The organism is Salinigranum halophilum, assembly GCF_007004735.1.
Taxonomy (GTDB): Archaea; Halobacteriota; Halobacteria; order Halobacteriales; family Haloferacaceae; genus Salinigranum; species Salinigranum halophilum.
On the sequence record NZ_SSNL01000005.1, the window covers coordinates 503,587 to 616,004 of the forward strand.

105 protein-coding genes and 1 tRNA gene (2 of these 106 only partly in view) are annotated in these 112,418 nt (G+C 66.9%); 47 read left to right on the forward strand and 59 right to left on the reverse strand.

Going from position 1 to position 112,418, the window contains the following annotated elements; all coding sequences use genetic code 11:
- On the forward strand, nt 1–1,323 hold the 3' portion of the coding sequence (gene dcm / locus E6N53_RS14670) for a DNA cytosine methyltransferase (RefSeq protein ID WP_236642370.1). It extends 921 nt beyond the left edge of the window; the window shows 1,323 of its 2,244 coding nt (coding positions 922–2,244); the start codon falls outside the window, past its left edge; the stop codon is at nt 1,321–1,323.
- A gap of 351 nt (nt 1,324–1,674) precedes the next feature.
- Here the strand turns inward: dcm and E6N53_RS14675 are convergent, their stop codons facing one another.
- Entirely contained in the window at nt 1,675–2,739 is a 1,065-nt protein-coding gene (locus tag E6N53_RS14675; protein ID WP_142860317.1) for a transcription initiation factor IIB, read from the reverse strand.
- Nucleotides 2,740–3,849: 1,110 nt separating this feature from the next.
- Here E6N53_RS14675 and E6N53_RS14680 point away from each other — a divergent pair.
- The 4 genes from E6N53_RS14680 (at nt 3,850) to E6N53_RS14695 (ending at nt 9,975) form a co-directional block, all read left to right on the forward strand.
- A complete protein-coding gene (locus tag E6N53_RS14680; RefSeq protein WP_142860318.1) occupies nt 3,850–4,227 on the forward strand; it encodes a hypothetical protein in 378 nt (125 codons plus the stop codon).
- A gap of 183 nt (nt 4,228–4,410) precedes the next feature.
- Complete coding sequence (locus tag E6N53_RS14685; protein WP_142860319.1) at nt 4,411–8,559, forward strand: ATP-binding protein; 4,149 nt, start codon at nt 4,411–4,413, stop codon at nt 8,557–8,559.
- 243 nt (nt 8,560–8,802) lie between these two features.
- Complete coding sequence (locus E6N53_RS14690) at nt 8,803–9,108, forward strand: toxin-antitoxin system TumE family protein (protein WP_142860320.1); 306 nt, start codon at nt 8,803–8,805, stop codon at nt 9,106–9,108.
- Nucleotides 9,109–9,528: 420 nt separating this feature from the next.
- Entirely contained in the window at nt 9,529–9,975 is a 447-nt protein-coding gene (locus E6N53_RS14695) for an HVO_A0114 family putative DNA-binding protein (protein WP_142860321.1), read from the forward strand.
- 1,083 nt (nt 9,976–11,058) lie between these two features.
- On the opposite strand, the gene E6N53_RS14700 is transcribed toward E6N53_RS14695, so the two are convergent.
- Nucleotides 11,059–12,297, reverse strand: a complete 1,239-nt coding sequence (locus tag E6N53_RS14700; protein WP_142860322.1) for a PQQ-dependent sugar dehydrogenase — start codon at nt 12,295–12,297, stop codon at nt 11,059–11,061.
- Nucleotides 12,298–12,361: 64 nt separating this feature from the next.
- The gene (uvsE, locus tag E6N53_RS14705) at nt 12,362–13,276 is read right to left on the reverse strand and encodes a UV DNA damage repair endonuclease UvsE (RefSeq protein ID WP_142860323.1); all 915 of its coding nucleotides are present in this window, start codon (nt 13,274–13,276) and stop codon (nt 12,362–12,364) included.
- A gap of 208 nt (nt 13,277–13,484) precedes the next feature.
- Between uvsE and E6N53_RS14710 the strand changes: the two genes are divergently transcribed.
- Nucleotides 13,485–13,931 (forward strand): DUF8147 domain-containing protein, encoded by a 447-nt coding sequence (locus E6N53_RS14710; RefSeq protein WP_142860324.1) that lies wholly within the window; start codon nt 13,485–13,487, stop codon nt 13,929–13,931.
- 3 nt (nt 13,932–13,934) lie between these two features.
- Here the strand turns inward: E6N53_RS14710 and E6N53_RS14715 are convergent, their stop codons facing one another.
- From E6N53_RS14715 to E6N53_RS14735, 5 genes are read right to left on the reverse strand one after another with little or no spacing between them, the layout of a single operon-like run.
- A complete protein-coding gene (locus E6N53_RS14715) occupies nt 13,935–14,633 on the reverse strand; it encodes an ABC transporter ATP-binding protein (protein ID WP_142860325.1) in 699 nt (232 codons plus the stop codon).
- Nucleotides 14,633–15,424, reverse strand: coding sequence for an ABC transporter ATP-binding protein (locus E6N53_RS14720; protein ID WP_142860326.1), 792 nt, complete (start codon nt 15,422–15,424; stop codon nt 14,633–14,635). The genes E6N53_RS14715 and E6N53_RS14720 overlap by 1 nt, the downstream gene beginning before the upstream one ends.
- A gap of 2 nt (nt 15,425–15,426) precedes the next feature.
- On the reverse strand, nt 15,427–16,539 hold the full coding sequence (locus tag E6N53_RS14725; protein WP_142860327.1) for an ABC transporter permease subunit: 1,113 nt from the start codon (nt 16,537–16,539) through the stop codon (nt 15,427–15,429).
- Nucleotides 16,540–17,478 carry an urea ABC transporter, permease protein UrtB gene (gene urtB / locus E6N53_RS14730; protein WP_142860328.1) on the reverse strand — a complete coding sequence of 313 codons (939 nt, stop codon included), beginning with the start codon at nt 17,476–17,478 and terminating at the stop codon, nt 16,540–16,542.
- 1 nt (nt 17,479) lies between these two features.
- Nucleotides 17,480–18,763 carry an urea ABC transporter substrate-binding protein gene (locus tag E6N53_RS14735; RefSeq protein ID WP_136603236.1) on the reverse strand — a complete coding sequence of 428 codons (1,284 nt, stop codon included), beginning with the start codon at nt 18,761–18,763 and terminating at the stop codon, nt 17,480–17,482.
- 1,196 nt (nt 18,764–19,959) lie between these two features.
- On the opposite strand from E6N53_RS14735, the gene E6N53_RS14740 reads away from it, so the two are divergent.
- The 3 genes from E6N53_RS14740 (at nt 19,960) to E6N53_RS14750 (ending at nt 22,670) form a co-directional block, all read left to right on the forward strand.
- Entirely contained in the window at nt 19,960–20,778 is an 819-nt protein-coding gene (locus E6N53_RS14740; protein WP_136590846.1) for an IclR family transcriptional regulator, read from the forward strand.
- 73 nt (nt 20,779–20,851) lie between these two features.
- The gene (locus E6N53_RS14745) at nt 20,852–22,273 is read left to right on the forward strand and encodes an aspartate aminotransferase family protein (RefSeq protein ID WP_142860329.1); all 1,422 of its coding nucleotides are present in this window, start codon (nt 20,852–20,854) and stop codon (nt 22,271–22,273) included.
- A gap of 10 nt (nt 22,274–22,283) precedes the next feature.
- The gene (locus tag E6N53_RS14750; protein WP_142860330.1) at nt 22,284–22,670 is read left to right on the forward strand and encodes a Rid family detoxifying hydrolase; all 387 of its coding nucleotides are present in this window, start codon (nt 22,284–22,286) and stop codon (nt 22,668–22,670) included.
- Nucleotides 22,671–22,710: 40 nt separating this feature from the next.
- On the opposite strand, the gene E6N53_RS14755 is transcribed toward E6N53_RS14750, so the two are convergent.
- Nucleotides 22,711–23,412 (reverse strand): DUF8102 family protein, encoded by a 702-nt coding sequence (locus E6N53_RS14755; RefSeq protein ID WP_136590849.1) that lies wholly within the window; start codon nt 23,410–23,412, stop codon nt 22,711–22,713.
- Between the two features lie 373 nt (nt 23,413–23,785).
- Between E6N53_RS14755 and E6N53_RS14760 the strand changes: the two genes are divergently transcribed.
- Both E6N53_RS14760 and E6N53_RS14765 read left to right on the forward strand, forming a co-directional pair.
- Complete coding sequence (locus E6N53_RS14760; RefSeq protein ID WP_136590850.1) at nt 23,786–25,402, forward strand: BCCT family transporter; 1,617 nt, start codon at nt 23,786–23,788, stop codon at nt 25,400–25,402.
- 117 nt (nt 25,403–25,519) lie between these two features.
- A complete protein-coding gene (locus E6N53_RS14765; RefSeq protein WP_142860331.1) occupies nt 25,520–26,878 on the forward strand; it encodes an aminotransferase class III-fold pyridoxal phosphate-dependent enzyme in 1,359 nt (452 codons plus the stop codon).
- Between the two features lie 10 nt (nt 26,879–26,888).
- On the opposite strand, the gene E6N53_RS14770 is transcribed toward E6N53_RS14765, so the two are convergent.
- Together E6N53_RS14770 and E6N53_RS14775 are read right to left on the reverse strand one after the other, a co-directional pair.
- Complete coding sequence (locus E6N53_RS14770; RefSeq protein ID WP_142860332.1) at nt 26,889–28,160, reverse strand: threonine ammonia-lyase; 1,272 nt, start codon at nt 28,158–28,160, stop codon at nt 26,889–26,891.
- A complete protein-coding gene (locus tag E6N53_RS14775) occupies nt 28,157–29,437 on the reverse strand; it encodes an amidohydrolase (RefSeq protein WP_142860333.1) in 1,281 nt (426 codons plus the stop codon). The genes E6N53_RS14770 and E6N53_RS14775 overlap by 4 nt, the downstream gene beginning before the upstream one ends.
- 165 nt (nt 29,438–29,602) lie before the next feature.
- Between E6N53_RS14775 and E6N53_RS14780 the strand changes: the two genes are divergently transcribed.
- On the forward strand, nt 29,603–30,571 hold the full coding sequence (locus E6N53_RS14780) for a D-2-hydroxyacid dehydrogenase (RefSeq protein ID WP_142860334.1): 969 nt from the start codon (nt 29,603–29,605) through the stop codon (nt 30,569–30,571).
- 42 nt (nt 30,572–30,613) lie between these two features.
- Here the strand turns inward: E6N53_RS14780 and gdhB are convergent, their stop codons facing one another.
- The 4 genes from gdhB to E6N53_RS14800 all read right to left on the reverse strand — a co-directional run bounded on the left by gdhB (nt 30,614) and on the right by E6N53_RS14800 (nt 35,041).
- On the reverse strand, nt 30,614–31,906 hold the full coding sequence (gdhB, locus tag E6N53_RS14785) for a glutamate dehydrogenase GdhB (RefSeq protein ID WP_142860335.1): 1,293 nt from the start codon (nt 31,904–31,906) through the stop codon (nt 30,614–30,616).
- 2 nt (nt 31,907–31,908) lie between these two features.
- A complete protein-coding gene (locus E6N53_RS14790) occupies nt 31,909–33,087 on the reverse strand; it encodes a M24 family metallopeptidase (protein ID WP_142860336.1) in 1,179 nt (392 codons plus the stop codon).
- Between the two features lie 469 nt (nt 33,088–33,556).
- Nucleotides 33,557–34,141 carry an NAD(P)/FAD-dependent oxidoreductase gene (locus tag E6N53_RS14795; RefSeq protein ID WP_136590857.1) on the reverse strand — a complete coding sequence of 195 codons (585 nt, stop codon included), beginning with the start codon at nt 34,139–34,141 and terminating at the stop codon, nt 33,557–33,559.
- A 63-nt stretch (nt 34,142–34,204) separates the two neighbouring features.
- Nucleotides 34,205–35,041, reverse strand: a complete 837-nt coding sequence (locus E6N53_RS14800; protein WP_142860337.1) for a DUF7847 domain-containing protein — start codon at nt 35,039–35,041, stop codon at nt 34,205–34,207.
- 145 nt (nt 35,042–35,186) lie between these two features.
- Between E6N53_RS14800 and E6N53_RS14805 the strand changes: the two genes are divergently transcribed.
- Nucleotides 35,187–36,662 (forward strand): amidase, encoded by a 1,476-nt coding sequence (locus tag E6N53_RS14805; RefSeq protein WP_142860338.1) that lies wholly within the window; start codon nt 35,187–35,189, stop codon nt 36,660–36,662.
- Nucleotides 36,663–36,696: 34 nt separating this feature from the next.
- Here E6N53_RS14805 and E6N53_RS14810 read toward each other — a convergent pair whose 3' ends face one another.
- Nucleotides 36,697–37,860 (reverse strand): M50 family metallopeptidase, encoded by a 1,164-nt coding sequence (locus E6N53_RS14810; protein ID WP_136603251.1) that lies wholly within the window; start codon nt 37,858–37,860, stop codon nt 36,697–36,699.
- Between the two features lie 169 nt (nt 37,861–38,029).
- Between E6N53_RS14810 and E6N53_RS14815 the strand changes: the two genes are divergently transcribed.
- A complete protein-coding gene (locus tag E6N53_RS14815) occupies nt 38,030–38,494 on the forward strand; it encodes a universal stress protein (protein ID WP_136603252.1) in 465 nt (154 codons plus the stop codon).
- 26 nt (nt 38,495–38,520) lie between these two features.
- Here the strand turns inward: E6N53_RS14815 and E6N53_RS14820 are convergent, their stop codons facing one another.
- Nucleotides 38,521–38,829, reverse strand: a complete 309-nt coding sequence (locus tag E6N53_RS14820; protein ID WP_142860339.1) for a DUF7853 family protein — start codon at nt 38,827–38,829, stop codon at nt 38,521–38,523.
- Nucleotides 38,830–38,941: 112 nt separating this feature from the next.
- Nucleotides 38,942–39,718: a hypothetical protein gene (locus tag E6N53_RS14825; RefSeq protein ID WP_142860340.1), complete on the reverse strand. Its 777-nt coding sequence runs from the start codon at nt 39,716–39,718 to the stop codon at nt 38,942–38,944.
- A 147-nt stretch (nt 39,719–39,865) separates the two neighbouring features.
- Here E6N53_RS14825 and E6N53_RS14830 point away from each other — a divergent pair, with 147 nt between their 5' ends.
- Nucleotides 39,866–40,798 carry a methyl-accepting chemotaxis protein gene (locus E6N53_RS14830; RefSeq protein ID WP_142860341.1) on the forward strand — a complete coding sequence of 311 codons (933 nt, stop codon included), beginning with the start codon at nt 39,866–39,868 and terminating at the stop codon, nt 40,796–40,798.
- 10 nt (nt 40,799–40,808) lie between these two features.
- On the opposite strand, the gene E6N53_RS14835 is transcribed toward E6N53_RS14830, so the two are convergent.
- The 3 genes from E6N53_RS14835 to E6N53_RS14845 form a co-directional block, all read right to left on the reverse strand.
- Nucleotides 40,809–41,339 (reverse strand): GNAT family N-acetyltransferase, encoded by a 531-nt coding sequence (locus E6N53_RS14835; RefSeq protein WP_142860342.1) that lies wholly within the window; start codon nt 41,337–41,339, stop codon nt 40,809–40,811.
- A complete protein-coding gene (locus E6N53_RS14840; RefSeq protein WP_142860343.1) occupies nt 41,339–41,707 on the reverse strand; it encodes a universal stress protein in 369 nt (122 codons plus the stop codon). Before E6N53_RS14840 ends, E6N53_RS14835 begins: the two co-directional genes overlap by 1 nt.
- 63 nt (nt 41,708–41,770) lie before the next feature.
- On the reverse strand, nt 41,771–42,436 hold the full coding sequence (locus E6N53_RS14845) for an RNA 2'-phosphotransferase (RefSeq protein ID WP_142860344.1): 666 nt from the start codon (nt 42,434–42,436) through the stop codon (nt 41,771–41,773).
- A gap of 90 nt (nt 42,437–42,526) precedes the next feature.
- Here E6N53_RS14845 and pepF point away from each other — a divergent pair, with 90 nt between their 5' ends.
- From pepF to E6N53_RS14865, 4 genes are all read left to right on the forward strand, one after another.
- Nucleotides 42,527–44,317, forward strand: a complete 1,791-nt coding sequence (gene pepF, locus E6N53_RS14850) for an oligoendopeptidase F (RefSeq protein ID WP_142860345.1) — start codon at nt 42,527–42,529, stop codon at nt 44,315–44,317.
- Nucleotides 44,318–44,415: 98 nt separating this feature from the next.
- Nucleotides 44,416–45,639 carry a proteasome-activating nucleotidase Pan2 gene (gene pan2 / locus E6N53_RS14855; protein WP_136590870.1) on the forward strand — a complete coding sequence of 408 codons (1,224 nt, stop codon included), beginning with the start codon at nt 44,416–44,418 and terminating at the stop codon, nt 45,637–45,639.
- 68 nt (nt 45,640–45,707) lie between these two features.
- Complete coding sequence (locus tag E6N53_RS14860; protein WP_142860346.1) at nt 45,708–46,187, forward strand: pyruvoyl-dependent arginine decarboxylase; 480 nt, start codon at nt 45,708–45,710, stop codon at nt 46,185–46,187.
- A 112-nt stretch (nt 46,188–46,299) separates the two neighbouring features.
- On the forward strand, nt 46,300–46,686 hold the full coding sequence (locus E6N53_RS14865) for a DUF5811 family protein (RefSeq protein WP_142860347.1): 387 nt from the start codon (nt 46,300–46,302) through the stop codon (nt 46,684–46,686).
- Nucleotides 46,687–46,718: 32 nt separating this feature from the next.
- Here the strand turns inward: E6N53_RS14865 and E6N53_RS14870 are convergent, their stop codons facing one another.
- The 6 genes from E6N53_RS14870 to E6N53_RS14895 all read right to left on the reverse strand — a co-directional run bounded on the left by E6N53_RS14870 (nt 46,719) and on the right by E6N53_RS14895 (nt 53,135).
- A complete protein-coding gene (locus E6N53_RS14870) occupies nt 46,719–47,012 on the reverse strand; it encodes a DUF8015 family protein (protein WP_136590873.1) in 294 nt (97 codons plus the stop codon).
- Between the two features lie 231 nt (nt 47,013–47,243).
- Nucleotides 47,244–49,040, reverse strand: coding sequence for a translation initiation factor IF-2 (infB, locus tag E6N53_RS14875; protein ID WP_142860348.1), 1,797 nt, complete (start codon nt 49,038–49,040; stop codon nt 47,244–47,246).
- A gap of 132 nt (nt 49,041–49,172) precedes the next feature.
- Nucleotides 49,173–50,015 carry an ABC transporter permease gene (locus tag E6N53_RS14880; RefSeq protein ID WP_142860349.1) on the reverse strand — a complete coding sequence of 281 codons (843 nt, stop codon included), beginning with the start codon at nt 50,013–50,015 and terminating at the stop codon, nt 49,173–49,175.
- Nucleotides 50,009–50,977 (reverse strand): ABC transporter permease, encoded by a 969-nt coding sequence (locus E6N53_RS14885; protein ID WP_201741160.1) that lies wholly within the window; start codon nt 50,975–50,977, stop codon nt 50,009–50,011. The genes E6N53_RS14880 and E6N53_RS14885 overlap by 7 nt, the downstream gene beginning before the upstream one ends.
- The gene (locus E6N53_RS14890; protein ID WP_142860448.1) at nt 50,974–52,059 is read right to left on the reverse strand and encodes an ABC transporter ATP-binding protein; all 1,086 of its coding nucleotides are present in this window, start codon (nt 52,057–52,059) and stop codon (nt 50,974–50,976) included. Before E6N53_RS14890 ends, E6N53_RS14885 begins: the two co-directional genes overlap by 4 nt.
- Nucleotides 52,056–53,135 (reverse strand): ABC transporter substrate-binding protein, encoded by a 1,080-nt coding sequence (locus E6N53_RS14895; protein ID WP_142860350.1) that lies wholly within the window; start codon nt 53,133–53,135, stop codon nt 52,056–52,058. The genes E6N53_RS14890 and E6N53_RS14895 overlap by 4 nt, the downstream gene beginning before the upstream one ends.
- A 184-nt stretch (nt 53,136–53,319) precedes the next feature.
- On the opposite strand from E6N53_RS14895, the gene E6N53_RS14900 reads away from it, so the two are divergent.
- Entirely contained in the window at nt 53,320–53,550 is a 231-nt protein-coding gene (locus tag E6N53_RS14900; protein WP_136590877.1) for a PRC-barrel domain-containing protein, read from the forward strand.
- A gap of 5 nt (nt 53,551–53,555) precedes the next feature.
- Complete coding sequence (locus E6N53_RS14905) at nt 53,556–54,014, forward strand: NOB1 family endonuclease (RefSeq protein WP_136603526.1); 459 nt, start codon at nt 53,556–53,558, stop codon at nt 54,012–54,014.
- Between the two features lie 211 nt (nt 54,015–54,225).
- Here E6N53_RS14905 and E6N53_RS14910 read toward each other — a convergent pair whose 3' ends face one another.
- From E6N53_RS14910 to E6N53_RS14920, 3 genes are all read right to left on the reverse strand, one after another.
- The gene (locus E6N53_RS14910; RefSeq protein ID WP_136603527.1) at nt 54,226–54,975 is read right to left on the reverse strand and encodes a CPBP family intramembrane glutamic endopeptidase; all 750 of its coding nucleotides are present in this window, start codon (nt 54,973–54,975) and stop codon (nt 54,226–54,228) included.
- A gap of 67 nt (nt 54,976–55,042) precedes the next feature.
- Nucleotides 55,043–56,329, reverse strand: coding sequence for a glucose-6-phosphate isomerase (locus E6N53_RS14915; RefSeq protein ID WP_136590880.1), 1,287 nt, complete (start codon nt 56,327–56,329; stop codon nt 55,043–55,045).
- 49 nt (nt 56,330–56,378) lie between these two features.
- Entirely contained in the window at nt 56,379–57,389 is a 1,011-nt protein-coding gene (locus E6N53_RS14920) for a hypothetical protein (protein WP_142860351.1), read from the reverse strand.
- Nucleotides 57,390–57,494: 105 nt separating this feature from the next.
- Here E6N53_RS14920 and E6N53_RS14925 point away from each other — a divergent pair, with 105 nt between their 5' ends.
- Nucleotides 57,495–58,004 carry a DUF8056 family protein gene (locus E6N53_RS14925; protein ID WP_136590882.1) on the forward strand — a complete coding sequence of 170 codons (510 nt, stop codon included), beginning with the start codon at nt 57,495–57,497 and terminating at the stop codon, nt 58,002–58,004.
- Nucleotides 58,005–58,066: 62 nt separating this feature from the next.
- The gene (locus tag E6N53_RS14930) at nt 58,067–58,558 is read left to right on the forward strand and encodes a DUF5812 family protein (protein ID WP_136603529.1); all 492 of its coding nucleotides are present in this window, start codon (nt 58,067–58,069) and stop codon (nt 58,556–58,558) included.
- Nucleotides 58,559–58,572: 14 nt separating this feature from the next.
- On the opposite strand, the gene E6N53_RS14935 is transcribed toward E6N53_RS14930, so the two are convergent.
- On the reverse strand, nt 58,573–58,980 hold the full coding sequence (locus E6N53_RS14935) for a cupin domain-containing protein (RefSeq protein ID WP_136590884.1): 408 nt from the start codon (nt 58,978–58,980) through the stop codon (nt 58,573–58,575).
- Between the two features lie 163 nt (nt 58,981–59,143).
- On the opposite strand from E6N53_RS14935, the gene E6N53_RS14940 reads away from it, so the two are divergent.
- Entirely contained in the window at nt 59,144–59,977 is an 834-nt protein-coding gene (locus tag E6N53_RS14940; protein WP_136603562.1) for a phosphoenolpyruvate hydrolase family protein, read from the forward strand.
- A complete protein-coding gene (locus tag E6N53_RS14945) occupies nt 59,977–61,200 on the forward strand; it encodes a Tm-1-like ATP-binding domain-containing protein (protein ID WP_142860352.1) in 1,224 nt (407 codons plus the stop codon). Before E6N53_RS14940 ends, E6N53_RS14945 begins: the two co-directional genes overlap by 1 nt.
- A gap of 431 nt (nt 61,201–61,631) precedes the next feature.
- Here the strand turns inward: E6N53_RS14945 and E6N53_RS14950 are convergent, their stop codons facing one another.
- From E6N53_RS14950 to E6N53_RS14960, 3 genes are all read right to left on the reverse strand, one after another.
- The gene (locus tag E6N53_RS14950) at nt 61,632–61,961 is read right to left on the reverse strand and encodes a DUF7968 family protein (protein WP_142860353.1); all 330 of its coding nucleotides are present in this window, start codon (nt 61,959–61,961) and stop codon (nt 61,632–61,634) included.
- 100 nt (nt 61,962–62,061) lie between these two features.
- Nucleotides 62,062–63,561 carry a lipopolysaccharide biosynthesis protein gene (locus tag E6N53_RS14955; RefSeq protein WP_142860354.1) on the reverse strand — a complete coding sequence of 500 codons (1,500 nt, stop codon included), beginning with the start codon at nt 63,559–63,561 and terminating at the stop codon, nt 62,062–62,064.
- 306 nt (nt 63,562–63,867) lie between these two features.
- The gene (locus E6N53_RS14960; protein ID WP_142860355.1) at nt 63,868–65,046 is read right to left on the reverse strand and encodes an FG-GAP repeat domain-containing protein; all 1,179 of its coding nucleotides are present in this window, start codon (nt 65,044–65,046) and stop codon (nt 63,868–63,870) included.
- Between the two features lie 213 nt (nt 65,047–65,259).
- On the opposite strand from E6N53_RS14960, the gene E6N53_RS14965 reads away from it, so the two are divergent.
- The 4 genes from E6N53_RS14965 (at nt 65,260) to E6N53_RS14980 (ending at nt 69,256) form a co-directional block, all read left to right on the forward strand.
- Nucleotides 65,260–66,261, forward strand: a complete 1,002-nt coding sequence (locus E6N53_RS14965; RefSeq protein ID WP_142860356.1) for a sugar phosphate isomerase/epimerase family protein — start codon at nt 65,260–65,262, stop codon at nt 66,259–66,261.
- 140 nt (nt 66,262–66,401) lie between these two features.
- Nucleotides 66,402–67,277: a protein translocase subunit SecF gene (gene secF / locus E6N53_RS14970; RefSeq protein WP_142860357.1), complete on the forward strand. Its 876-nt coding sequence runs from the start codon at nt 66,402–66,404 to the stop codon at nt 67,275–67,277.
- On the forward strand, nt 67,277–68,830 hold the full coding sequence (locus E6N53_RS14975; protein WP_142860358.1) for a preprotein translocase subunit SecD: 1,554 nt from the start codon (nt 67,277–67,279) through the stop codon (nt 68,828–68,830). The genes secF and E6N53_RS14975 overlap by 1 nt, the downstream gene beginning before the upstream one ends.
- A 177-nt stretch (nt 68,831–69,007) precedes the next feature.
- Nucleotides 69,008–69,256, forward strand: coding sequence for a DUF7511 domain-containing protein (locus E6N53_RS14980; RefSeq protein ID WP_142860359.1), 249 nt, complete (start codon nt 69,008–69,010; stop codon nt 69,254–69,256).
- 57 nt (nt 69,257–69,313) lie between these two features.
- Here E6N53_RS14980 and rnhB read toward each other — a convergent pair whose 3' ends face one another.
- The 4 genes from rnhB to E6N53_RS15000 all read right to left on the reverse strand — a co-directional run bounded on the left by rnhB (nt 69,314) and on the right by E6N53_RS15000 (nt 72,242).
- A complete protein-coding gene (gene rnhB / locus E6N53_RS14985) occupies nt 69,314–69,964 on the reverse strand; it encodes a ribonuclease HII (protein ID WP_142860360.1) in 651 nt (216 codons plus the stop codon).
- Nucleotides 69,965–70,026: 62 nt separating this feature from the next.
- Entirely contained in the window at nt 70,027–71,379 is a 1,353-nt protein-coding gene (locus E6N53_RS14990; protein ID WP_142860361.1) for a tRNA pseudouridine(54/55) synthase Pus10, read from the reverse strand.
- Nucleotides 71,380–71,433: 54 nt separating this feature from the next.
- Entirely contained in the window at nt 71,434–71,967 is a 534-nt protein-coding gene (locus E6N53_RS14995) for a DUF4112 domain-containing protein (protein WP_142860362.1), read from the reverse strand.
- Nucleotides 71,964–72,242, reverse strand: a complete 279-nt coding sequence (locus tag E6N53_RS15000) for a hypothetical protein (RefSeq protein ID WP_142860363.1) — start codon at nt 72,240–72,242, stop codon at nt 71,964–71,966. Before E6N53_RS15000 ends, E6N53_RS14995 begins: the two co-directional genes overlap by 4 nt.
- A gap of 127 nt (nt 72,243–72,369) precedes the next feature.
- On the opposite strand from E6N53_RS15000, the gene E6N53_RS15005 reads away from it, so the two are divergent.
- Nucleotides 72,370–73,452 (forward strand): succinylglutamate desuccinylase/aspartoacylase family protein, encoded by a 1,083-nt coding sequence (locus E6N53_RS15005; RefSeq protein ID WP_142860364.1) that lies wholly within the window; start codon nt 72,370–72,372, stop codon nt 73,450–73,452.
- A 5-nt stretch (nt 73,453–73,457) separates the two neighbouring features.
- Here the strand turns inward: E6N53_RS15005 and E6N53_RS15010 are convergent, their stop codons facing one another.
- Nucleotides 73,458–74,846 (reverse strand): MFS transporter, encoded by a 1,389-nt coding sequence (locus E6N53_RS15010; protein WP_142860365.1) that lies wholly within the window; start codon nt 74,844–74,846, stop codon nt 73,458–73,460.
- Nucleotides 74,847–74,946: 100 nt separating this feature from the next.
- Between E6N53_RS15010 and E6N53_RS15015 the strand changes: the two genes are divergently transcribed.
- On the forward strand, nt 74,947–75,705 hold the full coding sequence (locus E6N53_RS15015; RefSeq protein ID WP_142860366.1) for a competence/damage-inducible protein A: 759 nt from the start codon (nt 74,947–74,949) through the stop codon (nt 75,703–75,705).
- On the opposite strand, the gene E6N53_RS15020 is transcribed toward E6N53_RS15015, so the two are convergent.
- The 3 genes from E6N53_RS15020 to E6N53_RS15030 all read right to left on the reverse strand — a co-directional run bounded on the left by E6N53_RS15020 (nt 75,702) and on the right by E6N53_RS15030 (nt 80,410).
- Entirely contained in the window at nt 75,702–77,783 is a 2,082-nt protein-coding gene (locus tag E6N53_RS15020) for a PAS domain-containing protein (protein ID WP_142860367.1), read from the reverse strand. The genes E6N53_RS15015 and E6N53_RS15020 overlap by 4 nt on opposite strands.
- Nucleotides 77,784–77,858: 75 nt before the next feature.
- Entirely contained in the window at nt 77,859–79,910 is a 2,052-nt protein-coding gene (locus E6N53_RS15025) for a DEAD/DEAH box helicase (protein ID WP_142860368.1), read from the reverse strand.
- Between the two features lie 110 nt (nt 79,911–80,020).
- The gene (locus E6N53_RS15030; protein ID WP_136590902.1) at nt 80,021–80,410 is read right to left on the reverse strand and encodes a cupin domain-containing protein; all 390 of its coding nucleotides are present in this window, start codon (nt 80,408–80,410) and stop codon (nt 80,021–80,023) included.
- 161 nt (nt 80,411–80,571) lie between these two features.
- Between E6N53_RS15030 and E6N53_RS15035 the strand changes: the two genes are divergently transcribed.
- A complete protein-coding gene (locus tag E6N53_RS15035) occupies nt 80,572–81,009 on the forward strand; it encodes a universal stress protein (protein WP_136603549.1) in 438 nt (145 codons plus the stop codon).
- Between the two features lie 76 nt (nt 81,010–81,085).
- Nucleotides 81,086–82,327, forward strand: a complete 1,242-nt coding sequence (locus E6N53_RS15040) for a DHH family phosphoesterase (protein ID WP_142860370.1) — start codon at nt 81,086–81,088, stop codon at nt 82,325–82,327.
- A gap of 318 nt (nt 82,328–82,645) precedes the next feature.
- Here E6N53_RS15040 and E6N53_RS15045 read toward each other — a convergent pair whose 3' ends face one another.
- The 3 genes from E6N53_RS15045 to E6N53_RS15055 all read right to left on the reverse strand — a co-directional run bounded on the left by E6N53_RS15045 (nt 82,646) and on the right by E6N53_RS15055 (nt 83,975).
- Nucleotides 82,646–83,059, reverse strand: coding sequence for a DUF5807 family protein (locus tag E6N53_RS15045; RefSeq protein WP_136590905.1), 414 nt, complete (start codon nt 83,057–83,059; stop codon nt 82,646–82,648).
- Between the two features lie 63 nt (nt 83,060–83,122).
- Nucleotides 83,123–83,566, reverse strand: a complete 444-nt coding sequence (locus tag E6N53_RS15050) for a DUF7112 family protein (protein WP_142860371.1) — start codon at nt 83,564–83,566, stop codon at nt 83,123–83,125.
- A gap of 4 nt (nt 83,567–83,570) precedes the next feature.
- Complete coding sequence (locus E6N53_RS15055) at nt 83,571–83,975, reverse strand: 30S ribosomal protein S6e (protein ID WP_136590907.1); 405 nt, start codon at nt 83,973–83,975, stop codon at nt 83,571–83,573.
- 260 nt (nt 83,976–84,235) lie between these two features.
- Between E6N53_RS15055 and E6N53_RS15060 the strand changes: the two genes are divergently transcribed.
- The gene (locus E6N53_RS15060) at nt 84,236–85,207 is read left to right on the forward strand and encodes an orotate phosphoribosyltransferase (RefSeq protein ID WP_142860372.1); all 972 of its coding nucleotides are present in this window, start codon (nt 84,236–84,238) and stop codon (nt 85,205–85,207) included.
- Between the two features lie 170 nt (nt 85,208–85,377).
- Here the strand turns inward: E6N53_RS15060 and E6N53_RS15065 are convergent, their stop codons facing one another.
- Nucleotides 85,378–86,496, reverse strand: coding sequence for an aminopeptidase (locus E6N53_RS15065; protein ID WP_142860373.1), 1,119 nt, complete (start codon nt 86,494–86,496; stop codon nt 85,378–85,380).
- Nucleotides 86,497–86,553: 57 nt separating this feature from the next.
- Nucleotides 86,554–86,958 (reverse strand): CBS domain-containing protein, encoded by a 405-nt coding sequence (locus E6N53_RS15070; protein ID WP_136590910.1) that lies wholly within the window; start codon nt 86,956–86,958, stop codon nt 86,554–86,556.
- A 152-nt stretch (nt 86,959–87,110) separates the two neighbouring features.
- On the opposite strand from E6N53_RS15070, the gene gnd reads away from it, so the two are divergent.
- The 4 genes from gnd (at nt 87,111) to E6N53_RS15090 (ending at nt 93,431) form a co-directional block, all read left to right on the forward strand.
- Nucleotides 87,111–88,001, forward strand: coding sequence for a phosphogluconate dehydrogenase (NAD(+)-dependent, decarboxylating) (gene gnd, locus E6N53_RS15075; RefSeq protein ID WP_142860374.1), 891 nt, complete (start codon nt 87,111–87,113; stop codon nt 87,999–88,001).
- Nucleotides 88,002–88,090: 89 nt separating this feature from the next.
- Complete coding sequence (locus E6N53_RS15080; protein ID WP_142860375.1) at nt 88,091–90,400, forward strand: PAS domain S-box protein; 2,310 nt, start codon at nt 88,091–88,093, stop codon at nt 90,398–90,400.
- Between the two features lie 127 nt (nt 90,401–90,527).
- Nucleotides 90,528–92,780: a methyl-accepting chemotaxis protein gene (locus E6N53_RS15085; protein WP_142860376.1), complete on the forward strand. Its 2,253-nt coding sequence runs from the start codon at nt 90,528–90,530 to the stop codon at nt 92,778–92,780.
- A 60-nt stretch (nt 92,781–92,840) separates the two neighbouring features.
- Nucleotides 92,841–93,431 carry a 2Fe-2S iron-sulfur cluster-binding protein gene (locus E6N53_RS15090; protein WP_142860377.1) on the forward strand — a complete coding sequence of 197 codons (591 nt, stop codon included), beginning with the start codon at nt 92,841–92,843 and terminating at the stop codon, nt 93,429–93,431.
- 85 nt (nt 93,432–93,516) lie between these two features.
- Here the strand turns inward: E6N53_RS15090 and E6N53_RS15095 are convergent, their stop codons facing one another.
- From E6N53_RS15095 to E6N53_RS15105, 3 genes are read right to left on the reverse strand one after another with little or no spacing between them, the layout of a single operon-like run.
- Nucleotides 93,517–94,389, reverse strand: a complete 873-nt coding sequence (locus tag E6N53_RS15095; protein WP_142860378.1) for an FAD binding domain-containing protein — start codon at nt 94,387–94,389, stop codon at nt 93,517–93,519.
- On the reverse strand, nt 94,390–96,774 hold the full coding sequence (locus E6N53_RS15100) for a xanthine dehydrogenase family protein molybdopterin-binding subunit (protein WP_142860379.1): 2,385 nt from the start codon (nt 96,772–96,774) through the stop codon (nt 94,390–94,392).
- The gene (locus E6N53_RS15105; RefSeq protein WP_142860380.1) at nt 96,771–97,250 is read right to left on the reverse strand and encodes a (2Fe-2S)-binding protein; all 480 of its coding nucleotides are present in this window, start codon (nt 97,248–97,250) and stop codon (nt 96,771–96,773) included. The genes E6N53_RS15100 and E6N53_RS15105 overlap by 4 nt, the downstream gene beginning before the upstream one ends.
- A gap of 197 nt (nt 97,251–97,447) precedes the next feature.
- Between E6N53_RS15105 and E6N53_RS15110 the strand changes: the two genes are divergently transcribed.
- Nucleotides 97,448–97,520 (forward strand) — tRNA-Arg (locus E6N53_RS15110).
- A gap of 259 nt (nt 97,521–97,779) precedes the next feature.
- Entirely contained in the window at nt 97,780–97,986 is a 207-nt protein-coding gene (locus tag E6N53_RS21645; protein ID WP_142860381.1) for a non-histone chromosomal MC1 family protein, read from the forward strand.
- A gap of 69 nt (nt 97,987–98,055) precedes the next feature.
- Here E6N53_RS21645 and E6N53_RS15120 read toward each other — a convergent pair whose 3' ends face one another.
- The 5 genes from E6N53_RS15120 to E6N53_RS15140 form a co-directional block, all read right to left on the reverse strand.
- Complete coding sequence (locus E6N53_RS15120; RefSeq protein WP_142860382.1) at nt 98,056–98,304, reverse strand: type II toxin-antitoxin system RelE family toxin; 249 nt, start codon at nt 98,302–98,304, stop codon at nt 98,056–98,058.
- A gap of 6 nt (nt 98,305–98,310) precedes the next feature.
- A complete protein-coding gene (locus E6N53_RS15125) occupies nt 98,311–98,631 on the reverse strand; it encodes a winged-helix domain-containing protein (RefSeq protein ID WP_142860383.1) in 321 nt (106 codons plus the stop codon).
- Between the two features lie 127 nt (nt 98,632–98,758).
- Entirely contained in the window at nt 98,759–99,535 is a 777-nt protein-coding gene (locus E6N53_RS15130; RefSeq protein WP_321167804.1) for a tyrosine-type recombinase/integrase, read from the reverse strand.
- 567 nt (nt 99,536–100,102) lie between these two features.
- A complete protein-coding gene (locus tag E6N53_RS15135) occupies nt 100,103–100,507 on the reverse strand; it encodes an HVO_A0114 family putative DNA-binding protein (RefSeq protein ID WP_142860385.1) in 405 nt (134 codons plus the stop codon).
- Nucleotides 100,500–100,856, reverse strand: coding sequence for a toxin-antitoxin system TumE family protein (locus E6N53_RS15140; protein WP_142860386.1), 357 nt, complete (start codon nt 100,854–100,856; stop codon nt 100,500–100,502). The genes E6N53_RS15135 and E6N53_RS15140 overlap by 8 nt, the downstream gene beginning before the upstream one ends.
- A 347-nt stretch (nt 100,857–101,203) precedes the next feature.
- On the opposite strand from E6N53_RS15140, the gene E6N53_RS15145 reads away from it, so the two are divergent.
- On the forward strand, nt 101,204–101,551 hold the full coding sequence (locus E6N53_RS15145) for a MoaD-like domain-containing protein (protein ID WP_236639859.1): 348 nt from the start codon (nt 101,204–101,206) through the stop codon (nt 101,549–101,551).
- A 150-nt stretch (nt 101,552–101,701) separates the two neighbouring features.
- Nucleotides 101,702–102,529 (forward strand): ZIP family metal transporter, encoded by an 828-nt coding sequence (locus E6N53_RS15150; RefSeq protein WP_142860387.1) that lies wholly within the window; start codon nt 101,702–101,704, stop codon nt 102,527–102,529.
- Between the two features lie 17 nt (nt 102,530–102,546).
- Here the strand turns inward: E6N53_RS15150 and E6N53_RS15155 are convergent, their stop codons facing one another.
- Nucleotides 102,547–103,320 (reverse strand): ZIP family metal transporter, encoded by a 774-nt coding sequence (locus E6N53_RS15155; protein ID WP_142860388.1) that lies wholly within the window; start codon nt 103,318–103,320, stop codon nt 102,547–102,549.
- 118 nt (nt 103,321–103,438) lie between these two features.
- Between E6N53_RS15155 and E6N53_RS15160 the strand changes: the two genes are divergently transcribed.
- On the forward strand, nt 103,439–104,446 hold the full coding sequence (locus E6N53_RS15160) for a pyridoxal phosphate-dependent aminotransferase (RefSeq protein WP_142860389.1): 1,008 nt from the start codon (nt 103,439–103,441) through the stop codon (nt 104,444–104,446).
- Between the two features lie 20 nt (nt 104,447–104,466).
- Here the strand turns inward: E6N53_RS15160 and E6N53_RS15165 are convergent, their stop codons facing one another.
- The 3 genes from E6N53_RS15165 to E6N53_RS15175 all read right to left on the reverse strand — a co-directional run bounded on the left by E6N53_RS15165 (nt 104,467) and on the right by E6N53_RS15175 (nt 107,835).
- A complete protein-coding gene (locus tag E6N53_RS15165; protein ID WP_142860390.1) occupies nt 104,467–105,378 on the reverse strand; it encodes an ABC transporter ATP-binding protein in 912 nt (303 codons plus the stop codon).
- A complete protein-coding gene (locus E6N53_RS15170; protein ID WP_136592492.1) occupies nt 105,378–106,499 on the reverse strand; it encodes a FecCD family ABC transporter permease in 1,122 nt (373 codons plus the stop codon). Before E6N53_RS15170 ends, E6N53_RS15165 begins: the two co-directional genes overlap by 1 nt.
- A 151-nt stretch (nt 106,500–106,650) precedes the next feature.
- Nucleotides 106,651–107,835: an ABC transporter substrate-binding protein gene (locus tag E6N53_RS15175; protein ID WP_142860391.1), complete on the reverse strand. Its 1,185-nt coding sequence runs from the start codon at nt 107,833–107,835 to the stop codon at nt 106,651–106,653.
- Nucleotides 107,836–108,015: 180 nt separating this feature from the next.
- Here E6N53_RS15175 and E6N53_RS15180 point away from each other — a divergent pair, with 180 nt between their 5' ends.
- The 4 genes from E6N53_RS15180 to E6N53_RS15195 form a co-directional block, all read left to right on the forward strand.
- Nucleotides 108,016–109,128 (forward strand): metal ABC transporter substrate-binding protein, encoded by a 1,113-nt coding sequence (locus tag E6N53_RS15180; RefSeq protein ID WP_142860392.1) that lies wholly within the window; start codon nt 108,016–108,018, stop codon nt 109,126–109,128.
- A complete protein-coding gene (locus E6N53_RS15185) occupies nt 109,125–109,859 on the forward strand; it encodes a metal ABC transporter ATP-binding protein (protein WP_142860393.1) in 735 nt (244 codons plus the stop codon). The genes E6N53_RS15180 and E6N53_RS15185 overlap by 4 nt, the downstream gene beginning before the upstream one ends.
- A gap of 3 nt (nt 109,860–109,862) precedes the next feature.
- Nucleotides 109,863–110,720: a metal ABC transporter permease gene (locus E6N53_RS15190; RefSeq protein WP_142860394.1), complete on the forward strand. Its 858-nt coding sequence runs from the start codon at nt 109,863–109,865 to the stop codon at nt 110,718–110,720.
- Between the two features lie 102 nt (nt 110,721–110,822).
- On the forward strand, nt 110,823–112,418 hold the 5' portion of the coding sequence (locus E6N53_RS15195) for a methyl-accepting chemotaxis protein (protein WP_236642371.1). It continues 216 nt past the right edge of the window; only the first 1,596 of its 1,812 coding nucleotides appear in the window; its start codon is at nt 110,823–110,825; its stop codon lies off the right edge, out of view.

Below are 112,418 nucleotides of genomic sequence, written 5' to 3' on the forward strand. Positions count from 1 at the left end.
CAACAAAAGGAGTGTTATGGGCCTGTGGTCGTCGACCTGTTCGCCGGAGCAGGAGGATTGTCACACGGTCTTGCTCGGGCGGGATACGATATCCGGTGGGCGATTGATATCGAGCCCGATGCTGTTGCGACATACCGCCTGAACCATCCGGGGATTCCACATCAGAATGTGGTCTGTGGCGACGTGAGGGAAATCGATTTATTCGCAGCAATTCGGGAAGTGGCGCCCAATCCGGATCTTATCGTAGGGGGGCCTCCTTGTCAATCACTCTCCCAAGCAGGATACCGATCCCGTCGAGCGAAAGACGACGACTACAGCGTGCTTGACGACGACCGGACATCCCTGTACACGAAATATGTCGAAGCTGTCGACGAGCTTCGTCCGAAGGCTATCGTGATGGAGAATGTGGAAGGTATGGTCAACAAAGTCGGTGATACGGACGTACGCGTCATCGACTGGATAATTGAGGACTTAGAAGCTCTTGGTGAGAACGGAGAAGGGTATCAGGTCTGTTTCCGTCTCCAAGATATGACTGAGCTCGGAATTCCGCAGGAACGTGAACGTGTTCTGCTTGTCGGAATTCGGAACGATCTTGCCGTCAGTGAAAACGAGGCAGAGGACCTTCTGAATAATCTCAAGATAATAGATGACAATCGGACAATCCGACAGGGGTTGTCTGGACTTCCACGTCTACGTCGTGGGGAAGGTGGACGCGTCTTGGCAGAGATTGGCCGAGGGTCAAAAAGCCAGTACGTGAAGCAGAACGGCCTCCACAAGGGAACCGAGCTCTGCTTCAATCACCGGGCACGTGAACACCCGATGGAAAAAGATAGAATCCTGTTCGAGGAAGGGCTGCAGCCGGGAGACACTGGCTGGGACGTCAAGTACAATTCTGATGGGAAGTACGCCGAGTATATTGAGTACGATGTGGGAACTGCCGACAATCCCCGCTTCCGAGACAAATATCGGAAACTCGAATGGTCGAAGCCATCACCGACAATAGTCGCTCACCTCGCTAAGGACGCGAATGGGTTTGTACTACCCGACTACTACGAATGCGCTCGTCCGGACCCTGAACGTGCAGATCCTAGGCGAAACCGAGGAATCACTCCCCGGGAGGCGGCGAGGTTGCAATCGTTCCCGGACCACTATATTTTTCTCGGGCCGTTTACCAGCTGGTTCCGTCAGATAGGGAATGCAGTACCTCCAGTAGCAGGAGAATTGATTGGTGAGGCTCTGCTGGTCATACTGGCCGATAATCTTGGGGAGATTGCTCCGAAGGGAAGGCGGTGTTCAGTCGCGGAGCTGGCATCTGACGATTGAGATAGTGGTGCCTGATTCTATATTATCCGTGTCACAATCCACTCGACCAGCAGTATGTTGAGGGGTGCTTCAGCTCAAGGCGTCAGTGTCTCGAGGGCACACCAAGCATCTCTTGGCGAACGGAGGAATCGGGTCTCCCCGGCAACCTTGTGAGAGTATTGAGAGCTACGAGCACACGAGAGAACCACAGCCCGGTCGTGGCTGCGCGCGCAGCGGAGTCCTCGTGAGCATCGCGAACGAGGGCACGTGAGACGAGCAAAAGCGAGTCTCACGGAGCGAGCACGGAGCGGTGGGTGGGGAGGGGGGCGGGACCGTGGGTGGCGGGCACAAAAAGACGAGCAGCCGGCCCCCTCAGGCCAGCCGACCCGTCAGCACCTCTGCGACCTCACGCGTCCCGTACCGTCCGTTGTAGGCCCCAGCCACGTCTCGAGAGTATCCACTCACCTTCGACTTCGACGTCGGCACGACTGCACTTGCCGCGTCCGCGACGTCCTGCTGAGTCATCGCCTTCCCCTCGGTCAACCGGTCAGCCACATACACCGCCGCAGCCGCAATCGTCACACGTGCCGTCCCTGGGCCGATACACGCCTCGTCAGCCAACTCGAGGAGGAACTCGCCGACCCGCCTGAGTTCGAGACACACATCGAGCGACAGTCCCTTCTGCTCGCCCAGCACCTCGACGACTGCGTCGACCGCCCACGCCTGGGTTGGAGGCACCTCGCTCACCAACCCGAGTTCACACCGCAGCTTCCGCGCGGCTGCACACAGTCGCTCGTGCGACGTCTTCGCGTGGACCGCGACCTCCTTGGTCGTTCGCCGGAACCCAGACTGGCTCGTCGCCACGTACACTGCCCCAGCTGCGAGCGCCTCCCACCCCATCCGACCACCCGGAAGCCGCTCCTCCGAGGCCTGTTTCAACAACGCCGCCGCGTCCGCCGCGACGACGTTCGGGAGTCCGAGATTGCCGACGATCATCTGGATGTCACGGAGGCCTTCGTTGAGTCGAATCGCCCGCTTCGACTCCATCTGGAAGCGCTTGTGTCGCATCCGCAGCCGCCCGAACTTGTCTTTCTGCGCCTTCGTCAGCGCGTTCCCGTACCCATCCGAGGAGAGGAAGAACGTCGTGTGTAGGCCTTTGTCCACACGAAGCGACGTCGTCGTCTCGAGGCACCACTCAACGTGTCCCGACCCGACCGCACCCTGCTTGTGCAGACTGGGGCTCATCGCCCGTCGAAGGGCGTCCTCGTCAACGACCAATCCACACGTCTCACACACCGTCTCGATCGACTCATGAACCAGCCGACCACCGCACTCGTCACACCGCGTCGCCTGCGCTGCTCGCCCGACCGCCCGCGTTCGCGCCTGTTCGTCAATCTGTTCCGAAGCTTCTTGTCCGATTGCGTTGTTACTAGACATTGGGTGCTATCCCGAAGGCGCGTCCTCTACCGCGTCTTCACCGACACTCACCTCTACATGAGTCACATCTCTCCACGACCAGTCATCGACAACTCGCGTCTCGCTCGCGCCTTCGAGCGCCCCTTGTGGGCGCGAGCGAGACGCCTCCTCGAGAGTGTATCAACCAGCCGCGCGCGCCGTGGGCGGGGACCTGAGCGGCCAGCGCCAAGGTGGTTCGCGGTTCGGCCCGTCAGGGTCGCAACCGCAACCACACTTGGCTGCTGGCGCACCGGGAGGGTGCGAGCGAAGTGAGACGCGAACGCAGTGAGCGTCTCAGTAGCCCCCGCCCCGTGGAGGCGAGCGAAGCGCGGAACGAACACCGTGAGTTCCGCGAAGCGAACGGCGTCAGCCGTGACGCGCGGCGAGGCGTCAACGACGCCGAATCAGACACGGCACGGACACTCGCAGCCAGCAGACAGCGAACGCTCACACAGACAAGGGTGAGGCTGAACGTGCCAGGCACTCGGGAGCCGAGACGATTCGAGGTGTCTTAACCAACAACTCTCGACTGTTGGTTAACACGGGGTCGGCGGTCGAGTATGTCCGAGACTCCCGCCGCCGATGGCATTGGAGATGAACAGGGGTGGGACTGAACGGGGCCAGACGCTCGGCGTCTCCGCGAGCGAAGCGAGCGGATGGCTCGGTCGACGAGCGGAGCGAGTCGGTCGGTGAAGGCGGGCGACGCACGGACCGCAGCCGGAGGCGAGGACCGTGGTTCGAGAGAGCAAACCTCTCTCGTCATCACGAAAGAGCGCACGGCGCTCTTTCGAACGACAGCGAATCCCCCGAGTCGAGCGCCCGGGGGCGTTCGAGGTCACCAGACGAGATCGAGGCCGTCGAATCCCTCACCCCAAATGGGACTGTCGCGAGACCAAGCATACCAGTTGACCACTGACGTCCACACGGAAGGCCACTCGAAACCCGCCTTCCGAAAATCAATTTCGATAACTACTCGCCACCAACCCGGCAATCGAGAGACAAATCCGACGAATATCAGACTCTCGTCTCTCGATTTACTCCGTTTGCCGGTATCTCGATAGTTATCATATCGTACAATGACCGAGACAACCAATGTCACGAGCCGTGACCAAGGGGCTCCCGGCACGACCACTCACGTTCGCGGAGATGGGAACCTACGAAGGAGAGAACACAGAGGTACTGCTCACACCGTTTTGGGCGTGGACCGGAGACGGCGAGGACGACGATACCATCGTCATCGCGGTCGTCTGCACACTCCCCGACCGGATGAGCCTCCTCGGGTTCGACCCGGCGACCGAGACCTGGAACGCAGTCATCCATCAGACCGATTTTACGGACATCGCCGCAGTGCCGGGCAACCTCAACCTGCTCGAACAGTGGTTGTTCGAGCGCTATCCACTCGACGAGCTGGTGGCGATCAACACCGAGCCGCTGGACTTTCTCTCGAAGACGAGTGGTCTCGGAGCCTGATCGAGAACGCACAGCCACGGCGTGGCCACAGGCCACAGAGAACAGCAGTGCCACGAGGAGACGAACAGGGACACGACACGGCCACTCGGGACGGGAGTCGAACGGGTGGAGTGGACGCGAAACGAGACGGCACGGGATGAGACGATGCACAGTCTCGTCTCGAAGACTCCACACACGGTCAGCATGGCAACGAAAGACGACACAGACCGGAACGGACGCATCGATGACGAACCGACAGCGCTCGGGCCTGACATCGAGCCCAGCGGAGACGAACCGCCACACGGAGAACTCACAGTAACCGACTTCACTGCTGAGAGCACACAGAACACCAGTTCGTCCCCGCTCTCGAACGCACCGACACCACGGCCATATATCGAGATTCGGCCCTCGTCGAGTGGGCTCTCGGCGCGGGCGGTCGTCGCGTCGATGCAGAAGCTGTACGTCACACTAGAGTCGCTGACCGAAGACGCGGGACTCCTCCAGCGCCTTGGTCTCCGATCACGCGCGCCACCACCGACAGTCGAGTGGGTGTTCGTCGGTGATGGCCGCGCGGATACGAGTATCCGCTGGCTCGTCGGCGTCACGGGCACGCCGGCTGCGGAGGCCCACAGGCAAGACGAACGAGACGAAAAAGAGGCGAGCGAATCGAGCCGCGGGAGACACAAGACGGCAGCGGGGCGTGACCGCGAAGCGGCTGAAGACGCGGCCGTCACCCACCGTCTCCATCGCATCGAACGCGTCCTCCGGCAGACGCTCCCGAGTACGTACGAGTTGCGACGAGTGCAATGGCACCCAGAATACCTAACAGAGCACCTGCCCGCACCCGTCGTGTCACCGCCGCCGTCGAATCCACACGAGCGTGTCGGGCCACACCACCCCGCCATCACGGTCGACTCACCGTACGTTGCGGGTGTCGAATATCGGGGGCGAGCCACGCACACGAAAGACTGGCAACTCCCACTGACGCGATTCGGCGACCCCCTCGAGTCATCACCGTCAGCATCGGCCGTGACCTCGCCTTCGGCTTCGACAGGCGCGCCGCGTCGCACTCGTGACCAACAGCAGGGGCAGGTCGGGAGTGAGACACAGCAGTGCACGCTGTCGGGTGTGATCGAGACGATCCGCGATGCAGAGACGCCAGTCATCTATCAGGTCGTGTGTCGACCGATCGAGCCGTGGACACGCGAGGCTGACGCGTACCGCTGGGAACTCGAGAACGGTGAGCCGACACTCGCGAGTAAGGCCTTCGAGTTGTTGTTCCCCCGCTCGCCCGAGGACCGAGAGGCGTTCGAACCGTCTCCGTCGTCACAGGCGCGGCTGGACGCGCTCGAAACGCGCAACACCCACCAGTCGTTTGGCGTCTGTGTCCGTGCCGTTGCCCTCACGCGCGACACGCCGGTCGCTGCGGACAGCGTCGCACGGCAGTTGGCGACGGAACTCGAGACGGTCGGGAGTACACACCATCGCATCGAGGGAGCCGTCCGGACGGATGACGACCTCCACACAGAACGAGAGCCGCCGGGCAGTCAGCTCTTCACCGACCTCGTCGAGCGGAGGTGGCACGCCCCCACGTACGGGGACCGACCACTCAAAAACGGGTTCAGACGACAGCCGAGTCGTGGGCTCGTCGTCACGCCTGCGGAGTTGCCCAGCCTGTGTCTGGTCGATGGAGCGAGACTCACACCGAACGGCCAGCGGGCACTCTCACTTCGGCACGGCGAGCGGACGGGGCTCGTCTTACCCCCACCGGGCGTCTTAGCGCAGTATACCGAGCCGGGGCAGACGCTCTGTCAGCCACTGACGCACGACCGTCGACCCTACCTCCGGCCGTTCGTGAACCCGGTCGCTCTCCAGGACAAACATCTCGTCATCGCCGGGACGACCGGGTCGGGGAAGTCCGTCACCATACAGACGGGGCAACTGAGTAACGTTGTGGCGACTGCAGGCCCGGAGATCATCTTCGACCACAAGAGTGGGCAGACGAGTGTGGAGTTCATGCAGTCGTACTACGCAGCGTATGGAACGCTCGAGGACGTCATCTACTTCGACCTCTCGCAGGTGCTGCCGGCGCTGTCGTTTTTCGATATCCGGCCGCTCCTCAACGCGGGCGTTCCCCGCCAGGAGGCGGTCGAACGGACGGTCGGGCACTACGAGGAGATTCTCAGGACGCTCTGGGGGGCCGACCAGTACGACGCGAAGGAGGCACCGAAGGCGATTCGCATGCACGCGAGGGCGCTGTTCGATCCCGTCCACGGGTCGGACGCCTTCAGCAACGACGACTTGCGAGAGGCGCTGAGCCGGACGCTGTCAGAACAGATTACGCCGCCGGTCTCCAACGAGAAGTACGAGCGGTATTTCAGGGAGTTCTTACAGCGACGACACGAGGTGTTCGGGGCAGCGATGGGCGGTGCGATCAGTCGAGTCGAGAAGATCGACACCAGTAGCCGACTCGCGCCACTGTTCGATCACGTTCACCGCCAAGACCCAGGTCACGCTGACGACGACAACGACAATGACAACGACAACGACAACGACGACGCGTCGGTAACCCATCCCGCGTTCAGCTTCGCCGATATTGTCGACGAGGACGTCACGGTGGTCTTCGACTTCGGTGGGATGGAAACAGAGATCAAGGCGGCGCTGACGCTCGTTCTCCTCTCAGACCTGTGGACGGCGCTCGAGTCTCGAGCGACCGGAGCGAAGCGGCCGGAGTCGTCGGAAGCGTCACACTCGCAGGTGAACCTCTATCTCGAGGAGGCGGGCTCGGTCGCCAACTCGCCGATCGTCGATACCCTGCTCTCACAGGGGCGGTCGTTCGGCCTGTCGGTCATGCTGGGCGTGCAGTATCTGGGACAGCTTCGCTCGCAAGACGACGATGATGACACCTACTACGAGACGCTGAACGAGACGGCGACGTTCATCGTGGGGAACGTCGCGGTCGATGACGATATTACGAACGTCCTCGCGACGGCTGACATGCCGCCACAGGCGGTGGCCCGTCGACTGGCTGCGATGCGTCGCGGTGAGTGGCTCGTCCGCCCGGGCGCGCTCTTCGGGGAGGAGACACCACGCCCGTTTCTCGCAGAGTCACTTCCGGCTCCCACGGGACACCCAGCCAGCGATGAGCCGCTTGCGGAGGATTCAGCGAAGAAGCTCCGATTCGATGTCGCGCTCGTCCGTGCGGAAGAACGGACCCGTCGGCGCTACGGGTATGCCCATCGCGACCCTGATGTGACGGCGAACGCCAACGCAGGGACGGGGACGAACGATTCGACGGCTGGCACACAGCCGACTGCGGGCGGAGCGGACAGTGACGATGCGACCAGCGCCGACGAGCCGAATCCAGATCCCGCTGTCGAGGCCGCACAGAACGGCTCGCTCTTGCCACACACGAAGCGGTTCCCTACGTTTCTCAGCTACGATGAGCCACGCCGGGCGATTCAGTGTGTCGAGTGTGGGACCCGCTACAATCCCTCGGAGGCTGGCATCCGTGATGCCATCGAGTGTTGTCACGCGTTCGAGGAGGTCGACCGCGACGACATCCCCACACTCACCGCCCACCTGAAGCTCGCACCCGCCGAGATTCGTGGCTCGCCGTGGTCGCCAGGGCAACTCCGGTTCATCCAGACGGTCTGGAACGCCCAGCAGGGCACCTATAGCGACCTGGAGTACGATATCACACGCGACAGCATGGTTCGCCTCCGTGAGTACGTCGGGGTGGCGGTCGACGAGGTTGAGGCGCTCGTCGACGCAGACCTGATCCGCGAGGATACCACGCTCCCGCATCTCCTCTACAGCGTGACCGCTGCCGGCCGCGACGCCGTCGGCGAGCATTATCGCGAAGGGGTGGATTACGGCCCCGGCCGGGGTGACTTGGGTGAGTCGAGCGAACACATCATGATGGTCGAGCTCGCGACGTGGCTTGCCGAACAGCGCTGTGCCGATCCGGAACACGACGCGGCGACTGTCTCGCCGTATCATCAACTCGATGATGGCCGCCGCCTTGACGTGGCGTGTCTGGATGCCGAGGGAGAGATCGTCGTCGCCATCGAAGCCGAGCGGATCAACAACGACGCGCCGACCGCAGCCCCGACCGATTTCGATAAGATGGCCGACTGTGGCGCAGCTGAGGCCATCTGGGTCGTCTCGGGGCTGAGCGCTGCCTCGAAGCTCACGGAGGCCCTACACGACCCGGCCGATGGCGAGCCGCGAATCGACCGGACCTACAGCCCGACCAGTCAAACACAGAAGTACCGGATCGACGAACCCGGTTTTACCGACATTCACACCGTTAGAGGCCTCATCAAGCGTCGTGAACAGGACGCCGAGTGAACCGCCTCGGGGTCAAGTGGTTCGAGAGACTGCGTCTCTCGTCAGCACGGAAATCGAAGATTTCCGTACGACCCCGAGGCACTCGCCTTGTTTTCTCTGTAGAGTTTGACATCCTCCGCGCCCTGAAGGGCAGAGATTTCTCCTTGACTCCCCGTAAGAGCACCACGAGAAAGTGCTCACGCTCCTGAACTGTTGGAGGTTCAGACAACACGGCTATACTGTTGGAGGGCGTAGCAACAGCTGATGCCGGGGGACGACGAGACGGCAGCGCAGGTCCTGGACGTCCGCGAACGCTTCCCGGCGAACGCAACCTACGCCCAGGCCAGCGCCTACCGTGTCCCCCGCTCGGAGCGCTACCCCGATGGCGTCAAGTACTCGCTGCAGTATGGCCGAAGCGACACACCGGACGGAGACGACGGGACGATCATCCGCTACGACAACTTCCCGGACCATCCCGACGCACCCCTGCATCACAAACACACCGCAGACGGGGAAATCGAGGCGGTCGACTTCGACGGCCTCCTCGGGCTCTACCGTCGCTTCAACTAAGCGGTCGCGCGGAGTCCCCTTCCTCAAGGAGCGAGCGGAGAGGGGAGGAGCGCGTGCGAACCTTTAGAACCGAGTTCGACGAATTTCAGACTGTCCATGACGGGCCACAGACAGTCCGTGAGGGCTGGCGTGCCAACGAGGCCACGGTGCGTTTCTCGGCATGGACGGGTCGCCGTCAACCGGCCCCGAAAGCCGGACCGTCGAAGCGAACGCGACGCCATGTGCCTCTCCGTCTCCCGTGGCCTCGGTCGCGGAGTAGAGTGGAGGTCACGGCTAATTAAATTGCCGCTGGCGTCTGGCCCTGCGCTACAAGTGGCTTTCGTCGGGGTGAGTCCCATCCCGAGAAGCCGCACGCAAGCCCCACCCTCAGAGCGCCGAAGGCGCTCAGGGTGGGGTAGTTGACGCAAGAGGTACGAAACTATGGCGAACCCTGGGACTGAAACAGGCGAGACGGACGACGAGCACGAACACCGTGTCATGCACATCCGATTCGGCACGGGCAACACCGAGCGCGTCGAGGAGACGTTGGCAGCCCTCGACCGTGGCGAGGACCCAACACCGTATCTCGAGCGTGTCTACCGCGACGTCACCAACTTGCATCGGGTGACGCGCCCGAAGAACCTCGAATTGCTGCGCATCCTCGCCACCGAGCACCCCGAGAGCATCCGCGAGACAGCCCGACTCGTCGACCGCGACGTTCGCCAGGTCCACCGAAACCTCGAAGAACTCGAATCGTTGGACCTCATCAAGTTCCAGAGCGACGGTCCCGGCAAGCCGAAGCGCCCGCTCGTCTGGTACGACGAGATTGCCGTCGAGTTGCCGCTGATTTCCGAGGACGGCACAGGCGAGGACAGAGCTAAGGCATGAACTCCGTCACGGAGTGGCGCGACCGTCCAGTGCGCGCTGCGGGCTTCGAGAGGATGGCTCTGTTGATGACATATCACAGGAGTCGTACTGCACGGAGGCGCAAGTCCCCCTCCAGAGTCGGCACACTAGTTCTAGCAGGGTCGGAGGATTTCAACAGAGCCACTGCAGTGCATACCGGTGTCAGCGGGGCCGTAGTATAGTTCTCGAAGGACACGATTGGCCGCAGGTGATCGAACTGGATGAGGGGCACCTGATCGGGACGGAAGGCGGGATGACGGCGACACCGCGAGCGTCTCGTCGATGTGCAAACGCACCGGGACACGGACAGACGGCGTGAGGTGAGCAGAGAGGGGCCCTTCGAGGGTGTGCGGCGTGGGAAAGAGCGCGAGTGCGTCCGAAAGAAGCGGGTGGGTGGGTACGTCGTGGGCGGTGAGATGCGCCTCACGAGTGCAGCAGTGTCTGGACGGTGCCTCGCGGTGGCCGGTAAATCGCGTGACGGCGGTTAGCTGGATGGTGGTGTCGTCGCGTTCTCGTGAGTATATCTATCAGATTTGAGGTACTATCGCTGTTCGCTGCGTGTAAGGCTACGTTCCGTCTACTGATTCTGCCGCTCCTTACGACTCATCAGTACTCGATTATTTCGACACATTCGTGCGCATACCGTCACGACTGCCGCGAGTACTCTCCCGTCGCCGTCTCCCGATTTGTCGCTTGACGACGCGGCGTCTCGGGTGGCTTCCACGGCCTGGCGTCTCTCTCGCTCTCATCACCACCGGGTCGATCCCTACACAAGTGGGTGTTTCGGGGCTCTCCGCCACTCTTAGGCCAATTGAGAGCAAGTAAGGACGGCTATCGAACGGACAGGATTCGTCTCTCATCTACTGTGCGTCCATCCCTCTCGACACGAAACAGGGGTCCCGTTAACGGTCAGCGTGGACGCCGTTGCGTAACAGACAAGCTGACGGTAGCCCCACAGTATTGTTTATATTTAACATTATTCTGGGAGACGAAAGTCACCGTTGACGTGGTGTTCCATGGTTTGTCTCAAGCGGTGATACGTTGCGCTGCGAAAGACGTCCGATATCAGGCGGGCCTGAGCCGGACGATTGGCGCGTCACCGGCGTCGACCGCCAGGTACAGGTGACCGGTGTCGGGCGCCTCGTTGACCGTGCGGATGCGCCAGCCGCGGTCGCCGAGCAAGCGGTCTTCGAGCGTCGCCTCGCGGTCTGTCACACTGAACCGGGCGATAGACTGCGACGCGAGTCCGCCGACGAACAGCTGGCCCTCCCACGCGGGGAAGGCCGTCCCCGAGCAGAAGGTCATCCCGCCCGGGGGGAAGCCCCCGCTCCCGCACGGCCAGGAGTAGGCGGGGGCGACGACGTCGTCGCGCTCGTCGTGTGAGACGCCGATGGGGTCGCCGCTCCCGTAGGTGCAGCCCTCGTCCGCGATAGGCCAGCCGTAGTTCGCGCCGCGCGAGAGGACGTTGATCTCGTCGCCATCCTGTTCGCCGTACTCGCTCTCCCAGAGGTCGCCCGTCTCGGGGTGGACCGTCAGTCCCTGGGGGTTGCGGTGACCGTAGCTGAAGATCGTGTCCAGCGCGTCGGAGTCGTCGACGAACGGGTTGTCGTCGGGGACGGACCCGTCGGCTTCGAACCGCAAGACGACGCCGTGTTCCGTCGTCAGGTCCTGGGCGGTGTGGTCGGGGCCGAAGTCCTTGAACTGGCGGTCGCCGACGGTCACGTAGAGTCGCTCGTCGGCGTCGAAGGCGAGGCGCGAGCCGAAGTGCCCCGCCGACTCGACGAAGGGTTCGGCCGCGTGGAGCCGTTCGAACTCTTGGAGCCGGGCGTTCTCGAGGTCGAGTCGGCCGCGGCCGACGGCCGTCGTCGAGGCACCGTCCGACTGCACGGAGTAGGTCAGATACACCCAGTCCGGGTCGGGGTAGCGGGGGTGAAGTGCCACGTCGAGCATGCCGCCCTGGCCGGCCGCGAACACGTCGGGCGCGCCCGAGACAGGCGTCGTGTCGCCCGAGTCGCGGTCGACGAGGTTCAGCCGACCGGCCCGTTCGGTGACGAGCAGTCGGGAGTCATCGGGGAGGAACGTGAGCGCCCACGGGTTGGTGAATCCCGAGGCGACCGTCTCGACGGTGTACGCGGTCGACGCCGCCGTCGACTCGGACTCGGGAGCCGAGGTCGAAGCGGACGTTCCAGCCGACTCCTGAGTCGAGGGGGTGTCGGAACCGTCGGAGGGACTGGTACCCAGACACCCGGCCGACGCGCCGCCAGCCGCCGCACCAACGAGCGCGAGATAGTGCCGCCGATTCATATCGTACCCGCCCTTCGGAGGGCGTACGTATCAACTGTGCGGCGTCGGGGCAGCCGGGGGGATGTCACAGGTGCGTTCGACTGGGGTCGCCATCGCGGACGCGAAAGAGCGCTGTCTCCTTGCCGTCGGCCTCTATCATCACGTCGGACGCCGTCCGGAGCCACCGCGGGAGGTCGGCGACGGACCGCGCGTGTGCCTGTGGCCGGGCGTCCTCGCCGTGGAGACACGCCGGTTCGGAGTAGTGGGTGACCGGTGTGATACCGTCCCACGTCGACCGAGCGAGGTCGAACGCCTCCCGGTAGCTCAGGTCGCGGCCCGAGAAGGCGTGGTGGTGGTAGTCGAAGACGACGGGGACACGGAGTGGGTCACCGACCGCCCGAACGAGTTCCGAGACGCTCCAGAGGCTCTCGTTGTCGTCGTTCTCGACGGTGAGGTGCGCCCGCGCCGCGGGCGAGAGGCGGTCGACCGCGGTGCGAAAGCGCGCGGCGGTCTCGGGCTTTCCGTCGTAGCGAGCGCCGATGTGGACGTTGACGCTGTAGTATGGCGAGTGCGGGAGGCCCATCAGGTCGAACCACGACGCGTGGTTCTCTATGTCCGTGAGCGAGCGGTCGACGGTGTCCGCGGAGGGACTCGCGAGCTTGCACCAGTAGTCGGGGTGGAAGGTGAGCCGCACGTCGTGGTCGGTGACGAACGAGCCGATTCGCTCCGCGACGTCCGATATCTCGTCGAAGTCAGGGAGGTCGGCGAGGTCGAACTGCGAGTGCCACGGGACGAGCTTCGAACTACAGCGGTAGAAGTGGATGTCGTGGTCGACGTTCCACCGGAGGATGGCGAGGAGGTCGGTGAGGTTCTGGAGGGTGAGTTCCGAGGCGTACGAGAGCCCACGCGACTCCCACGTCTGCTTGCGCATGCTGCGATTGCAGCGCAGCGGCGGGTCGCGGTCGCGGAGCGTCCGGTTCATCGCGGCGTATCCCAACATTCGATGTCAGGGCGTACGGCTGTACGGGGAAGTCAGTTGCCCACGTCACGTCCATCGCATCGAGCCGAACGGGTACGGCAACAGCGACGTCCCTCGTGCTGGTGTGCGTGTCGTCACGGTGTGCTAGCTCGCAAGCCAGCGTTCCGGCGTTCTCACGACGGGGGAACGAGCGGCGGGAGTCACGGTCACGGCGGACCAAGGAGTTCCTATGCGGAGACGAACCGCTCTCGTGAGCCTCCTCGCCGGCATCGCCGCCTTCGGCCTCGGGACGGTCACCGTGACCGCGGCGCTCGACCCGTACGTCTGGCCGTCGTTGCTGGTCGGCCTCCCCGTCGGCGTCGTGCTGGGCGTCTCGACGCTCCTCGTCACGTCCGTCGGCGTGGCGTACTGGGACGAACGGCGCGACGCGGGCACGGTGTCGGTCCGGACGAGACGGCAGTTGTGGGCGACGCTCACAGCGGTCGTCGTGGGCATCGTGGTCGGCGGGGCCGCCGTCGCGGCGCTCGCGACACAGGCGATCGGACTGGCGCTGGCACTCGTCGTCGGCCTGGCGGTCGGCGTGGTCGCGGGCGTCGTCGCGGCGGTGCTCGTCTGGTTCGTCGGCCGGGAGGAGACGACGACCGAGAACGAGAGCGCCGAGAAGACGAACGACTAGCCCTCAGACGGCAAGGTACGCCGCGATGGCGTCCTCGTCGACGAGCGTCTCGGGGCCGAGTTCGTCGACGAACGTGCCGCGCTCCATCGCGTAACAGCGGTCGGCCATCTCGCGGATGACGCCGAGGTTCTGCTCGACGAAGAGGACGGTCGTCCCGAGTTCGTCGTTGATGGTCTGCATATCGCGACTGATCTGGTCGACGATGGAGGGCTGGATGCCCTCGCTCGGTTCGTCGAGCAGCAGCAGGTCGGGGTTCGAAACCAGCGCGCGGGCGATGGCGAGCATCTGCTGTTGGCCGCCCGAGAGCGTTCCCGCCTGCTGGCTGGCGCGCTCTTGCAGGACGGGGAAGTAGTCGTAAATCTCGTCGTACAGCAGTTCGTCGCTGTCGGCGTTGACCGTCTTTCCCATCCGGATGTTCTGCTCGACGGTGAGCTTCGGGAAGACGTCTCTGCCCTGAGGGATGTAACCGATACCGGCCCGGGCGCGCTCGTCGGCCGGGGCGTCGGTGACGTCGGTGCCGGCGTAGGTGACAGTGCCGCTCGTCGGCTCGAGGAGGCCGATGACCGTCTTCATCAGCGTCGTCTTGCCGACGCCGTTCTTCCCCATCACGCCGACGATCTCACCCGTGTCGACCTGGAGGTCGACGTCGCGGAGGATGGGTGTCGAGTCGTAGCCGGCGGAGACGCCGTCGAGTTCGAGCATCACGAGTCGTCCCCCAGGTAGATGCGCTGGACCGCGGGGTCGGACTCGATCTCGTCGATGGGGCCCTCGCGGAACACGTCGCCGTTGTGGAGGACGGTCACCTCGTCGGCGATGTCGGCGACGAAGTCGGTGTCGTGTTCGATGACGACGAAGGCGATTCCCTCCTGTTCGTTGAGTCGCGTGACGCGCTCGGCGATGGCGCTGCGCTCTTCGACGTCGAGACCGGCGACGGGTTCGTCGAGGAGGAGCAGGTCCGGTTCGAGCGCGGCGGCCATCCCGAGCTCCAGTTGCTGCTGTTGGCCGTGTGAGAGGGTGCTCGCTTCGACCCGTTCGTAGCCAGCGAGTCCCGCGGCGGCGATCGCCGCGTCGACGCGCTGGCGGCGCTCCGCGCCGTCCGCGAAGCGCTGGATGGGGAGCCGAGCGTTCTCGCGGACCGTCAGGTCGCCGTAGACGGAGGGGACCTGGAACTTCATGCTGATGCCCTGTTGGACCCGCTCGTACGGGGCGAGGTCGGTGATGTCGAGCCCGTCGTAGTAGACGCTGCCGGCGCTCGGCGAGTGCGTGCCGGTGATGAGCTTCAACAGCGTCGACTTCCCCGCACCGTTCGGGCCGATGAGACAGCGGAGTTCCCCCGCCGTGACGCTGAAGTCGACCTCGTCGATGGCGGTGAAGCCACCGAAGTCCTTGCGGAGGCCGTCGGTCTGTAACAGCGTGTCGGTGGTGTCGCCCGTCGCCAGGTGCGCCGCCGTCTGGCGGACGTCCGGGTGGCCGGTGGCGTCGTCCGTGCTCATCGTCAGTCACCCCCCACGGAGCGGTCGCTCAGGTTCTGCGTCGGCGTGTCGCCGCGGTAGTCGACGTAAGCGTCGTGTATCCAGGGGACGAGTCCACCCGGCAGGCCGAGGATGAACACCAACAGCAGGGTCCCGACGGCGACGAACGCCCACTCGCCGCCGAGGGAGTTGCGGACGAACTCGATGCCGACGGTGGCGACGACAGCCCCGAGGAGCGTCTTGCGGCCGCCGACGCTCACCCAGATGACCGGTAAGGAGGCGAACGCGAGTTCGAACACCTGTGGGCTGACGTAGTTGCCCCACGAGGCGTACAGCACGCCCGACAGCCCCGCGAGTGCGCCGCCGATGGTGAAGACGGAGAGCTTCACGCGGCGGACGTCGTAGCCGAACATCTCCGTCCGGTCTTCGTCCTCGCGGACGGCGACCATCACGCGGCCGTAGTCGGAGTTGACGAGGGCCCGCAGGCCGAGATAGGTGACGACGAGCAGCGCCAAGACGAGATAGTAGAAACTCACGCTGTCGAAGGTCACGGCGGCCGGGCCGACGCCGAGTGCGAGGTTCGGGATGGTCGGCATCCCGTTGAACCCGCCGAGAGCGGCCTCACCGATGGTCCACTCGTCACCGGCGGTCTGGGCCATGAACGTGTGGAGCACGAGCGTCGACACCAGCGTGATGATGGTGACGTAGACGTTCCGGACCCCGCCGTAGAACATGAAGTAGCCGAGGACGGCGGCCATGAGCGCCCCGCCGGCGATGCCGGCGAGGAACGCGACGGTGATTCCGAGTGGCGTCGCGACGTTGATGGAGACGACGGCGAAGGTGTAGCCCGCGACGCCGAAGAACACCACCTGCCCGAAGCTCAGAATGCCCGCGTAGCCCCACACCACCGAGAGCGAGAGGCCGAGGAAGGCGTACACCAAGAAGAGCGAGAAGCGCGACGCCTGGTAGGAGCCGGCGACGAACGGGTAGGCGAGAAGCGCCGCGAGGACGACGGCGAAGCCCGCCCAGAACTCGCGGGAGCGCCCGACGGTGTTGGGGCCTTCGAGCCAGCGCTGGAGGCGGGTACGGTGCCCCTCGGCCGAGGGGCCGGACCCGCCGACACGCTCGGTCGACATCTACGCCCCCTCCTGGCGCTTGGTCCGCAGATGTTCGAGGTAGCCCGTGATGCCGTTGGGGAGGAACCGGAGCATCACGATGGCGGTCACGAGCAGGGCGATACGGCCGAAGAACGTGCCGACGAGGTTGGAGAACAGGGCGTTGATCGAGCCCAGCAGGCCGCCCGCGAGGAGCGTCCCGAGGACGACGCTGGAGCCGCCGACGACGACGGCGACGAACGCCTCGACGAGGAACGACCCGCCGAGCGTCGGGACCATCGTGATGGTGGGCGCGTACAGCGCGCCCGTCAGTCCGGCGAGGCCGGAGCCGATGGCGAACGTCGTCATGTACGTCCGCTCGGTGTCGACGCCGAGGGCGCGAGCGGTCTCCTCGCTCTGGATGGTCGCCCGCGCGCGCATCCCGTACTCGGTCCGGGTGAACACGTAGTAGGTGAGAGCGAGAAGACAGACCGCGACGCCCGCGAGCAGCACCCGGTACGTCGAGTAGGAGAACCCGCTGTAGGCGATTTTCCCGAGCGGCGTGCCGATCTGGTCCAGGGAGTTGCCGAGGGTGATGCGGATGCCCTGGACCATGACGAGGCTCAGCCCCCACGTGGCGACCATCGAGTCGGCGAGGCGATCGTAGAGGGGTTCGATGACGACCCTCCCCAAGAATCGCTGGCTGAGGGCGTTCGGGACCGACCCGGAGATGATGACGCGTTCGACGACGAGACCGAAGGCGGCCGCGACGACGACGCCGACGAGCATCGCTACGGGGAGCGGAAGTCCCGCACGGATGTTCGCCAGCGTCGTCGCGTACGCCCCGACCATGATGAACTCGCCGTGTGCGAGGTTGATGACGCCCATGATGCCGAAGATGATGGCCAGCCCGACGGCAGCCAGCACGATGAACGCGAAGCTGTCGAGGAACTGAAAGAGGAGGTTCAGCCCGTTTACCATCTCATCCCGCCTCCTCGTAGAAGTCCTGTGGGGTGTACTGGGTCTCTTCGTCCTCTGCGGTGAGGTCACAGCCGACCGTCTCCGAGAGGAAGGTCTCGGGGATGACGCGGTCGGCGACCGCCTCGACGTTGTGCTCCGCGTCGGCGCGCATGACCCACATGTGGTGGTCGACGTGGTGGGTCGCGCCGTCGAGGGCGATGGTCTCGTCGCCGGGGGCCTCGGGCGCGCCGAAAGTGATGCCGGATTCGAGGGCGGCTTTGACCTCCTCCTGGTCGGTGGTGCCAGCCTGCTCGACGGCCTGTTTGTACATGTAGATGGAGAAGTAGTTGTTCTCCGCCTCCTCGTTCAGATACGGGGCATCGGGGAACTTCTCGAAGTAGCGGTCGACGAAGCCGCCGTCGCTCGTGTTGCGCTCGGTCGGAATCTCCTCCATGTAGTTGACGCCGGCGTAGATGTTGGCCATCGCCGGCGGGTCCAAGCGGAGGTGTTCGTACCCCTGGGCCATCGCCGTCGACGTGCCGATGGGGACGTCGAGACCGGCGGAGGCCTTCTGTTCGTAGAAGGAGGTGTGGTTCGCGCCGACGAGCATCGACATCACGAAGTCGGGGTCGGCCTCCTGGATACGGTTGATGGTCGACCCGAACTGCGAGTTCGAGAGTGGGATGAACTCCTCGCCGATGACCTCCGCACCGTTCTCCCCCGCGAGGACCTTCACCCAGTCCGCCGAGAGCTGCCCGAAGTTGTAGTCGGCGGCGATAGTGTAGATGCGCGGCCCGTACTCCTCGACGAGGTACGGGAGGACACTCCCGAGTTGCTGGCGGGCCGTCGGCCCGACAGCGAAGACGTTCTTGTCACAGACGCCGCCCTCGTACTGCGTCGTGTAGAAGTACAGCTGGTCTTCACGGTCGATGATGGGGCGGATGGCTTCGCGCGTCGCAGACGAGTAGCCCGCCCAGAGCGCGTCGACGCTCTCTTGATTGATGGCACGCCGCGTGAGTTCCTGATACCGCTGGTTGTCCGACTGGGGGTCCGGGTCGAACGTCTCGATCTGCTTGCCGTCGATACCGCCGTTCTCGTTGATTTCCTCGATGGCCAGCATCGACGCCTTGTGCTTCGGGTCGCCGACGAGCGCGAAGTTGCCAGAGCGGTCCTCCAGCACGCCGAGCGTGATGGTGTCGTCGCTCGATGCCGACCCGCCCGCACCCGTGCAGCCGGCGAGGGCGGTCCCCGCCACAGCGGTCGCGGAGCCGAGGAAGCGCCGGCGACTGACGCGACGGTCGGTCATTGTGCACCCCCGTTCCGCCCGCCCGAATCGACAGCCCGTTCCGCGACAGTACCGTACGAAAACACGCATTTTCTACCTAATACCGCACGTTTGTCTACGATTTCGTTCACACCAACCACGTTTAGAAGACTAAATAAAACACTTGTCAATCACATATTAAATTTGTGCGTACTCCGAAAGGGAGTATAAGGTTCAATAAGGTGTCCAGTTCGAGGGACACGTCGTGAAGAAATACCGGGTTAAACGAGACAAGCACGGAAGAACCGATGCAGAGAGGCGACGTTCGTGTCGAGACGACACAGAAACACGTCCGATTCGGTCTAATCGGGACACCGCACTGCAGTGTCGGCCGACCCCTGTGGAGTCGCAGGCAGTGCCCGACAGCGACGACGGGAGCAGACGGACGCGATTGCTCGGCGACGACACGAACGCGGGACGACGGTGGAAGCAGTGGAGGTGTGTACCGAACGCGTAAATAAAATAAATTAGATTACTGTACAGCACACTGGAGCGCAGTACTCGGGCTTTCCGGCACTTCAGCGCGTGCTCTTCCATTTTCTATATCTCAGTATTTCAAGCAGTATTCGAACAGAGTTAGAAGAAATATCACCTATACTTCTTAACTTTAGTATGTTATTACGATTTTTTGTGAATTGCGTTCGCTTTTAAGAGCCATACGTTCGAATAACCGACGAGCGATTGATGATGAAAAGGTACAATCAGTTCTGTACAACTATCAGCGACGAGCCGAACCCGGTCGCTCTGAACGGCGTCTCCGCGACTCCCGACCGTCGGGGTTCATTACACTCGTACTACTGTAATAGCATATCGGGGGCGGTGGGACGCGCCCGTCGAGCCGCTGGTCAGAACCATATATTTGTTCGGCTCTCCAGAATACGAAACAGTTCGGCGAGAACCTGACCGTTTCGAGCGGTTTCGGAGCGACTCAGACGTTCACGCATCGAATGTAGTTCCGGAGAGTCGAACAATTATACATTACACTCTACGTTCGTGGGTGACACAACGGAACAGGGGCCCGACCACGGGCGGAGCGGTTCCGTGTAACGTAGTGACACACCACACGGATTCGCGCAAATATATAAAAACGTCCCGGGGAACCGAACGATTGCACGTCGAGTCGAACGACGACCAAGTCGGGCACGAACGTCTTTAGGCGTGGCTGTTCGAGGGGTGATATGACAGAACGCCCGGACGGAACAGCGGGGAAGCAGGTGTTACAGACGACTGCCGCCTCCCTGCGGCTCGTCGACGACATCCTCGAACTGGGTGGAGCCAGTCTCTCGGAACTCGTCGAGACGACGGGACTGGCGCGAAGCACCGTCCACAGCCACCTCACGACGCTGGCCGAGTACGGCTACGTCGTCAACGAGGACAACCGATACCACCTCGGCGCGAAGTTCTGCCACCTCGGCGACTACGTCCGCACGGGGAAAGAGTACCACCGCATCGCCGAGGAGGTGATCGCCCAACTCGCCGAGGAGTCGACGATGGAGGTCGATTTCGCCATCGAAGAACACGGCCGCGTCGTCTCGCTGTACGGGAACCTCGACTTCTCGAACATCCCGCGATTCCTCATCGACGGGAGTCCCTTCCACGTCCACACGACCGCCTCCGGGAAGGCCATCATCGCCCACTACGACGAGGACCGAGTCCGTGCCATCATCGACCGCTGGGGGCTTCCCGCGGCAACCGAGCGCTCCATTACCACCGAGTCGGAACTGTTCGCGGAGCTCGAACGGGTCCGCGAGCAGGGGTACGCCGAGAATCGAGGGGAGGCCATCGAGGGGTTCTGGGCGATGGGGAAGGCCGTCCGGTCACCTCGCGGGGGCGTGTACGGCTCGCTGAACCTCAGCGGCCCCGAGTATCTCGTCGACGACGAGGTCCGGGCGACACAGGCTGAACTCCTCACGCGAGCGGTGGAGACGTTCGAACACGAGGTCGAACAGCTGTATCAGCCGTCGTCGGGTGACGAGGGCGAGACGGAGCCGGAGTGAGTACGAAATCTGTGTACACCCTCTATGGAAAGCGTGGACAAATTTTTTATGACTGTTTTTCGTGCTTCGAAGCATGGTCGCGAGTCCGCCGATCGACGAGTTACACTACGACGACGCACCGAACGTGGACGCGGTCCCCGGTCCGAACTCGCGCGAACTGCTCCAGCGCCAGCGTGAGATCGACAGCAGTGCCGTCGCCTACCCCGAGGACATCCCCGTCGCCTTCGAGGAGGGCAAGGGCGCGACCGTCCGCGACGCGGACGGCAACACGTTCATCGACATGTTCGCGGGTATCGGCGTGTTGAACGTCGGGCACGCGAACCCCTACGTGATGGAGGCCGTCCACGAGCAGGCGGACAAGCTCATCCACACGGTGGACTTCCCCACCGAGGCACGACTCGAACTCATCGAGAAGCTCAACGAGATCGCCCCGCCGGGGCTCCGAGACCAGAACCGCGTCGTCTTCGGCGGTCCGACCGGGAGCGACGCGGTCGAAGCGGCGATCAAGCTCGCGAAGTACAACACCGGCGGCGACGGCCTCATCGCGTTCCGCGGCGCGTACCACGGCGCGACGAGCGGCGCGATGAGCCTCACCGGCAACAAGGATTTCAAGAGTGACTACACCCCGCTGCTCTCGGACGTCGTCCACGCCAAGTACCCGACGCCGGCGACAGACCCCGACGGGGACGCGGCGGCGCTGTGTCCGCGCGGCGCAGGCGAGTGTTGTCAGTCGTTCTCCTGTGCGCGAGCGCTCCGCGAGGTGAAAGAGATCCTCGAAGACCCCTACAGCGGCCTGGCGAACCCCGCGGGCATCTTCGTCGAGCCCATCCAGGGAGAAGGCGGCGTCATCGTCCCCCCGGAGGGATTCCTCCAGGGCCTCCGCGACCTCGCCGACGCCAACGACATCCCGTTGATGTTCGACGAGATTCAGAGCGGCTTCGGTCGGTCGGGACAGTGGTGGGCCTCCGAGTGGTACGACGTCACCCCGGACATCATGACGACGGCCAAGGCGCTCGGCGGCACCGGCCTCCCGCTCTCGGCCACCATCTACCACGAGGACCTCGACACGTGGGACTCGGGCGGCCACGCGGGCACCTACCGCGGGCACGTCGTCGCGATGCGTGCGGGGTCGCGCGCCATCGAGTACATCCAGGAGCACGACCTGCTCGCACACGCCCGCGACCTCGGCGAGTACATCCGCGGCCGACTCTCACAGGTCGCCGCGGGGAATCCCCGTATCCTCGACGTGCGCGGGAAGGGGCTGTTCGTCGGCTGTGAGTTCGTCGACGCCGACGGCGACCCCGACGGCGACGCCGCCGAGGCGCTGCAAGAGTACTGCTTCGAGCGCGGCGTCCTCGTCTGGAAGGCGGGGCGGCACGGCAACGTCCTGCGCCTACTCCCGCCGCTCGTCCTCACCGACGCGCTCGCCGAGACGGCGCTGGACGTCATCGTCGAGGGCATCGAGACCGTGACGGCCGAGGCACAGCACGCCTGAGCACGAGCGCATGTCGAGAGAGCGAATCATCACCGACGACGCGCCGCGGACCGACAATCCCTACGCACAGGGTGTGCGCGCCGGCGACACGCTGTACGTCTCGGGGTACGGCCCGGTCGACCCCGACAGTGGGGCGGAAGTCGAGGGTGACGTCGAAACACAGACCGAACGGGTCCTCGACAACCTCGCCGCCGTCGTCAGGGAGGCGGGCGGCGAGGGTCTGGCCGACCTCGTGAAGGTGACCGTCTACCTCACCGACCTCGACGACTACGAGCGGGTCAACGAGGCCTACGGCGCTCGGTTCGACGGCGACCCGCCCGCACGGGTCTGCGTCGAGGTGTCACGCCTGCCGGGCGACGTCCGCGTGGAGATGGACGCCGTCGCGTATCTGGGCTGAAGGAGAGCGGTTCGAGCGGGCGATCTGGGGGGAGAGGGGGTCAGTCGTTCAGTTCTTCGACCCGGCGGTCGCGGCGGTCGGCCGCGGCGTCGACGGCTTCGATGAACGCGGTCATCTGGGCTTTCATCTCCGAACGGACGGCGGTCGCGTCGAAGTCGTCCGATTCACCGAGGAGGCGGACGAACGCGCGGAGTTCCTCGTCGGTGAGGTCGTCGAACGCGCCCGCGTCCAGTTTGTCGACGACGGCGTCGACGTCGATCTGACCGACAGGGTCGACGTTGAACTCGACGTTCACCATCCGGTACTCCGAATCGGCCAGTTCCTGTTCGGCCTTGTTGACGCCCTTCGCGAGCATGTGTTTGAACGGGGTGTGATACCCCATCGTCCCCAGGTGGAGGAAGGCGAGCATGTCCGTGATACCGCGCGTGTACGCCTCGCGGTTCTCGTCGTCGGGGTTGAACACCGTCTCGCGGTCGCGGTCTTCGAGGTGTTCGAAGAGGATGGTGAAGTCGAGGATGGCGTTGCGGAGGCGGCGGCGGATTCGGTTCCGCTTCTGCTTCTTCGAGTGCTCGGTGTAGTCGGTCTTCCGCCCGAGGAGGAACTCGCGGTCGCTCGGGGTGAGGATGCCACGTTCACGGTCGGCCGAGAACGCGAGCTCGGTCGACTGGTGCGCCTCGGTTCCCCCGTCTACCGGGGGGGTCGAGTCGGCGTCCGTGTCCGCGTCGGCGTCGGGGTTCGTCATACACGGTTTTCGTTGACTTCCGCGGTTAAGCGTTGTGTCGTGTCACGGGGGTACCGTGGGGCGAGGAGCCCATCTGACGACGCGAACGCGACTGCGAAAACTGTATACAGACACGAAAAGAGGACGTTCACGGACCGAAGTGACCGCGGCACAGACAGGTGGACAGTTCGACCCGTGAGAGGTACACGGAAACCGTACCCGCCGGAACCGATTACCACAACGTTTATCTATCACATTGACAATTGTGGTCACGGGCGACACTCGATACCATGGTAGCTAAGGGCAGACTCATGCCAGCACCCAAGCGCACTCAGCGACACGACCGTGGGGTACAGTACGACCAGCAACGACGCGTCCGTGGAGGTGGCCGGCGGTGAGCACCTCCGACGGGGCGGTGGGCGAGTTCCTCGACGAAATCGAACCGACCATCTTCGCGTTCGGGGCCGGCATCACCCTGTTGTTCGTCGCCGCCTTCGCGGTGAGCCCCGATGCGGCCTACAGCGTCGTCAACGGGATACAGGGGTGGATTCTCGGGCAGTTCAACTGGTTCTTCCTCATCGTCATGCTGGGGTTCGTGCTCTTCCTCGGCTTTCTCATCTTCGGGCCGTGGGGGAAACTCACGATGGGCGACGAAGACCCGGAGTACAGCTTCTTCTCGTACTTCGCGATGATGTACTCGGCCGGCCTCGCGGCCGGAATCGTCTTCTGGGGCCCGGCCGAGGCGCTCTTTCACTACTCGACGGTCCCACCGATATACGACGTCGCGGCCGAGTCCGCGGCGGCGATGCCCATCGCCGTGCAGTACTCCATCTTCCACTGGAGTCTCACCCAGTGGTCGTGTTTCACCGTGATGGGTCTCGGTATCGGGTACTTCGTGTACAACTACGACGCGCCGCTCCGCGTCTCGGCGGTGTTGACGCCCGTCCTCGGCGCTGACAACGTCGACGGCGCGCTCGGCAAACTCGTCGACATCCTCGCCGTGTTCGCGACCCTGGGCGGGGTCGCCACCTCGCTCGGCTTCATCGGGAGCCAGTTCATCACCGGCCTCAACTTCCAGTGGGGCATCCAGCTCGGTGACCTGGGGACCATCCTCGTTATCACCGGGATGACGGTCATCTTCACCGTCTCGCTGGTGCTCGGCGTCGACAAGGGGATCCGGCGGCTGTCGAACTTCAACATGGTCGTCTTCCTCCTGCTCATGGCCGCCACCCTCATCTTCGGGCCGACGATCCGTATCCTCGAACTCGGCACGCAGGCGACCGGCCGGTTCGTCGGTGAGTTCTTCCAGACGAGCCTGTTCACCGACTTCACGAACGGCGGGTCGTGGTCGAACGCCTGGACCGTCTTCTACTGGCTCTGGCCGCTCGCGTGGTCGCCCTTCGCGGGGCTGTTCATCGCCCGTATCTCGCGTGGCCGGAGCGTCCGCGAGGTCGCGTTCGCCGGCATCGGCGCGACGTCGATGGCGACCATCCCGTGGTTCGCCATCGTCGGCGGGTCGGCGGTCATCATGCAGCACTCGGGCGCGGCGAACATCCTCGGCCCGGTCACCGAGTACAGCGAAGCGGTCTCGGGGTACGTCCTCTTCGGGGCGCTCCCGCTCGTCGGGACCGTCCTCCTCTTCGCGTTCCTCGTGCTCGTGACGACGTTCTTCGTCACGTCGGCGGACTCGTCGACGCTCGCGGTGTCGATGATGACCACCGGCGGGAAGGAACACCCCTCCTCGATCAACCGGGTCTTCTGGGCGGTGCTGCAGGGGCTCGTCGCCTCGATTCTCATGGTCGTCGGGGGAGTCAACGCGCTGCAGTCGGCGGCCATCATCACCGGCGCGCCGTTCGCCCTCGTCTGTCTCGTCGCCATGCTGGGGCTCATCCGGACGTTCCAGAAGGAGACGGGCGGGGCCTTGCTCCAAGACAAGACGAACGTGTTCGGGCGGCCCAGCGGGAGCGACAGCGCCTCGGGGCGGGTGCAGGTCGCACAGGACGACGACTGACCGCTCGTCGGCTCGTCTCCGCGCCGCGTCCGCGTCGCCCCTCGTCTCCGCCACCTGACCGCGCCACCGCGGCCAGGTGTACCAAGTTTTAATTGACACCGGCTACACTTACTGTGTATGGACAGGGACACCGCAGAGCCCCAAGTGGAGTCGCTGCCCGGCCCCAACGCGCAGCGGTGGATCGACTTCCACTCGAAGCGCGCGGCACCCAGCGAGTACTCCCACGACTTCGTCTGGGACATCACCGCCGAGGCAGACGGTCCGTTCGTCACCGACGTCGACGGGAACGTCCTCCTCGACTTCACCTGCCACATCGGTGCCGCCCCACTCGGCTACGACAACGAGAAGGTACTCTCGAAGCTCCGTGAGTTCGACCTCGTCGAGCCGATGAAGATCGCCGGTCAGGACCTCTACTTCGGTGCCGGTCCCGACCCCGAGACGACGGCGTTCCCGGGGTCGAGCCACCTGATGGACCGACTCGTCGACGTCTCGAGCGAGTACGGGATGGACACGGTGTTCCTCTCGAACTCCGGCGCGGAGGCCGTCGAGAACGCGATGAAGATCACCCACGACCACAAGCCCACGGCGCAGTACGGCGTCGCCTTCGCCGGGAGCTTCCACGGTCGAACGCTGGGGACGCTGTCGCTCACGAAGTCGAAGGACGTCTACACCCGCCACTACCCGCAAGTCGCCGGCGTGGAGACGGTGCCGTTCTGCGACGACCGCGGCTGCACCCCCGACACCTGTGACTGTGGCTTTTTCACCGACGCGGGGTCGCGGTTCCGGAACAGCCTCGCTCCCGAGGGGGGGCACATCGACCCCGGCGAGGTCGCCTTCGCCATCCTCGAGCCCATCCAGGGCGTCGGCGGGTATCGCTTCCCGAGCCAGGAGTTCATGGCCGAGGTCGGCGACGTCTGTGACACCTACGACATCCCCCTCGTCGTCGACGAGATCCAGTCGGGCGTCGGCCGGACGGGGCGGATGTGGGCGTCGGAGCACTACGCCGTCGACCCGGACGTCATCTGCGCGGCGAAAGGGCTGCGCGTCGGCGCGACGGTGTCCCGCTCGGAGCTCTTCCCGGACCAGAAGAACCGCCTGGGGTCGACGTTCGGCGGTGGCGACATCCTCGCGTCGATGTACGGAGCGTTCACCCTCGAAGCGATCGAGGAACACGACCTGCTCGACAACGCCACCAGTCGAGGCGAGGCGGCGAAAGAACGCCTCCGCGACGGTGCGCCCGACCACGTCGAGGACGTCCGCGGGAAGGGGCTCATGCTCGCCGTCGAGTTCGACACGGCCGAACGGCGGGACGCAGTGGTGAAAGCCGCGCTCGAACGCGGGATGCTCACCCTCGGCTGCGGCAAGAAGACCATCCGCCTGCTACCGCCGCTGGACGTCACCGAACGCGAGGTCGAACTGGGGACCGAACTCTTCTGCGAGGCGATGCAGGCCGTCGCCTCGACCGCGACAGCCTGACCGCGGGGCCTCAGCCGTCGAGCGCGGCGTCGAGGCTGTGCTCGACGACGGAGACCGTCGGGCGCGAATCGAGCGCCGAGAGGACGTCCGCGAGATGTGTCGAACCACTCCCTTCCAGCCCGACGCGGATGGGCGTCCGGTTCGGGTCGTCGGACGCGGTCGGCCGTGCGCGTTCGAGCACGTCGAGTTCCGCCCCTCGGTCGGCGACCGTCTCGGTGACGTCGGCGACGCTCGTCGGCCACCCACGCAGGGCGAGGCGCGCCTCGACGTAGCGGTCGAGCGCCATCAGCCCGGTCCGGGTCAACGCGGCGTGCTCGGTGAGGTTCGTGTTGCCCCCGGAGAGGACGCAGGCGACCCGCTCGTCGGCGACGTCGACCGCACCCGAGACGAGCGCAGCGACGGGCGCGGCACCCGCGGCCTCGACGACGGTCTTCGACCGCTCGGCGAGGAGCGTCGTCGCCACCGCGAGGGCCGTGTCGCTCACCGCCACGACGTCGTCGACCCGTTCGCGCATCACCGCGAACGTCCGCTCGAGGAGTCGCGCGTCCGCGACGCCCTCGGCGACGGTGTCGACCTCGTCGAGCCGGTGGATGCGGTCGCGGTCGAGCGACGGCTTGGCGTGCGCCGCCCCCTCCGGCTGAACGCCGACGAGTCGGGTCGCCGGATCGTGCGCCTTCAACGCCGTCGCCACACCCGAGACGAGGCCGCCGCCGCCGATGGCGACCAGCACGGTGTCGGGGTCGAACTGCTCGCGGAGTTCGAGGCCGACGGTCCCCTGCCCGGCGATGACGTCCGCGTCGTCGAACGGGTGGACGAACGTCTTCCCCGCCTCGTCGGCGATGTCGAGCGCGTGCTCGTACGCCGGCTCGTAGCTCGCCCCCTCGACGACGACCGCTGCGCCGTACCCCCGCGTCGCTTCGATCTTCGCGGCGGGCGTGACCTCGGGGACGACGATGGTCGCGTCGACGTCGAGGAGCCGTCCGGCGAGTGCGACCCCCTGGGCGTGATTGCCGGCGCTGGCGGCGACGACGCCCCGGTCGCGTTCGCCCGCGGAGAGCTGTGCCATCGCGTTGTACGCCCCGCGGATCTTGAACGAGCCGGTGCGCTGGGTGTTCTCGAGTTTGAGCCCGACGGCCGCAGCGCCACTGCGCTCGGCGAACGTGGTTGAGGTGTCGAGCGGCGTGCGGTGGACGACCGGGTCGAGTCGCTCTCGGGCCGCCTCGACGTCCGCGAGCGTGACGACGTCCGTCGCGGCGGGGACCGACGCCCCGGGACCGTTCACGGCTCCCCCTCCGCGACGGCCAACACGGAGTCGGTCAGCACCGCGACGCCGAGCGGGAGGCTCCGTTCGTCGACGTCGAACGTCGGCGTGTGGTGGCTCGTCGGGTGGTCCGTCCCGACGATGAGGTAGGTGGCGAGACCGCCCGTCTCCTGAACGCGCTCCATGAGGAACGTCGCGTCCTCGCTGGCACCGAAGTCGGCGGCGGAGCGGACCGTGTCGACACCCGCGGTGTCACGAGCGACGTGTTCGACGACGGCGGCGAGTTCGGGGTCGCTGTCGGCCCGCGGGCTCTCGCTCACGACGTCGACGTCGGCGGTACAGCCGTGCATCTCCGCGGCCGTCTCGAACCGGGTGACGACTTCGGATTTGGCGTACTCCATCAGCGCCGTCGTCTCGCCGCGGGCCTCCGCGACGGCGTTCACCTCCTCGGCGACGATGTTGCTCGCCGTCCCCCCCTCGACCCGGCCGACGTTCACCCGCGTCATGCCGTCGGAGTGTCTCGGAACGCCGTAGACGTTCTCGATGGCGGTGCCGAGCGCCTGAATCGCGTTGTCGCCCGCCTCGGGTGCCTTCCCGGCGTGGGCCGACGTCCCGCGGATGTCGACGTCGAGGTGACACATCGCCAGCGGGCGCTCGATACCGGCCACGACCTCGCCGGTGGGGTGGTCGAGGCCGACGTGGGCGGCGAAGAAGTAGTCGAGGTCGGCGGCGTACTCGCTCTCGGCCATCGGGTGCCCGCCGCCGGAGACCTCCTCTGCCGGCTGGAAGAACACCACGAGTCGACCGGCGAAGTCGCTCTCTTTCACCGCTTCGAGCGTCGCCAGCCCCCAGGTCATGTGAGCGTCGTGTCCGCAGGCGTGCATCGTCTCTTCAGTCTCCGAGCGGAACCCCTCGGCCGCCGGCCGGTGGTCGCCGTCCGTCGACTCCTCGATGAACAGCCCGTCGATGTCGACGCGGAGGCCGACCGTCGGGCCGTCGCCCCGGTCGAGGACGGCGACGGCACCGGTGTTCCCGCCGGCCATCTGCTCGAGGAGGTCCGGGTCCGCACCGCGGTCGCGGGCGCGGTCGTACCACTCCGCGACGCGTCGGTCGGGGGGGAGCGCCATCCGATCCGCCGGGTCGTAGGCGTCGGGCCCGACCGCGAGTTCGTCGACACCGAGACGCTCGATCTCCTCGACGAGCCTGGACGTCGTGTAGAACTCACACCACCCCGGCTCGGGATAGCGGTGAAGGTCGCGTCTGAGTTCGGGCAGTCGCTCACGAATCGACTCGGCCATGCCTCTCTCTACCACCCTCCACCCACTTAATACCGGTCGGCAGGTGTCGAGGACGACGGCGAGGAGCGGAGACGAAAAAGCATAAGCCCGCACCGGACAACCGCGGGAGTACATGACCCGGCCGTCGTCTCACGCTCGCGGCGGCGACCGGGGAGGCAGCTACCCATGAGTGAGAACCCCGACATCGTCGTCCTCCGCGAGGGGACCGAAGGCCTGTCGATGGAGTCGTACGCCGAGAAACTGCGCGAACGCCTGCCCGACAGGCGGGTCGAACTCGCGCGGACGCCGAAACGAGAGCGCGAACTCGTCCCGAAGGCGCGAGTCGTCACCGGCATCACCGTCGACGAGGAGATGCTCACCGACTCGCGGCTGGAGGTGTTCGCCTGCACGTTCGCCGGCATCGACCACCTCCCCACGGAGACGCTCGAAGCCCAGGGCGTCAGGGTGACGAACGCCGGTGGAATCCACGCGCCCGGCATCGCCGAGCAGGCCATCGGGAACATGCTCGTCTTCGCCCGCCGCCTCCACGAGGGGTGGCGGCGCAAGCAGCGCTCGGAGTGGCGGCACTTCCAGTCCACGGAGTTCACCGGCTCCACGGTGACCGTCATCGGCCTCGGCTCCATCGGCCAGGCCGTCGTCCAGCGCCTCGAGGGGATGGAGGTCGACACCATCGGCGTGCGCTACACCCCCGAGAAGGGCGGCCCGACGGACGAGGTGGTCGGCTTCGACGAGGACGCCATCCACGACGCGCTCTCGCGGAGCGAGTACGTCGTCGTCGCCTGCCCGCTCAACGACCTGACGCGGGGACTCATCGGCGAGGCGGAGTTCGCCACGATGCCGCCCGAAGCCGTCCTCGTCAACACCGCGAGAGGGGGAATCGTCGACACCGACGCGCTCGTCTCGGCGCTCCGGTCGAACAAGATTCGCGGCGCGGCGGTGGACGTGACGGACCCCGAGCCGCTCCCGAGTGAGCATCCGCTGTGGGACCTCGAGAACTGCCTCATCACGCCGCACACGGGCGGGCACACGCCGAAACACTGGGACCGCCTGGCGGACATCGTCGCGCGGAACGTCGAGCGACTGGAGACGGGTGAAGAACTGGAGAACCTGGTCCTCGCGCCGGACGAGGACTGACTCGCGTGACTCGCGACACTCGGCCGGGCGTTTCGCAGCCGCTCAGGGCCAGAGCCCGCGGGTCGACTTCGCCTCGCCGATGCGCGAGAGGGCGACGACGTAGGCGGCGTCGCGCCACGTCAGGTCGCGGTCGTCGACTTCTCGCCTGACGGCGTCCCAGGCGTCGAGCATCTCCGATTCGAGTTCCTCGTGGACGCGTTCGAGCGACCACTGGCGGCGGTTGATGTCCTGGAGCCACTCGAAGTAGCTCACGGTCACGCCGCCGGCGTTCGCGAGGATGTCAGGGATGACCGGCACGCCGCGTTCTTCGAGGACGGCGTCGGCCGCGAACGTCGTCGGGCCGTTGGCCCCCTCGACGACCATCCCGGCGGAGACGTCGGCGACGTTCGCCGTCGTGACGACGTTACCGACGGCCGCCGGGATGAGCACGTCGACGTCGAGTTCGAGCAGTTCCGCGTTCGTGAGCGTCTGCGGCGCGTCGTACCCCGAGACCATGCCGGGGCGCTCGTCGTGCGCCTCGACGTCGTTCGTGTCCAGCCCCTTTGGGTCGTAAATCGCGCCGTTGACGTCGCTGACGGCCACAACCGTCGCACCCCACTCGTCGAGCAGGCGCGCCGCGGGCGCGCCGACGCTCCCGAACCCCTGGACGGCGACGGTCGTCTCCGAGAGGTCCCGGTCGTAGTAGTCGATTGCCTCGCGGGTGATGATCGCCACCGACCGGCCGGGCGCCTCCTCACGTCCGTGCGAGCCACCGATGACGGGCGGTTTTCCGGTGACGACGCCGGGTGTCGTCTCACCCCGCTGCATCGAGTACGCGTCCATGAACCACGCCATCGTCTGTGGGTCCGTCCCCATGTCCGGGGCGGGCACGTCCTGTTTCGGCCCGACCACGTCGCGAATCTCCTCGGCGAAGCGACGAGTGAGCCGTTCGCGTTCACCCGACGAGAGCGTCCGCGGGTCGACCGCGACACCCCCCTTTCCCCCGCCGAACGGCAGGTCCATGACGGCGCACTTCCAGGTCATCCACATCGAGAGGCCGATGCACTCCTCGGCGTCGACCTCCGGGTGGTAGCGCAGCCCGCCCTTGTAGGGGCCGCGGACGTCGTCGTGCTGAGCGCGGTAGCCCGTGAACACCTCCAGGGAGCCGTCGTCGCGCCGGAGCGGGACCGACACCTGCGTGAGCTTCGTCGGGTGTTTCAACCGCTCGACGACCCCTTCGTCGACGGCGGTGTGTGCGGCCGCCCGTTCGAGCTGTCGCCGGGCGGTCGAGAGCGCAGAGCTCGGTTCGTCGTTCGTGTCGTCGTCGGCTGTGTCCGTCGTGGGTGATGTGGGCATCGTCAGGCAGTGAAGAGTCGGCGGGGGAAGTCTGCGAGCGGTTCGGCACCGGTCGAGGTGACGCGGAACGTCTCGCTCAGTTCGACGCCGAAGTCGTCGAACCACAGTCCGGGGATGGTGTGGAACGTCATGTCCTCTTCGAGCACCGTCTCGTCGCCCGGGCGGAGGCTGGCGGTGTGTTCACCCCAGTCCGGCGGGTAACCGAGTCCCACCGAGTAGCCGATGCGGTCTTCCTTCTCGACGTCGTGTTTCGCGATTTCGTCGCGCCAGGCCTTCTCGACGGCTTCGCAGGTGACGCCGGGTTCGACGGCGTCCAGCGCCGCCTCCATGCCCGCGACGACGATGTCGGCCGTCTCCTGTACCGCCGGTGGCGGGTCACCCACGAACGTCGTCCGCGCGAGCGGTGAGTGATAGCGGTGCCGACAGCCCGAGAGTTCGATGATGACCGGGTCGCCGTCTTCGAACCGCCGGTCGGTCCACGTCAGGTGCGGGGTACCGGTGTGGTCGCCCGAGGGCATCAGCGGGACGATAGCGGGGTAGTCGCCGCCGAACGCGTCGGTCCCTTCGACGAGTGCCGAGTAGATGGCTTCCGCCGCCTCGTACTCCGGGACACCCTCCTCGATGGCGTCGAGGCCGGCCAGCATCGCGTTCTCGGAGATGCGAGCCGCCTCTCGCATGTACTCGAGTTCCCGCTCGGACTTCTTCACGCGAACCCAGTTCACGAGGAGCGTGGTGTCCTCGAAGGTCGCCTCGGGGAGGTTCTGCTGGAGCCGTGTGTACGACTTCGCCGTGAAGTACGACGCGTCCATCTCGAGCCCGATGCGGCCCTCGTCGAGGCCGAGGTCCGCCAGAACGTCCGCGACGAAGTCCATCGGGTGGAGGTCGTACGGGGAGTGGACGTGGTCGTCGCTGTACGGACGGATGCTCTCCTCGGAGAGGGTGGTCGTCGCCCGCGCGCCGTTGGCGTCCATCATGCGCCCGATCCAGACGGGTTCGTCGCGGTCGGGCGTGACGACGACCCCCTGGTGGACGTAGAACGACCAGCCGTCGTAGCCCGTCAGGTAGTTCATGTTCGCCGGGTCGGCGACGAACACTGCGTCCAGTTCTCGCTCGCGCAACCGCGCTTTCGTCCGGGCGATTCGCCGGTCGTACTCAGTACTGTCGAAGACGGCGCGTGGCATGGTGAAAGCTCGCTTATCGAGTTCGTGAACCGGTGCAAAAAGTGTTGGGTAGCGGGCTGATTCACGGGGCGACGCGAGCGACCCATCGTGCCGAGTTAGTCGCAAAATTTATCTAATTTATTCTGTTGAAGTGTCGACAGAGACGGACCGCTGCTCCCCCGAACGCTTCGTCGTGGAGACGGTCGTCCCCGAACGGACCGTGTGGCTGATTCCGCGCGTTCTGGCGTCGAATCGACGTATTACGATGTGTTCAGTGTAACCGACCGAGGTGGAGTGTCGTGACTCGGTGAGTCTGTCGCCCAGGCGAGTACCGAACCGTGAGCCGGCGACAGAACGCGTCACTGTGGGTTCGACGGACGGAAAGACCGTCGACCGCCGTGGCATACGGACGGCGAGGTCGTATCCAGTGGACGGCCGAACTCGTCCGAGAAGAGAATAGAAGTACTTGGATAAACAGTCGGCGGAGAGGTTACTCGCCGTCGACGAGCGACCCGAGGACTTCCTCGGCAGTCGCGGGGGTGTCGAAGTCGTGGAAGTTCTCGCCTTTCTCCTTCGAGAGGATGTTGAGCGCGGCCGCGGCACCGTCGCCCGCGGAGATGACCGCCTGCCACTCCTCGACCCGGACCATCGCCCCGGTCGCGTAGACGTTCTCGACGCTCGTCTCCATCGTCACGCCGACGTCGACGACGTCCTCGTCGGTCATGGCACAGCCGAGGTCCTCGGCGAGGTCGCGGTTGGCACCCGTCGCGAGGACGACGTAGTCGGCAGCGTGCTCGTCGGCGTCGGTGGCGACGACGAGGCCGTCGTCCGTCGCCTCGACGGCCGTCACTTCCTCCTGGTGGCGCTCGACGCCGAAGTCGTCGACCTGGTCGCGGAGGGTCGCCATGTAGGCCGAGCCGTCGACGGAGCCGATGCCCGGGTAGTTGAACAGGTGCGCCTTGTGCATCCACGTCCCGTCCGTGTCGAACACGGCGGTGTCGAGCCCGTTCTTCGCGGTGAACAATGCAGCGCTGAGTCCGGCGGGACCGCCGCCGACGATGAGCACATCTGTCATACACCTTTCATCCGAACGCCAGTGACTTAAAAGCAAGACCCCGTGACCGCTCGCAGCGACCCGCTATGGGTTGTACTTCCACTCGCTCTCGTCGTCAGCGCCTTCCATCTCACCCGCGTCGGGGGCGACCGCGGCGTCCCGCTCGTCTGTGAGTTGGACGTACGCGCGCGCGGCGACGGCGACGGTGAAGACGGTCGTCATCGCACCGAGGAGGATGTTGACGACGGTCGTGAGGAGCGGGATGCCCACGAACCCGACGAGTCCACCGACGGCAGTCACGACGAGGCCGACGACGAAGAGGACGAGCGCGAGGCCGAACAGCGCGAGTCGGTGCCCCGAGGTGAGTTCCCAACTCGACGAGAGCGCGTCGATGAAGTTCTTGTCCTCGACGGCGATCTCCTGGCGGACGAAGAAGAACGAGAGAGCGATGAACACGCCCGGCACGACGAGGAGCAAGAGTCCGACAGCGACGAGGATGATGACGACGATGCCGCCGACGAAGCCGTTGAGCGTCGCGGAGAAGAGGTTTCGCGAGACGAACTCGTCGGGGATGGTCTCGGTCTCGTCGCTGACGAGCGTGCGAACGCTCACGATTCGAATCGCTTCGGCGACGAACGCGAGGACGGCCACGAGGCCGAGGGCGACGGGGAGCGGAACGGGGAGCGACAGCGGGGTCGCCTCGGCGCTCGGCAGCGTCGTGACGGCCGGGTTCGCCGGCGCATCCGACGGGAGTTGACTCATCGCCTGCTCCGCGAACCGGGCTGTGGCCGCCGCGAGCGTCTGCCCGGCCACGGCGTCGATCAGACCGAAGACGACGAAGACGACCGCGATGAGGAGGCCGTTTCGCTGGAATGTACGGTCGAGTCCGTCCGAGAGGGCGTCGGAGATATCCAGGGACATCGGTATCGGGTGAATCGTCTCCCGTCCACGTGTTAAGGGTTGCTGGTCGGACGCCGAGCGCACGAGAGCGTCAGTCGCGTCGCCGGCCGCATCCACACGATTAATAGTTACTCTTTTGTCAACACCCGTCGAAGTGTGAGAGACCATGTCAGAAGACTTCGCCTACACCTCAGCGTCGGTGCTCGCGTCGCGAATCAGGCGCGGGGACCTCTCGCCCGTCGACGTCGTCGACGCGTGTCTCGAGCGAATCGAGGCGCGGAACGAGGACATAAACGCGTTCGTGACCGTGCTCGGAGACGACGCTCGCGAGCGTGCGCGAGAGGCGGAAGCCGCGGTGAGACGTGGCGAAGAACTCGGTCCCCTCCACGGCGTCCCAATCGCCATCAAGGACCTCTTCGACTTCAAGACGGGCGTCCGGAACACGATGGGGTCGGTGCCGTTCGCGGAGTTCGTCCCCGAGGAGTCGGCGACGTACGTCCGGCGGCTGGAGGAGGCCGGAGCCATCGTCCTCGGCAAGACGAACACGCCGGAGATGGGGCACAAGGGGACGACCGACAACCGGCTCTTCGGGCCGACCAGCACGCCGTTCGACCTCGAGCGGAACGCGGGCGGGTCGTCGGGCGGGAGCGCGGCCGCCGTCGCGGACGGACTCGTCCCCATCGCACAGGGTTCGGACGGCGGCGGCTCGGTCCGCATCCCCGCGGCCTGGTCGGGCGTGTACGGGTTCAAAGCGACCTACGGACGGGTCGCGCAGGCGATTCGTCCCGACGCGTTCCTCTCGCACACGCCGGCCATCCACGCCGGACCGTTGACCCGAACCGTCGAGGACGCCGCGCTCATGCTCGACGTGATGACCGGGCCGGACCCACGGGACCCACTGAGCATGCCCGAAGAGCCGCACGACTTCCGCGGGGCGGTCCGTCGTGGCGTCGAGGGGATGCAGGTCGCGTACAGCCCCGACTTCGACATCTTCCCAATCGACGAGCGCGTCCGGGCCGTCGTCGACGACGCGGTCACCGCGTTCGAGACCGCCGGCGCAACGGTCGAAGAGATCTCTCTCGGGCTGACACACGACCAGATGGAACTGGCCGACCTCTGGCTCCGCGAGATCGGGATGTTGTATCACTCGGCGGTCGAGGGGTTCAAAGACGAGGGGCTGGACCTGCTCGGCGACCACCGGGACGAACTCACGCCCGAGTTCGCCGACCTCCTAGTGGAGACGCGCGACCAGTCCATCGTCGACTACAAGCGCGACGAACACCTGCGGACGGAGGTGTACGACGCGCTGCAGGACGTGTTCACCGTCGAGGAGTACGACCTCCTCGTGACGCCGACGCTGGCCGTCCCACCGGTGAAGAACGACGAAGACGAGATGGGGAGCACTGTCGGCCCCGCCGAGGTGAACGGCGAGCCGGTCGACCCCCTCATCGGCTGGTGTCTCACCTATCCCATCAACTTCACGGGCCACCCGGCGGCGTCGATTCCGGCCGGGTTCACCGACGGCGGCCTCCCGGTCGGACTGCAACTCGTCGGCGACCGCTTCGACGACGAGACGGTGTTCGCCGCGAGCGGGGCGTTCGAGCGAGTGCGACCCTGGCACGACGCGTATCCGCCGCGGTGAGTCGTCGGCCCCGGTCGTGGGTGCGCGCTGTCGGTCAGGGGCGCACGTCGAGCGAGGGCTCGCGGCCGAACGAGTCGAGCGAGCCGCGCGACTGGATGATGTTGAACGCGGTGACGAGGTCCGAGCGGGAGACGAGGCCGACGAACTCGCCGTTCTCGACGACCGGGAGGCGGCCGACGCCGTGTTGTTGCATCAGCGTGATGGCCTCCATCGCGTCGGCGTCGGGCGTGATGGTCGCGAGGTCTCGGGACATCACTTCCTCGACCCGGTAGGCGTCGCGTTCGACCTCGCGGACGCCCCGCGCGTCGTCGAGCGTCACCATCCCCACGAGCTGGCCGTTGTGCATCACCGGGTAGCCGGTGTGGCGCTCGCGGAACATCTGCTCTAGGAGTTCGGCGACGGAGGCGCGCTCGTCGACGACGTGGAGTTCCTCGCGGGGGGTCATGATGTCGCGGACGATGACGTCCTGGAACGCCGCCTTCATCACGGTCTGCTGGGCCTCGCTGGACGCGCCCATGTAGATGAAGAAAGCGAGCGCGACCAAGAACAGGTTGGCGAAGAGGCCGAAGAGGCCGAGCAGGAACGCGAATATCTTCCCCACCTCGGCCGCCAACTGCGTCGCGCGGGCGTGTGGGCGGTTGCGCGCGAGCAGCGCGCGGAGGACCCGTCCCCCGTCCATCGGGAAGCCCGGGAGCATGTTGAACACCGCGAGCGCGACGTTCGTCAGGGCCAGATAGCCGAGGACGAACTTCACCGGGTCACCCAGCGGAAGCGCGACGAACCCGACGTACGAGACGATGCCGACGAGGATACTCACGATGGGGCCGGCGACGGCGATGGTGAACTCCTGCTTCCAGTCTTCGGGAATCTCGGTGAAGCGGGCGACCCCGCCGAACAGCCAGAGGGTGATGGACTCGATCTCGTAGCCGTACCGCATGGCGACGAGCGAGTGACCGAACTCGTGGAGTAACACGCCGAAGAACAGCCCGAGGGCCGCCGCGCTCCCGAGCACCCACCGCATCGACCCTGCCGTGAGCGGGTCGGCCGCGATAGCGGTCCCGAAGAGGCTGTTGATGACACCCGTCAGGTTCGACACGTCGGAGCCGATGAGCCAGGCGAACAGCGGGAGTACCAAGAGAAAGGTGATATCGAGGCGAATGGGGATTCCAAACGCACTCCCGATACGGATTCCTCGCATAGGGGTACGTAGTCGGCTAGGGTTCTTAAACAACCGTGTCGGCAGAAGCTGACTCGGCGCGCGCCGGGGCGCAGCGAACGCGAGACCGAGGACGGGCCGGACCGCCGCGCCGCGTCCACACACCCTCGGAGGCGACGGGTTTTTGCCACCGGCCGTCACACCCCCACGCATGGAACACGCGTCGTCGGCTCCGATCGACGTCGAACTCGTCCTCGCCCCCGTCGACGGGAGCGAGGAGTCCGCGCTCGCCGTCGAGTACGCCGTCTCCATCGCCGAGCAGTACGACGCCTCGGTCCACGCCGTCTACCTCCTCGGTGAGAACGTGGTCCGCGCCATCGAGGACGGGACCATCGACGAGGGGAGCGTCGTCGGCGACCACGAGGCGTTCATGGATAGCGTCGCCGACTACGCCACCGGGAAGGGCGTCCACATCTCCCACTCGACCGCGTTCGGGTTCTCCACGCGGGTCAAGACCCGCCACCCCGGCAGCGCCATCCTCGACACCGCCGACGACGTCGGCGCGGACTTCATCGTCGTCCCGCGCGAGCCGGTCACCGGCGACCCCGGCGAGGTCTTAGAGAAAGCCGCCGAGTACGTCCTCCTGTACGCCTCCCAGCCGGTGCTTTCGGTCTGACCGTCTACCTCCATCACTTCGTCCGTCTAGTCGAGCGCCGACGAAATCTGCCGTAACAGCGATTCGAGTCGCGGTCGCTCGACCTCCCAGCGCCGCGTGTGGTGTGCACGCGCCAGCGTCCGCTGCATCGCTTCGAGTTCTGGCCGCGTGAACCGCCGTCCTCCGTCGTCGAGGGTCTCGAACGCCTGCCGACGGTGGGAGGCCGTGCGCTCGTCCGCGGGGTCGCCGCCGCGGTCACGCTGAAGCCGGTCGGCCAGAACGTCGTGGAGCGTCCACTGTTCGGCCGGGGCGAGCGACAGCCGTTCGACGGCGCACGATGGTCGTCTCTCGGGCACGGTCGGATTCGGATTGGTCCGCGACACTGATGAACGTTACCACGCCTCGTCTTTCGCTCATCGGTGTCGCCGTGTTCGGTCGAGGCCGGTCACCGCGACGGGAGACCACCGACTAGTCCCGCAGGTCGTCGTCGTCCGACTCGGGCCAGGGGTCGTCCGCGGAGACGGGCGTGAGCGCGTGGTCGAGTTCCGCGTCCGAGTACTCGACGTCCGACAGAACCATCGCGAGTCGTTGCCAGCGCCGACTCTCTTCGCCGTCTTCCTCGGGACCGACCCGCGCCCCGTGCGTCTTGAAAAATCGGGTGCCGCGCCCCTTCCGCGCCCCTTCACCGGTGTGCTGGTCGAAGACCACGTCGTACGGGCCGCCGGGTTCGAGGTCGCCGACCGGGAACTCGACGGGCGGGTCCTCGTCTGCTCCGCACGCGGCCCGTCGTTCCGCGACGAGGCGGAAGCACTCGTCGGCGTTGGCCGCCTCGCGTGACGAGCGAGCGCGGGCACACGCGAGCGCGGCGTGAATCGCACAGAGTCGCCCCTTCCAGGAGTCGGGTTCCCACCGCTCCGTCGCGAGCGTCTCGTATCGCTCGACCAGCAAGGCGACGTCCTGGCCGGCGCGGAGGTCCTCGACGACGTAGAGGTTCAGGCGGTCCCAGAGGTTCCACGCGTAGCCCGACCGGGCGAGTTCCCACGCCGCCCAGGCAGCGACCCGCTCGTCGGAGCGGCGGACGGCCTTCTGGAGGAGGCTGGAGACGTCGTACCGGTTGTACCCGCCGTTCGTCTCGTGTTCGTCCTTCGCTTCGCCCCGGTCGGTCGTCCCCTCCCGCGCCTCCGGCGGCGTCTCGGTGTCGAGGCTCCCATCGGCCCCGAACGTGGCCTGTCTGTCCTCGGTCATAGGCTGCCAGAGGACGACCAGCGGTACGGACCTTGCGGTCTCGGCGTCACACTTCCCGTAGGGGACTACGGTATCTGCGGTAGTTATTATCACAAATGGGTCTGGGGAGCGACAACTTATATTTTAGTTCTAACAAGTCGCGAGTGAATGTCCACGCAGGACCAAGAGACACGAACCGACGGACGACGGCAGACCGAACCCGACGTCGGGTCGTCGACGGTAGCGACTGAACTGACGGGAGCGCTCCGCGAACTCGGCGAGGCCTCGGACCAGGTGGCGCGGAGTTCACAGGAGATCAGCGAACTCGCGACAGAGCAGTCGGACAACATGGGCGGCGTCGCCGGCGAGGTCGCGAACCTCAGCGCGGCCGTCGAGGAGATCGCCTCCGGAGCAGAGCAGACGACGCAGATGAGTTCACAGGCGCTCGACCTCGCCGAAGACGGGCGAGAAGCGGCCGACAGCGCCGTCGACGCGATGGAGACCGTCGACAGCGTGACCGACGACGTCGCCACGGACGTCTCACGTCTCCGCGCGCGTATCCAAGAAATCGACGAGGTGGTCGAGGTCATCAACGACATCGCCGACCAGACCAACCTGCTGGCGCTCAACGCCAGCATCGAGGCCGCCCGCGCCGGCGAGGCCGGGTCGGGGTTCGCCGTCGTCGCCGACGAGGTGAAACAACTCGCCGAGGAGTCCCGCGAGAACGCGGCCGACATCGAGTCGAAGGTCGACGACATCAAGACGGAGACGACAAGCACCGTCGAACGCATCGACCAGGCGAACGACGAAATCGACGCGGGCCTCGGCCAGGTCGACGTGGCAATCGACGTCCTCCGGGACATCGACAACGCGGTCGAGGAGGCCGCGATGGGTGCTCAGGAAGTCGCCGACGCGACCGACCAGCAGGCCGCATCGACAGAAGAGGTCGCATCGACCGTGGACGAGACGGCAACACAGGCCGAACAGGTCGCCGAACGGATCACGGACGTCGCCGCCGCCAACGAGCAACAGACCGCGAAGGTCGACGAGATACGCGACCTGCTCGCCGACGTCGACCTCGACGTGGCTGCCCGTCAGTGACCTCACCCACTCACTGCAGGCGGATGGTCATCTCCAGTTCGAAGCTCTCGGCGTCGCTCGTCTCGAAGCCCGTCTCGTGATAAAGGTTGACGGCCGGGCGGTTCCACCGCTCGACCGTGAGCCACACCTTCTCGATTCCCTCCTCGCGCCCGTACCCCAAGAGGGCGTACATGAGCCGCCGGCCGATACCGGCGCGCTGGTACGCCTGGAGGACGAAGATGGCGAGTTCGTACGCGTCGCCGTCGGGGACGAGCGTGGCGTGACCGGCCGCCGTCTCGCCGTCCCACGCGACGACGTTCAGACACTCCTCGTCGAGGATGTTCGAGAGCCACGTCCGGATACGGTCTTCCTTCCCAGGCGGGATTCCCTGGGCGCGGTCGGCCGGGTCGAACGCCCCGTACATCTCGACGAGCGCCTCCGTCTCCTCGTCCGTCCCCTCGTAGGGGCGGATATCGATCTCGCGGCCCTCCTTGTCCTCGAAGACGACCGGCGGGGCCTCGAACGCCTCGGCCGGTTCGTCTGGGTAGTCTCGTTCGCTCATTATCTGACCAGTGACACCGTCACGTGTGAGTTGAGGAGCACGAACTCCGCGATGCTGCCGATTCGAATCTTTCCCATCGGGCTGGTCTCGCCGCCACCGAGGACGATCTTGTCGAAGTGCCCGTCCTCGGAGAGGTCGACCAGCGCGCTCCCGGGGTCGCCCTCGAGGTGTCGCACCGTGGCGTCGACCCCGGCCTCGTCGAGCATCTCGCGGACGCGAGCTTCGAGCGCGTCGCGTGACAACTCAGCCGCGGGGTTGTCGATAATCCCGACGGTGAGGTCGTCGCCGGCCTCGCGGGCGCGGTCGATGGTCTGCTCGAGCGCGGTGAGCGAGTCGTCCGACCCACCGATTCCCAAGAGTACCTTCATGTGTGGCGAGTCGACGTCCTGGGAGAAAAAGACGGGGGCTCCAGTGGAGTGGTCGCTGCGTCCTCACGCGGTCTCGTCGCGAGAGAGATACCGGGGCGGGACCCGCGCGACCGTGTAGGTGTCCGTCCCACGCGTTCGGACGTCGAACCCGTCGTCGACGAGGGCACGCGCGTCGACACTGAAGACGACCGGCGCACCATCGGCGTGTCGTCGCCCGACCTCTCGGGCGGTCTCACGGCTCCCAGAGAGGTGGACCGTCTGTCGACCCATCGGGCGCAGTCCCTCCGCGAGAATCGCGTCGAGGGCCCGCGGCGCGGTTCCGTGGTAGAGCGTGTCCGGGATGTCGTCTGCCCCTCCTTCGCCTCCGTCGTCGAGGTCGACGGCGACCGAGTGACCGTACGCCGCCCGCACCTCCCGCCCAGTTCCGTGGGAAGCGGTCTCGAACCGTCCCTTCGGGTCAGTCACGAGGACCGCGTCTACCTCCCGTTTGCCGGCCCAGTCGTACCGACCCGTGACGGTCTCGACGACCGCCGGATAGGACGCCCACCCCGACGCGTCGAGCGAGAGGCCGACGTCGTCGGGGAAGTGTCTGAGCGCGCCGGAGAGGAACTTCGAGAGCCGGGTTCGGCGAGCGCCGGAGAGCACCCGGTCGCCCGCCGCTCCGCAGACTGGACACGCGTGCTCGAAGTACGTCCCGTGGTCGGGACAGGTCGCGATGGGTGCTGTCATCGACGGGACAGACGGGTTCGACGCATCTCGCTTTTCGTCTGTCGTGCCGCGGGGACAACCCTTAGGCTTGCCGCCGCCTTCTCCCCGTCCATGAGTTCGGTTCCCGAACGGTCGGAGATCGCGGCGGAGTACAAGTGGGACCTCGACTCCATCTACACGTCGGACGAGGAGTGGGAGGCGGCCTTCGCAGCGGTCAAAGAGCGCGTTCCAGAGCTGCGGGAGTTCGAGGGGCAGGTCACCGAGGACGGCGAGACGCTGCTGGCCGTGCTGGAACTCGAAGAGGAGGTGATGCGCGAGCTGTCGAAGGTGGTCTCCTACGCGAACCTCCGGTCGGCGGAGGACACACGGAACCAGGAGTTCCAGGCACTCTCCGCCAGAGCGCAGTCGCTCTCCGCCGAGGCGAGCAGCGCGGCGTCGTACGTCGAGCCCGAACTCCAGGCACTCTCCCGCGAGGAGGTGGCTGCCCTCGTCGAGGACGAACCCGGTCTGGAGGCGTATGAACACTACCTCGACGACGTGTTGCGGATGAAGCCCCACACCCGCTCGACGGAGGTCGAAGAGCTCCTCGCGGACCTCTCGGAGGTGACGGGCGCGGCGAGTGACGTCTACTCGATGCTCACCAACGCGGACATGGAGTTCCCGACGGTGGAGAACCCCGAGGGCGAGGCTGTCGAGATCACTCAGGCGAACTTCACCAAACTGCAGAAACACCCCGACCGCTACTTCCGACGACGGGTCCACGAGGAGTTCTACGACCGGTGGGCCGACGTCCGAAACACCGTCGGCACGGCGCTCAAGAACAGCGTCACGAAGGACGTCAAGATGGCGAACGTCCGCGGATACGACACCGCCCGCGCGGCCGCGCTGAACGGGCCGAACGTCCCCGTCGAGGTGTACGACACCTTGCTGGAGACGGTCCGCAAGCACCTGCATCACCTCCACTATCACGCCGAACTGAAGCGCGACGCCCACGGCCTCGACGACCTGCGGATGTGGGACCTCTACGTCTCGCTCACGGGCGAGGAGTCGCCAACCGTCGAATACGACCAGGCGGTCGAGTACATCACCGAGGCCGTCGCCCCCCTGGGAAGCGAGTATCGAGAACGGATGGCCGAAGGGCTCCACTCGCGGTGGGTCGACGTCTACGAGAACCGGGGGAAGCGCTCGGGCGCGTTCTCGGCGGGGACGTACGACACCCAGCCGTTCATCATGATGAACTACCAGGACGACATCGAGTCGATGTTCACCCTGGCGCACGAGCTGGGTCACTCGATGCACTCGGAGCTCGCGAACGAGAGCCAGCCCTGGCAGTACGCGAGCTACGAGATCTTCACCGCGGAGGTCGCCTCGACGGTGAACGAGACGCTCCTCACGCACCATCTTCTCGACACTGTCGACGACGACCAGTTCCGGATGCACGTCCTCGACCAGTACCTCGAGCGCTTCCGGTCGACGCTCTACCGGCAGACGATGTTCGCCGACTTCGAGCTGCAGATCCACGAGGTCGTCGAGGCGGACGGCGCGCTCACCCCCGACCGGCTCGATTCGATGTACGGCGAGTTGAAATCGGAGTTCTACGAGCCCGCCGTCGCCGACGAGCGCATCGAGCGCGAGTGGATGCGGATTCCGCACTTCTACTACAACTTCTACGTCTACCAGTACGCGACGGGCATCTCGGCGGCGGTGGCCATCGTCGAGCGCATCCTCGACGAGGGTGAACCGGCGGCCGCCGAGTACCGCGAGGCGCTGCGACTGGGCGGTCGGAAGTACCCGCTCGAGGTGCTCCAGACCGCGGGTGTCGACCTGACCGACCCCGAGCCCATCGAGCGCGCGCTCGCGGTGTACGGCGACTACCTCGACCAGGCCGCGTCGCTGCTCTGAGTGGGTTCTGCGGGGTCTCCGGCCGGAATCCGGCGACGACGGAAGCGTCCCCGCGACCCAAAGGCACATTTACGCGGGGTTCATAGTGCGCACAACTGATGTCACGGAGTCCGTCGTTACCCGAGCGTCCGCACCTCGATCTGGACCCGGAGATGTCCGATGGGGAGCGGCTCTCGGCGATCAAACAGCACTACCAGCGGATGCAGTCGGTCAACGAGGAGCTCGAATCGCGCCTCGCAGAGGCCGACGAGGAGACCGAGTCGCTCAAAGACGAGGTCGACCAGCTCAAGCGCCGCAACGAGACGCTCAAGTCGTCGTCACTGTACGTCGCGACGGTCGAAGAGCAGAACGACGACGGCGTCATCATCAAACAACACGGCAACAACCAGGAGGTCCTGACGGAGGTGTCGCCGCGGCTCGACGCAGAGGTAGCCGCCGGCGACCGCGTCGCCATCAACGACTCGTTCGCCATCCAGACGCTCCTCTCGGACGAGACCGACGCCCGCGCGCAGGCGATGGAAATCGACGCCTCGCCCGACGTCACCTACGACGACATCGGTGGCATCGACGACCAGGTCCGCGAGGTGCGCGAGGCCGTCGAAGACCCCCTCGAACGGCCCGAGATGTTTCGGGAGGTCGGCATCGACCCGCCCGCCGGCGTGTTGCTCCACGGTCCGCCGGGGACGGGCAAGACGATGCTCGCGAAGGCCGTCGCCAACCACACGGACGCGACGTTCATCAAGATGGCCGGCTCCGAACTCGTGCGCAAGTTCATCGGCGAGGGGTCGCGACTGGTCCGAGACCTCTTCGAACTCGCGAACGAGCGCGAACCCGCCGTCATCTTCATCGACGAGATCGACGCCGTCGCCTCGAAGCGGACCGACTCGAAGACGTCGGGCGACGCGGAGGTCCAGCGGACGATGATGCAGCTCCTGAACGAGATGGACGGCTTCGACGAACGCGGCGAGATCCGCATCATCGCCGCCACCAACCGCTTCGACATGCTCGACGAGGCCATCCTCCGGCCGGGGCGGTTCGACCGCCTCATCGAGGTCCCGAACCCCGACCCCGAGGGACGCGCGCGGATTCTCGAGATTCACACGCGCGACATGCAGTTGGCCGACGACGTCGACACCGACGCCGTCGCCACCGACCTCGACGGCTACAGCGGCGCCGACATCGCCTCGCTCGCGACCGAGGCCGGCATGTTCGCCATCCGCGACGGACGCACGGAGGTCAGCCACGCCGACTTCGTCGCCGCGACCGAGAAGCTCGCCGAGGACGACAACGTCGAGATTCCGGGCCTCGACTACCAGTACTGACCGTCGCTCCCCTCCCTCGCGCGAGCGTATCGTAACCCATTATTCGTCGCGTCTCTCTTCTCGAGACGATGAGCACCATCTACGTCGTCCGCGGTGTCGCCAGCGCTCGGACGGCGATGGCCTCCTACGACGCGGCGCTCGCGGACGCTAACGTCCACAACTACAACCTCGTCAGCGTCTCCTCGGTCATCCCGGCCGAGGCGACGGTCGACGTGGTCGAGACGGCCCCCGACCTGGGCCCCGCAGGTAACCGACTCACCGTGGTCGAGTCGCGCGCGACCGCTCGGACGGGGACCGCAGAGCGGGTCTGTGCGGGCGTCGGCTGGGCCACCGGCCCCGGCCCCGGACTCTTCTACGAGGCCTCGGGCGACGACCCCGAGGCGGTCCGAACGACCGTCGAGCGCGGACTCGAAGACGGGAGAGAACTCCGCGAGTGGTCGTTCGACGCCGAGGACGTCGCCCTCGCGACCGGCGACGTCTCCGCGACGACCGAGTACACGACGGCGGTCGTCCTCGCCGTCTACGGCGAGAGCGAGCCCATCCTGTAGCGGCAGGTGACCCTCGCCGGGGACGGCACGACGCGCGGTCTCTTTTCTATCGAAACGGATATGTCCGTCTCCGACGGCTTTTTGCGGCCGCTTCCCGTATCGTGGGTGTCTGATGAACGGAAACAACCCATACGCGGGTGCGCCCGGCGTGGTCGGTGCGGGCCAGCCGTCCGCCGACATCGAGGAGCTCTCCGCCGCGGAACTCCGGCAGCTTCGCGAGGCCGTCGCCGGCATCGTCGCGCAGACGCGGACGTATCTGCCCGACAGCTACGCCATCGGGTCGGAACTGTCGAACGGCTCGAACGGGCCGCGGGCGACTGTCGCCGTTCACCCACCGGTGGGCCACCCGGTTAGCGCCGGACTCACCCCCGACGCCGACGACCTCGCGTCGGGACTCTCCTCGGAGGAGTGTACCGAGGTCGCCCGCGGCCTCGCCGCGTCGGCCGCCTTCCAGGTGATGTCGACGGTCGGTGACGACCTGACGCCGACCGCACGGTAGCCGACCGGAACGCACCGTTCTTCTCATCCGCGCTAGCGCGCGTCGTCGCCGGAGGGGTCCGTCGGACCGGCGACGAAGAGCCCGTACACGAGTAGGGCGAGCGTCGGGACGGACCCGAGGCTAGCCCCGGCCGACATCGGTGCTGCAGTCACCGACGCCCAGCCGATGCCGAACAGCAGTGGGAGCGGCAGGAGCACCAGAATGAGGTCGTAGCGAGAGACCCGCCACCCGTCCGTGTCGTCGACCCGCCCGGGCGCGGTGGCGTCGTGTTCGCTCAGCTCTGCATCGTCTTCGAAACGGGTTTCGAGGCCGGTACGAGTGCTCATCGGTACTCACCTCGTTCCTTCCTACGAGTATTCTCTACTAAAAATTTCTGGGAGGGTTCGTTCAACGTGGTGCTGTGAATCGGTGTACATTACAGATAACTTCTCGTAAGTTATGAGTGATTGACGAGCGGCTGGCGGAGACGTGACGGACGAGCGACTGGCAGAGGACCGACCGAGACGACCGAGCGTGGACGACGAGTGACCGCCGCGGCGGAACGGCGGTGAGGAGGGTTACTTGCCCCAGAAGGGGTCGCGCCGGCGGTGCTTGTCGAGGTACGACTGGAGCGCCTCGAGTTCGTCCGCCGGGATGTCCGAGGAGAGCTCCTGTTCGAGGATCTTCGCGTGTTTCTCGGGGAGCATCACCCAGAGCTCGTCACCCTCGTCGATCTGTCGGCCGACCGTCGGCCCGTCGATAGCGACGCTCACGCGCTTACCGGCGCGGACTTCGCTCACGTCCTCACCCTGCTCTTGGATGCCGTTCAGCTGGCCGACGCGCGTCGGCTCGTTGCCCTCCCACTTGACGACGTACTGGTTGTTCTTCAGGGTGCCCGACATCACCTCGACGCCGACTACCGCGGGATTGGACTGCCGGAAGACGTGGTCCTCGAGGACTCTGAACCGACACGGCCGGATGATCTTGTCGAGGACGTTCTCCTGCTGGGCGCGCTGCATCTCGTCGACGTACTCCTCGTACTCCTCGACGAGTTGGTAGATGACGTCGTCGTCGAACAGCTTCACCCCGGTCTTGTCCAGTTCCTCCCGAGCGTTGTTCAGCACGTCGACGTTGAACGCGAGGATGACCTCGTGTTTCTCCTCGTTCGCCGTCGACGCGACGGCCACGTCCCGCGGGGCGACGTCGCCCACCTCGGCGCGGAGGATGGGCACCTCGGCCTCGTCGAGCGCGTTCGCCATCGCCTCCAGGCTGCCGAGGGTGTCTGCCTTCACGACGACGCCCTCCTCGGCGGTCTCGACCTCGATCTCGGCGAGTTCGCGCTTGACCTCGGCAATGACCTCGTCGACTGGCCGGTCACGGACCACGCGGACCGGTGCGCCCGCCATCGCGTCTTCGAGGTCGGGTGCGGCGATCTTCACCCCGGAGGCCGCAGTGACCTCGTCGACCCGCTCGAACCGCTTCTCCGTGCGGATTTCGGCGTTCGGTCGGGGACGGAGGAGCGCCCGGACCTCCGTGACGATGGGGTCGTTCTTCCCGCCGACGACGATGGTCTCGCCCTCGCGGACGGTCCCGTCGTAGAGGACGACGTCGAGCGTGGTCCCGAAGCCGCGCTCGTCTTTCACCTCGAGGACCGTGCCCGCGCCGGGGCCCGTCACGTCGATCTGCATCTCCTCTTTCATGTACCGCTGAGAGAGCCCCATCAAGACGGCGAGGAGGTCGGGGATACCCTCCTTGGTCATCGCCGAGGAGGGCACGACGCCGACGTTCTTCTGGAAGTTCTGGACGCGCCAGTAGAGGTCGGCGGAGAAGCCGTTGTCCGAGAGGTCGCCGATGATCTCGTAGAGGTTCTCGTCCAGCATCGACCGGGCGCGGGAGGACTGTGCCTCGTACGTCTGCTGGATGGGTGCACCCTCCTGGGGGTTCCACCCCGGCGTCGTGTCGATCTTGTTCGCGGCGACGACGAAGGGCGTCCCGGTCCGCTTGAGGATGTCGATGGCCTCGACGGTCTGCGGCTGGAAGCCGTCGTTGACGTCGACGACGACGATGGCGATGTCGGCCAGCGCCCCGCCTCGAGAGCGGAGGGTGCTGAACGAGTGGTGTCCCGGCGTGTCGATGAACAGCAGGCCGGGGAGGTCGAAGTCGTCGGGGTCGACGAGACTCCCGGCCATCCCGGAGATAGTTTCGAGCGGGACCGCCGTGGCCCCGATGTGCTGCGTGATGGCTCCCGCCTCGCCCTCAGAGACGGCCGACCCGCGGATCGTGTCGAGCAGACTCGTCTTGCCGTGGTCGACGTGACCGAGGACGGCGACGATGGGGGTTCGGAGTGTGGTGGGTGTGGTGTCGGATTCAGACATGAGCGTCACTCCCGGAGAAGTTCCTTATCAAGGAGGTGCCGAGGGGGAGAGTTAAGTCCATCGTCACGCCGAACGCGCGTCTGCGTCTGTCTCACCCCTCGAGCCCATCCGCCTCACCGGTGTGCGTCCGTTTCACTCCGCGCGCGTCGGCGGCTCCAGGAACGACGCGACGAACGCGACGACGGCGCTGACGACCAAGACGAGCGTGCTCGCGGCGTTGAGGATAGACACCCGCGCGGTGCGGATGTTGTCGAACAGTTCCAGCGGCATCGTGGTGACGCCGCTCCCGGCGAGGAAGTAGGTGATGAGGAACTCGTTGAACGAGAGCGCGAAACAGAAGAGGACCGACGCGGTCAGTGCCGGAGCCAAGAGCGGCAGCGTCACTGTCCGGAACGCGGTCCAGTCGTCCGCGCCGAGCGTCCGTGCCGCCTCCGTCAGCCCCGCGTCGAGGTCGGCGAACCGTGATGCGAGCAAGAACGTACTGAACGGGAGCACCCAGAAGAGATGCCCCAGGAGGACCGGCACGAAGCCGAAGCCGAGGCCGACCCGACCGGCGAACACACCCACGCCGAGCGCGACGACGATGGTCGGGACGAAGAGCGGGAGCGCGACGACGAGAGCGACCGCGCCACGCACCCACCGGGGGAGCCGCCCTCTGACGATGACGTGGGCGGCCATCGTTCCGAGCGCCGTCCCGCCGATAGCGGCGACGACACCGATGCCGACGCTCGTCGCCAGGCCCCGGACGAACCGGCTGTCGGCGAACACCGCGCGGTACCACCGGAGGCTCACTCCCTCGAGAGGGAGCGTCGGCTGTGTCGTCGGCGCCAGCGAGAAGTACGCCACGAGTGCGACGGGGACGTAGAAGAACACGAGCGTCACGGCCGCGGTCGCACCGAGGAGTCGGGGAGTAGTCCGTCGCCACACCGTTCCCAGGACGGACGGACCGGCCCCGACCGACGGTTCGTTCACCATCGTTTCAGCTCCCGTCTGACCTCCGGGGAGAGCACACCGAGGCCGAACCCGACCGCGACGACCGCGAGGAAGACGAACGCCATCGCGGCGGCGAACGGCCAGTCGAGCGTCTCGTAGAAGGCGTCGGCGATGATGCGTGCGATCATCTGGACCCCCGGGCCGCCCAGGATTTCGGGTGTGGCGAACGCCCCGGCGATTCGGGCGTAGACGACGAGCGCGCTCGCGACCGCGCCGGCGAGCGTCTGGGGGACGACGACGTCGACGACGACGCGCGGGGCCGACGCCCCGAGCGTCCGGGCGGCCTCCACGAGCCGTTCGTCGAATCGCTCCATCGAGACGTACATCGTCAGGAGGACGTACGGCAGGTAGATGTAGACGAAGCCGACGAACACCGCGACGGGGGTGTTGAGAAGCGACAGCGGCTCGCTCACGACCCCCAGCCGAAGCAGTACGAGGTTGAGCACGCCGCCGCGGGCGAGTATCTCCCGCCAGGTGTAGTTGAGCACGACGTAGTTGAGCCACAGCGGGAGCACCAGAGAGACGAGCAGCGGGAGGCGGTACCGACCCGGACAGCGGTGGGCGAGCCAGTAGGTCACCGGGTAGGCGAGGGCGAGGCACGCCGCGGTCGCGGCCAGCCCGAGGGCGAGCGACTGTGCCAGGATGTCGACGTACAGCGGGTCGAGGACCTCGGCGTAGTTCGCGAGGGTCGGCCACGGCGAGAGGCTCTCGACGAAGAGGACGAAGAGCGGGAGGAGCCCCAGTCCGACCGCGAGTGCGACCGGAGCGGCCGCGAGGAGCGCGTCTCGCCGACGAGGCGTCGTCACAGTGCGGAGTCGAGCCAGGCCCGTATCGACCTCGCCTGCCGGCCCCGACCGGTCCGCCGGAGGAGTCCGGGTGGTCCCCGACACGTCCGTCCCACCGTCGGCGCGCCGACCCGCCGCGTCCGCTCCGTCCCTGGTCACGCTGTCCTCTCGACCACGTCGGGTCGGTTCGACTCGTCGCGGACCACTCGGACCCGCTCGACCGTGACGCCGACGGCGGCTTCCGGTGGACGCGTCTCGGCAGTCCACGCACGGAGCGTGACACCATCGGCGAGGTCGACGGCGTGCTCGTAGTGACCACCGCGGTAGGCGGTCGTTCGGACCGTCCCCGAGAGCGGCGCGTTCCCGGTCGCGAGCGAGACGTCGTCGGGGTGGACGGCGACCGTCACCGCGTCGCCCGGGGCGGCGTCGGCCACTCCCGCCGCCGGCACGACACCCCCGCCGAGTCGGACGGCGTCCGGACCCGCGACCACGGCCTCGACGACGGCCGCATCGCCGAAGAACCGTCCGACGAACGCCGTCTCCGGCTCCCGATAGAGTCGCTCCGGCGCGCCCGTCTCGACGAGCCGCCCATCGTTCATCACGGCCACGCGGTCGGCCATCGTCATCGCGCTCTCTTGGTCGTGGGTGACGTAGAGGAACGTCGTGCCGACCTCGCGCTGGATGCGTGTGAGCTCCGTCTGCAGTTCCTCGCGCAGGCTGCGGTCCAAGCTCGACAGCGGTTCGTCGAGGAGGAGGACACGCGGCTCTGTGACGAGCGAGCGGGCGAGGGCGACCCGCTGGCGCTGCCCGCCGCTGAGCGACGTCGGGTCACGCTCGCCGAACCCACCGAGACCGACGAGGTCGAGCATGTCGGCCACCCGACTGTCGCGCTCGTCGCGGTCGACGCCCGCCCGGGCCAACCCGTAGGCGACGTTCTCGCCGACGCTCATGTGGGGGAACAACACGAGGTCCTGGAAGACGAGGCCGACGTCCCGCCGGTTCGCGGGGCGGGCCGTCACGTCGCCCCCGTCGAGAAGGACGCGTCCCTCGGTTGGCGTCTCCAGCCCCGCGAGCATCCGGAGCGTCGTCGTCTTCCCGCAGCCGGAGGGGCCGAGGAGGGCGACGAACTCGCCGGGCGCGACCGACAGCGAGACGTCGTCGACCGCCGTCTCGGAGCCGAACACCTTCGTCAGGCCGCGCGACTCGAGCACCGCCTCGGTCTCGGGCGTCCCGTCGGTCATCCGGCGCGGTTCTTCGCTTCGTTCCACGTCTTCGTGTACTGTTCGACGAGCGACTGCGGCTTCGGGTCCTCGTAGATGAACCGGTTCGGGTCGTCGAGACCGTACTCGGCGAGCGGGATGTCGTTGTCCTCGAAGGTCTGCTCGTTTGGCACCGCGATGTGGGAGGGCTCCATCAGCGCCTCGTACCCCATCCACTCGTGCCAGTCGTTGATGAACGTGTGTGCAAGGTCGGCGTTCTGTGCCCCCTCGCGGACACACAGCTGGAGGAACCACGCCTTCGTGCCCTCCTCGGGATAGACACGCTCGACGGGGAACCCCTCCTGCTGGAGCGAGTAGGTGACGTAGTTCCACGCCGGCTCGACAGCCACCTGATCGTTCCGAAGCAGGGAGACGGAGTCACCGCCGCTGCCCCAGAGCCCGCCCGACAGCTCGACGTGTCGGGTGAGGAGGTCACGCATCTCGTCGAAGTCGACCTCGGCGGCGCTCGTGGGGTTCAGCGGCGAGAGGCCGTTCGCCGCCCGACAGTAGAGGAACTGTAGCCGGGCGTCGTCGCGGCCGCCGACGCGCCCCTCGTACCGGTCGTCCCAGAGCACACGCCAGGAGGTCGGCGCCTCGTCGAGTACCTCGGTGTTGTAGACGAGCGGCGTCTGCCCGAAGCTCCGGGGGACGCCGTACACCTGCCCGTCCCGCTCGAAGTAGTCCCGCTTCAGGAAGTCGAACACCGAGTCGTACGTCGGGACCTGGTCGAGGTCGACGGGCTGGATGAGCCCTTCGTCTATCGCCGGCGTGACCGCGTAGTTCCCGAGCGCCACGACGTCGTGGTCGGAGCGGTCGGCCCGGAGCAACGAGAGCGAGCGGGCCGAACTCCCCGTCGACTGGAGTTCGACCGTCACACCGTGACGCTCCTCAAACCGCTGGAGCATCCCGTCCGGATAGACGTACGCGAAGTCGAGCAGCTTGAGCGACCCGCCGCTGCTCCCGCCCGTGAGTCCGCCGAGACAACCCGCTGCTGCGACCGTTACCCCGGCCCCAGCCGTGCGGAGAAACCGCCGTCGTGTCCGCGCGTCCTCTGACATTATCCAGGTATACGGTCTGGCAGTAATAAGCCCGCTGGCCCCCTCCCGGCCACCGCGTGAAGCGCCCACAGATGAGGGCGGCCGCGGCAACGCCGCCGGTCGGCCCGAACGCCGTCGTCCCGGCGTCTGACGCCCGTCTGCCGCCCCCGTGGTGTTTATAGTACCGCGCTCACATAGCGGGCGTATGGTACTCGCGGAGAACCTCTCGGGCAAGGCCGTCATGGGTTCGGATGGGGCCGAACTCGGGACGCTGTACAACATCACGATGGATCTGAAGACCGGCAAACTGCACGACCTCCTGGTCGAACCGAACCTCGAGGTGTCGAGCGACTACGAACTGGACGACGAGAACCTGTTGCACGTCCCCGTCGGGAACGTGCAGGCGGTCAAAGACTACATCGTCGTCTCCCAGTAAGCGCGATGCGACTTCTCGATTCGTCGGCGTTCATCAACGACTACCACACCGACGACCAGACCGCGTCGATTCCCGCCGTCCGCGACGAACTGGAGGGCTCCGCGGCGATGCGGTTCGAGGCGATGGAAGGTGCCGGTATGCACGTCCACATCCCCACCGAAGGGACCATCGCGAAGGTCCGCCGCGCCGCCCGCGAGACGGGCGACGCGGGCGTCATCTCCGACACCGACACCCGCCTCGTCGCCGCGGCGTTCGAACTCGACGCGACCCTCGTCACCGACGACTACGCGATGCAGAACGTCGCCGCACGCCTCGACGTCGACTGCGACGTCGTCAGTCAGGACGGTATCACCGAAGAGCGGCAGTGGCGCTATCAGTGTCAGGGCTGTGGCCGCGAGTTCGACGAACACAAAGAGCGGTGTCCGATCTGCGGGATGGACCTGGCGCGCAAGAACCCGTCGTAGTTCGTTACAGAGATTTGAGGAGAAAGCCCACGACTTCAGTCGTGGGAGAAGTCACGTACTGAGGACGGGTATCTCGGTGAGACCGCAACCACACTCTCCCCAGCCGATTCGTTCGTTCCCTCCGGTCACTCACTCGTCCCTCGCGCGGTGCCGGCGCGGTACGGAGACCGCACCAGCGCGCGCCACGGACTCTCCCGGCGGGTCCCGGTTCTCAGACCGCCCCGGTCGCGCCGAGGTACTGGATCAAGAACAGCACGGAGTTGTACACCCCGTGGGCCAGTGCGGGCGCGACGAGCGTCTCGGTCCGCTCGTACAGCACGCCGAGGACGATCCCCAACACCGCGGCGATGAAGACGTACGCGAACTTCTCCATGGGACCGCCGGAGACGGCGACCCAGTGGACCAGTCCGAACAGGCCGCTCGCGAGGACGATCCCGGCGCGGACGCCGAACCCCCGTCTGAGCACGCCCTGTGCCACGCCACGAAAGAGCAGTTCTTCGATGGGACCGACGAGCAACAGCGACACCGGAATCATGTAGAGGAAGTACACCGGTGCCTCCTTGCCCTGGGTGATGACCTGGTTCTCGCCGAACGACACGCCAGCGGCCTGAAAGAGGAAACCAGCGCCGAACTGCATCGCGAGGAGGGCGACGAGCGCGGCCCCCGAGAGGAGGAGCGTCCGCACCGTCGGCCGACGAAGGTGGAGCGTGTCCCACGTGTCCGTGATGGCGAGGAAGCCGACGATGGCCACGACGAACCCGACGAACTGGAGGACGGTCCGTGCGACGTTGAGTGCGAGGCTCTCCTGGGCGAGGAGACCGACGTCGACGAGCCACGCCGACGTCGGCGCGACCACGGCCGCCGCGACGAGGAAGGCCGACAGCACCACCAGCACCGCCTGGACGAGCCCGGCGAAGCGGTCGGCCATCGCCCCGCGGGCGTTCCCTGTCGTGGACTCCATTGCCGGTGAATTCGAACTGCGCGCGGTTCAAGGCTCCGATTGTCGACGTCGGGGCGGGAGCGACGCCCTAGTCGATCTCGATCGAGCGCTTGTTCTCGACCGCCGCCGCCTCCTCAAAGTCGCCGCCACCGAGGAGGCCGCGGGCGGCCCGCTTGCCCCACTCGACCGCGGGCTGGGTGAACGTCGACACGCCGGCGAGTTCCCCGTAGAGAACGCAGGCGGCCTCCATCGAGTAGAGCAGTTCGCCGAGGGCGTACTCGTCGACGTGGTCGATCTCGATGCGGACGTTCGGGACGTTGGCGGCCGCGAGCGACGCCTCGGTGGCCTCGAACTCGGCGTCGAGCAGTTCGCCGAGCGACGAGCCGCCGAGGTACGACAGTCCGTCGAGGTCCGTCTCCGGGATGCCCAGGTCGTCGTACTCGCGGGGGCGCACGAGTGTGACCATCTTGTCGTGGGGGCCGGCCCGGTAGAGCTGGAGCTGTGAGTGCTGGTCCGTCGCGCCGAGGGCGCGGGCCGGCGTCTGCCCGAGGCCGTCTTTGCCGAGCGATTCGGCCCACAGCTGGGCGAACCACTCCGCGAAGTACTCGAGCGACTCGGCGTACGGCATCATCGCGTTGGTCAGCGCGCCGCGCTCGGCGAGAGCGTACGAGACCGCGCCGTAGGCGTAGGCGGGTGAGTCGAACAGCGACCCCGAGAGCGACTCTGACGCCGCGGCACCGCCGGAGAGGAGGGCTTCGAGGTCGTGTCCCTGGACGGCGGCAGCCGCGAGGCCGACCGTCGAGAGGACCGAGAAGCGACCCGGGACGCCGTCGGGGACCGGGAGCGAGGGGAGGTCGTGCGTGTCGGCGAGTCGGCGCAGGTTCCCCTCCTCGCCGGTGGTGACGAGCGTCCGCTCGGTCCAGTCCACGCCCGCGGCGTCCATCGCCTCCCGGGCGACGAGGAACGTCGAGAGCGTTTCCGCGGTGGTTCCCGACCGCGAGACGACGTTCATGACCGTGTTCTCGAGGGGGAGCGAGTCGAGAACCGCGCTCGTGTGGACCGGGTCGACGTTGTCGAGGTAGTAGGCGTCGACGTCCGAATCGAGCGCCGCCGAGAGGGTGGCCGCCCCGAGTGCGCTCCCACCGATACCGACGTTGAGGAAGGCCTCGCAGTCCTCGAACGGTTCGACGGCCCGGTGAATCGCGTTCGTGTCAACGCGTTCGGGGAGGTTCAGCGCCGCGTAGCCGTGTTCGTTCTCGCGCCGACCCGCTTCGATGCGTTCGTGTGCCGCTGCCACGTGGTCGTCGAGCCGTTCGAGCGAGTCGCGTGAGACGCCCGGTGTCGCCTCTACGGCGTTCCCGATGTCGACGTACATACACCTCGACCCGCGTAGGGGAGCGACAAGTACGTGCCGGTCACTCCGGTCAGGACTCTTTCGGCTCGGTGGTCGCCCCCGACACTGTCTCGACCGCCCGCGAGACCATCCGTTCCGAGTAGCCCGCGGCGAACCCGACGACGATCATCACCGCCGGTGTCAACTGCCCGAAGTCGCCGGTGAACGGCGTCTGGAGGAAGAAGTAGAAGACGAGCGCCGAGATGGCCCCGATGAGGCCACGTGCCCAGGTGAGCCCCAGACCCGTGATTCGCTGGGCGACCTTCGTCGACACCGTCTGCTTCTGGAGTGACCGCATCCCGAACAACGACGCACCGATCATCCCCGCGAGCGCGACGAAGACGGCGAAGCCCGGGCTCGTCACCGTCGCTGCCGCAGCAGCGTCGGTCGTCGCGACGTCGAACGGTGGCTCGAAGAACTCCACCCCGAGGAACGTCGGAGCCAGCGTGCAGACGATGAACACGACACCCGCAACGGTTCCGAGCTGGAACAGCTGGGTGAACTGCTGCTGGAGGTAGTGCTGTTTCAGGTGAACGCTCTCGTACTGTTCGTGGAGGACCGTCATGGCGACACGGAGGTCCTCGCCGGTCACGTCCGCGTCGAGGCTGTGCTGGCCGAGCAACGCCTCGACCGCCCGTTTCCGCCACCCCCCGAGGGTGTCGAGTGCCTCCTCACGGACGGCCGTCGCCTGCGCCTCGAGCGCGTTGGTCCCCTCGGCCTCGTCGAGCGCTTCGAGCCCGTGTGTCTCGAGGCGCTGTGCGGCGTGGAAGTGCCGCCAGCCGTCCTCGACGCGTCCACGTTCGAGCGCCTCGTCGACCTCGTCGAGGAGGTCGGTGACGTCACGCTGCCAGAACGTGCCGTCGCCGTTCGTCCGTGCGACCAGTGTCTCGAACTCCTCGCGGTACGCGGCCACGTCGGCACGCAGCCGGACGTGGCCCATGTTCTTCGTGTCCCTCCACCGCTCGAGTCCCGGCAGCAGCGACGACACTCTGTCGCCGATGCCCGGGGTACTCTCGCCTGGAGCGCTCTCGACGGAACCCATCTCACCCACACTAGTCGCACCGGAGTGACATATAGCCGCGCATCGACGGAGCCCCGTCCACCCGAGGACCGCGGCGGTTAACCTCCGTGACTCCTAACGCCCGGTATGACCGACGGCTATCGCGGGGTCTTCGGCGCGTTCCCCTACGCGTTCCGACAGAGCCGTTCCCTCCTCTTCCGGAGCTACGTGCTGGTCGGCGCGCTCGCGGCGGGAGCGGTGACGCTGCTGTTCGGCGCGGGGCTCGTCGTCCTCATCGCCCAGACGGCCGCCATCGAAGGGGGGTCGCTCACGCTCTCGCGGGCGTTCTACGTCGTGGTCGGCCTCTTCGTCGTCGCACCGCTCGTCGCCCCCGTGCTCTTCGTGGCCCGCCGTCACCGCCGACGCGAGGGGGCCGACGCCCGGTACGACCTCGCGCTCTCGCTCGCGGGCTACCTGTTCATCGCCTCGCTGTACGTGGGGCTCGTCATCACGGTCCCGGCGGACCAACAGAGCGCACCCCCGTCGGCCGTCGCACCACTCGTGGAGACGCTGTACGCGCTGCCGCAGGTGGCGGGTGTCGTCCCCCCGCTCGTCGCCTCGGGGCTCATCCTGGCCGTCCATCGGCTCCTCCGCTGAGGGGGCCATCGACCCCGCGCCGGGACGAAAGGGTGAACAGTCGCCCGCGCCTCCGTCCGACAATGAGTGCCGACGAGCGGACCGCAGCGACCGAGAAGACGGGCACCTTCCTCGTCACCGCCGCCGACGAGGAGTCGGCCGTCCTGAAGGACGTAACGAGCGGGCAGGTCCACACGCTCTCGTCGAACCCGGGAGTCGAAGCCGACGAGGCCGTCGAAGGGACCGTCGAACCCGAGCCGCCGCTGAACGTCTCGTGGCGGCTAGCCGAGATCGAACGCCAGTGGCGGCTCTCCGTCGAGACCTCCTCGGAGTCCCCGACGACGCTGGCGCGAGACATCGCCGCCGACCAGTCGGTCGGTGACCTCACGCGGAGAGAACGAGCGGGCACGGGTGAACTCCACGTCATCACCGTCCCCGAAGACGAGACCGAGCAGGCCGTCGACGACGTCCTCGCCGACAGGGAGGGAGCGCTCTCGCGTGCGGCCCGACTCGGCGTCGCCCGTGTCGAAATCAGGTCCGAGCCGGGCGTCGTCGTCGTCCGCTACATGCCCTGAGACGCCGCCGCGCGTCAGTCGCGCGTCGGAATCTCGCCTGCCGGAACGATGGTGCAGTCGGGCAGGTCCGCCAGGACGTCTTCGGGGCCGGGTGGTGCGTACACCGCGAGCAGCGTGAGCGTCTCCCATCCCGTGTTCACGGTGCCGTGTTCGACGCCGGCGGGGATGTACACCATCTCGCCCGCGCCGACGTCACGGGTGTCGCCGTCGACGGTCTGTTCGCCCGTCCCGCCCACGACGTAGAGAATCTCGTCGCTGTCGGGGTGGGTGTGGAGTTCGTGTCCCTTCCCGGGTTCGAGTTGCACGACGCCGGCGCTGAACCGCTCCGACCCACACACCTCGGGTGTCGCCATCCACTTCAGCGTCCCCCAGTCGAACTGCTGTGTGTCGACGTCGTCCGGTTGGATGTAATGCGTTGACATGCGTCTCGGACCACACGTGACGCCGGATTAACTGTTTCGTGCGAGTCGAGACCTGGTCCCAGGACGGCCCCTGCGGTGTCCGTCGTCCCCCGTATCGAGCGCCGACGTGTCCTCCCCGCAACACTAATGCTCGCCCTCCGAATTGGTGTCAGTGGCCATGGCAATGAAATACACACGCGAGGAGTCGCTCGACCGGCTACGAGAAACCGTCGACGCGGGCGACCCCGTCATCGGTGCCGGTGCAGGGACCGGCATCTCGGCGAAGTTCGCCGAGCGGGGCGGTGTCGACCTGCTCATCATCTACAACTCCGGGCGCTACCGGATGAACGGTCGCGGGTCGCTCGCCGGGTTGCTCCCCTACGGCGACGCGAACGAAATCGTCGTGGAGATGGGTCACGAGGTCCTTCCGGTGGTGGAGGACACGCCCGTCCTCGCGGGCGTCAACGGGACCGACCCCTTCCGCGACATGGACGTGTTCGTCGACGACCTCCAGCGCCGTGGGTTCTCCGGCGTGCAGAACTTCCCCACGGTGGGGCTCATCGACGAGGACAGCGGCTTCCGACAGAACCTCGAAGAGACCGGGATGGGGTACGACAAGGAGGTGGAGATGATTCGCACCGCCTCGGAGAAGGGGATGCTCACGTGTCCGTACGTCTTCAGCGAACAGCAAGCCCGCGAGATGACCGAGGCCGGCGCGGACGTCGTCGTCTCCCACATGGGCCTCACGACCTCCGGTGACATCGGCGCGGAGACGGCGCTCGACCTCGACGACGCCGCCGAGCGCGTCCAGGCGCATCACGACGCCGCCAAAGCGGTGGACGACGAGGTCATGGTCATCTGCCACGGCGGCCCCATCGCGTGGCCCGACGACGCGGCGTACGTCCTCGACAACACCGAGGGCGTCGTCGGCTTCTTCGGCGCGTCCAGCATCGAACGGCTCCCGACCGAGGAGGCCATCGAGAACCAGGCCCGCGAGTTCAAGGAGATCGACCTCTGATGGCCGTCGTCATCGTCGGAACGCTCGACACGAAGGCCGAAGAGATCGGGTTCGCCCGCGACGTCCTCGCGGCACAGGGCGCCGGCGTCCACGTCGTCGACACGGGCGTGATGGGCGACCCCGGCTTCGAGCCGGACACGCCCGCGAGCGACGTCGCCGCGGCCGGCGGGGAGTCACTGGAGACACTCCGCGAGTCCGCCGACCGCGGAGCGGCGATGGAGGTCATGGGGGAGGGTGCCGCCGCGGTCTGCCAGCGTCTGCACGACAACGGCGTCCTCGACGGGGTGCTCGGCCTAGGCGGGTCGGGCAACACCTCGGTCGCCACCACGGCGATGCGGGCGCTCCCGTACGGCGTCCCCAAACTGATGGTGTCGACGATGGCCTCCGGCGACGTCCGGCCGTACGTCGAGGCGCGCGACGTGATGATGCTGTACTCGGTCGCCGACATCGAGGGGCTGAATCAACTCTCCAGAACGGTCATCTCGAACGCGGCGCTCGCGATGGTCGGCATGGTGTCGAACGAACCGGACGTCGAGGTCGACGAGCGGCCGACGGTCGGCCTCACGATGTTCGGCGTCACGACCCCCTGTGTCAAACACGCCCGGGCCTGGCTCGAAGAGCGGGGCTACGAGACCATCGTCTTCCACGCCACCGGCACCGGGGGGATGGCGATGGAGAACCTGGTGCGAGAGGGCGTCATCGACGGCGTCCTCGACGTCACGACGACCGAGTGGGCCGACGAACTCGTCGGTGGTGTCCTCTCGGCGGGGCCGACTCGACTCGACGCGGCCGCGGAGACGGGGACGCCGCAGGTCGTCTCTACCGGCGCGCTCGACATGGTGAACTTCGGCCCGCGCGAGGAGGTGCCCGAGGAGTTCGAAGGGCGGAACCTCCACGTCCACAACCCACAGGTGACGCTGATGCGGACCACGCCCGACGAGTGTGCCGAACTCGGCCGCATCATCGGCGAGAAACTCAACGCCGCGACCGGCCCGACGACGCTCGCGCTTCCCCTGAGAGGCGTCTCGATGCTCGCCGTCGAGGGCGAAGACTTCTACGACCCCGAGGCCGACGCGGCGCTGTTCGACGCCCTCCGCGAGACCGTCGACGACGACGTCGACCTCCTCGAACTCGACACCGACATCAACGACGAGGCGTTCGCCGAGGCCATCGCCGAACGTCTCCACGCGCACCTGCGTGAGGCCGGCCGCGCGCCGGAGTGACGGTCAACTCCAGTCGAAACAGTGGCCTTTCCACTCGGTGTGTTATTTATTTTCACTGTGAACTACTGACCGCTCGCTGGCCGTCGCAGAGCCGCGGCCACGACGCACGCTCGGTGCTCCCCTCCTGTCATCTCCAGTCGAAACAGTACCCTTTCCGTCCCTGACCGGTCCCGACGACGACCGTTCACACGGGGGCGTCGCCGCGGCGTCCGGTCCCCGCCCGCAGCCTCGGCCGGCCGTCAGCGGTTCGTCCCTGCCGGGCCGTCATCTCCAGTCGAAGCGGTGCCCTTCGGTCTCTATCGAGTACAGTCCACTCCGGACAGTATATAGTTGCCCGCGGACGTCGGCGGTCGTCACCTCCAGTCGAAACAGTGCCCTTCAGTGTCCGGTTCGGAACGTGTGACAACGTACGTCACTGTACGCGGGGCCGTTCACGCCCCTCGTCCGCTCTCGGCGTTGGGGCCGGCGGCGCTCTGGACCTTCCATCCACCCTCGTGATCGGCGACGCGGGTCGTGAACGTGATTTCGGTCTCCGGACCCATCTCCTCGCCGCCCTCGACGTCCTCGACACGGAAGCGGATGTCGAGCGAGTCGCCGCAACACCCCACGTCGGCGAACTCCTCGAACTCGGCTCCCACCGAGAGGTCGTCGACGACTTTCCGGAGATACCCCTTGTATCGCGGCGTCTCGACCTGGTCGCGGCCCCACTGCGAGAGGGCGTCGGGGTACGAGAGGATGACGCGCGTCGCCTGTAAGCTCATACACGTCCGTACGCGGTCGCGGGAAAAGAGCGTGTTGGCGCTGGACCGACCGAGACGAACCAGTCTCGAAGGACAGAGACGCCGGCCGGCGTGCTCGGGCTCAGCTGACGACGCTGGCGACGAGCTGGCGCAGGTTCGCGCGCATGCCCCAGTTCGTGCCGAGGTCGAGCGCGAGGACGGCGGCCGCGTAGACGACGCCGCCGGTGACGATCATCACACAGAGTTCGACCCACGCGGGCAGGACGAGCGCCTGGCCGACGTACCAGGTCGCCGCGGCCATCACGCCGCTCGCGACGAGCGGGTACGTGGTCTCCGAGAGGATGCGGAGGCTCGTGGTCTCGAGCACCTTCGCGGTGATGTAGAGGTTGATGGGCATGCTGACCAGGAGGTTCACCCCGAGCACCAACACGGCGGTTCCCGTGATGCCCCAGCGGACGGTCACGGGGTAGATGAACGCCGCGATGACGAGCACCTTGAGCAGCGAGGTCTTCGTGATGTAGTCGGGGCGACCGACGGCCTTCCAGAGCGCGCCCATCGTCTTGCCGATGGCGCGGTACACACCGTAGAGCGCCAGCACCTGCATCGCGACGACCATCGGGAGCCACTCGGCACCGAAGGCGCTTTCGACGAACGCGGGGGTGACGACGGCGAACCCGATTCCCATCGGGACGGCGACGAACGACACCAGCCGAATCGTGGTGAAGTAGCTCTCGCGGAGCCGCTTCACGTCCGTCTGGAACTTCGAGAACGCCGGGAACATCACGCCGGCGACGACCTGACTCAGCTCGGTTGCGGGCGCGTTCGACATCCGGTACGCGTACTGGTAGTACGCGAGCGCCACGGGCGAGAGCAGCCAGCCCACGAAGACGTCGTCACCCTCGTTGTAGAGGAAGTAGAGGATGGACGACCCCGTGATCCACTTGCCGAAGTGGATGAGGTCGCCCGCCGCCTCGCGGTCGAAGCCGATGCCGGGGCGGTAGTCGTGGATGACGTACGACGAGACGAGACGGACGACGTCGGCCGCGAGGAACGCCCCGACCCACGCCCACGCGGAGGGGTCCCACAGCGCGAGGGCCAGCCCGGTGAAGAAGAACGCGAGCGTCCCGCCGGTGTTGTAGACGAACAGCTTGTGGTACTCGAGGTTCTTCTGGAAGTACACCACGGCGGGGTTCTTGAGGCCGCGCAGGACCGCCGAGACAGCCATCACCTGGATGAGCGGCGTCGCCGCGGGGGCGTCGAACAGGCGGCCGATGAACGGGGCGGCGAGGAACAACACCCCGAAGATGAGGACGCCGCGGGCCACCTCCATCGCGAGGACGGTGTTGAGGTAGCGGTCGACGTTGTCCTCGACGCGCTGGATGAGCGCCTCGTTCAGTCCGACCTCCGTGAGGCTGCGGAGCGCGCTCATCGAGACGAGCGCGATGCCGACGAGGCCGAGTTCGAGCGGACCGACGAGGCGTGCGAGGATGACCAGGAGGACCAGCGGGAGCATCCGGTCGACCATGTTCTGTCCGAAGAGCCAGACGGCACTCTTGGCGGCACGCTGGCCCGTTCCGCCGCTCGGGATGAGCCGCTGGACGAGTGTGGTGATTCGAGACATGATGAGTGTAGGTAGGTATCGATCCGCGAGGCGCAGTTCTTCTCGAGTGTGTACCCATCGAGGCGAGACGGCCACTTCGGACGTGGTCGTACTCTCACTGGAGGCGGCATTGTTATGGCCGACGTAACGGGAATCACCGACGGCGACAGGGCGATACTGCCGGGGGGTCTCGGGGTGGTCGACAGTTCTTAAGCCGATACTAAACCGCGACCGGCGTGGAGGTGCGGAGACGGGCGCTCGTCCCCCGACCAGCGGAGCGCGGGCGGCGCAGATACCCGCGACAGGAGTCGGGGAGTCGAGGGCGACTCAGAACGCCGTCTCGTTGTACCAGACGTCGACGTGCTCGGAGGGGTGGTACGACTTGCCGACGATGTCGGGGCGGCCGTCGCCGGTCAGGTCGACCGCCTTCGCCTCGTGGGTCGGGACCCCCGTCCCGACGAGAATCGCCTCGAAGCCGTCGTCGCCGTTGCGGAAGACGAACTGCCGGGGGGTCTCTGTCTGGAGCCCCATCTCGGCGACGAACACGTCGAGGCGACCGTCGCCGTCGAAGTCTGCGACCTGGATCGAGTGTGGGTTCGACAGCTGGTCGTGGAGGACCGTCGGCTGCCAGGCGGTGCCGTCGAAGTCGAACACCGCGACGCGGCCGAGGACGTCGCCGTTGTACGGTCGGTCGCCCTCGGCGATGACGAGTTCGAGGTCGCCGTCGTCGTCGAGGTCGGCGGCCGCGAGGCGGGTCCACTCCCAGCCCTCGGCGACGACCGCTCGCGTCCACCCCTCGCCGTCGCGGTGGAAGACGTTCGGCCCGGCGACGATTTCGGTCGCGCCGTCGCCGTCGATGTCGACCACCAGAAGCCCCTCGACGTGGAGGTCCTCACAGACGATGTGGAGGTTCTCCTCGGGCCACGGTTCGACGGTAGGGTCGTCGGGGATATCGTAGTAGAACACCGTCTCCGACCGCTGTGAACAGCCGACGAGTTCGAGGTCGCCGTCGTCGTCCACGTCCGCGAGCGCGAGGTCGTGGTACTTCTCGAAGCGCTCGGAGACGAGGTGGAGTGACCACGTCTCGCGAGGGTCGTCGGGCTGTCGTAGCCAGTAGATGCCGCGCTCGCCGAGCGCCTGGCCGACGACGAGGTCGACGCGGCCGTCTCCGTCGATGTCACCGAGGGTGCCGCCGAGCGCGTAGAGGCCACCGCGAGGAGCGATGACGTGGCGCTTCCACTCGTCCCCGAGGTTCTCGTACCAGAAGACGTTCGGTTCACGGCGGCGGTAGAGGTGTTTGAGCCCGGGGACGTTGTCGAGTTTGATGGTCCGGCCGGGAAGCGACAGTGTCGCCGTCCGACCCGACCCGGTGACGACGACGTCGGGGAGCCCGTTGCCCGTGAGGTCGGTGGGGAGACAGGTGAACAGGTTGCCACACGGCGGGCTGTCGTCGATGCGTTCGTGACGGAAGCGGAGTGCAGACCGTGTCTGCGTGGCCTGGGACATTGCGTCAGCTACACCAGCGACGAGCATGGTAACGCGTCGACTAACCGTGACAGCCGGTGGCAGCGAACGTCGGGACGGCACCGCCTCGGCTGTGGGTTGCTCCGTCTCGTCGCACTCCGGACCGTACCTCGACCGGCCCACGCTCACGACACCGTTCGTCACGCCGTTCGCCACACCATACTTACGCGAGCACCCGACGGAGAGTGCAGTCGTATGACGACACCGAAACTCGGGCTCGCCACCTTCACCCTCCGGAGACTCGACGTGTCGCTGCCGGAGATGATTCGGGCCGCGGGCAACGCCGGCTTCGACGGCATCGAACTCGTCCACCGCATCCACGAGACGTTCGACGCCGAGGCGGTCGACCGGGCGTTCGAGGCGACCGGGCTCGAACGGGTCGGGGTTCACGTCTGGCTACACGAACTCGAGGCGGACCTCGACGGCCTCGTCGCACAGTACGGGGCTGTCGGCGTCGAGACGTTCGTCATCCCGTACCACCCCGAGTCGAACTTCCGCACCACGGCGCGCCTTCACACCCTCGTCGAACGGCTGAACGCCGTCGGCGAAGCGCTCGATGCACGGGGGTGTCACCTCCTGTACCACCCGAACCACTGGGACATGGTCCCGCTGTTCGACGGGAGCGTCCTCGGTCGCGTCCCCTCGCTCCGGCTCACGGACCGCCTGCCGTTCGACGGGGGGCCCGTCCGACACCTCCGCCGTGTCGAGGACGAACTGCTCCGACGCCGGAACCGACTGTTCGACACGGCGTTCATCGCGCTCGGTGCGACCGAGGACAACACCGTCGAGACGCTCCTCGAGCGGACGCCCTTCGGGGTCCTCGTGCGCGAGGTGTCACCGACGGTGGCGTTCGAGGTCGACCTGACGTTCTTCCACCAGCAGGGGTACGACCCGGCGGCCGTGCTCGACCTGCTCGGGGACCGGGTGAGACGCGTCCACGCGAAGGACCTCGTCCGCGACGGGTACACGCCAGGCGGTTGGCCGGCGTTCGTGAACGCCGGAGACGGCGAGGTGGACTTCAAACGCGCAGTCGCCGCCGCCGACCGCAACGGCGTCGAGTGGGTGCTGTTCGAGAACGGCCACGCCGTGGACCCGCTCGAGTGCATCCGCCGGGGCCACGACTACCTCCGGCGGTATCTGCCCGCCGAACGACCGCCCCCGTCGCCGTCGGAGGCCCCCGTCCACGCCCTCGACTGACCGCCCGACCGGACGGTTCACACGCTGCCGGACGACCCCGAGCCGTCCCGTGGCTGGGGCCCATGGCTGGGGCCCGCGGCACACGCGGCACGGAACTGCACATAAGAAGGCTTATTCGGCGGGCAGGAACACCGAGCAACATGGTCGAGTTCGACGTACCGGAGGTGGACTACACCCGGTACACGAATCGTCAGCTCGCGGCGATACCGCTCGCGGTACTCGCTGTTGCCCTCCTCGTCATCGCGGGGTGGACCGTCGTGACTGGATCGCCGGTCAACCCCGGCCTGGACTTCACCGGCGGGACGGAGCTTCGCATCTCCGTCGACGCCCCCGAGGGACAGGCCCAACAGGAAATCCGCGCGGCGTTCGAGGCGCAGCCGGAGTCGATCCGGTCTGTCCCGTCGGACGGGACGTACATCGTCACGTTCCAGTCGGGCGCAGCGACGACGTCACAGATCGAACAACAGGCCGAGTCGGCGGGATTCGAGATACGTTCGATCGACGCCGTCTCCGCCGCGTTCGGCTCTGAGACGCAGAACCAGGCGCTCCTCGGCATCGTCATCGCGTTCGTCGGGATGAGCGTCCTCGTCTTCTTGATGTTCCGGACGTTCGTCCCCTCGATCGCCGTCGTCATCTCGGCGTTCTCGGACATCGTCATCCCGGTCGCGCTGATGAACCTCCTCGGCATCGAGCTCTCGCTCGGGACCGTGGCGGCGCTGTTGATGATTATCGGGTACTCCGTCGACTCGGACATCCTGCTCAACAACCACATCCTGCGACGGTCGGGCGACTTCTACGAGTCGACCTACCGCGCGATGCGGACCGGTGTGACGATGACGCTCACGTCCATCGCCGCGATGATCGTGATGACGATCGTCGCCACGCTGTTCGGCATCTCGCTGCTCGCCGCCATCGGCATCGTCCTCGTGTTCGGCCTCACCGCAGACCTCATGAACACCTACCTGCTGAACCTCTCGCTCCTCAGATGGTACAAGTTCGAGGGGGTGGCGCGCTGATGTCCTCGATTCGCGAGAACTGGCGCATCGTCCTCCTCGTGATCGTCCTGCTGGCGTCGACGTTCGCGCTCTTCTCGCCCACGGTGGGCGGGACGGGCGACGGAAACGCAGCGACGGAGGGGCCGACGAACCTCAAGTACGGCCTCGAACTCTCCGGCGGGACCCGCATCCGCGCGCCGCTCGTCGGCGTCACCGCCGAGGGCGTCGACATCAACGACAGCGACACCCGGCAGGTCGCGCGGGACGTGGCCGGCGAGATGCAGGCCGCCTCCCCGAGCGACGTCATCGTCCGCCGCACCGCACAGTCGACGGCCACGGTCGAGGTGACGGCCGAGAACGTCACCACCGAGGAGTTGGCGTCGACGCTCGACACCCTCGGGCTGTCGTACGAGACTGCACGTGACGGCGTGACCGAGCCGACGCGCGCGGAGGTCGTTCGCGTCCTCCAGAACAAGATCAACGAGGCCGGCCTCTCCGGCGGGACCGTCCAGCAGGTCACGACCGCCACCGGCGGGCACTTCATCCTCGTCGAGGTGCCGAACGAGGACCGCTCCGACGTCGTCGACCTCGTCGAGTCGCGTGGGGCAGTCCGCGTCGACATCTACTACCGACAGAACGGGTCGTACACCACCCGCGAGGGCGTCCTCACGGGCGACGACTTCCAGAACATCGGCACCGCCCAGGAGTCCGAGCGCGGACCGTTCGTCCCGGTGACGGTGCGCCCGGAGGCCGCGACGCAGTTCCAGCAGGCCGTCGTCGAGACGGGCGTCGCCCGGCCCGGCGGGTCGACGTGTACGTTCGAGGAGAGCCCCAACACGACGCAGCCGTGTCTCCTCGTCGTCGTCGACGACCGGGTCGTCAACTCGTTCGGCATGTCGCCGGGGCTCGCCCAGAGCATGCAGGCCGGTGGCTGGGCCGACGACCCCGGGTTCCAGCTCACCACGCGGAACTTCTCGGAGGCACAGCGCGTCTCCATCAACCTCCGCGCCGGCGAACTGCCCGCCAAACTCGACCTCGAAGGTGAGGACGGCGGCACCTCCTCGTTCATCTCGCCGAGCCAGGGTGACAACTTCAAGGTGAACTCCGTCATCACCGGCATCATCGCGGTGCTCGCCGTCGCCGCCGTCGTCTTCGTCCGCTACGGCGAGGCGAAGGTCGCACTCCCGATGATCGTCACCGCGTTCTCCGAGGTGCTCATCCTCCTCGGGTTCGCCGCGGGAATCGGCTACGCGCTCAACCTCCCCGCCATCGCCGGCTTCATCGCCGTCATCGGCACGGGAGTAGACGACCTCATCATCATCGCCGACGAGGTGATGGCCGAGGGGGACGTCACGTCGCGGCGCATCTTCCAGTCCCGCTTCCGGAAGGCGTTCTGGGTCATCGGTGCCGCCGCGGCGACGACGGTCATCGCGATGTCGCCGCTCGCGGTCCTCTCGCTCGGTGACCTCCAGGGCTTCGCCATCTTCACCATCCTCGGTGTGCTCGTCGGCGTGCTCCTCACGCGCCCCGCCTACGGTGACATCCTGCGGGTGCTCCTGACCGAGGACCGCTGACCGGGCCGCCACCCCACCGCTCGTTCTCGCCGTCGCGCACGTTGGTCTCGCCGAGTCCGGCCCGTCCGGTAGGCCCCGCCTATCGATTCCCGCCCGGTGAGAAGCCACAGCTTACTTATTGGGGATGTACACGTCGTCCGAACTGTACCGCCCGCAGACCGTTCGTCACACCCGCCAATGTCAGAACTCCCACTCCGCCGTGATGCCGACGAGTCGCCGACCGACGTGTCCACCCCCGCCGAGCACGCGCCCCGCGGGGCGTCGCTCTTCGACGACGGGACCGAGTACGCGGCCATCGTCGTCCCCGCCGAAGACCGTCCGGACGAGTGTACCATCTTCCCGGTCGACGTGGGCGAGGCGGAACTCGTCACGACGTGGGCCTCCGCCGCGGAGGGTTCGTTCGTCGCGCTCGACGAGATGCGGTGAGGCGGCGGTCGTGTCGGGAGGGTGGCCGGCAGTCGTCGCACTCGGACAGGACGACCGTCAGAAGTCGTCGAGCGCGGACTGTTCGGCCGCGCTGAGTACGTCGTCGCACGTCTGCCACGACGCCCGCGCACACCCCGGGAGCACGCCGTGGTCACGGACGTACTCGCGCAGGAAGGTGCGGGTCGTCGGGTCGCTCGGGTAGCCGCTCCCGACGTCGCCGTACTCGTCTCGCAGGGCGTCGACGCGGCGGTCGCGTTCGACTTTCGCGACGATGCTCGCCGCCGCGACGACGGGGTAGCGGGCGTCCGCGCCGTGTTCGGCCCGCACGTCGACGGCGACGCCACGCTCGTCGACGCCGGCGGCGACGCGCCGGGCGAACCGCGATTCGGAGACGTCGCCCGCGTCGGCGTACACCGAGTCGCCGTCGTGGGCGACCCCGGCGAGCGCCTCGGCGTGGGCGTCGACGGTCAACGTGTTCATGTCGCTCTCCGGCGCGTCGATACGGTCGGTGGAGACGATGCCGAAGCCGACGGTGTCGGCGACGGCACGAATCTCGGCCGCGAGGGCCGCTCTCGTCTCCGCTGTGAGGCGTTTCGAGTCGTCGACGGCGGTGGAGAGGTCGTCGGGGTCCACCCGGACCGCCGCGGCGACCATCGGCCCCAGCACCGGCCCCTTCCCGGCCTCGTCGCTCCCGACGTGGACAGCCATGCACGAGGATTCACGCGCCGTGAAAAACCGTTATCGGTGTCGCACGGGCGGCACGGCCCGGCTCACTCCTCGTGGTCGTCCGCGTCGGTCTCGACGGTCGAACCGACGTCCTCGTCGGTCGCACGCCCGTCGTCTCTGAAGTACGTCTCGTCCTCGAACGCCTCGTCCTCGCCGTAGACGCCGACCACGTCGAGTGCGGTCACCGTCGCACCCACGCCGAGGAGGCCGGCCAGACTCGGCTCGGTCCGGTCGTCGTCGCCCGAGACGAGTTCCTTGATGTAGAGGCCGCCCTGGCCGTGGAACTCGACGGTCGCGTGCGTCTCGTCTTCCCACTCGCCGCTCGCCTCGTACACGTCTCTCGTCCGCGTGAGATTCGCCCGTCGATGGTCGACGCGCTGTGGCGTGTACTGCTCGATAGTCGCACCCGCCAGCGTCGACAGCGCCTCCGCGAGTTCGTCCGCCGTCACCACGCCGTCGAACGCCACCTTCGCACGGTAGCGCTTCGAGGCGTCGAGTTCTTTCACCCGCTCGACCATCTCGTACGTGGCCAGCCGCAGGCCCTCGACCTCGACGCGGCCCTCTGCGTGTTCGTTCACGACGCGTTCGAGGGGCTCGACGTTCACCGTTCGGCGCTTCGGCTCGCGCACCTCGACGACGAACGGCCGACCGGTGCCGAGCATCAGCGCGTCGACGTCCTCGCGCCCCGCGCCGTGGAACGTCGCCTCGGTTCCCTCCATCGCGTCGCGGATGGGCGGTGCGACCAGCCCCTCGATGCTCGCCTGGTAGAGATACCCCGTCCCGTCACACTGGGGGCACTCGCGGTCTTCGCCCAGGACGCCCCGACCGTCACACCGGCCGCAGGGCCACTCGGTCTGGGGGATGTCCCGTTCGAGTTTTCGGTAGCGCCCGTAGACGAACGCCGAGTGGATCGTCGTCTCGACCGTGTCCCGCTCGATATCGAGGAGGAACTGGACGTCGGGCCGACCGAACTCGACCTCGGTCTCGGTGAGCCGCCCCACCCGCTTGCCGACCTCGCGGTTGAACTCGGACTTGAACAGTTCGCCCGCGTCGGCCGGGAGGCCGGCCTCCTCTCTGAGGAGTTCCTCGTTCTCCTCGACGAGCGGCGGGGCCCGGGTCCCGACCTGGTAGGTTTCGAACTCGACGTCCTCGACGGCGGCGGCGGCGCGTTCGGCCCACTCGTCGAAGCGGGCACACTCGCCCTCGCAGACCCAACACGCCGCCGTCGGCGTCGGTTCGAACGGCTCGTCCGCGTCGAGCGCCGCGGCGACACGGAGCGAGCGCCCCCGCTCGGCGTTCGTCAGCCCGAAGCTCCGGTCGGCGAAGACCCGACCGAGACAGGCGTCACAGACCGGACCCGCCCCGTCGAGCGCCCGGGCGTCCTCGAGAATACTCATACGCGAAGGTGTGTGGGGGGAAGTAACTGTCTTGCGTTGCGCTCCGTGGCCGGGTCAGACGACGCCGAATCGACCGAGTGCCCACCACGTCACGAGGGCGACGCCGAGGCTCACGAACAGGAGCACCCCCGTCAACAGCGCGGTGACGACGAGCACGTACCGGCGGTCCAGCGTCGCCCGTTCGGGCGCGTCGAGCCGCGCCTCCAGCAGCCGGACGTTTCGCGTGTTGGCCTTCCAGACCGCGTCGAACGCGTCGCCGACGAGCGGGAACGACCCGAAGACGGCGTCGACGACGAGCACCAGGAGCATCCGCGCGAGCGTCGCCCGCGGGACCCCGAGTGCGGCCGCGCGGGCGACGATGTACGCCGACGCGGCGCTGGTCGAGACGTCGCCGACGCCGGGGACGAGCCCCAGAAGGGGGTCGAGTCCGACTCGATACGTCGTCCCCGGGACGACAAACAGTTCGTCGAGGTAGTAGCTCAGGCGTTCGAGCGCGACCAGTTCGTCGGCGTCCACGTCGGCAGCGACAACGTCCACGTCGACGGGCTCACCGTCGGGGTGGTCGTCGACGCGTGCGTCTCGCCTCACCGCTCCGACTCGTCGCGGCGTTCGACCCGTTCGATGCCGACCGCCTGTGAGAGGTGCACGTCGAGACTCGTCTCCGCGCCCGGCCCGCAGACGACGGTCGCCTCCGCGCGGACCCGGAGGTCGTTGAGTCCCGGCCTGACGCCGGTGACGTCGAACGCCTCGACGCGTTCGACGGCGTCGACCCGAGCGAGTCGCTCGCGTGCCTCCTCGCGGAGGTCCTGTTGACTCCCACGCGGAATCCGCAGCGTCAGTCGGGCGTCGATAGGGTCGGACATCGCGTTGCCGTTCCTCTGACGACCCCCACGGGCAAAAAGACTCGCCGCGCGGCGGGCATGGGGAGGGTCGGCGGCGTCGACGCCGCCACTAGGAAGAGATTAGCACGGTCGTATCGAGTCGACGCGTATGACCGACGACGAGTCCGGGCGGCCGCAGTCGTTCCGGTACGACGGGGAGGTCCGCCCCGGCGAGAAGCGCCAGTTCCGCTACGAGGTCGGCGAGACGTATCTGGGTGACCCCGTCGAGATTCCGGTGACGATACTCAACGGGACCGAACCCGGCCCGCGCGTGTGCATGACGGCCGCGATTCACGGTGACGAACTCAACGGCGTGAAGGTGCTCCAGGAGGTCGCCGCTCGCTACAGTCCCGCGGAGATTCACGGCACCCTCGTCCTGCTCCACGTCGTGAACGTGCCGGCGTACCAGGCCCAACAGCGGTACATCCCCATCTACGACCAGGACCTCAACCGCTCGTTCCCCGGGAAGGCGCAGTCGAACACCGCCGAACGAATGGCCCATCGGGTGTACGACCGGTTCGTGAGCCAGTGCGACCTCGGCCTCGACTTTCACACCTCCACCCGGAACCGGACGACGATGTACCACGTCCGCGCGGACGTCGACAACCCCGACGTCGCCCGGTTGGCCGAGGCGTTCGGCGCGAACGTCATCCTCTCGGGGGAGGGCGAGGCGAGTTCACTCCGCGCCGTCGCGTCTCGGAACGGAACCCCGACGCTCACCGTCGAGATGGGCAAGGCCCACCGGTTCCAGCCGGGGCTGGTCGACAAGGCGCTCGAAGGCGTCGAGAGCGTCCTCGCGACGTACGACGTCTACCCCGAGGGGTCGGTGGCGGAGCCGTCGTGGCGGAAGGTGATGAGGCCCGACGAGGAGAAGCGCTGGCTCCGCGCGGAGACGGGTGGCCTCGTCGAGATGCGGTGGGGGCCGAACCCGCTCGTCCACGAGGGCGAGACCATCTGTACCATCACCGACCACTTCAAACACGAAGAGCACGTCGTCGACGCGCCCTTCACGGGGCTCATCGTCGGCGTCCTCGAGAACCCCGTCGCGCTCCCCGGTCACCCGCTCTGTCACCTCGTCCGCATCAGCAACGAGACGCGCGAGGAGATCGAGCGACAGATAACCGGAGGCGAGTTCGACGGGTACCGCTCCTACGGGCAGCGGTGGATGGCCGACGACGAGGAGGCCGAGTAGACCCGTCAGTCGATGCGGAGGTCGACGGCCCCGTCCGACGAGCCCGCCGGAATCGCGTCGCCGTCGACCTCGTTCGCCGGTTCGCTGGGCGGCGCTGTGGCCGTTCGCCCGCCGGAGAGAATCCGCAGCGAGAGGACGAGTGCGGCACCGACGAGGACGAGCCCGCCCGCCACGCCGAACGCGACGAGATATCCGAGCGCGGCCAGCCAGCCACCGAGCACACCGCCGATGCCACCGGCGACAGCACCGAGTGCGGTGTGGAGGCCGAGGACTTCACCCCGGACCCCGGCCGGCGCCAGTCGGGAGACGATAGCAGTGCCGACGACGGCGATGAACGCCCACGTCACGCCGATGGCGGCGAGCCCCGCACCGGCCGTGACGAGGCCGACGGAGAGCGCGCCGAGGCCGGTCACGACGGCCACGACGGGAAACAGCACGCCGCGGGCCGCGAGCGCGCCGGACTGCAGTAGACGGACGTCGTACGTCGAGGCGAACCGTCCGGCCCCCTGGTAACAGACGGCGGAGCCGAGACTCGACACGAGGTAGAGCGCGAACACCTGCCCGGAGGCGAAGCCCTCGTCGGTGAAAAAGAGCGGGAGCGGCGCCCAGAACGCGGCGAACCCCGTGAAGAACAGCCCGGCGGCGAGGAGATACGTCAACAGCGCGGGGTCGAGTCGGGTCTTGAGTCGGCCCAGGTGGATGCCTCGCGTCGTCCAGTAGAGCCGGTTCGGCGAGAACGCGAAGGTGGCTCCCTTGATGCCGCGCCGCGACCCCGAGAGGATTCGGGCCACGCGGCGGACGCGCCGCTCGGCCGTGACGTGGTCGGCCGGCCGGGGGTTCGGCAGCGACCCCGCGGCACCGAGCGTGCTCGCCCCCGCGCAGGCGGCGAGGACCCAGAACAGCGCCTGGGTGACCGTCTGCGCGCCGACGAGTCGCGGCGCGACGAGCGGCCAGACCGTCCCGAGGACGAGCCCGCCCGCCCAGCCGTACCCCTGATACTTGTTGAGCCGGCCGATGCGTTCGCTCCACCTCGATTCGGGTGCGTCGTCGACGACGAGCATCGTCAACACCGGCGCGATGGACGCGACGACGAGCCACAGCACCGCGTTCGCGACGATGACCGACGTGATGGTCGGCAAGAACGGGATGGCCGCGAGCGCGACGGCGACGGCTGCCAGCGTCACCAGCACCAGCGTCCGCCGGTGCTCGACGCGGTTGGCGAGCCGGCCGAACAGGATGGCGCCGGGCGCACCGATGAGTGCGGCCGTCGCGGCCAGCAGCCCGAGTTGGACGGGCGTCGCGCCCAGTTGGACGATGTACAGCGGCACGAGCAGCGACGCCCCCCCGAACGCGACAGACCCGAGTCCCCACGCGTAGAGCCACCGTTCGGTCATGCATCAGGTGTCGTGAACGTCTGGGAAAAGCGTTGCCAGTCGGCCATCCACCGCATCCGGTGCCCGTACACCTATTGTCTCGCCGTCCCTCCCGTCGCCTATGGACGTCGCACTCGTGACGGTCGGAGACGAACTCCTCGCGGGCGACACGGCCAACACCAACGCGACGTGGCTCTGTCGCCGACTCACAGAGCGGGGCGTCACGGTCACCCGCGTCCTCACGATTCCCGACGACCGGCGCGTCATCGCCGACGCGGTTCGCGACTTCTCGACGGCGTTCGACGCCGTCGTCGTCACCGGTGGACTCGGCGGGACGCCGGACGACGTCACGAAGGTCGCCGTCGCCGACGCACTCGACCGCGAGATGGTCGTCGACGCCGAGGTGAAGGCGGGAATCATCGAGAAGGCCGAAGCCTACGCGGACCAGTACCCTGACCTCGCCGACGCGTACGACCTCGACGTCGACTTCGACGCGCAGGCGGCCATCCCCGCCGGGGCCCGCCCGCTCGTCACCGACGAGAGCTTCGGCCCCGGCTTCGCCGTGGACGGCGTCTACGCCTTCCCCGGCATCCCGGACGAACTGCACGTCATGTTCGAACTCGTCGTCGAGGAGTTCGACGGCACCGTCGTCTCCGACTCGCTCTACACGCCGGCGCCCGAGGGAGCGTTGAACGACCGGCTCACCGGTGCGCGCGACCGGTTCGACGTGAGCGTCGGGAGCTACCCCGGGAAGGGGCGTATCCCCACGCGAATCAAGGTCTCGGGGACGCCCGCGGCCGTCGAGGAGGCGATGGCGTGGCTCCGCGAGCACGTGGACGTGGCCGAGCCACCCGCGGACGTGGCCGACAACTCCGGCTAGCGCTCACTCCCCGCTCGCTCGACGCCGCGTACCTCGAACCGCGCGCCGCCGTCGGCGCTCGCCGACACCGAGAGGTCCCAGTCGTGCGCCAGCGCGATCTGCTGTGCGCTGATCATCCCGAAGCCGGTCCCGCCCTCCTTGGTCGAGTAGCCCGGTTCGAACACGCGGTCGCGGTCCGCGGCGGGGATGCCGGGGCCGTCGTCGGCGACGAAGAACCCCTCACCCTCGTCCAGCGGTCCGACCACGACGGTCGTCGCCGGACCGTGTTCGATGCTGTTCCGGAAGAGGTTCTGTAACAGCCGGGTCAGCGCTCGCTCGTCGGCGCGGACCTCCCCGACTTCGCCCACCGTGAGCGTGGTCTCGCCGGTGTCAAGCGCTCCCCACAGCTCCCGTGCGACGGGCCCGACGTCGACCGCGGTGAGCGTGTTGACGACGCGCCCCTCCCGCATCACCGTCGCGAGTTCGTCGACGAGGGTCGAGACCCGCTCGAAGGCGTCCTCGGCCTCGTCGAAGTGCTCGTCGTCGCCCGTCGCCCGCGCCAACTCCAGCCGCCCCCGGAGCGTCGCGAGCGGGGAGGTGAGGTCGTGTGAGAGGATGTCGCCGAACGTCTCGAACTGGCGGGCGCGCTGTTCGAGCGCCCGCTCGCTCGCCTTCCGCCCGCTGACGTCGCGGAAGTACACCGACAGCCCCGACTCGGAGGGGTACGCGCGGACCTCGAACCAGGTCGCCAGCGGCGGGAAGTACTCCTCGAACGCGACGGTCTCTTGGGTCTGCATCGCCCGGCGGTACTCGTCGGCGAACGTCGAGTCGGCGGCCTCGGGGAACTCGTCCCACACCGACCGACCGACGAGGTCGTCCCGCGGGCGGTCGAGGAGGCGTTCGGCCTGCTCGTTCAGGTAGGTGAAGCGCCACTCGTGGTCGAGGGCGAAGAAGGCGTCCGACACCCGGTCGAGCACCGCCTCACGCTCTCGCCTGGCCTCGACGAGCTCCGTGACGTCCTGCTGGAAGCCGACGAAGTTCGTGACCTGCCCGTCGGTGTCGTGAATCGGGGCGATGGAGACGCGGCTCCAGAACGACGACCCGTCCTTGCGGTAGTTACGGAGTTCGACCGTGACGGGTTCCTCGTCGTCGACGGCGTCGCGCAGTGTCGCCACGGCCTCGGGGTCGGTGTCCGGCCCCTGGAGGATGCGGTGGTTCTCCCCGAGCACCGCCGCCTCGACGTAGCCGGTCAACCGCTCGAACTGCTCGTTGGCGTACACCATCGGGTTGTCCGGCAGCGACGGGTCCGTGATGGTGATGCCGATGGGGGCGGCGTCCATCGCACGGTTCTTGACGAACAGGTCGTGTTCGCGCCGCTCCTCGGCGGAGATGTCCCGGACCGTACAGACGAGTTCGTCACCCGCCGTCGACGAGAGGGCCACGTCCGCGAGCAGTTCCGACCCGTCACGGCGGGCCATCAGCACCTCGCCGGTCCACTCGCCGTCGGTGTTCGCCGACCGAATCGCCGCCTCGACCTCGTCGACGAAGAGTGCGTCGACGGTCGACCCCGCGATCTCGTTCGGGTCGTAGCCGAAGGTGTCGGCGAACGCTCGATTTGCGTAGGTGACGGTCCCCCGAGCGTCGATGAGACCGATTCCCTCCCGGGCGGTCTCGATGGCGTCGACCCGCTGTTGGAGGTCGCGCTCGGTTCGATAGCCCGCGACGAGGTTCTCAACCCGGTTCGCGAGGACCGTGTAGCGGTCGGTGCCGCCGCCCTTCTGGAGGTAGTCGCTCACCCCCGCGGAGATGGCCTCGGCGGCGATCTCCTCCGACCCCCGCCCGGTGAACAGCACGAACGGCAGGTCGGGCGACGACTCGCGGACCGCACGGAGGAGGTCGAGGCCGGTCTCGTCGGGCATCTCGTAGTCGCTGATGACGCAGTCGAACGGTTCGCGGGAGAGCCGGGCGAGCCCCGTCTCGACGTCGTGAGCCGTCTCGAGTGAGAACTCCTCGCGTTCGCGCTGTAAGAACACCGCGACCATCTCTGCGAAGTCGACGTCGTCGTCCACGTGGAGGAGACGTATCGGACGGCCGGTCATTATATTCTGCCGACGCCAGGAGTGAATATATCTGTTGTGGCGGAGTACCGACCATACACCGGTGACGAACCGGGGTCAGTGCTGGTCGCGCAGTTCCATCGTGGCGACGACCTCGTAGGGGTCGAACCCCTTCCGGATGCAGTCGAGAAGGGTGAACGCCTCGCTCGGGGCGAGGAAGTGCCGACAGACCGCCGCACCCAGCGGCGTCGGTTCGAACCCGTCGATGAACTCCCACTCGAGGAGGCGGCCGACCGCGCGCGTCGTATCGATGTCGCCGAGCATCCGGTCGTTGAGGCGCTTGGCGCGTTTGCCCGCGACGATGACGTTCGCCAGCGTCTCCTCGGCGGCGGCGGCCTCGTCGTAGACGGTGGCGACGTCCTCCATCTCCCCTTTGAGGAGTTTGAACGCCACCTCGTCTTCGGTCATCTCCATCGACCCGTGGTAGCTGCAGTCGGGTTCGACCAGCAAGTACACCCGGCCCCGGTCGTGGTAGTCGGGACGGCCCGCCCGGCCGAGCATCTGCTCGAACTCCTGGACCGAGAGCCACTCGATACCCATCGCCAACGAGTCGAAGACGACCTGCGACGCGGGGAAGTCGACGCCCGCGGCGAGCGCCGCCGTGGTGACGACCGCCGCGAGGTCCTGATTCCCGAACTGGCGTTCGACGCGCTTGCGTCTCCCGTAATCGAGCCCCGCGTGGTACGGTGCCGCGTCGTACCCGATCTTCCGCGCGAGTTCGTGACAGCGCCGCCGCGAGTTGGTGAAGACGATGGTCTGCCCGCGGTACCCCTTCGACGACTCGCTGTCGAACTCCCGTCTGACGAGTTTGTCGATTATCCGGGCTTTCTCCTGCCCGTCGGCGAACGTGACGTGTCGTTCGATGGGGACCGGCCGCTCTTCGAACTCGATGAGGGTCGCTTCGAGTCGGCGGGCGAGCCACTCGGGGTTGCCGACCGTCGCGGAGAGGTAGACCCACTGTGCGCCGTCGTAGCGCTGTCTCCGCTCGGCCCGCCGCTCGCAGTAGTACTTCAGCCGGGAGATCATCCCGTCGAGGCGGTGACCGCGTTCGTCCTCTTTGAGGGTGTGGACCTCGTCGATGACCACCGTCCCGATGTCGCCGAGGTCCTTCCCCGTCCGGAGGGCGTGGTCGATTCCCTCGTAGGTGCCGACGATGATGTCCGCCGAGGGGTCGAAGGAGGCGTTCGAGTCCGAGATACGCGATGCGCCCACCCTGATAGTCACGTTGGCGACGTCGCCGTACCGCTCTTCGAAGTCCTCGTGCTTCTGGTTGGCGAGCGCGACCAGGGGAACGAGAAAGAGGAGTTTCCCCTTCCCCTTCAACACCCGGTCGAGCCCCGCGAGTTCGCCGACGAGCGTCTTCCCCGTGGCCGTCGCGCTCACGACGAGCTGGTCGCGGCCCTCGAAGAGGCCGTTCTCGACCGAGAGCGACTGCACCGGGAGCAAGGAGTCGAACCGCCCCTCGACGCGAGACTGCAGCGTCGGGTGGAGGGCCAGCGACGAGGTGGGGACGGGGTCGACGTCCTCCACCGTGGCGGAGACCTCGTCGAACTTGGTGAGGTCGGGGTTCAGTCCGCCCTGGAGGAGGTTCGTCACCTTGTCGAGGTCCTGCGTCTGGAGCAGGAGTTCCTCCAGCCGGTCTTTCGCCGCCCCCGTGATGGACCCGGAGTACGAGAGTTCGCGCTCGAGTTCTCGGCGGGCGCAGTCGGGACAGACGTGGTCGCGGTCGGCTTTGATGGCGGTGTCCGCCGTGATTGGCGAGTACCGCCCGTTCGACGCACAGTACCGGCAGGTCCGGACCGTCAGCGCCTCCAGTTGATAGCCGTCGAGCATCTCTTTCAGCCGGTCTCGTGCGCCGGCGGACGTCTGCTGAGAGATGCGGATTCGAGACGCACGCCGGGCGAGTTCGACGAACTGCTGGGGGTCGCGCGGTTCCTCCGACGAACCACGCTTGATGCGGAACTTCGCGGGACGCGGGCCTGCGGAGGTCTCTTTCAACTCGAGAATCGCCCGGAACACCCGCTTGCCGTCGCGCTGGACCACCACGAGGAAGTTCTCGCCTCGCTCGTGGAGGAACAGCGTGTCGACCTGCCCGACCTGCTGTGACACGGTTTCGAGTAGGAGAACGGGGTATTTCAGCGGTTCGTCTCCGCGGCGTCAACGTCGGACGCGCGTCGAGTCCCGTCGGAACCGGCCGCAGCGGCCGTCGTGCGGGCCGCTCAGTCCTCGTCGACGACGTCGATCGCGTCGTCGCCGTTGGGCACCGCACAGAGGAACGCGCCCTCCTCGTCCCCGTCGTTGCGGTACCAGTGGACCGTCCCGGCGGGGATGAAGAGCGAGTCGCCCGCGCGCACCGTGACCTCCTCGTCGCCGAGGCCGACGGTGTACTCGCCCGCGAGGACGTGCTGTTCGTGTTCGACCTCGTTGGTGTGTTTCGGGACCGCCGCGCCCGGTTCGAGGGTGAACCGGCGGATTGCGAAGTGCGGCGCGCCGTCGGCGTCGGAGACCAACACGCCCTTCTTCATGCCGGCAGCGGCGTCGACGTCCTCGTAGGTGACCTCGTCCGCGCGCCGGACGAGCGGTTCGGGTCCGGTCTCGGTGTGGCTCATAACCGGAGTGACGTCTCGCCCCGTGTAAGGTCTGTCGCCCGCTGCGTCGCCACGACTGCCGCGGCCGCCGTCGCCTCGGGTCAGGGATGGGGAGGACACTCACGACGTCAGTCGGGGTCACTGACACGGGATTTATGTCGTCACCAGCGGAACCCCGAGACATGTTCGAGACCATCGTCATCGCCACCGACGGCTCCGAGAGCGTCCAGCGAGCCGTCGACGTGGCGCTCGACCTCGCACGGCGCTTCGAGGCGACGGTCCACACCATCTCCATCGTCGACACCGACGAGATCGAGTCGTCGCCGGAACGCCTCCAAGACGAGATGGAACGGGCGCTGAAAGAGCAGGCCGAGGAGGCGCTGGCCGACGTCGCGGCATCGACGGATGTCGACGTGACCACGTCCGTGCGGGTCGGACGCCCGGCGACGGAGATTCGCGAGTACGCCGAGGCCCGCGACGCGGACCTCGTCGCGATGGGCACCCGAGGACGGCACGGCGAGAACCGCTTCCTCCTCGGCAGCGTCGCCGAGCGCGTGGTGCGGACGTGTCCGATGCCGGTGCTCACGGTGCGACAGCTCGCCTCGGACGAGACGCTCTAGACGCACAGAGCAGACGACAGGAGCGAGCGCGAGCGCGGAAGGCCACCCTTTTGCGCGGGCGGGCACAGAACGCGGTATGGACGACAGCCTCATCGACACCGACGCGCTCTCGCTGTCACGGAAATCTCGCCTCCCCGGCAAGGGATTCTTCTACCCGGATTCGCTGGACGAGGAGTACGCCGACGAACGGACCCGCGAGGCGGTCGAAGGCGCGGACGCGGTCATCGTCGCCGACGCGGACGCCGACGGCCTCGGTTCGGTCGCCCTCATCAGGGAAGCACGAGACGCCGCACTCGACGTGGCTCCGTTCGAGACGGACCTCGCGGCCAGAGTCCGCGACGAGGACGACCCCGTACCGGACGCCGCGGAGGAAGCCGAAGAGACCGAGGCCGCGGAGGAAGCCGAGGAGTCGCCCGTCGCGCTGGTCGCGGCGGGACCACACTCGCTCGGCGAGGCACTCGACCGCGTCGCGGCGTACCTCGAACCGGGCGCTGACGTCTACGTCTGTGACCTCTGTCCCGACAGCACCGAAGCCGTCGCGGCGGCGCTCGAGTCGCTCGCGTCGCCCGCGGCGAGCGTGCGGTGGTTCGACCACCACCAGTGGGACGACGAGGTCGCAGCAGCGGTGCGGGAGGCGGGCGTCGACCTCGTCGTCGGCGACTCCGAGGAGGAGTGTACGACGGACGTGGCGCTCCGCTCGCTCGACTACGACTTCGACGAGCGCTTCACCGAACTCGCCCGCGTGACGCGCGACCACGACCTCTGGCTGAACGAGGACCCGCGGAGCAAGGACCTCGCGGACTACGCGTACTGGAGTTCGCCCGAGGAGTACGTCGCCGTCGTCGGGGCGTACGGCGCGGACCTCCCCGGGGCCGTCACCGAGTACATCGACTACCGCCGGGTGGAGAAAGAACACCTCATCGAGCGCGCGGTCGACCGCGCGGAGTTCACACAGGTCGGCGAGTGGACCGTCGGCGTCACCTACGGCCGGTGTTCGCAGAACGAGGTCGCCGACGCGCTCCGCGAACAGGGCGCGGACGCGTCCGTGGTGGTGAAGCCAGCGGGGAGCGCCTCGCTCCGCGGCTCGGAGACGTTCGAGCGGTGTCACGAGGTCGCCGGACTGGTCAACGGCGGCGGGCACCCCAAAGCCGCGGGGTGTAAGCCCGACATCTACGACGACATGCTCGACTACGCCCACCACTGGACCACCGAGGGGGCGACGACGAAGCGCGTCATCCTCGCGGCGTTCGAGCGGGTGGCCGAGCAGACCAAAGCCGAGGCGGAGGCCGACGACGAAGGAGTCGACACCGAACGGTAAGGGGTCAGACTGCGGCGGTCGCGCCGAGGCAGTCGCTCAGGGCACAAAGAGCCGGGGGGACGGGTCGCGGGGGACGACCCGGAAACCACGGGAGCGTGTGACAGCCCGCGACCCCGAAGGCATCGGTGGCTCCCCCCGCCTCCGTAATGAGCTTTCTGCCCGTGTCTGACGGGTGGCGTTCGAACGGCTGACGGAGCGAGACCGAACGAGGGGGCAAGAGTGACAGACTGCGCGCAGGTCGGAGTGTCGTCGTAAAAACAGAGTGTACGCTGGCGCAGAGTATCGTCGCCCGCGCAGTGACCCGAACGCCGTGAGCGGTTACTCGTCGCCGACGACCCACCGGTCGGAGAAGGCCGTCCCCGCCGACGAGTACGCGTAGGCGTGGATGACGTCGCCGTCGGCGTAGAGACCGCCCACCTCCTCGTTCTGTGCCTCCGCGAAGGCGAAGACGAACTGGACGTCACCGCCGTCGGGCGCGTCTCCGCCGCCGAGGTCGCGGTCGATTCGACCGTCGGCGTCCATCGCCTCCTTGGCGAACTGCATCGCGTCCATCCCTGTTCCCGAGGCGAACAGTTTGCGGCCCTTCTCCCCGTCGACGACGAGGACGACACCGTCGTCGACCTCCTCACCGTAGTTCGCGATTTTGCCTTCGCTGTCGAGATACTCGTGGGTGAGAAAGAGGGCGACGTCGTCGAGTCGCTCGCCCGCGAGGAACTCGTCGAGTTTGCTCATACGTCTCGAGAGGAGAGACGGGTACAAAAGCCCGTCACACCGGAGACGAGCGGGCCGGCGGGGTCAGTCCCCGCCGGTGTCGCCGCTGCCGAGCGATTCGGCGATGTCGCTGAGCGAGTCGCGCGGGGGTTCCGTCGCGGAGTAGACCGCGCGGCCACCCGGCACCCGGACGCCGTACAGAGTTCCGGCGACGACCTCGTCGACCTCGACGGCGTCACCGGGGCTTCTCCCGACCGCCTCGGCCCACTCGACGAGGCGGTTCTCGCCGTCGCGTTCGCGGGCCATCCGTCGGTTGTCGTGCGCGCTGCGGACGACGAGCCCCGAGGAGTCGCGCGTGACGACGGCGTGGCGCTCGTCGCCGTCGAGGACGAGCCTGACGACGTCGCCCTCGTCGACGGAGACCGCCTCCGGCAGCCGAAGACACGGTCTGCGGGTGCCGCCACTCCGCTCGAGTTTCGCACGGGAGGTCGTAACCGAGGGGTGGTCGCTGGGAACGCGCTCTGGCACGCGCTTACTCGTCGTCTTCGGCTTCGTCGTCGGCCGCACCGAACGCGGCGGCGACGTCGCCGGACCCGGAGACGACCTTCACGTTGATCTGGACCGTCTCGTCGGAGACCTGTCGGCCGCGGACGGTGATGCGCTTGCGCTCGCCGTCACGGCCGGCCTTGTGGCCGACGCCGCCGGTCGAGAGGATCTCCTTCAGGTTGGGTCCGGAGACGTCCGCGCGCATCGGACGGCCGGCGGCGTCGGAGCCGCCGGTCAGTTCGAGCGTGAAGCCGTCGAGGCCGACGGCGCTGCCGTCGACCTCGTCGCCGAGGTCGCGCCCGAGGAAGCGGTTCGCGTCCTGTCCCGATACCTCTGTCTGGTAGGTCGCGCCGGAGTCGGGGTCCGCGACGACCACCTGAAAGTCTGCCATGCCTGCGACTAACCCCGCCGCCGATAAAAAGCGCGTCGAAACGGCGGGCGACCGTGGGCCGCGGTGGCACGTCTCTGAGACCGACGCGTACGGTTGTTACCGAAAACACATATCAACAGATATGATTATATCGTCATCGAACGAACAGAGGGCGTGAACCGTTTCGCCCCCTCTCGACAGACCACCCCTCGTCTCACCACCGCAGCGAACCCCGAAGCAGACCGTGGATTCGAGAGCCTCGAATCGGGCGGAGGCGGACCGTGAACTACCGGAGTGTCGCGGACCTGAACGACGACATCAAGCGGTGGGCACCGACGCTGCCGGAGTTGGACCTCGTCGTCGGTGTCCCCCGAAGCGGGCTCTTGGCCGGGACCATCCTCGCGCTCCACCGTAACGTCCCGTTAGCCGACCTCGACGGCTTCCTGGAGTCGCGGGCGTTCGCGACGGGCGAGCGGTTCGAGGGCGACGCCGACGCACAGCCCGAACGGGTGTTGGTCCTCGACGACAGCGTCCTGACCGGCTCTGCGATGACCGCGGCGCGCGAACGCGTCACCGCAGCGTCGCTCCCCGAAGACGTCGAGGTGCTCTTCGGCGCGGTCTACGTCAGCCCCGAGGGCCGTGACCTCGTCGACACCTACGCGGACGTCGTGAGGTTCCCGCGCGTCTTCGAGTGGAACCTGATGCACCACCCGGGCGTGGTCCCCAAGAGCTGTTTCGACCTCGACGGCGTCCTCTGTCGGGACCCGACGCCGCGGGAGAACGACGACGGCGAGCGCTATCGGGAGTTCATCGCGACGGTGGACCCGCTCGTCGTCCCCTCGAAACCGATCGGCTGGATCGTCACCGCGCGGCTGGAGAAGTACCGCGCGGAGACCGAGGCCTGGCTGGCGAGACACGGTATCGAGTACGGCGAGCTCGTCATGCTCGACCTTCCGGACAAGGAGACGCGACTACGACAGGGTAACCACGGGGAGTTCAAAGCCCGGGTGTACGGCGAGGTCGACGCGACGCTGTTCGTCGAGAGCGACCACGAGCAGGCGATGGAGATCGCCCAGCTGACCGACCGACCGGTGTACAGCGTCGAGTACAACCAGGTCATCCGACAGGACCGGCTCACCGTCGCCCGCCGCGAGAGCCAACACCACCTGCGGCGGTTCCGGACGAACCCGCTCGGCTTCGTCCGGCGGGCGAGCGCGTACCTCGTCAGCCAGGCTGGCCGGCTGGCGCCGTGAGACGCACAGAACACGGAGTGACCCCGCGAGACTCCGACTGACAGGAGCCGTCGTCACTTCGTGATGCCCACAGGAGTGGGTCTACTCTCATCTCGACCGACACCGTCCGGGAGGTGTCGCGGTGCAGCGCGCGTCGTGTACTGACAGGGGAAGAAAACGACCGGGAGGCGTCACTCGGCCTCGAACTCGGGTTCCCACTGGAACCGACCGTTCCGCTGGACGACCTCGCCGTCGACCTCGATACGCGAGCGCTCGCTCACGTCGGTGATCAGGTCGACGTGGACCGCGGAGTCGTTCGCCTCGTTCTCCGCCCCCTCGGGGAAGTTCGAGCGGTACGCCCGACCCAGCGCGAGGTGGACGGTGTCGCCCATCTTCTCGTCGAAGAGGATGTTGTCGGTGAACCGGTCGATGCCGCGGTTCATCCCGATACCGAGTTCGCCGAGACGCGTTGCCCCCTCGTCGGTGTCGAGGACCTCCGCGAGCACGTCCTCGTTCGTCTCGGCGGCGAAGTCGACGACGTCGCCCGCCTCGAAGGAGAGCCAGACGTCGCGCACGCGACGCCCCCGTACCGTCATCGGGACGTCGAAGAACACCTCCCCCTCGGTGTCGAAGGGCGCGGTGAACACCTCGCCCGAGGGGAGGTTGTGCGAGTCGTACGCGACGGAGGCGGCGCTGTTGACCGCGACTCTGCCCTCGATAGACATGGTGAGGTCGGTGCTCGGCTTCGCGTCGCGGTCGGTGACGAGGCGGACCTCGCTGCCGTCGTCGAGGCGCTCTTTCAATCGTGCCATCTCGGTCGCGAGCGACTCCCAGTCGCGGAGGATGGCGTCGTAGGCGAAGTCGCGGTACTCCTCGAAGGCCATCCCGGCCTGCTGGGCGAGCGCCCGGGTAGGGTGGACGGTCGAGACCCAGCGAGAGGCGAGTCGCGCCTCGCGGGCGGCCCTGGTGGCGCGGGCGGCGGCGGCCTGTCTGTCTCCGGAGACGTCGGCCATCGCCGTCGTGTTCCGCGGGCCGCCCAACCGAAGCACGACGTCGGCGCGCTCGTAGAGGACGAGTTCCGCGTCGGAGGCGTCGAAGTCGCCGTCGTGGGCGAGCAGATAGGCCCGGTCGAGTTCCTCGGAGGCGTAGGTCGTGACGACGGTCGCCCCGCGTCTTCCGAGTTCGGCGCAGACGGCGACCGCGAGGTCGTGTGCGCCCTCTCCGACACTGACCACGACGTCGTCACCTCGTTCGACCCGGGCGCTCCAGTCGACGAGTGTCCGTGCGTGTTCGCGTATCCGTTCGTCCATGCGACCGAGACCACACCGACAGTGAAAAACCCTCACGTGGACGCTCGCGCCTCGGCGTCAGTCGACCGTCGAGAACAGGGCGAAGAGCGCGCCGAACTCGTCGGCGTACGTCCGCAGGAGGTCGCGGCGGGAGACGACACCGACGAACTCGTCGCCGGCGTCGACCACGACGAGGCGTTCCGTCCCCGTCTCCCGGAAGCGCGAGAGGAGTCCCTCGCGGGAGGCGTTGTCGCGGACGGTCACGGGTGTCGAGACGAGGTCGGCGACCGGGCGGTCGGCGAGGTGGTCTGCGGTGCCGAGCGCGAGGCCGACGTCGGCCGCCGAGAGTACCCCGAGCGGGTGCTGTTCGTCGAGGACGACGACGAACGCCTCGTCGTGCGTGCGCATCGCGTCTGTCGCCTGCACGACAGTCGTGTCGGGGGCGGCCGTCAGCACGTCCGTCCGGGCGATGTCGGAGCACATACCCGTAGAAGGGGCCGAAGGCGGGTAAACGTGTCCGGTGTCGTGGGGCGGTCGCACCCGGTGTCGTGGGGCGGTCGCACACTCCCGAGGAGCCCCGCGAAGGCGCGACCACAATCACAACCACTACCACCTCCCCTCGCGCAGGGGCGAGTATGCAACTTGGCGTCATCGGACTCGGTCGGATGGGACAGATCGTCGTCGAACGCGTGCTGGCGAAGGGCCACGACGTCGTCGCGTTCGACCTCGACCCCGAAGCCGTCGCGACGGCGGCCGAACGGGGCGCCGAAGCCGCCGAAGACCCCGTGGACCTCCTCGAGCGACTCGGCGACGAGCGCCGGGTCTGGCTGATGGTCCCGGCGGGCGGGGCCGTCGACGCGACGCTCGACGAGCTCGCACCGCACCTGACCGCGGACGACGTCGTCGTCGACGGGGGGAACTCACACTTCGAGGCGTCCGTCCGACGGGCAGAGCGCGTCGACGCGGCGTATCTCGACTGCGGCACCAGCGGCGGGCCGGCGGGGGCAGAACTCGGCTTCTCGCTCATGGTCGGCGGCCCCGCGTGGGCCTACGAGGAACTGACGCCGGTGTTCGACGCCGTCGCGACGGGGCCCGACGGGCACGGCCACATGGGGCCGGCCGGGTCGGGTCACTACGTGAAGATGGTCCACAACGGCGTCGAGTACGCGCTGATGCAGGCCTACGGCGAGGGGTTCGAACTCCTCTTCGAGGGGCGGTACGACCTCGACCTCGAGTCGGTGGCACGGACGTGGAACAACGGTGCCGTCATCCGGTCGTGGCTGCTCGAACTCTGCGAGGAGGCGTTCCGTGAGGAGGGGACGGACCTCGACGACGTGGCCGACCACGTCGCAGGCGGGTCGACGGGGACGTGGACGGTCCAGGAGGCGCTCGAACAGGAGGTGCCCGTCCCACTCATCTACCAGGCGCTCGCCGAGCGGTTCGCCAGCAGGGAGGAACGGTTCTCCCGCCGTCTGGCGAACCGCCTGCGCTACGGCTTCGGCCGGCACGACGTCGTTCGTGAGTAACGCGTCCGTCACGGCCGTCTCGTCGAGAGTGAGCCGCGTCAACACGCCGTCAGTGACATATATGACCTGACGGGCGCGTAGGGTAACGGGTGACCGCGACCATACGCGTCCTCCACGTCGACGACGACACGGAGTTCGCCTCCCTGGCGGCGGCCTCGCTCGAGGCCGAAAACGAGGCGCTCGCCGTCGAGAGCGAGCCGGACGCCGAGCGGGCGCTCGAACGGCTCGACGGGGATGCGGAGGTGTTCGATTGCGTCGTCTCCGACTACGAGATGCCGCAGGTGAGCGGACTAGAGTTCCTCCGGGCCGTCCGGGACGTCGACGACACGATGCCGGTCATCTTCTTCACCGGCCACGGCTCCGAAGCGGTCGCGAGCGACGCCATCTCGGCGGGCGTGACGGACTACATCCAGAAGCGCGGCTACGAGCAGTACACGTTGCTGGCGAACCGCATCGTCAACTACGTCGAGAAGCGTCGCGCCGAGGAGGAGCGCCTCCGCGGCTACGAGGCCATCGAGCGCGCTCGCGAGGGGATCAGCATCCTCGACGCCGGGGGACGATACGTCTACACGAACGAGGCGTTCGCCGACCTGGTCGGGTACGACCGCGACGAACTCCTCGGGCAGCACTGGGAGCTGTTGTACCGAGCGGAGGACAGACAGCGGGTGTACGACGAGCAGTTGCCGGCGGCTGCCAACGGCGGCTGGACCGGCCAGACGGTCTACCGCCGGAAGGACGGCGACCTGGTGTTGACCAACCACTCGCTGTCGTACACCGAGGACGGCGAACTCGTCTCCGTCGCCCAGGACATCACCGACGACGAGCGCCGGCGGCAGGAACTGCTCGAGGCGAAGCGGTTCGAGTCGCTCGTCACCGCCGTCACCGAGTACGCCGTCTTCATGCTCGACACGGAGGGGGAAATCGTGACGTGGAACGAGGGGGCCGCGGACATCGGGGGCTACAGCGAGCGAGAGGCGCTCGGTGAGCACGTCTCGCTGCTGTACACCCCCGAGGACGTCGCCGAGGGGCTCCCGGAGCACCTCCTCGCACAGGCACTCGAAGCGGGCGGGGTCGAAGACGAGGGGTGGCGCGTCCGCCGGGATGGCCAGCGCTACTGGGCGCACGTCGTCATCACGCCGGTGTTCGACGACGACGGCACCCACCAGGGCTTCGCACTCGTGACGCGCGACATGACCGAACGGCGAGCGCGCGAGAACGAACTCGAGGCACAGCGCGCGTCGCTCGCGGCCGCGAACCGGATGAACGAGGTCCTCCGCGACATCCTGCGCCGAATCGTCCACGACTCGTCGCGACGCGACATCGAACAGGACGTCTGTGACCGGCTCACGGGAGACGGCCCCTACCTCTTCGCGGCGAGCGTCGACTGCACCCGAGACGGCGGCTTCGACGTCCGCCTCGCGAGTGGCCTCGCCGCCGACGCCGCCGCGTACGTGTTCGAGCACGTCACGTCGCGCGGGAGTATCGAGCGAGCGTACGAGGCCGGGACCGTCGAGGTCCAGCACGTCGACAGCGAGGCGGTCGGCCTCGACCACGACATCGCCACCGCCATCCGCTCCGTCGTGTGCGTCCCGCTGACGTACCGCGACACGACGTACGGGCTCGTCCTCCTCTGTTCGACGACGGCGAACGGCCTCACCGACGACGAACGAGGCGCGCTCGCGGGGATCGGAACCGCCGCGGGGTACGGCATCCACGCCGTCGAGACCGAACACCTCCTGCAGGCCGACGGCGTCGTCGAGTTGGTGCTGGAGACCACAGACCCCGACGACCCGCTGGTCGAACTCGGGAGCGGCGGGGGGACGGCGATGCTCGACCGCCTCGTTCCCATCGACGACCGCCAGTACCTCGTCTACGTCACGCTCGACGGTGTCGCGCCGATGGACCGGGTGGCGGCGCTCGCGCCGAACCCGGCCGTCGAGGAGGTGACCGTCGTCCACGACCGGAAAGACGAGGGCGGCGTCATCGCGCTGACGGTGACGGACGTCCTCGTGAGCTGCCTCGCGAGCATGGGGACGAAGGTCCACACGATGGAGGCGTCCGACGGACGGCTCCGGGTGATGGTCGACGTCTCCCCGAACGCCGACGTCGGCCGACTCCTCGACGAGGTCCGGGCGGCGTTCCCCGACTGCGGGCTCGTCTCGAAGCGACAGGTCGCCCGCCCCGTGAAGCGGACGCAAGCGGTGGCCGAGACGGTCGAATCGCGGCTTACCCAGCGGCAACTCTCGGCGTTACAGGCGGCGTACCACGGCGGCTACTTCGAGCGGCCGCGCCGGCAGACTGCTGAAGACGTCGCGGCGACGATGGGTATCTCGGCGTCGACGTTCCACCAGCACCTGCGCATCGCGCTCGAGACGGTGTTGACGGAACTGTTCGACTGAGCGGGACGCGGGCGCCCCGACTGGCCACCGAGTCTTGCAGAGACCAGACAGTTCAGTATCACAGACGATACCGAGGCACTCGGTACTCGGGTACTACACTGTCGAGAGGGTGCGACGTTCAACTGGTATGAACGTACAGTCGATACTTCCAGCATGGCTCGCGCAGAGCTACATGCGTCAGTTCGCGGCCACGGTGCTCGTGGTCCTCGTCGTCGTCGCCGGCGCCGGACTGTTCATCCAGGGGATGGTCAGCGAGGAACTCGAACACGACACGCAGAACGAGATGCAGACCGTCGCTGAGCTGCAATCGAACACCTTCGACCAGTGGGTCGAGGAGAACGAAGAGATCGTCAGGCTGCTCTCAGACCTCGAAGGGGTCGAGGGGGACGAGTCGACGGCAATCGCGCAACTGGCCGAGGAGCAGGAACAGTTACCCGAGACGATTCAGACCATCTACCTCGTCGACCGGCAGTCCGGCACCGTACTCGAGAGCACTGGCGACGTCCGGGAAGGGACGACCCTCGACGGCCTGGGCGTCAACTGGATCGACTCCTCGCTGACCGAGATGAACAGGGGAGAGACGCTCGTCTCGCAGGGGTTCCGGCGAGGTGACGATGAACTCATCGCGTTCGCCAGCACCGGTTCGGCCGACCGGGCGGTCGTGATGACGGTTGACGCGTCCGAACGCGCCGAAAGCTTCAGCGACCCCATCGAGGGCGGCTTTACCCAGGTCGTCGACAGCCACGGGGTCGTCGAGTTCGCCGAGGACGACGCGGCGGTCCTCGCCGAGTACCGCGGCGGGACCGACAGCGAGGCACTCCAGCGCGGTCTCGCCGGCGAATCGGGCGTCGTCGAGGAGGACAGCTACCTCGTCGCGTACGCCCCTGTCGCGGGGACCGACTGGGTCGTCCTGTCACACGCGCCGAAGTCAGAGGCCTACCACCTCGTGAGCACCATCCAGCAGGACATCCTGATACTGATCGGCCTCGTCACCGCTGGCTTCGTCGCGATGGGGCTGACCATCGGCCGCGGGACGGTTCGCGCGCTGAAGGACCTCGAGGCCACCGCACAGGAACTCGAAGACGGCAACCTCGAGGTGTTGGTCGAGACCGACCGCACCGACGAAATCGGTCAGCTGTACGAGGCGTTCGGCACGATGCGCGACGCCGTCCGCGAGCAGTTGCAGGAGGCGAACGACCTCGCCGCCCACCTCGACAGCAAAGCCGCGGAGTACGACACCGCGATGGAACGGGCGGCTGCGGGTGACCTCACGGTCAGGGTCGACCCCGAGAGCGAGAACGAGGCGATGCGGAAGGTCGGCGAGGGGTTCAACGAGATGGCCGAGTCGGTCGAGTCGACCCTCGTGCAGGTGCGGAGTTTCGCCGACGACGTCGCGGCGGCCAGCGAGGAGGTGACCGCCAGTGCCGACGAAGTGAGCGAGGCCAGCGGCGAAGTCGCCGTCGCCGTCCAGGAGATATCCGACGGGGCGGTCGAGCAGGAGGAGGGACTCAACGAGGCCGCCGGCGAGATGACCGACCTCTCGGCGACGGTCGAGGAGATCGCCTCCTCCTCGGCGGAGGTAGCCAAGACCGCCGAGGCGGCAGCCGACCGTGCCGAGACCGGTGCGGAGTACGCGAACGACGCGATGGCGGAGATGCAGCGTATCGAGCGTCAGAGCGAACGGTCGGCCGAGGAAGTAGCGTCGCTGGACGACGAGATGGAACGCATCAGCGAGGTGGTGTCGCTCATCGAAGGGGTGGCCCAGCAGACCAACCTCCTCGCCCTCAACGCCTCCATCGAGGCGGCCGCCGCGGGGGACGCGGGCGACGGGTTCGCGGTCGTTGCGGAGGAGATCAAGGTGCTCGCCGAGGAGGTCTCCGAGTCGACTGCCGAGATCGCCGACCTCGTCGACGACGTCCAGGGCTCGACGGCGAACGCCGTCGACGACATGGCGGAGATGCGCCAGCGGGTGGCGAGCGGCGCCGACACCGTCGAAGAGGCGCTCGACATCCTCGACAGCATCGCGGACGACGTCGGCGCGGCGAACGCGGGCGTCCAGTCCATCAGCGACGCCACCGACGAACAGGCGGCCACGTCCGAACAGGTGGTCGCGGTGGTCGACGAAGTCGCGAGCATCAGCCAGCAGACCGCCGCGGAGGCACAGTCGGTCTCGGCTGCCGCCGAGGAACAGACCGCCTCGCTCTCGGAGGTCTCCGAGAGCGCCGATTCGTTGGCCGCGAGCGCCTCGGAACTGTCGTCGGTGCTGGATGCGTTCGAACTCGGCGAGCGCGACGGCGCGGGCGCTGCGGCGCGGGCACGGGGTGGCGTCGGCGTGGCTGCGACCGACGGTGGCGGACACCGGGAAACCGGACGACGGTAATCGAGTCCACCCGGACGGACAATCACAATCCCCTTAACCCCCGCATCCGTACCGCCGCGCATGGTCGAGATTAACGCCGTGGGACTCGGTATGGGCGTCCTGCTGACGCTCATCGCCGTCGCGCTGCACTACTCCAGAGGGACGGGGTGGCAGTCGACCCAGGACATCTCCCAGGAGGTGCTCGAACGCCGGGCGGAGACGGTCCCGGAGACGGACTTCCCCGAACCGATGAACCGCTCTATCGGCGGTGGCGCCGCTGCTGCCGTCGCCGCGGGCGCTGGCGCCGAGGGTGCGGAACTCGAAGAGGGCGAGGGGGGCACCGTCGAGGAGAGCGGTCCGGGCGACATCCCCGAGGACGAGGTCGAATACTTCGAGGTCGAGTACATCAAAGAGGGCGAGACCATCGAGGTCGCCAACAACAAGACGATCCTCGAATCCGGCGAGGACAACGGCTGGGACTTACCATATGCATGCCGCCAGGGGTCGTGCGTCTCCTGTGCCGGACAGATCCAGGACGGTCCCTCCGAGGATTACGTCGTCCACGACAACCAGCAGATGCTCGACGAGGGCGAGCTCGAAGACGGCTACACCCTCACCTGCGTGGCGTACCCGCGCGGCTCGTTCTCTATCGAGACGGGCAAAGCGCCCTAGCGTCGACGCGAGCGCACAGCCCTCACGACCGTTCGTTCTTCTCTCTTCCGTCGCGACCGTCCCGCGGACGGTCGCGTCCGAGCCCTCAGCCGCCGAGCCGCTCGATTGCCGCGTCCAGTGCCCGCTCCGTGTACGTCGGCAACACGCCGAGTCGGTACTCGCCCGAGGCCTGGACGTCGGACTGGACATCGCCGGCATCGATGCCGGCGGCCGCCTGCGCCGCCGCGTCGCTCACGGCGTCGGTGTCGAGCGGCGAGCCGTCGAGGGCTGCCTCGACGGCGTCGAGGCGGAACGGGGCGTCGAGGACGCCCGTCGCGGCCACCCGGGCCGACTGAACCCGGTCGTCGTCGACGTGCAGTGAGACGCCAACGCCCACGAGCGCGTAGCCCGAGAGGGGGTTACGGTAGCGGACGTACGCGCTCACCGCGCCGTCTCCGTGGGCCGGAATCGAGAACGACGTCACGAGTTCGCCGTCGGCGAGTGCCGTCTCGAACGCTCCCGCGAAGAAGTCGTCGACGTCGATGGTGCGCTCGCCGTCGGGCCCCTCGACGTGGACCGCACCGCCGAGTGCGAGCAGGGCGGCCGGGGGGTCCGAGCGCGGGTCGGCGTGGGCGATGTTCCCGCCGATGGTGCCGCCGTTTCGCACCTGGAGGTCGCCCAACTCGCCCGCCGCGTCAGCGAGGGCAGCGGCAGTGTCTCGGAGCGACTCGGAGGCTGCCAGGTCCGCGTGGGTCGTCAGCGCGCCGACCGAGACCGTCCCCGCCTGTACGTCGACGCCGGTGAGGCCGTCGACGCGGCCGATATCGACCAGTGCGGACGGCGTGTGCTCGCGTGTCTTCATCAGCGGGAAAAGGCCGTGACCACCGGCGAGGAGCTCAGCCCCCTCGTGGGTACTGAGCAGGTCGATAGCCTCTCGGACGGAGCCCGCGCGGTAGTATTCGAAGTCCGCGGGGTACATCTACGACACCTCCCCCTCGCGCATTGCGGTCCAGAGCTTCTCCGGGGTGAGCGGCATGTCGAGGTGCGTGACCCCGAACGGCGCGAGGGCGTCACAGACCGCGGCGACCGTCGCGGGCGTGGCACCGATCGTCGCGGATTCGCCGACGCCTTTCACCCCGAGCGGGTTGTGTGGACTCGGCGTGACCGTCGCGTCCGTCTCGAAGTCGGGAAGCATCGTCGCGGCGGGGACGGCGTACTCGTCCATCCGTCGGGTGCGGAGACGGCCGTCGTCGTCGTAGGCCCCCTCCTCGTAGAGGGCGACCCCGATACCCTGCGCGACGCCGCCGTGGACCTGACCCTCGACGATCATCGGGTTGATGACCTCGCCGCAGTCGTCGACGGCGACGTACCGCTCGACGGCGACCTCTCCCGTCTCCGCGTCGACTTCGACGACGCAGACGTGCGTCCCGAACGGGAACGTGAAGTTCTCGGGGTCGTAAAACTGGGTCGCCTCGAGACCGGGGTCCATCCCCTCGGGGAGGTCGAATCCGAGGTACGCCTCGTGGGCGACCTCCTGGATGTGGATCGAGCGGTCGGGCGCGCCCGTCACGCTGAACGTCCCGTTCTCGAACTCCAGGTCGTCCTCGCTGGCTTCGAGTTTGTGCGCGGCGAGCGTTCGGGCCTTCTCGCGGACGTCGCGAGCGGCGAGGGCGATGGAGCCGCCGCCGACGGGAGCGCTTCGGCTCCCGTAGGTGCCCATTCCCTGGGGAATCTGGTCCGTGTCGCCCTCGACGACCTCGACACTGTCCAGCGGGACGCCGAGTTCGCGCGCGACGATCTGCGCGTAGGTCGTTCGGTGGCCCTGTCCCTGGTCGGCCGTCCCGGCGAGGACGGTGACCGTCCCGGACATGTCGAACCGGACGATGGAACTCTCCCAGCCACCGGCGACGGCACCGAGCTGACCGGCCGCCTTCGAGGGGGAAAGTCCCGCGCTCTCGACGAAGTTGGCGACCCCGATACCCAGGTAGCGACCCTCGTCTCGCAGTTCCGCCTGCCGCTCGCGGAGGTCGTCGTAGCCGACGAGGTCGAGCGCGTGGTCCATCGCCCGCTCGTAGTCGCCGCTGTCGTAGACGACGGCGACGCACGTCTCGTACGGGAACGCGTCGGCGGGAACGAGGTTCCGCCTGCGGAGGTCGGCGGCGTCCACTCCCAGTTCGGCGGCGGCGACGTCCATCAGTCGTTCGACGACGTAGTTCCCCTCGGCCCGTCCCGCACCCCGGTAGGCGTCGACCGGCGTCGTGTTGGTGAACGCACCGACGACGCGGCAGTGGATGGCGGGGATGGCGTACTGTCCCGAGAGGATGGTCGCGTAGAGGTACGACGGCGTGGCGGTGGCGAACTGCGAGAGGTGAGCCCCGAGGCCGGCGTAGGTCTCGACGCGCATCCCGAGGACCGTTCCCTCGGCGTCGAGGGCCATCTCGGCCGTGGTGGTGTGGTCGCGCCCGTGACAGTCGGTCAGGTAGCCCTCCGACCGCGTGGCCTGCCACCGGACGGGCGAGCCGAGTTGCATCGAACACCACGCCGTGACGGCCTCGTCGGGGTAGTGGTAGATCTTCGAGCCGAACCCGCCACCCACCTCGGGCGCGATGACCTGTATCTTGTTCTCGGGGAGCCCCAGGCTCGTCCCCGCGAGGAGCATCCGGTGGAGGTGGGGGTTCTGACTCGTCATCCAGATGCGGAGGTCCTCCGTGTGAGGGTCGTAGTCCGCGAGCGCCGCGCGGGGTTCCATGGCGTTCGGGATGACCCGCTGCTGGCGGAGGTCGACGGAGACGGTGTGGGAGGCGCTCGCGAACGCCTCGTCGACGAGAGCGTCGTCCCCGAGCGTGAAGTCGAACGCGACGTTGTCTTCGGCCTCGTCGTGGACGGGCGGATAGTCACCGGAGACGGCCGCGACCGGGTCGACGACGGCGTCGAGCGGGTCGTACTCGACCTCGACGAGTGCGGCCGCGTCGTGGGCGGCCTCGCGCGACTCGGCGACGACGGCGGCGATTCCGTCGCCCAGGTGGCGGACCTTGTCGACCGCGAGGATGCGGTACTGAGGCGTGACCAACCCCGGCAGCGACCAGGCCGTCGGGATACTGTTCGGGATGCCGGTCTCCGCGACGTCGTCACCGGTGAAGACCGCGACGACGCCCTCGTGGGCTTCGGCGGCGCTGGTGTCGACGTTCACCAGTCGGGCGTGGGCGTGGTCGCTCCGGCGGATGGCCAGGTGGAGTTCGCCCGCGAGGCGGACGTCGTCGGTGTACTCGCCAGTCCCCGTGAGCAGCGGGATGTCTTCGCGGCGGGCGACCCGAGAGCCGAACACCTCGCTGGCGGCGCGCTCTTCGGCCGTCGACTCGCTCATGCGGAGTCCTCCCGGAGGGTCGCGGCGGCCGACTCCACCGCGTCGACGATGTTGTGATACCCCGTGCAGCGACAGAGGTTGCCCTCGATAGCCTCGCGGATCTCCTCGCGAGAGGGGTCGGGGTTCGAGTCGAGCAGCGCGCGGGCGGTGACGACCATCCCCGGCGTGCAGTAGCCGCACTGCAGGCCGTGTTCGGTCTGGAAAGCCTCTTGAACGGGGTGTAACTCGCCGTTGGCGACGCCCTCAATGGTCTCGACGGCTCGCCCGTCGGCCTGGACGGCGAGGACGTTACAGGACTTCAGCGCGCGGCCGTCGACGAGGACGGTACAGGCCCCACAGCGCGTGGTCTCACAGCCGACGTGGGTGCCCGTGTACCCGAGCTCTTCTCGGAGCGCGTCGACGAGGAGCGTCCGCGAGGCGACGGTGAGGTCGTGGTCGGTGCCGTTGACGGTCAGGGTGATGTCGTGTGTACTCATGGTGTTCGTGGGGGACGATGCCCACCGGATAGGCACCGCACCAGTCATGTGAGACGGTAGTTCGTCTCACACTACTACGTGTGATGTGTGTGTCACGAGATATAGATTCGCGTCAGTGTCGGTTACTCGGGCCCTGCCGGGCGTTCGAGGTGTGGGATGACAATCGTTATACGTGGCTGTGGGTTACAGACGCGTGAGGGCCCGTAGCTCAGTGGACAGAGTGCTTGGTTCCGGACCAAGATGTCGCGGGTTCAAATCCCGTCGGGTCCGTGGCTTCTAATCGCAAGAAGGCGGTGGAATTGGCTCGAAATTTTAATTCGAATTCGTCATGCTGCATGACGAACTCTCCTGCTGAGGGGCGTAAATCCGGTTCGATTTGCCACCTAATACAGAGTTGAGTTTCTCGAATGACGAATTCACAAACAGTTCGTTATATTCCGTAGAGAGTTCAATAAGCTAGTCATCTTCTCGAGTTCAGAACAAAATTTCATTCCCACATCCAGTGTTATGCCTTCGCAAGGGTTCGATTATGTTCAATCACAAGCGGCGGTTCGCTCTCAGGGAAAACAGGAAGGAAAACAGCGTCTTTGAGAATAAATCTCCACGTCAGGCGGCTTTGAAAGTGGCTCGACGACTTGAACCGAGAGAGAACGAGGCGGATGCGGTAATAAATCCAGAGCGAATACGTCTCCGCGAACGTGGAAGCAGCAAGGACAGAACCCTTATTCCGAGTTGAAAAGGTTGGCTCAACAGGTTTGAAACCGCTTCGAAGTTTCGGGAGGCTGTACAACTGAATCTATGGATGTCACTGATATACGGTGTCTCTGGTATCGATCTCCAGCACCCGGAGTTCGTCTCGTTCCTTGTCCCAGTCGATGATCGCGCGGCGTTTTCCGATCCGGAGCGAGTACTCGTCTCGACCTTTCAGCGGCTTCAGGTGGCGATCGGGATTCGCCCCTGCGTCCTTCAGTTTCGACCGAATCCGGTCTTCGATGTCGTTCGGGAGCGATTGGAGCTTCTTCTCGACGTCGGGATGCAACAGAACCGTCGCCATCGCGGACTACAGTTCTGCCCACTCGTCAGACTCTTTCCGGGCGTCAACTCGATCAGCGGTTTCAGCATCGAGTTCCGGTGCCACTTCTGCCCACCACCCGACCGCTCTCGCACCGAGTTTCTTCCTGCTCACTAACCCTTTGTCAGCCATCTGTTCGAGCCGACTACGAATACCCTCGGAAGTGATCTGTTTTCCGAACCTTCGCACTCCCTCGGCGACTTCGGGAGCGGTGAGAACTGGGTCGTCCTCGTAGTCGAAGACTTTGAGGATTTCTTGCTCGGTAACGGTCTGCTCAAACCGTCCCGATTCGTCTCGTCCTTGGCTCATGTATCGTATTCAAGCGGCGATCGATATAACCGTTTGGTTCGTACAAACCGGTGAGAATGAGAGCTGCTTCCGACTGAGGTACTTCGTTGAGACTGGGTAAGAGACGTATCCGGAGCGTTCGGTGCGTTCAGATCTGATTGAGATACCTCCGTCGTTGTTCCATCTTCTCGCGTTCTGTTCGGCGGTCGTAGTGTTCAACCAGAACCGCGGTAGAGATGTTCGCCCTCGCACTGACGACCGGTTCAGGTACGTCCGAGTTTAACCAGTGCGTGATTGCACCGCGACGAACGGCGTGCGGTGACACCGACGACGGACACGCGACTGCTTGGCTCCGATCGATTGCAGGCTGACAGTCTGAGGTCGATCGGTTGTGCGGGCACTCGCCAGTGAACTCACAGGGCCGGGTCATCGAGTAGACGTAGCTCTGAATGGTGGTGAGATGCGCCCGGCCTTGGGCAGTGGAAACGAGGGGGTGGCGACCGAACTCGTCAACTGAATCTGGTCGGCGGTCTGCAATCCAAGCATCTAGCACCGAACAGGTCTCCGCCGAAAGCGCGATGAACCGCTCTCCATTGAATTTGTTCTTGATTGGAGTCTCTGTCTCCGGACGGTGCCGCACATCTAGTGACATCTCCTGTGGGTCGTAATCATCCACGTCCAGCGCATGAATTGCACCTCTTCTGAGCAAGGCGTGCCAAATCAAGAGAAAAGTAACGTGCCGTTCGGACGCGTACTCGTACGTAGAGAGATAGTCAAGAATACCATCGGCGACTTCCGAGTCCAACATCACGTCCCGAGAATTCTCCCCGTCCGCCAGACTAGGAGAGACGACCTTCGACCAGAGGTCTGTGGGAACTGCGTCGATTGTTCCGCACCACCGAATGAACACCCGGAGGGTATCCATCTGAGACTTTTCGGATGGTGGCGCAAGATCGCCGTCTGCACGCCGCCAGAGTCGGTACCGGTGCAGTGTGCGTCTAGTGAGTTCGTTCAGATTGTCGATGTGCTGTTCGCCACACCACCGAATGAAATGCCCAAGTCGAGATGAGTGCGCGTATTGGGTTGCCCTCGCTAGCTCACTTCGACGGTCTTCGAGGTACAGTTCGACGGCTTCGTCGGGTCGGAGTGGTTTGAGTGCCATGGCTCTGAGTCGATGCAAATCGGAGTCAACCACGACCTAACTCTGGATTCGTAATCGCCGGACAGCGCGGCGATTAATTCAGCTTCGTCATACGGTATGACGGATTCCCGCCGGGTCCGTGGTTGGTCTAATCGCCCGACAGCGTCGGGGGTATACCCCTTAGATCACGAACTCATTGAGAGTCCGTCTCGTTTCGTACCGGACTCAATACGCCCACGCGATCCTGTCGTGAGAGACGTGGTCAAGGTAGGTAGTAATGCACTCAGATTCGAACACCGTCAGTCACCGTGATACGGCGACCATGTTCCACACCGAGGATTCGATGCAGTGTTACGGTGCTGCCGCCGCACCGTCACCGGAGCCGCGAGCGAGCGGTATCACGATCAGTTCGTCGTACGGGAACACCGGTTTCTTCGCCCGCCCCGCTTCCTCGAAGCGAATCACCCCGAGCGCCTCCAGCGTCGTCAGTTCTTGATGGACGTTCTTCTTGTCTCGGCCGACCAGCCGCGCAGTTTCGCGGATGCTCTCCGGAGCCTCGTCTCTGATCACACGCAGGAGCGTGTAGGTGCGCTCGTTGAACACCTCGGTCAGTTGGGATTCGTTCGGGAATCGAACGGTTGCTGGCTGGTCGATGCTCTCGTCAGCCGTGAGCTGTTGAATCGCTTCTAGACCCTCCTCGTAGGGATTCGTCTCGCTATCGACCGTGACCAGCAGTACGTTCGTGTTGTCAGTCATGGATATCACCAGTGTCGTCGGATGGGCCGAACCGTGGTTTCGGGATCTCGTTCCAGAACCGCTCGTAAAGTTCCTCCACTCCGAGGAACTCGATAAATTCCGGTTCCGGGTCGGGAGCGGCGTGGAGTTCGTGGCCTTTCGTGTCCTCGTGGGCGTTGTCGTAGCGGCGGATCGTCCCGTCTTCGAGCGTATCTGGACCGGGAACCAGTGCGCCGTAGTGAAACGTGTACCGCCATCCCGATGGGTACGCCTCGTCCTCGGTCCGACGAACGGACACGCGGACCACAGTGCCGTCCTCGTACACCGTGGCATTACTGTACCCATCGAGTTCGTCAGCCGTTGGTTCCATCCGTCACGTGTTGGTTTTGTAGCCAACGGTTTGGCATTGTTGGGTAAAGAACCAACGAAAGAGGCAGGAAGCCAGTTGTCGAAAAACAAGAGTGCGGAAGGGTGTACTCAATACTGTCTCGAGTCGTACCAAATCCCCCGTCAGGTTCGTTTTGTGAAGGGTCACGTTGAACCGATGTCGACTCGAACCGTCCCGAGTCCCCGTCCGGTCCGCTGGGCGGAGTACGCCCCGAACAGGACGTGTCTCGCGTCGGATGAGAACCCGCTAGCGAGGCGGTTCTCACGGACGGAGAAACGAACGAACGGCTTTGCCCTCAGACGGCGTACCATCTTCTAGGGGGAGCACCCATGTCACAGACAGCAACAGGACGAGAGAACCGACCGAAAGCGGCCACTCTGGAGGCGATTCCGCCGATCGAGCGGACACTCGAGAACGGGACGCTTCGTCTCACCCGGCGGTTCCGCGGACTCACCATCGAGCAGGCGATGCGGTATCTGGAGCACCTGGGAGGGGCTCGACAGCGCACCCGGACGGTCAGCGGCGACGGCTGGGAGGCGCACCTCTCACAGAGAAAAGTCCCCGTCGGGCCGTCGTACCGCCTGACCGAGGTGACGGTAACGTGGGTCGGCGACCCGGACGTCGTCGACCCGCTCGTCGCCCAGTTCCGCCGGAAGGCGTTCCGGGCACCGGGCTGAGTGAGGTCGAGCCGTCGCGGGCGGAGTGAGGCCGTTCACGCGTCCGCGACGGCCCGAACGCGTCGTCTCCGAGTAGAACCAACATTGATTAGTGCAACCGGTGAAGCGGGCAGTGTGACATGAGCGGAGCCGACACGGGGTGTGCCAGTCGTGGTCGTTGACTCGTTCACGCAGTGGTTCGGCTCCGACCCGGTCGTACACGGACTGGTCGGCGGGTTGGTCATCGCGCTGCTCAACCTGCTGGGGGCGTCGCTCGTCTTCGTGTGGCGAAACCCCTCGGACCGAGCGATGGACGGCGCACTCGGGTTCGCCGCCGGCGTGATGCTCGCGGCGAGTTTCACCAGCCTCATCATCCCCGGAATCGAGACGTACTCGAACGGGAACCCGCTCCCTGTGCTGTTCGGCATCGCGCTCGGCGCCGCCTTCTTGGACCGCTCGGACGTCCTCGTTCCGCACGCGCACTACCTCCTGTCCGGACGGCGTCGAACGGACGCCGCGAACCCGGGAGAGAACCTGCCGGTGGAGGACGAACGACTCGCCGGCGTCGTGTTGTTCATCCTGGCGATCACCCTCCACAACATGCCCGAGGGCCTCGCCGTCGGCGTCGGCTTCGGAAGCGGCGACCTCGCCACGGCGATCCCGTTGATGCTCGCCATCGGCATCCAGAACATCCCGGAGGGGCTCGCGGTGTCGGTGGCGGCAATCAACGCCGGGCTGGACAAGCGCTTCTACGCGGTCTTCGCCGGGATTCGGTCGGGCGTCGTCGAGATTCCCCTTGCAGTGCTGGGCGCGTACGCGGTACAGACCGTATCGGCGCTGCTGCCCTACGCGATGGGGTTCGCGGCGGGGGCGATGCTGTTCGTCATCATGGACGAGATCGTGCCGGAGACGCACCTCAAGGGCCACGAGCGCGTCGCGACCCTGGGAACGATACTGGGCGCGATCGTGATGCTCTACCTCGACATCTCGCTCGGATAGCGGGGCAGCGACACGGGTCAGAAGACGTCGGGGCGGGAGGCGACGCTCCGGAGGAATCGAACGGCTAGCATCAGCCCGATGCCGGTCAGGAAGACGGCGAAGTAGACGACGGACCGCCGGAGGTCAGTCTCTTGTTTTATTTCGGGGATGAGGTCCGAACTGGCGATGTAGACGAAGTTTCCCGCAGCGAACGGCAACAGGACGGTCGGCACACCCGTGAGGGCCCCGCCGAGGAACGCGCCCACGACGCCGCCCAGGACGACCGTCGACTGGGTCAGATAGTTCAACACGAGCGCCTGGCGTCTGTCGAACCCGCCGTAGACGAGGACGCCGAAGTCGCCGATCTCCTGTGGAATCTCGTGGAGCGCGATGGCGGCGGCGGTCACCAGGCCGAGCGGGACGGACGACAAGAACGCCGCAGCGACGACGAGGCCGTCGATGAAGTTGTGCAGCGTATCGGAGAGTAACACCAGGTACGACACCGGTTCGTGCTCGTGCGTCACGGCGTGGTGATGGTGCCAGTGGATGAACTGCTCAAGGGCGAAGAACAGACAGAAGCCACCGATAAACCAGAGGAACAGGGAGAACGTGTCCTGGCTCCCCGCGTCGGCGATTGCCTGGGGGAGCAGATGCAAGAACGCCCCACCGATGAGGCCGCCCGCGGCCAGCGCGACGAGCACCAGTAGCAGGCGGTCGACCAGTTCGTCCCGGAGGAAGAGCGTAAAAACGCCGATCCACGCGATGAGGCTGATTCCGACGGTCGTCGCGACGGTCCAACTGAACGGTCCCATGTGGCACAGCTCCGTTGAACCCATCGGATGATTTATGTTACGCGACCACGGGCCAGCCGGCGCGGTGAAACAATCAACTGAGAAACACTTGTTACGGAGCCGGTCGTCAAGAGACGCGATGGACGAACCCTCGACGGTCGAGAAGGGGGGCGCTGGGTTCGAGGGGGTCAAGCTCCTGCTCTGTGAGAATCCGCTTCCGCCGATCGACGAAGCCATCGACGCCGCACGGGAGGAACTGCCGCGGAGCAACCACTACACCGAGCCTTACTCGGAGCCACTGCGAGCGGTGTTGAGCGACCGGCTCGGGGTGCCGAGCGAGAATCTCCACATCAACGCCGGCTCGGAGTTGATCTTGCGACAGCTGTTCGAGCGGTTCGGACAGCAGGTACACCTGTTGACGCCGACGTACCCGCTGTTCCCGGAAATCGCCGAGCGGTACACGGAGACACGGCTCCGTCCCGAAGTCGACTTTCGGTTCGATCTCCGAGAGTTAACACTCCCCGCGGGAACGACGCTGGCCGTCATCGTCAACCCGAACAACCCGAACGGGGGAACCTTCGACGTCAGCGTCGTCCCCTCGTTGCTCGAGGCCAACCCGGAGACGACGTTCCTGGTCGACGAGGCGTTCGGTGACTTCGCCGACGAGACACTCGCTCACCGGGTGCCCGAGTACGACAACCTCATCGTGACCCGAACGTTGTCGAAAGCCCACAGCTTGGCGGGCTTTCGCGTCGGCTACGCGGTCGCCCCGGAGGCGCTCACAGCGGACCTGAACGCGGCCAACGACGCCTATCCGCTCGCGCGACCGAGTCAAGCGGCGGCAGTCGCGACGCTCGAACACGAGTCGAAAATCCGAGACCGGATGGAACGCCTCCGCTCGTGGACGGCGGCACTGGCCGACGACCTCCGCTCGCTGGGCGTCACCACGTACCCGACCGAGACGTACTTCTTCCTCGCCGATTTTAGCCCACACGACGCGAGCGACGTCGCCGAGCAGTTGCGCGAGCGGGGGGTCTTCGTCAAACCGCTCGGCGACAAGCGACTCGGTCCCGGCTACATGCGCGTGACGACGGCCCGCCCCGAGGAGAACGAACGAGTCGTCACGGCGCTCGCAGACCTCCTGTGACCGCCGGGGTCGCGTGGTCCTCACTCGTCGAGCGCGCGGCGCGGGGCGACGTGCAGCCCCGACCCTCGGTCGTGGTCCACGTCGGCGTCGACACGGAAGACGTCGGCCAGGAGTTCCTCGGTCACCACCTCTCTCGGGGGACCCCAGTCGTAGGGCTCGCCGTCTCGCATCGCGATGAGGTTGTCCGCGAAGCGTGCCGCCTGGCCGATGTCGTGGAGGACGATACCGACGGTGACGCCCGCCTCGCGGTTGAGCGTCCGGACGACCTCCATCACGCGAAGCTGGTGGTGGAGGTCGAGGTAGGTCGTCGGCTCGTCCAGGAGGAGGACGTCGGTGTCCTGTGCGAGCACCATCGCGATCCACGCCAGTTGCTTCTGCCCGCCGCTGAGGGCCCCGACGTCGCTGTCGCGCAGGTGTTCGACGCCCGCCAGTTCGATGGCGCGGTCGACGGCCGCGCGGTCCGCCTCGCCGACCGACTCGAAGAACCCCCGGTGGGGGTACCGACCGTGGAGGACGAGGTCCTCGACGGTGAGCGACCCGGGAGACTCGTTCTCCTGGGACAGGAGGCCGAGCCGTCTGGCGAGCGCCTTCGCGTCGAGTGACTGTATCTCCTGGCCGTCGAGGAGCACCCGCCCCCGTTCGGGCGTGAGCTGTCTCGCCATCGCCTTCAGAAGCGTGCTCTTGCCGCTCCCGTTCGGGCCGACGAGTGCCGTCACCTCGCCGACGGGGAGGACGACGCGTTCGCACTCGACGACCGGTTCGTCCGTCGTCGGGTAGCCGAGTTCGAGCGATTCGCCGACGAGCGCGGCAGCCCGGTCTCGCTCTTCGGGCGGGCGACCCGTCCCGTCGGTCCCGACCGCGACGTCACCGTTTCGACTGCCACCCCGTTCGGCGTGTCCGGCGGGGTCTTCGCCGGCAGGGCGTTCGCCCATCAGATATCACCCAGCGTGTCCCGCTTGCGCATCAGATAGAGGAAGTACGGACCACCGATGATGCCGGTAACGACCCCCACCGGAATCTGGGCGGGGTTCAACGCGAGGCGCGCGCCGACGTCGGCGGCGACCATCAACGCCGGCCCGGCGAAGAGACAGCCGACGACGAGCCGTCGGTAGTCGCTCCCGACCAAGAGCCGGACGAGGTGGGGAACGACCAGTCCGAAGAACGCGATGATGCCGGCGACGGCGACGGCCGTGCTCGCCGCCACGATTGCGACGGCGGACAGCAGGAACCGGACGCGCTCGACGCGCATGCCGAGCGAGCGAGCGGTCTGTGAGCCGAGCAGGAGGACGTTGAGCTGTCGAGCGCCGGCCACGGTGAGGCAGACGACGACGACCGTCGGGAGGAGTGCCAGCCGGACCTGGTCCCACCCGGTCCCCGTGAGCGACCCGGTGATCCACGCCAGCGCGGACTGGACGACGCCGAGGTCGTCCGCGAAGAAGAACAGCCCCCGCTGTAGCGACTGGAACACCATATTGACGATGACGCCCGCGAGCACCAGTCTGACCGGGCTCGTCCCGCCGTTCCACGCGATGCCGTACACCAGGAGGAACGCGACGGTCCCGCCGAGCGCGGCGAGCAGCGGGAGGACCGACGTGAGACCCGTGAAGACGACGAGCGTCAACAGAATCGTCAGTCCCGCGCCGCTGGACACGCCCAGCACGAAGGGGCTCGCGAGTTCGTTCCGGGTGACGGCCTGGAAGATTGCTCCCGACACGGCGAGGTTCGCCCCGACGAGGACGGCCACGAACACCCGCGGGAGGCGGATGTTCCAGACGACGAGGCTCCGCCGGTCCATCTCGGGGAGTTCGCTCCCGAGCAGGAACGACTCCCAGGCCCGACGGTCGAAGAGGACCTGCGGGTCGACGACGGCCTGCCACGCCTCTACGACCGTCATCGAGAACGTCCCGAAGCTCACCTGCACGAGTCCGCCGACGACGACGACGGCGAGGCTGCCGACACAGAGCGTGAGGAGCGAGCCGTCGAGCCACCCGAACCATCCGTCGCGGGCGGACCGGGTCCCCGCCCCCGTCGCCGTGGTGGGTTCGCTCGTCATGGTCAGCGGTTCGCCCCGGCCTGCTGACCCACACGTTCGTGCGTCGTGCTGTCCGACGCGCCGCCTCCGGACGCGGCTCCACCCGCTCGCCAACCGTCGGGTCCGCCGCGCGCGCCGGCCCGAGCGCCGGTGGCACCCCTGTCCAGCACGGTCAGACGGCCCCGTCGACGATGGCGGCGACGCGCTCGCGGTCGAACAGCTCCTCCTCGACACCGTACAGCGCGCTCGCGAGCCGCTCGGTGACGACGAGGTTCGTGATGGGACCCTGGTACAGCGGCCCGGCCCGGTAGACGTTCCCGTTCTGGACGGCGGTGAGTTCGCCCCCGACGCTGTGAGCATCCATGAACGCGACGACCGTCTCCTCGAACTCGGCCCGGGTCTTCGACTCCTGGCCGCGGACGAGCAGCGTCCCCGGGTCGACCTCGAGCAGCGTCTCGAAGTCGATGGCGCCGCGGCTGCTGTGGAAGTCCTTCACGTCGGTCGACGCGAGCGCGTCGTTCACCTTCAGGTCCCACAGGTGTTTGAAGCTCGTCCCCTCGTCGACGACGTACGGGTAGAACTGCTCGGGTTCGTCGCCGCCGGCCCAGACGACTGCCGCCGACGGTCGCTCACCCGCCGCGGGGACGACCGAGTCGAGGCCGGTCTGGAACTCCTCGTGGAGCGTCGCGAACGCCTCGTACCGGTCCTCGCGCTGGAACACCTGTGCGAGCGTCTCGAACGCCTCGTACAGCGTGTAGTACGGGTAGTCGTGCCACGCGTAGCCGCGCGAGAAGATGCTGTTCCCGAAGAACGGCGCGATGCGGCGTTCGATTTCGTCGACGTCCGCCGCCGTCCACTTCCCACGGTTCTGCAGGAAGTTCGGGTCCATCACGTGGACGTCGGCGTCGAGTTCGTAGAACTGCTCCTTGCCGACGCCGCCGTCGCCCCACAGCTTCCGGATGTCGCTCCCGTCGACGCTCACGCCCGGAACCGCGTCGTAGTAGCGCGTGTGGTACCGACCTGGGAGCCAGACGCCCGCCGGCGGTTCGAGCCCGAGGGCGATTCCCATGTCGGCCCAACTGCCGTTGTTCGCGACCCACGTCTCGGGGACGGCGTCGAATTCGACGCGCCCCACCGGGGCCATCTCGACGGCGTACGAGGCGTCCGCCGTCGCCGGTTCGGCCGTCGCTGTCCGGGTCGAGGCCGCCGACGAGGTCGTCGTCCGCTCGGTGGTCGACGCATCGGCCGACGACGTCTCGCCGGTGCACCCGGCGAGCAGGCCGCTCGTCAGGAGTCCCGCCCCGGCCGCGAGAAGCGACCGTCGCGTCGGGCGTGTGTCGTCCGAATCGTTCGTCATGTGTTTTTGGCCCGCCTAAACATTCAAACCCCTTTCGGTTTTTTGGTGGGCCTAAACCGTCGGTGTCGTGCCGAGCCTTCCCGACACGGTCACCGCGTCGCCCCGTCCAGCCCCTGATTAGCAAATAGAAAATTTCATATGGTAAGTTATATTAATACTAGTGTATTTATTAATAACAAGATGCGACAGAGCAGACGGCAGTTCATCGCCGGGACGGCAGCGGTCACGACGGGCCTCGTCGCCGGCTGTCTCGGCACGACGAACGCCGAGACGCCGGGAAGCACCGAAACGGAACCAGTTCAGGCGTCGTTCTTCGTCCTCTCGGACTTCGCGTCGCACGTGGCCGGTGACGCGCTGACGGTCGAGAACCTCGTCCCCTTCGGCCAGCACGGACACGGCTGGGAGCCCGGACCGGACGTCCAGCGGCGGGTGTTCGACGCGACGGCGTTCGTCTACATGGGCCAGGGGTTCCAGCCGTGGGCCGACAACATCGTGCAGAACGTCCGCGCGGACGACGCCGGCGTCGCGGTCATCGAAGCCCGACGCGGCGTCGACCTCCTCGACGGCGACGGCGACGCACACGACCACGACGGGGGCGAGAACGAGGACGGCCACGAGGACGAACACGACGAACACGAGAGCAAGGACGAACACGACGAACACGAGAGCAAGGACGAACACGACGCCGACACCCACACTGAAGACGACCACGACGAACACGAGAGCAAGGACGAACACGACGCCGACACCCACACCGGCGCGGACCCACACTTCTGGCTGGACCCGGCCCGAGCGACAGTAGCGGTCGAGAACATCGCACAGGGGCTGGCCGAAGTCGACGGCGCGAACGAGGAGACGTACACGCAAAACGCGGCGGCGTTCGGCGACCGGCTCGCCGCGCTCGACGACACCTACCGCGAGCGGCTGTCGGACCGCACGAGAGACACCGTCCTCGTCGCCGGCCACAACTCGTTCCAGTATCTCGGCCGTCGATACGGGTTCCAGGTCGAGGCGTTGACCGGGCTCGCACCGGACGCCGAGCCGACGCCCAGGGACGTCAGACGCGCACAGCAGGTCATCGACGACCACGACATCGAGTACATCCTCGCCCCGGTGTTCGAGTCCGACCGGGCGGCACGACAGCTCGTCACCGAGACGAGCGCCGTCGAGGCGCTCCCGCTGACGCCGGTGCCGAGCCTCACCGAGGAGTGGGCCGAGCAGGGGTGGGGGTACGTCGACGTCATGGAGCGAGTGAACCTCCCGTCGCTGGCGAAGGCGCTCGGTACGGAATGAGCGTCCTCGAACTGACCGACGTCACGTACGCGTACGACGACCGCCCAGCCGTCGAAGCCGTCTCGTTGACCGTCGAGGCAGGCGACTTCCTCGGGCTCGTCGGCCCGAACGGGTCGGGGAAAACGACGCTCCTCAAGCTCATGCTGGGACTGCTCCGCCCCGACCGTGGGTCCGTCTCGCTGTTCGGCGAGCCGACACACGAGCAGTCCGACGGGACCCGTGTGGGGTACGTCGCCCAGGCGACGGGAGACGCGGGGGGGATGCCGGTCACCGTTCGCGAGGTGGTTCGGATGGGTCGCTACCCACACGTGGGGCTCCGTCGGTTCGGGTCGTCGGACCGGAGACGCGTCGACGACGCGCTGGAGCGGGTGGGCGTCACTCACCTCGCGAGCCGGCGGCTCTCGTCGCTCTCCGGCGGGCAGAAACAGCGCGTGTACATCGCCCGCGCGCTCGCCGCGGACGCCGACCTCCTCGCGCTCGACGAGCCGACCGTCGGTGTCGACGCCGAGTCGCGCGCGGCGTTCTTCGAACTCCTCCGCGAGTTGAATCGGGACGGACTCACCGTCATCCTCGTCGAACACGACATCGGTGTCGTCACGACGTTCGCCTCGACAGTCGCGTGTATCAACCGCAACCTGTTCTTCCACGGTGACACGCTGGCGTTCTCCGAGAGCGACGCGCTGGGCGAGGCGTACGGCGAGAATCAGGGACTGCTCGACCACCGCCACTGACTCATGTTCCTCACCCCTCTCGTCGTCGACTTCGTGGCGGAGATGCTCGGATACCCGTTCATGCAGCGCGCGTTCGTCGCCGGCGTCTGTGTCGCGGTCATCGCCCCGCTCGTCGGGTCGTTCCTCGTCCACCGCCAGCTGGCGATGATCGGCGACACGCTCGCTCACACCGCGTTCGCGGGCGTCGCCGTCGGTCTCTTTTTGAGCGCCACGCTCGGGAGTCCGGTCTCCCCGGCGCTCACCGCGCTCGTCGTCGCCGTCCTAGCCGCGTTGCTCATCCAGGTCCTCTCGGAGTACACGGACGTCTACAACGACGTGTCGATGGCCATCGTCCTCGCGGGCGGATTCGCCCTGGGGACGGTGCTCATCAGCGCCACGAGCGGCGGAATCGCCGTCAGCATCAGCCAGTACCTCTTCGGGAGCCTGTCGACGCTCACCCGCGGCGACGTCGAACTGCTGGTCGGGGTCAGCGTCCTCGTCGTCGGGGCCGTCCTCTTCCTGTACCGCAAGCTCGTGTTCGTCACGTTCGACGAGGCGGCAGCACAGATCGGCGGAATCGACGTCCGCGGGGTGAAGCGCGTCCTCGTCGTCCTCACGGCGCTCGTCGTCGTCGGCGCGATGCAGATGATGGGTGTCATCCTCGTGGCGGCGATGCTGGTCGTGCCCGTCGCGGCAGCGACGCAGCTGGCCCGGAGCTTCAAGGAGTCGGTCCTCCTCGCAGTCGTCGCTGCACAGGTCGCCGTGCTCGCGGGGACGACGCTGTCGTACGCGTACGGACTCGCCGCCGGCGGGACCATCGTCCTCGTCGCAATCGCGGTGTACGCCGCAGCCGCGAGCGCGAAACTCGTCGGCGCGCGCTAGGGCGAACTCGTCGTCGACTGCCCCGGTTCGCCCTCCTGCCACGATATCAGCAGTGATACACGGAGCATAATCGCTATGAGCGTGACAGGAGCCAGTGGCGGTATGGCAACGAGTACGCCGGATTCCTGGGTCCGAACCCTCAGGCTCCAGTACCTCCAACGAACCGTCGGGGACGTTATTCGGTACGTCCCGCGAGGGGAGTCGCTCCCCGAAGAGACCTGGGAGAAGCGCCATCGCAACATCCTCGTCCTCCTGCTCGCACACGTGCCGTTCCTCTTCGCGCTCGGGACGTTCACCGGGACCGACCCGTATCTCACCGGCGCCGACTTCGTCGCTGTCCCGCTCGAACACGCGGTCGTCGGCGTCGGCGTTCTCACCGCAATCGCGGGGGTGGCGTGGTGGTCGGGGCTCCCCCGACGGGTGCGTGCCTCCGTCTCCGCCGTTGGGTTGATGACGAGTTCGGCGCTCTTGGTGTACTTCTCGGGGGGGTTCATCGAGGCGCACTTTCACTTCTTCGTCGTCGCGGGCGTCATCGCCACCTACGAGGACTGGCTCCCCTTCGCCGTCAGCATCCTGTTCGTCGCCGCCGAACACAGCCTCTTCGGCATGACGAACCCCGAAGCGGTGTACAACCACCCCGACGCCGTCGCGAACCCGATGGGGTGGGGACTCGTCCACGCGATTTTCCTCCTGGGCCTCTGTGCGGCGTTGGTCTCGAACTGGTTCTCCATCGAGCGCTCCCGCGAGGAGACGCGCCAGCAGAGACAGAACGTCAAGGACAGCGAGGAGGCGAAGGCCGAGGTCGAGCAGTTGAACGAGCGCCTCCTGGTGCAGGCCGACGAACTCGCCGCGGCCATGGACGCGGTCTCCGAGGGTGACTTCACCGCCACACCGCCCGAGAACGCCGACATCGAAGCCATCGCGGCCATCAGCGACGCGTTCACCGAGATGAAGCGAGAGCTCTCCGCGACCATCGTCGACCTCCGGGAGTTCGCGACGACTGTCGAGCGGACGACGCGGTCGGTCCACGACGACGCCGAGACGCTCGAACGGGCACAACAGCAGTTGGCGTCGGACGTCCGTGCCTTCGCGACCGACGTCCGGACGCAGGCGAGCAACCTCGAATCCACGACGGGTGAGTTGAGCACCCTCTCGGCGACGATCGAGGAGATTGCCGCGAACGCCGACGAGGTCTCGACCGAGGCTGGAAACGCGGCAGACGCCGCCAGCGCGGGGACGGACACCGCCGCCGCGGCCGTCGAGGCCATCGAACACATCGAACGGAGCGTCGGGGAACTCGCCGCACTGGTCGACTCGCTCGACACCCGGATGGACGAGGTGGCCGAGAGCACGGACCTCATCGAATCGATCGCTCAGCAGACGAACACGCTCGCGCTCAACGCCAACATCGAGGCCGCCCGGGCGGTCAACGACAGCGAGGGGTTCGCCGTCGTCGCGGACGAGGTGAAGTCGCTCGCCGACGAGACCCAGGACCACTCGGCGGCTATCAGCCTCACCATCGGCGAGACCATCGAGGACGTCAAACGCGTCCAGCGCGAGATGTCACAGACGAAGTCACAGATCGAGACGGGCAAGGAGACCACCGCCGACGCCGGAGAGGCCTTCACCGACCTGACCGCGACGGTCGACGGTGTCGACGCCTCGGTCACCGAGGTCGCCACCGCCACCGACGACGGG

Coding starts and splice junctions, on each gene's coding strand:
- E6N53_RS14675 (WP_142860317.1), bottom strand. CDS start 2,739: ATGTCTAGTAACAACGCAATCGGACAAGAAGCTTCGGAACAGATTGAC.
- E6N53_RS14680 (WP_142860318.1), top strand. CDS start 3,850: ATGTCACGAGCCGTGACCAAGGGGCTCCCGGCACGACCACTCACGTTC.
- E6N53_RS14685 (WP_142860319.1), top strand. CDS start 4,411: ATGGCAACGAAAGACGACACAGACCGGAACGGACGCATCGATGACGAA.
- E6N53_RS14690 (WP_142860320.1), top strand. CDS start 8,803: ATGCCGGGGGACGACGAGACGGCAGCGCAGGTCCTGGACGTCCGCGAA.
- E6N53_RS14695 (WP_142860321.1), top strand. CDS start 9,529: ATGGCGAACCCTGGGACTGAAACAGGCGAGACGGACGACGAGCACGAA.
- E6N53_RS14700 (WP_142860322.1), bottom strand. CDS start 12,297: ATGAATCGGCGGCACTATCTCGCGCTCGTTGGTGCGGCGGCTGGCGGC.
- uvsE (WP_142860323.1), bottom strand. CDS start 13,276: ATGTTGGGATACGCCGCGATGAACCGGACGCTCCGCGACCGCGACCCG.
- E6N53_RS14710 (WP_142860324.1), top strand. CDS start 13,485: ATGCGGAGACGAACCGCTCTCGTGAGCCTCCTCGCCGGCATCGCCGCC.
- E6N53_RS14715 (WP_142860325.1), bottom strand. CDS start 14,633: ATGCTCGAACTCGACGGCGTCTCCGCCGGCTACGACTCGACACCCATC.
- E6N53_RS14720 (WP_142860326.1), bottom strand. CDS start 15,424: ATGAGCACGGACGACGCCACCGGCCACCCGGACGTCCGCCAGACGGCG.
- E6N53_RS14725 (WP_142860327.1), bottom strand. CDS start 16,539: ATGTCGACCGAGCGTGTCGGCGGGTCCGGCCCCTCGGCCGAGGGGCAC.
- urtB (WP_142860328.1), bottom strand. CDS start 17,478: ATGGTAAACGGGCTGAACCTCCTCTTTCAGTTCCTCGACAGCTTCGCG.
- E6N53_RS14735 (WP_136603236.1), bottom strand. CDS start 18,763: ATGACCGACCGTCGCGTCAGTCGCCGGCGCTTCCTCGGCTCCGCGACC.
- E6N53_RS14740 (WP_136590846.1), top strand. CDS start 19,960: ATGACAGAACGCCCGGACGGAACAGCGGGGAAGCAGGTGTTACAGACG.
- E6N53_RS14745 (WP_142860329.1), top strand. CDS start 20,852: ATGGTCGCGAGTCCGCCGATCGACGAGTTACACTACGACGACGCACCG.
- E6N53_RS14750 (WP_142860330.1), top strand. CDS start 22,284: ATGTCGAGAGAGCGAATCATCACCGACGACGCGCCGCGGACCGACAAT.
- E6N53_RS14755 (WP_136590849.1), bottom strand. CDS start 23,412: ATGACGAACCCCGACGCCGACGCGGACACGGACGCCGACTCGACCCCC.
- E6N53_RS14765 (WP_142860331.1), top strand. CDS start 25,520: ATGGACAGGGACACCGCAGAGCCCCAAGTGGAGTCGCTGCCCGGCCCC.
- E6N53_RS14775 (WP_142860333.1), bottom strand. CDS start 29,437: ATGGCCGAGTCGATTCGTGAGCGACTGCCCGAACTCAGACGCGACCTT.
- E6N53_RS14780 (WP_142860334.1), top strand. CDS start 29,603: ATGAGTGAGAACCCCGACATCGTCGTCCTCCGCGAGGGGACCGAAGGC.
- gdhB (WP_142860335.1), bottom strand. CDS start 31,906: ATGCCCACATCACCCACGACGGACACAGCCGACGACGACACGAACGAC.
- E6N53_RS14790 (WP_142860336.1), bottom strand. CDS start 33,087: ATGCCACGCGCCGTCTTCGACAGTACTGAGTACGACCGGCGAATCGCC.
- E6N53_RS14795 (WP_136590857.1), bottom strand. CDS start 34,141: ATGACAGATGTGCTCATCGTCGGCGGCGGTCCCGCCGGACTCAGCGCT.
- E6N53_RS14800 (WP_142860337.1), bottom strand. CDS start 35,041: ATGTCCCTGGATATCTCCGACGCCCTCTCGGACGGACTCGACCGTACA.
- E6N53_RS14805 (WP_142860338.1), top strand. CDS start 35,187: ATGTCAGAAGACTTCGCCTACACCTCAGCGTCGGTGCTCGCGTCGCGA.
- E6N53_RS14810 (WP_136603251.1), bottom strand. CDS start 37,860: ATGCGAGGAATCCGTATCGGGAGTGCGTTTGGAATCCCCATTCGCCTC.
- E6N53_RS14815 (WP_136603252.1), top strand. CDS start 38,030: ATGGAACACGCGTCGTCGGCTCCGATCGACGTCGAACTCGTCCTCGCC.
- E6N53_RS14825 (WP_142860340.1), bottom strand. CDS start 39,718: ATGACCGAGGACAGACAGGCCACGTTCGGGGCCGATGGGAGCCTCGAC.
- E6N53_RS14830 (WP_142860341.1), top strand. CDS start 39,866: ATGTCCACGCAGGACCAAGAGACACGAACCGACGGACGACGGCAGACC.
- E6N53_RS14835 (WP_142860342.1), bottom strand. CDS start 41,339: ATGAGCGAACGAGACTACCCAGACGAACCGGCCGAGGCGTTCGAGGCC.
- E6N53_RS14840 (WP_142860343.1), bottom strand. CDS start 41,707: ATGAAGGTACTCTTGGGAATCGGTGGGTCGGACGACTCGCTCACCGCG.
- E6N53_RS14845 (WP_142860344.1), bottom strand. CDS start 42,436: ATGACAGCACCCATCGCGACCTGTCCCGACCACGGGACGTACTTCGAG.
- pepF (WP_142860345.1), top strand. CDS start 42,527: ATGAGTTCGGTTCCCGAACGGTCGGAGATCGCGGCGGAGTACAAGTGG.
- pan2 (WP_136590870.1), top strand. CDS start 44,416: ATGTCACGGAGTCCGTCGTTACCCGAGCGTCCGCACCTCGATCTGGAC.
- E6N53_RS14860 (WP_142860346.1), top strand. CDS start 45,708: ATGAGCACCATCTACGTCGTCCGCGGTGTCGCCAGCGCTCGGACGGCG.
- E6N53_RS14865 (WP_142860347.1), top strand. CDS start 46,300: ATGAACGGAAACAACCCATACGCGGGTGCGCCCGGCGTGGTCGGTGCG.
- E6N53_RS14870 (WP_136590873.1), bottom strand. CDS start 47,012: ATGAGCACTCGTACCGGCCTCGAAACCCGTTTCGAAGACGATGCAGAG.
- infB (WP_142860348.1), bottom strand. CDS start 49,040: ATGTCTGAATCCGACACCACACCCACCACACTCCGAACCCCCATCGTC.
- E6N53_RS14880 (WP_142860349.1), bottom strand. CDS start 50,015: ATGGTGAACGAACCGTCGGTCGGGGCCGGTCCGTCCGTCCTGGGAACG.
- E6N53_RS14890 (WP_142860448.1), bottom strand. CDS start 52,059: ATGACCGACGGGACGCCCGAGACCGAGGCGGTGCTCGAGTCGCGCGGC.
- E6N53_RS14895 (WP_142860350.1), bottom strand. CDS start 53,135: ATGTCAGAGGACGCGCGGACACGACGGCGGTTTCTCCGCACGGCTGGG.
- E6N53_RS14900 (WP_136590877.1), top strand. CDS start 53,320: ATGGTACTCGCGGAGAACCTCTCGGGCAAGGCCGTCATGGGTTCGGAT.
- E6N53_RS14905 (WP_136603526.1), top strand. CDS start 53,556: ATGCGACTTCTCGATTCGTCGGCGTTCATCAACGACTACCACACCGAC.
- E6N53_RS14910 (WP_136603527.1), bottom strand. CDS start 54,975: ATGGAGTCCACGACAGGGAACGCCCGCGGGGCGATGGCCGACCGCTTC.
- E6N53_RS14915 (WP_136590880.1), bottom strand. CDS start 56,329: ATGTACGTCGACATCGGGAACGCCGTAGAGGCGACACCGGGCGTCTCA.
- E6N53_RS14920 (WP_142860351.1), bottom strand. CDS start 57,389: ATGGGTTCCGTCGAGAGCGCTCCAGGCGAGAGTACCCCGGGCATCGGC.
- E6N53_RS14925 (WP_136590882.1), top strand. CDS start 57,495: ATGACCGACGGCTATCGCGGGGTCTTCGGCGCGTTCCCCTACGCGTTC.
- E6N53_RS14930 (WP_136603529.1), top strand. CDS start 58,067: ATGAGTGCCGACGAGCGGACCGCAGCGACCGAGAAGACGGGCACCTTC.
- E6N53_RS14935 (WP_136590884.1), bottom strand. CDS start 58,980: ATGTCAACGCATTACATCCAACCGGACGACGTCGACACACAGCAGTTC.
- E6N53_RS14940 (WP_136603562.1), top strand. CDS start 59,144: ATGAAATACACACGCGAGGAGTCGCTCGACCGGCTACGAGAAACCGTC.
- E6N53_RS14945 (WP_142860352.1), top strand. CDS start 59,977: ATGGCCGTCGTCATCGTCGGAACGCTCGACACGAAGGCCGAAGAGATC.
- E6N53_RS14950 (WP_142860353.1), bottom strand. CDS start 61,961: ATGAGCTTACAGGCGACGCGCGTCATCCTCTCGTACCCCGACGCCCTC.
- E6N53_RS14955 (WP_142860354.1), bottom strand. CDS start 63,561: ATGTCTCGAATCACCACACTCGTCCAGCGGCTCATCCCGAGCGGCGGA.
- E6N53_RS14960 (WP_142860355.1), bottom strand. CDS start 65,046: ATGTCCCAGGCCACGCAGACACGGTCTGCACTCCGCTTCCGTCACGAA.
- E6N53_RS14965 (WP_142860356.1), top strand. CDS start 65,260: ATGACGACACCGAAACTCGGGCTCGCCACCTTCACCCTCCGGAGACTC.
- secF (WP_142860357.1), top strand. CDS start 66,402: ATGGTCGAGTTCGACGTACCGGAGGTGGACTACACCCGGTACACGAAT.
- E6N53_RS14975 (WP_142860358.1), top strand. CDS start 67,277: ATGTCCTCGATTCGCGAGAACTGGCGCATCGTCCTCCTCGTGATCGTC.
- E6N53_RS14980 (WP_142860359.1), top strand. CDS start 69,008: ATGTCAGAACTCCCACTCCGCCGTGATGCCGACGAGTCGCCGACCGAC.
- rnhB (WP_142860360.1), bottom strand. CDS start 69,964: ATGGCTGTCCACGTCGGGAGCGACGAGGCCGGGAAGGGGCCGGTGCTG.
- E6N53_RS14990 (WP_142860361.1), bottom strand. CDS start 71,379: ATGAGTATTCTCGAGGACGCCCGGGCGCTCGACGGGGCGGGTCCGGTC.
- E6N53_RS15000 (WP_142860363.1), bottom strand. CDS start 72,242: ATGTCCGACCCTATCGACGCCCGACTGACGCTGCGGATTCCGCGTGGG.
- E6N53_RS15005 (WP_142860364.1), top strand. CDS start 72,370: ATGACCGACGACGAGTCCGGGCGGCCGCAGTCGTTCCGGTACGACGGG.
- E6N53_RS15010 (WP_142860365.1), bottom strand. CDS start 74,846: ATGACCGAACGGTGGCTCTACGCGTGGGGACTCGGGTCTGTCGCGTTC.
- E6N53_RS15015 (WP_142860366.1), top strand. CDS start 74,947: ATGGACGTCGCACTCGTGACGGTCGGAGACGAACTCCTCGCGGGCGAC.
- E6N53_RS15020 (WP_142860367.1), bottom strand. CDS start 77,783: ATGACCGGCCGTCCGATACGTCTCCTCCACGTGGACGACGACGTCGAC.
- E6N53_RS15030 (WP_136590902.1), bottom strand. CDS start 80,410: ATGAGCCACACCGAGACCGGACCCGAACCGCTCGTCCGGCGCGCGGAC.
- E6N53_RS15035 (WP_136603549.1), top strand. CDS start 80,572: ATGTTCGAGACCATCGTCATCGCCACCGACGGCTCCGAGAGCGTCCAG.
- E6N53_RS15040 (WP_142860370.1), top strand. CDS start 81,086: ATGGACGACAGCCTCATCGACACCGACGCGCTCTCGCTGTCACGGAAA.
- E6N53_RS15045 (WP_136590905.1), bottom strand. CDS start 83,059: ATGAGCAAACTCGACGAGTTCCTCGCGGGCGAGCGACTCGACGACGTC.
- E6N53_RS15055 (WP_136590907.1), bottom strand. CDS start 83,975: ATGGCAGACTTTCAGGTGGTCGTCGCGGACCCCGACTCCGGCGCGACC.
- E6N53_RS15065 (WP_142860373.1), bottom strand. CDS start 86,496: ATGGACGAACGGATACGCGAACACGCACGGACACTCGTCGACTGGAGC.
- E6N53_RS15070 (WP_136590910.1), bottom strand. CDS start 86,958: ATGTGCTCCGACATCGCCCGGACGGACGTGCTGACGGCCGCCCCCGAC.
- gnd (WP_142860374.1), top strand. CDS start 87,111: ATGCAACTTGGCGTCATCGGACTCGGTCGGATGGGACAGATCGTCGTC.
- E6N53_RS15085 (WP_142860376.1), top strand. CDS start 90,528: ATGAACGTACAGTCGATACTTCCAGCATGGCTCGCGCAGAGCTACATG.
- E6N53_RS15090 (WP_142860377.1), top strand. CDS start 92,841: ATGGTCGAGATTAACGCCGTGGGACTCGGTATGGGCGTCCTGCTGACG.
- E6N53_RS15095 (WP_142860378.1), bottom strand. CDS start 94,389: ATGTACCCCGCGGACTTCGAATACTACCGCGCGGGCTCCGTCCGAGAG.
- E6N53_RS15100 (WP_142860379.1), bottom strand. CDS start 96,774: ATGAGCGAGTCGACGGCCGAAGAGCGCGCCGCCAGCGAGGTGTTCGGC.
- E6N53_RS15105 (WP_142860380.1), bottom strand. CDS start 97,250: ATGAGTACACACGACATCACCCTGACCGTCAACGGCACCGACCACGAC.
- E6N53_RS21645 (WP_142860381.1), top strand. CDS start 97,780: ATGTTCAATCACAAGCGGCGGTTCGCTCTCAGGGAAAACAGGAAGGAA.
- E6N53_RS15120 (WP_142860382.1), bottom strand. CDS start 98,304: ATGGCGACGGTTCTGTTGCATCCCGACGTCGAGAAGAAGCTCCAATCG.
- E6N53_RS15125 (WP_142860383.1), bottom strand. CDS start 98,631: ATGAGCCAAGGACGAGACGAATCGGGACGGTTTGAGCAGACCGTTACC.
- E6N53_RS15130 (WP_321167804.1), bottom strand. CDS start 99,535: ATGGATACCCTCCGGGTGTTCATTCGGTGGTGCGGAACAATCGACGCA.
- E6N53_RS15135 (WP_142860385.1), bottom strand. CDS start 100,507: ATGACTGACAACACGAACGTACTGCTGGTCACGGTCGATAGCGAGACG.
- E6N53_RS15140 (WP_142860386.1), bottom strand. CDS start 100,856: ATGGAACCAACGGCTGACGAACTCGATGGGTACAGTAATGCCACGGTG.
- E6N53_RS15145 (WP_236639859.1), top strand. CDS start 101,204: ATGTCACAGACAGCAACAGGACGAGAGAACCGACCGAAAGCGGCCACT.
- E6N53_RS15155 (WP_142860388.1), bottom strand. CDS start 103,320: ATGGGACCGTTCAGTTGGACCGTCGCGACGACCGTCGGAATCAGCCTC.
- E6N53_RS15160 (WP_142860389.1), top strand. CDS start 103,439: ATGGACGAACCCTCGACGGTCGAGAAGGGGGGCGCTGGGTTCGAGGGG.
- E6N53_RS15165 (WP_142860390.1), bottom strand. CDS start 105,378: ATGGGCGAACGCCCTGCCGGCGAAGACCCCGCCGGACACGCCGAACGG.
- E6N53_RS15170 (WP_136592492.1), bottom strand. CDS start 106,499: ATGACGAGCGAACCCACCACGGCGACGGGGGCGGGGACCCGGTCCGCC.
- E6N53_RS15175 (WP_142860391.1), bottom strand. CDS start 107,835: ATGACGAACGATTCGGACGACACACGCCCGACGCGACGGTCGCTTCTC.
- E6N53_RS15180 (WP_142860392.1), top strand. CDS start 108,016: ATGCGACAGAGCAGACGGCAGTTCATCGCCGGGACGGCAGCGGTCACG.
- E6N53_RS15185 (WP_142860393.1), top strand. CDS start 109,125: ATGAGCGTCCTCGAACTGACCGACGTCACGTACGCGTACGACGACCGC.
- E6N53_RS15190 (WP_142860394.1), top strand. CDS start 109,863: ATGTTCCTCACCCCTCTCGTCGTCGACTTCGTGGCGGAGATGCTCGGA.